Raw genomic sequence first — 115,343 nt, forward strand, 5'->3', positions numbered from 1 at the left:
CCCGCCTCCCGGCCACCCCGCTTCATCGCCTCCCGGGCATCCCGCCTCCCGGTCCAGTCCGTCGCCCCGCCTTCTTCCCGACGGTAGGTCCTCCGGCAGCCTGTCGGGCTGCCCCGTCCGTGCGCCCGCCTGGGTCTGCGATCGTGACTGCGATCGTGGCTGTGGTCATGCCGTTCGGCAGGCTGTCGAGCTGCCCCGTCCGTGCGTCCGCTCCGCGCGGAGCCGACACGACCCGTCGCGGCTCGCATCCGGCTGCTGTTCCGCCCCATCTCCGGGGCAGCTCCAGAGGCTCTCCACCGCCCGGACGTCGGTCCTGCTCACCGCTCCTGGACAGGCCGGCGACCGGCACGCCGAGGTGGAGCAGGGCTGTGCGCCGAAACGCCGCGATCACCAAGGCTCCGAGATCACCAAGGCCCGGCGACCCGCCCACGTCGGGCAGGACAGCGCGCCGAATCCGGGCGGGCAGGCGAGACATCGGAGCCGGGCGGGCAGGCGAGACGCCGCAAGCGAGGCGGGCAAGCTGCTGGGGAGGCTGGGCAGGGTCGCCGGGCGGGGCGGCCGGCCGACGCCGGACCGGGGTGCCCCCCGACCGGGCGCGACGGTAGCGTGTGCACCCGTGACATACGCCTCGCTGACTCCCCAGGCGGCTCTGCCCAGCCCCAGCACCGCGGTCTGGCAGCTCGGACCGGTGCCGATCCGGGCGTACGCGCTGTGCATCGTCGCCGGCATCGTGGTGGCCTGCCTGGTGACCGAGTACCGGTTGCGTCGCCGGGGCGTGGCGCCCGGCGCGGTGCTCGACATCGCGGTCTGGGCGGTGCCCGCCGGCATCATCGGGGCCCGCATCTACCACGTGATCACCTCGCCCGGGAAGTACTTCGGCACCGGCGGCGACCCGTTGGCCGCGTTCGCCATCTGGGAGGGCGGGCTCGGCATCTGGGGCGCGGTCGCCGGTGGCGCGGTCGGCGCGTGGCTCGCCGCGCGCCAGCTCGGCATCCCGTTCGCGGTGGTGGCCGACGCCCTCGCCCCGGGACTGCCGCTGGCCCAGGCGGTCGGCCGGCTCGGCAACTGGTTCAACAACGAGCTGTACGGCGGCCGTACCACCCTGCCGTGGGGGCTGGAGATCCACCGGATGGACCCGGACAACCCCGGCCAGGCGCTACGCGACCAGGGCGGTCAGCCGATCCTCGAACCTGGTCTCTACCATCCGACGTTCGCCTACGAGGCGCTCTGGAACGTCGGCGTCGCCCTGCTGGTCCTCGCCCTGGACCGACGGCTGAAGCTGGGTCGGGGGCGGGCCTTCGCGCTCTACGTGATGGGCTACACCGCCGGCCGGTTCTGGATCGAGCTGATGCGCACCGACGACGCCACCGAGATCCTCGGCCTGCGGCTCAACGTGTGGACCTCGGCGCTGGTGTTCCTGGGCGCGCTCGTCTACTTCGTCCGGGTCCGGGGGCCACGGGAGTACCTGGTCCCGATCGCCGCGCCGGAGCCGACGCCGGCCGCCGACGGCGGGGACGTCTCCCAGCGTGACCTGTCCCGCGCCGCTGCCGCCCCCGACCCGGCCGCCCCCCAGGGGTACCGGGTGGTCGGGGAGGAGCAGTTCCGGGCGTACCGGGACACCGGCACGTTGCCGCCCGAGGAGCCGGCCGCCGACCGGGCCGCCTCGGCCGAGCGCGACGGCTGACGGTCGTGGCCGCGCGTACCGCTGTGGTGGTGGGGGCCGGGGTCGGCGGCCTCGCCGCCGCCGGGGCGCTGGCCCGCTCCGGCTGGGACGTGACCCTCCTGGAACGGGCCGACCGGGTGCGTCCCGCGCCGACCGCGGTGGTGCTCTGGCCCAACGGGGTCCGGGCGCTGCGCGCGCTGGGTCTCGGCGCGGGACTGGACACCATCGCCACCCCGCTGCCCGACGGCGGGATCCGCCGTCCGGACGGGCACTGGCTGGTGCAGCCGCGTCCCACCCCGGCCGAGCGGATGCCGGTCGTGGTGCACCGGGAGGACCTGCACGACGCCCTGGTCGCCGGGCTCGGCGACCGGGTGGACCTGCGTACCGGCGTGACGGTGCGGACGGTGCGCGCCGGCGGCGACGAGCGGCCCTGGGTCGGTGACGACCACCGACGCCACGAGGCGGATCTGGTGGTCGCGGCCGACGGGGTGGACAGCGTGATCCGTCGCCAGCTCGCGCCCTCGGTCGGGGTGGTGGCCTCCGGCAGCGCCACCTGGCGGGCGGTGATCCCGTGGTACCGCGCGCCCCGGTTGCCCGCCGACCAGCCGGCCGGCGGCGAGACCCTGGGGGCCGGCTACCGGTTCGTCTCGGCTCCGCTCGGCGAGCGCGGCGCCACCGGGGGGACCAACCGGGGCGGCATCTACTGGATGGCGACCGCCGCGGGCGCGTCCCGGCCGGAGCCGCCGGAGACCCAGCTCGCCCTGCTGCGTCGCTGGTTCGCCGGCTGGCCCGCGCCGGTCGGCGAGCTGCTGGCCGCCACCGAGCCGGCCGACCTGGTCCAACAGGAGGTCCGCGAGCTGCGTCCGCTGCCCCGCCAGTACGCGTTCCGGTCCGGTCCCGGCGGGGTGGTGCTGCTCGGTGACGCCGCGCACGCCATGCCCCCGCACCTCGGGCAGGGCACCTGCCTGGCCTTCGAGGACGCGGCCACCCTGGCGTCCCTGCTGCGGGAGGCCCGGCTGCCGGACGCGGCCGCCGCGTACGACCGGACCCGCCGTCCCCGGGTGGCCACCGTGGTCCGGCAGACCCGGCGAATGTCGGCGGTGCTCCAGACCCGGGGCCGGTTGGCGCTGCGCGCCCGCGACGCGGCGCTCGGCCCGATCACCACCCGCCTGCTCGGCCACGCCGCGTCGACCGCCGCCCAGTGGCGTCCGCCCTCCCCGTCCGCCTGACGGTCAGGTGAGCAGGGCGGCGGGTTCGGCGATGCAGGCGGTGCCGACGCGGCGGAACCCGACCCGGACGTACACCCGGGCGATCTCCTCGCTGCCGGCGGAGAGGAAGACCAGCTCCGTGCCGGCGGCCAGCAGGGCGTGGGCGAGGGTGGCGGTGACCGCCGCGCCGAGTCCCCGGCGGCGGGCCACCGGCAGGGTCGCCACCCCGGCGATCTCGGCCACGTCGTCGACCCGCATGGCCATGCCGCTGGCCAGCGCGCCGTCGGCGGGGGTGGCGGCGATCGCGGAGAGTCGCCGGCCGTCGCCGATCCGGGAGCCTTCCTCCTCGACGGCGGCGAGGTCCAGCTCGGCCACGGCGGCGTCGCGTTCGGTCGGGCCGACGTGGCCGGGGGCGGTGCCGGCCGCGCCGAACCCGACCGCCGCGACGGCCCGCCGCACCGCCACCTGCGCGGCGAAGTCCGGCGCGGCCGGGTCCAGCAACCGCACGGGTACGTCGGTGAGGGCGCCCGGGTCGGGCAGGGCGGCCGGGTCCAGCACCATCAGCGGCGCCTCCAGCACGCTCAGTCCCGCCGAGCGGGCCACGGCCAGCAGGTCGGGCGTGGTCTCGTGGACCCATTCGAAGGCTTCGGGCAGCCCGAGCTCCCGTTGCCGGGCCCGGACGTCGTTGATGTCGGCCAGCGAGGGCGGCCGGTCGGCGTCGCGGCGGGGCCGGGCGTAGAACGGCCAGCCGGCCCCGTCCCGGACGAAGAGCACCAGAGCGCCGTACGCTTCGGGGTGGGCCGCGTCCCGGGGCACCGCGTCGTAGAAGCGTTCCAGGCGGTCGAACGTCTCAGCGGGTACGTGATCCACCGCGCGAGACTACACGTCCCAGATGATGGAAGTGTGATCAATCCTTCCCGCCCTTGCATGTCGCGCCCTAACGTAGACTCAATAGACCCTCAAGGGCCGACGTCGTCCCGACCCGTGTTGACACCTGAGCGACGACAGGAGGCCCGGTGGCCTTTCCGTACCCTCCCCACCCGCAGACCGCCACACCCGCCGGCCCGCAGCCGGGCGCGGGCACGCCCGCCGCCCAGGGGCTGTACGACCCGGCGCACGAGCGTGACGCCTGTGGGGTGGCCTTCGTGGCGGACCTGCACGGGCGACGTTCCCACCAGGTCGTCGCCAACGGTCTCGGCGCGCTCTGTCGGCTCGACCACCGGGGCGCCCGGGGCGCGGAACCGAACACCGGCGACGGCGCGGGCATCATGATCCAGGTGCCGGACGCGTTCCTCCGCGCCGTGGTGGACTTCCCCCTCCCGCCCGCCGGCCAGTACGCCACCGGTCTGCTCTTCCTCCCCGACGACGACGCCGCCGAGGCCCGGGCCCGGCAGGTGCTGGAGAAGTACGCCCTGGTCGAGGGGGCGGACGTGCTCGGCTGGCGGGACGTGCCGGTCGACCCGAGCGGCCTCGGCGAGACCGCGCTCGCCGCGATGCCCCGGATCCGGCAGATCTTCCTCGCCGCGCACCGGCTCACCGACACCCCGGACGGGCCGGCCGGCTCCCCGCTGGCCGGGATCGACCTGGACCGGGTGGTGTTCTGCGTACGCAAGCAGACCGAACGGGAGACCGCCGAGCGGGGCGTGCCGGCGTACTTCCCGTCGCTGTCCGGGCGCACCCTGGTCTACAAGGGGATGCTCACCCCCGACCAGCTTCCGGCGTACTTCCCGGATCTGCGCGACGAGCGGGTGGCCAGCGCGATCGCCCTGGTGCACTCGCGGTTCTCCACGAACACGTTCCCGTCCTGGCCGCTGGCGCACCCGTACCGGCTGATCGCCCACAACGGCGAGATCAACACCATCCGGGGCAACCGCAACTGGATGCAGGCCCGCGAGGCGCTGCTGCGCAGCCCGAACCTGCCCGGCAACATCCGCCGGCTGTTCCCGGTGTGCACCCCGGCCGCCTCCGACTCGGCGAACTTCGACGAGGTCCTGGAGCTGCTGCACCTGGCCGGGCGGAGCCTGCCGCACGCGGTGCTGATGATGATCCCCGAGGCGTGGGAGAACGACCCGGACATGCGCGCCGACAAGCGCGACTTCTACCGGTTCCACGCCAGCCTGATGGAGCCCTGGGACGGCCCCGCCTCGGTGGCCTTCACCGACGGCGAGATCGTCGGCGCGGTGCTCGACCGCAACGGGCTGCGCCCGGGGCGCTGGTGGCGCACCTCCGACGGCCTGGTGGTGCTGGGCAGCGAGGCGGGCGTGCTGGACCTCGACCCGGGCCGGGTGGTCGCCAAGGGGCGGCTCCAGCCGGGCCGGATGTTCCTGGTCGACACGGTCGCCGGGCGGATCGTGCACGACGACGAGATCAAGGCCGAGCTGGCCGCCGCGCAGCCGTACGGCGACTGGCTGCACGCCGGGCTGATCGAGCTGGGCGACCTGCCGGCCCGTGAGCACACCGTCTACACCCACGACTCGGTGCGCCGCCGGCAGCAGACCTTCGGCTACACCGAGGAGGAGCTGAAGATCCTGCTCGCGCCGATGGCGCGGACCGGCGTCGAGCCGCTCGGCTCGATGGGCACGGACACCCCGATCGCGCCGCTGTCCACCCGGCCCCGGCTGCTCTACGACTACTTCCACCAGCTCTTCGCGCAGGTCACCAACCCGCCGCTGGACGCGATCCGGGAGGAGCTGGTCACCAGTCTCCAGCAGCTCATCGGCCCGGAGGGCAACCTGCTGGACCCGGGGGCGGCGAGCTGCCGGCAGATCGTGCTGCCGTACCCGGTGATCGACAACGACGAGCTGGCCAAGCTGCTCTCCGTCGACGACGACGGCGACCTGCCCGGCTTCAAGGCGGTCCGGGTCTCCGGCCTCTACAAGATCCGGGAGGGCGGGGCCGGCATCCGGGCCCGGCTGACCGAGATCTGCCGGCACGTCTCCGAGGCGATCGAGGACGGCGTACGCATCCTGGTGCTCTCCGACCGGGACTCCAACGCCGACCTGGCGCCGATCCCGTCGCTGCTGCTCACCGCCGCCGTGCACCAGCACCTGGTGCGGGAGCAGACCCGCACCCAGGTGGCGCTGGTGGTGGAGTCCGGCGACTGCCGGGAGGTGCACCACGCGGCCGTGCTGATCGGGTACGGCGCGGCGGCGGTCAACCCGTACCTGGCGTTCGAGTCCGTGGAGGACATGATCACCACGGGCGCGCTGCCCGGCGTGGCGCCGCGCGCCGCCGTCCGCAACTACGTCAAGGCGCTCGGCAAGGGCGTCCTGAAGATCATGTCGAAGATGGGCATCTCCACCGTCTCGTCGTACTGCGGGGCGCAGGTCTTCGAGGCCGTCGGTCTGGACGCCCAGCTCGTCGAGCGGTACTTCCGGGGCACTCCGAGCACCATCGGCGGGGTCGACCTGGACGGCGTGCACGCCGAGATCGCCGCCCGGCACGCGCTGGCCTGGCCGGCCCCGGGCGCCCCGGCGTCGACCGGCCTGGAGGTGGGCGGCGAGTACCAGTGGCGGCGCGAGGGCGAGCTGCACCTGTTCAACCCGGAGACGGTCTTCCTGCTCCAGCACGCCACCCGCAGCCGGCAGTACGACGTGTTCCGCCAGTATACCGCCAAGGTCGACGCGCTGGCCGCGCAGGCCGGCTCGCTGCGTGGCCTGTTCACGCTGCGCGCCGGCGTCCGCCCTCCGGTGCCGATCGACGAGGTCGAGCCGGCCAGCGAGATCGTCAAACGGTTCGCCACCGGCGCCATGTCGTACGGGTCGATCTCGGCGGAGGCGCACGAGACCCTGGCCGTGGCGATGAACCGCCTCGGCGGCAAGTCCAACACCGGCGAGGGCGGCGAGGACGTCGAGCGGCTCTACGACCCGGCCCGTCGCTCGGCGGTCAAGCAGATCGCCAGCGGCCGGTTCGGCGTGACCAGCGAATACCTCGTCAACGCCGACGACCTCCAGATCAAGATGGCGCAGGGCGCGAAGCCCGGCGAGGGCGGTCAGCTCCCCGGCAACAAGGTCTGGCCGTGGATCGCCCGGACCCGGCACGCCACCCCGGGCGTCGGCCTGATCTCGCCGCCGCCGCACCACGACATCTACTCGATCGAGGACCTCGCCCAGCTCGTGCACGACCTGAAGTGCGTCAACCCGGCCGCCCGGGTGCACGTCAAACTGGTCAGCGAGGTCGGCGTGGGCACCGTCGCGGCCGGGGTGGCCAAGCTCAAGGCCGACGTCATCCTGATCTCCGGTCACGACGGCGGCACCGGCGCGTCCCCGCTGAACTCCCTCAAACACGCCGGCACCCCGTGGGAGCTGGGCCTGGCCGAGGCGCAGCAGACGCTGCTGCTGAACAAGCTCCGCGACCGGGTCACCGTGCAGGTCGACGGCCAGCTCAAGACCGGCCGGGACGTGCTGGTCGCGGCGCTGCTCGGCGCGGAGGAGTTCGGTTTCGCCACCGCCCCGCTGATCGTCGAGGGCTGCGTCATGATGCGGGTCTGCCACCTGGACACCTGCCCGGTCGGCATCGCCACCCAGAATCCGGTGCTGCGGGAGCGCTTCACCGGCCGGCCCGAGTTCGTGGAGAACTTCTTCCTGTTTCTCGCCGAGGAGGTCCGCGGCTACCTGGCCGAGCTGGGCCTGCGCAGCATCGACGAGGCGATCGGGCAGACCGAGCTGCTCGACGTCGCCCCGGCGGTGGCGCACTGGAAGGCACACGGGCTCGACCTGGGACGCGTCCTGCACCTGCCGGAGCTGCCGGCCGGCGCGTCCCGCCGTGGCGTCCGCGCCCAGGACCACGGCCTCGACCTCGCCCTGGACAACGAGCTGATCCGGCTGGCCGGCCCCGCCCTGCGCGACGGCACCGCGGTCCGGGTCGAGGTGGCGGTGCGCAACGAGCACCGCAGCGTCGGCGCGATGCTCGGCGGCGAGGTGACCCGCCGGCACGGCGGGCGGGGCCTGCCCGACGACACCATCGAGTTCGTGCTGCGCGGCACGGCCGGCCAGTCGTTCGGCGCGTTCCTGCCGTCCGGGGTGACCCTGCGGCTGCACGGCGACGCCAACGACTACGTCGGCAAGGGCCTCTCCGGTGGGCGGCTGGTCGTCGCCCCCGACCAGGCCGCCCCGTTCACCGCCGGCGACGCCCGTCCGGGCGAGCGCGCCGAGGATCAGATCATCGCCGGCAACACCATCCTGTACGGGGCCACCGGCGGCGAGGTCTTCCTGCGTGGCCGGGTGGGGGAGCGGTTCGCGGTGCGCAACTCCGGCGCGACGGCGGTCGTCGAGGGCGTCGGCGACCACGGCTGCGAGTACATGACCGGCGGCACGGTGGTGGTGCTGGGGCCGACCGGCCGCAACTTCGCCGCCGGCATGTCCGGTGGCGTCGCCTTCGTCCACGGCCTCGACCGGCGGCTGGTCAACACCGAGCTGGTCGACCTGGCCCCGCTGCGCGACGAGGAGCGCGAGGCGCTGCACGACCTGGTCCGCCGGCACGTCGCCGAGACCGGCTCGACGGTCGCCGAGGAGCTGCTCAAGCGCTGGCCGGAGGCGGTGGCGGAGTTCACCGCGGTGGTCCCCCGGGACTACCGCCGGGTGCTGGACATCATGCGGGCCGCCGAAGCCGCCGGCCGCGACGTCGACGATGCGGTGATGACCGCGCTGTCCGCGCCGGCCGCGCCGGTGACCCGGACGGCGACGGCCCAGGAGGTGGCTCGTGCCTGACCCGAACGGTTTCCTGCGCTATCCGCGGCGGCAGCCGGCCCGCCGCCCGGTGCCGGTGCGGATCAGCGACTGGCGGGAGGTCTACCCGCCCGCCGAGGAGGGGCTGGTCCGCGAGCAGGCCACCCGGTGCATGGACTGCGGCGTCCCGTTCTGTCACGAGGGCTGCCCGCTGGGCAACCGCATCCCGGACTGGAACGACCTGGTCCGTACCGGGGACTGGTCGGCGGCGGTGGGTTCGCTGCACGCCACCAACAACTTCCCCGAGTTCACCGGGCGACTCTGCCCGGCCCCCTGCGAGGCGGCCTGTGTGCTGGGCATCGCCGACGACCCGGTGACCATCAAGCAGGTCGAGGTGGAGATCGCCAACGCCGCCTTCGACCGGGGCCTGGTCACCCCGGCGGCGCTGCCCGCGCCGACCGGCAAGCGGGTCGCCGTGGTCGGCTCCGGCCCGGCCGGGCTGGCAGCCGCGCAGCAACTGGCCCGCGCCGGTCACGCCGTCACCGTGTACGAGCGCGACGACGCGATCGGCGGCCTGCTCCGGTACGGCATCCCGGACTTCAAGCTGGAGAAGGAGCACATCGACCGGCGGTTGGCCCAGCTCGCCGCCGAGGGGGTGGAGTTCCGCGCCGGCGTGCACGTCGGCGTGGACGTCACCGCCGAGCAGCTCCGGTCGACGTACGACGCGGTGCTGCTGGCCTGCGGGGCGCTCGCCGGCCGGGACACTCCGGAGACCCCGGGCCGGGGCCTGCGCGGCATCCACCAGGCGATGGAGCACCTGGTCGCGGCGAACCGGGTGGTCGCCGGCCGGGACGCGACGGCGCCGATCGACGCCGCCGGGAAGCACGTGGTGATCATCGGCGGCGGCGACACCGCGGCGGACTGCCTCGGGGTGGCCCACCGGCAGGGCGCTGCCGGCGTCCACCAGCTCGACCTGTACCCGGAGCCGCCGCACACCCGGGACGCCGAGCGGGACCCGTGGCCGACCTGGCCGTGGCTGCTGCGCAGCTACCCGGCGCACGAGGAGGGCGGCGAGCGGGTCTTCGCGGTCGCCGTGCAGGAGTTCGTCGACGACGGGACCGGCCAGGTCAAGGGCGTCCGGATCGCCGAGGTGACGGTGGAGAAGCGGGACGGCCGGCGGATCGTCACCGCGCTGCCCGGCTCGGAACGTGAGCTGCCGGCCGACCTGGTGCTGCTGGCGATCGGCTTCGAGGGCACCGAGGAGCAGCCGCTGCTCACCCAGTTCGGCGTGACCCGCAACGCCCGGGGCGCGGTGGACGCCCGCCCCGACTGGCAGACCGACGTCGACGGGGTCTTCGTCGCCGGCGACATGCACCGGGGCGCGTCCCTGATCGTCTGGGCGATCGCCGAGGGCCGGGCCGCCGCCGCCGCGATCCACGCCCACCTGGGCGGCGCGGGCGCCCTTCCCGCCCCGGTCGCCCCCTCCCAGCGGGCGCTCGCCGCCCGCTGACCCCACCCGCCCCCGCCCACTCGCCTCGTCGATCGAGGGCAGATCGTCGTTAGCTGATTTCCATCAACAGCGATGACCTCTAGATCGACGAGGCGAGGGCGCGTGGAGCAGGGAGAGCGGGGGGTGTCGGACAGCGGGCGGGTCAGCCGAGGGAGCAGGGCGTCCCGTTGAGGGTGAACGAGGACGGGACGCTGGTGTCACCGGTGTGGGTCGCCACGGACCCGATGACGATCGCGCCGCCCGGCCCGATGCTGACGTGGTCGTCGAGGCCCCGGGCCGTGACCCGGCCGCTGACCGGTGAGTACACCGCGTTCCAGTGGCTGGTGATGCGTTGCCCGGTGGGCAGCGTGAAGCGCAGCGCCCAGGAGGTGATCGTGGTCGCCCCGGTGTTGGTGACGGTGATGCTGCTGGTCAGGTAGGTGTCCCAGACGTAGGCCGAGTAGCGGACGTCGCACGCGGCCCCGGTCGGCGGCGGGTCGGTGGGCGCAGCGCTGCTGGCCGGTGGGGTGCTGCTGGCCGGCAGGGCCACGCCGGCCGCCACGGTAATCGGCGCGCTGACGCCGTCCAGGGTGGCGGCCACCGTGGCGGTCAGCACGGCGACGGGCCTGCTCTCGGCGGCGGTCCAGATGTGGCGGTACCGGCTTTGAGGGATACCGCCCTATCAGGATGTGTCGTCGAGCAGGCCGGGTTGCGCCGTGTGCTGGGTGGTGTGCGCTCGTCCTCTGACGGTTCTGGATGCGGCCGATGCGGCGCGTTCGGGGGGTGACGGTTGTCCTGCCGACCGGTCGGGTGTTGGCTCCGTGAGTGCCTGTCGAGCTGCCCCGGATATGGGGCACGGCGTCGGTTGCGCCCCTGCGACGCGCGACTGAGGCCCTGGGGTGGGCGACGTGGCCCGCGAGGCGCGCGACCGGGGTCCCTGCGGTGGCGCGACCGTGCCTCCTGCGGTGCGCGATCGGGGCCCTGTGATCAGCGGCAGTAGCCCTGCGGGGCCGGGCTGCAGGTGGGGGACGGCGGCGTGCGCGGTAGTGGTTTCGTCGTGACCCGACCGGATCTCGCCCTCGTCGTGGCCCTCCGCTCCCGGCCCCCGTTCCGCTGCCCCGGATACGGGGCAGCTCGACAGGGCGCGTATCCCACCCTCTCCCCGCGCCGAGCCGCCCGTGCCCACCTGAACATCCGAGCGACGGCGATCGAGGCGTGGGGTCGAGGTGAGGGGCGTTGCCGCTCGGGCGACAAGGGGCATGTGGTGAATGCGGGGAACGTTTCCCAATCTGTACTGTTCATCGTGCACAGTGGATGCGGAGAGCGGTGGATCATCGGCAGGTAGGGCTTCCGGCGGAGCGGTCCGCCGACGTCGGCTTCGTCCGGGACGGTCCGCTGCGGTCCGGGGTGACCGGCCAGGAGATCGTGGAGGGCCGCCGGGTCACCCTCCACGAGTTCGCCGCCATTGCCGAGCCCCTCACCGCCCGTACGTCGGACGCGCCCGGGGTGGACGGAGGGACCGGAGGCACGGGATGACGTGGGGGAGCGGGCGGTCGGCCCCGGTTGGCGCCGGTCGGCGGAGGTGGCCGTGGAAGACATTCGCCGTCGCGGGCGTGCTCGGGGTCGTCGGTTGGTGGGCGGCTCCGCCGCTGGTCGCGCTGGTCAGCGGGTACGCCGGCCGGTCCCTGGGCGACAAGGACAGCATCGCCAGCGTGGTCAGCATGGTCGTCGGCCTGCTGTCGTTGCTGGTCGCCGTGCTGTTCGGCACGCTGCAGCTGCGCCAGGGCGGTCAGCCGTCGGCGCTGTCCTCGGCGGACCGGCGGGAGCAACAGGCCGCCGAGCGGCTCGGCGCGCACCTGGGCCGCAGCGACCGGCTCTGGCGCATCGGCGACCGGCGGACGTCGGCGCTGGCGCTGCGGGTCCACCCCGCCCTCGACCCGCCTACGCCCCCGACTCCGGTCGAGCCGGACGTGTCGTGGTGGCGGCGGCTGGTCGGTCGGGCCGCCGTCGGCCCCGACCCGGCCCTGCCGACCTTCGTCCCCCGCGACCGGGAAAACGACGTCCGGCAGTGGCTGCGTGGCGCGCGGGACACGGGCGGGTTCCTGATCCTGGTCGGCAACTCCTGCGTCGGAAAGACCCGCCTGTTGTACGAGACGGCCCGCGCCGAGCTGCCCGACTTCACCGTCCTGGCCCCCGACCTCGGTGACGGGGGCCTGGTCGACGCCATCGCCGGGGCGACCTTTCCGCTGCCGAAGCTGATCGTCTGGCTGGACGAGCTGCAACGCTTCCTGCCCGGCCCGTACCTCACCGCGGACGCCAGCCCGATCACCGTCGCCACGGTCCGGCGGCTGCTGGACGCCCCCACCCCCGTGATCATCCTGGGCACGCTGTGGCCGCCGTACGCGGAGACCCTGCGCGCCGACATCACCGACAGCCCGGACCAGCCGCGTCCCGGCCAGCGGCGACCACGCTACCCGGAGGCGGTGGACATCCTTGACGACCGGCGGGTACGACAGCTCCGGCTGGACACGTTCTCCCGGGGCGAACGGGAGGCCGCCGCCCGGCTGGCGGGCGACGACCAGCGGTTGGCGGTGGCGGTGGCCGACCGGGACTACAACGTCACCGAGGCGCTCGCCGGCGCCCGTCAGATCATCGACCGCTACGAACGCGCCACCGACGAGCAGCGGGCGATCCTGCACGCCGCGGTCGACGCCCGTCGGGTGGGCGTCCAGTCCCCGCTGACCGCCGACCTGCTGCGCGCCGCCGCCCGGGGCCACCTGACCATGGTGCGCGCCGACGACGGCTGGTTCCCGGGGGCGCTGGCCGAGCTGACCAGCCGGACCCGACCGCAGGACCGGGCCACCGCCCCGCTGGGCGAGGTCGCCAGCGACGACCACCGCGCCGTGCTCGGCTACACGATCACCGACTACCTGCACCAGCGGCTGATCCGGCAGCGGCGGGCTGAGCGGATTCCCACCCTCACCTGGCAGGCGCTCGTCGCGCACGCCTCCGGCGAGGATCTCACCCGCCTCGCCGACAGCGCCATGCGCCGACTCCGGTACGGCCACGCGGTCGCCGCGTACCGGCGACTCGCCGACGCCGGACACCGGAACGCCGCCGACGAGCTCACCGACCTGCTCGCCGAGCCGGACCACGTCGAGCGGTTGCGGGCTGACGCCGATGCCGGGAGCAGGGAGGCAGCTCGTCGGCTGGCATACCTGTTGGCCCGGCGCGGCGAGACCGAGCAGTTACGGACCCGGGCGGACAGCGGGGACGGGCCGGCGGCGGCCATGCTGGTGGAGTTGCTGGTCGCGGAAGGCGACATCGAGCAGGCCGCGCGGCGGGCCGACGCCGGTGACGTGATGGCGAAGGTTCAGTTGGCGGACCTGTGGAGCGCCCGGGGTGACGGCGAGCGGCTGCGCGCCTGGGCGGACGCGGGGGATGTACTGGCCTCTGTCTACCTGGTGAGTCTGCTGGTCAGCAAGGGGGACGAGGCAGGCCTGCGGGCCCGTGCCGATGCCGGTGACTTCAACGCCGCCCACACCTTGACCGAGATTCTTGTCGATCGGAGAGAGGTGGCGGAGCTGGCGGCCAGGGCCTATGCCGGCGACGTGTACGCCCTCATCACTCTGGAGAAGCTGCCGCAGGCTGTGGTCGATGCCGGCGGACACGGCGCCGACGACGAGGCCCGGTCCGAGCTTACCGACTCGCTGACCGGGCAGGCCGACCTGGCAGCCTTGCAGGCTCACGCCGACGCTGGCGACCGGACGGCGGAGACCCGGCTGGTGGATCTGTTGATCAGGCGTGGTGAGGCGGGGCAACTGCGAACTCGGGCAGAGGCCGGCAGCTGGCCCGCCCAGCGGTGGTTGGCCAGGGTGTTGTCCTGGCACGGTGACGTGGACGGCCTACGCGTCAGCGCGGATGCCGGGAACGTGTACGCCGCCCACCGGCTGGTCGACCTGCTGGCCGAGCAGAACCGGGGGGACGAGCTGTTCGCCGAGGTGCTTGCCGGCACCAGCGGCGCGGCGCGGCACTGGCTCGGGCTGCTGGTCCGGCAGGGGCGGCGGGAGCGGGCGGCGCGGATCCGGCGGCACGGGCTGGACGACACCGACTCCTGAGCGCCGACCGCCGATCCCGGGTTACCCGGACGTAACTTGTCATTGACGTACGCGAATCATTGTCGGCATCATGGTGGCCACGATCGATCGGACGTCCCCCTCACCGTTCCCGCCACCTGCGGGGCCACCCCCACCGGAGGGCGCAGCCATGCTGCTCCGAAAGATCATCGCGGCCACCGTCACCGCCACCACGACCGCCGCCGCCCTGCTGCTCACCGTCCCCGCCACCAGCGCCACCGCCGCTCCCGCCGCCCCGGACCAGTCGGCCACCCGGGCCGCAACCGCCGCCGCCAACCCGGTCATCGTCGTCGGTGGGCTCTCCGCTGTCGCGGTCACCTACGAGCCGCTGGCCACGCGGCTGCGCGTCGACGGTCGGCGGGTGTGGATCTACCAGCTTCCCGGCCTCGGTCTCGGTGACATCGCCGCCTCGGCCCGCGCGTTGGACAGCTACGTCGCCCAGGTACGCGCGAGCGCCGGCGCGGCCACCGTGGACCTGGTCGCCCACTCCGAGGGCGGGCTGGTCTCCCGGTACTACCTGAAGAACCTCGGCGGCGTCGGCTCGGTCGGGCGGCTGGTCACCCTGGGCAGCCCGCACTACGGCACGTACGTCGCCGACATCGCGCGGTTCCTCGGCCTGGGCGACTGCCTGGGGGTGGTGGCCTGCCAGCAGATGACCATCGGGTCGGCGTTCCTCAACGAGCTGAACGCCGGGGACGACACCCCGGGCACCGTCCGCTACACCACGATCCGGACGCTCCAGGACGAGCTGGTCCGGCCCACCCAGAACGCCACCCTGGCCGACGGGGCGGTCAACGCGCTGGTGCAGTCCTGGTGCCCGCTGCGCGTCGTCGGGCACCTCGGGCTGGTGCTCGACGGCACCACGTACACGATGGTCCAGGACGCCCTGGCCGACCGCGCGGTCACCCCGAACTGCTTCGCAATCTGAGCCCCGCCCCGGGCCCGCCGGCCCGCCGGGGGCGGGCGGGGCGCCCGGCCGGCCCGGTATCCCTGATACGGGGGCGTCCCCCGACCGTGATACCACCGTTTCCCGGTTCCCGGCGGCGGCGATCGACGCCGCCGCCGGGAACCGGCCGGGCTAGCGTGGGGGCCGAGGAGAGCGCGGGCGCTGAATGCCAGATCCCCCGCCATGGCGGAGGTTCCCGAATCGAACGGAATCAGAAGGAAGCGCCCACATGGCCTCGGCCCCCCGCCGAGTCTAACCGGGGATCAGCTCACCGAGCCGGTCCAGAGTGTACGTCCGCGACCCGTCCGGCAGGCCCTCCGGCGCGTCGATCCCGACGAAGGTGACCGGCTCGTCCGGCGGGCAGGCGTCCCACATCGTCACCTCCGCCTTCGTGCGCCACCGGTCCAGCAGGTACGCCATGGTCAGGTGCCGCCGCTCGACAAGCGCGCGCACCCGGTCGGCCGTGCTGAAGGTGTTGCCCTCCACCCGGTTGAACGACGGCGTGCCCCGCAGGTAGAGGTGCAGCCACACGGCCTGCCAGCCGCGCCCGCCACGGACGAACACGATCGGCAGCGCGACCCGGCCCGGGCCGCGTAGCTGCGAACGCGCCCGCACGGTACGGGCGTCGAACGGCGCGCCGCGCTGGTCCCGGGCCCGGGTCTGGTAGCCGAACATCGACTCGGCGACCTCGGCGAACGACTCGCCCGCGTAGATGTTGACCTGCGGGACCACGTACCGCCCACGGACGGTCGACGGCACGTCGACGAACTCGGTCGCGCCGTGCTCCGCCCCGGTGACGTCACCGGAGTGCGTGACGCCGTCGTGGTGGTAGTTCGTCCAGGACACCTGGCCCGCGCTGTGGAAGTCGTCGTCGAGCAGCAGCACCGACAGGTCGTAGTCGGTGCGCCGGCTGGTCTGCCGCCAGTAGGTGAAGAACCGCAGCAGGTCACCCGGGACCCACGCCCGCGAGCCCCTCGGCAGCACCGCGAACCCGCCCTCGGCCGCCCGGCCGGACAACGGCAGGGCGATGTCGAGCGCCGCCGGATCCACCAGCAGCGGCCGGTCCAGCTCCGGCAGCCGGGCGCTGATCTCGGCGTCCAGCAGCGCGGACAACTCGGCCACCAGGTCGGCCGGCAGCGGCGGCCGGTCGTCGGGGCCGACGAACGCGGTACGCGACCGGGTCGGGTAGATGCGGGCCGACGCGGGCCGCAGCCGGTTCTCGACGTGTTCGCGCAACGAGAGCAGCACCCGACCCGACGCCGAGCCGAGCGCCCCGGTGACCGCGTCGACCACCGTGGCGCGTTCCGTCGCCGACGCCAGCCGCAGCAGCCGGTCGGCGGAGCGCAGCAGCAGGCCCGGGGCGGCCGACAGCGCCGACGCGGCCGTACCGACGGCCCCGGCCCGGATCGCCGCCTCCGCGCGGCCGGCGAGACCGGGCGCCCGCCGCTCGCCCCGCGCGACCGCGAACACCTGCTGCGCGTACGGCCACTGACCGTACTCGTGCGGGTGCAGCCGTTCCCCGAGCCGCTTCCAGCGTTCCGCGTGGCGCGCGACGTCCCCGAGCTTGTTCGGGTTCGCCCCGACGACCTCGTCCAGGGCGGCCAGCAGCGTCCGCCGCTCCGGGCGACGGAAGGCCCGGAACCGGGTGGGGGTGGTGAGCGCGGCGTCCCCGCCGGAGACCTGGCAGGCCAGCCGCAACACGTCGGTCGTGGTGTCCACGCCGACCAGCCGACGGCCGAGGACGAGCCGGATGCCGTTGAGGACGGCCCGGTTCTCCCGTACCGGGATCCCGGCCGGCTGGGGACCGTCCGCGCAGGCCACCGCGAGCTCGCCGAGGATCGCCAGGTCCGCCTCGCCCAGTGGCGTGACGCTGCCGGCCAGGGCCAGGTAGAGCCGCGTCGCCTCCGCCTCGACGGGGTCACCGAGGCGCAGCAGGGTCAACCGGTCCCCGGCGGCGGCGACCAGCTCGTCGTGCGCGGCCAGCAGCTCGGCGTGGCTGTGCTGGTAGCTGCCGTAGCCGGGCAGGTCGAGCAGGTTCACGCCGCCGGAGCGGACGGCGTCGCGCAGCCACGCGTCGGTCGCCGTGCCGCCACCGGCGAGGACGGCCGCGCGCAGTCGGTCCACCCAGAACTCGACGGTGTCCGGCACGTCGTCCGGGAAGCCGATGAAGTAGGCGTTGTGCCGCACGTGGTCGCCGACCAGCTCGCGTACCGCCGTGACGACCGTGGCGGCGAGGTCCATCGCCGGCCCGGGGGCCAGCGTGCCGACGTGTTCCAGCAGGGCCCGCGACGCCGAGAACCCGACGTCGAGCAGCGCCGCGTCCAGTTGCCGGGCCACCGCCGTGCCGTCCCCGGTCGCGCCGGCGCTGGCCGGCACCCGCAGGGTCTTCTGGATGACCAGCCTGTCGAGCACGGGACCCTCCCTTCCGAATCGGCGACGGACCACGTGACGCGTGGGTCGCCGGGGACTCGAACCCCGAACCCTTCGATGAGAAGGAGGAGAAGGAAGCGCCTCCATGACCGCGTCAGCGGAGGGCGGACGCGCTGCCAGCCGAATGCTCTGCCAGTTGAGCTAGCGACCCAGGCGTCGAGCATCGCACCGCCCGGTCGGCCCCGGCCAGCCGATTTCACCACGGTCAGATTGTCCACACAGGACTGCCGGCTGACCGGGTGGTCCATTATGGTTCAGAGATGACCGACGGTGATCCGGGGGTGACCGGTGGCGAGGTTCGGGTCGGCGTACCGGCAGGCGGTCGAGGCGCACCGGGAGGCCCGCGGCCGGCTCGCCCGGGTCGCCGGTGACCTCCACCGGCGGGCCGACGCCGACGACGGGCCGAGCGCCGACCTGACCGCCCGGCTGGCCCGGGTCGGCGCGGCCCTGGCCAGCCCGGTCCCCGGCGCGACCGCGTTGACCGCCGGCCCGGTCCCGGTCCGCCTCGGCGAGGCGCCCACCGCCGACGACGCCTTCCCGGTCGTCGTGCCGCTCGGCCGGGGCCGGCACCTGGCCGTCGACGCCGACGCCCGCGACCCGCGCGTCGCCGCGCTGCTGCGCGCCGTGGTGCTCCGGCTCGTCGCCACCGCCCGACCCGGCGCGGTACGGGTCGCCGGGCTGGACACCGCCGCGTTCGGCGCGACCTTCCTGCCGCTGCGCCCCCTGGTCGACGTCGGCGTCCTCGACCCGCCCGCCGGCACCGAAGCCGAGGTCGCGGCGGTGCTCGACGCCGCCGAGCGGCACGCCCGCGCGGCCCAGCACGCCGGCCCGGACGCCGACGGGCCCACCCTGGTCGTGGTCGCCGCGTCCCCGCCCGCGCCCCGCGAGCTGGCCCGGCTCGCCGCGCTCACCCACGCCGGCCCGAGCGCCGCCGTCTGCGTCCTGCTCGCCGGCCACCCGCCCCGGCAGGTCGGCCCGCCACCGCCGCCGCTGGCCGCCACGACCCGGATCACCCTCACCGACCAGCGGTACGCGCACGTCGGCGACCCGCCCGACCTGCCGTACAGCCCGGACGGCACCGGGCTGGCCGCCCCGGTGCTGCTCGACGGTGACCCGCCACCGGCCTCGGTCGCGGCGCTCGCCGAACACCTGGCCACCGCCACCCGGCGGCAGGCGGAGCCGACCTTCGCCGCCCTGCTGCCGCCCGCCCGCTGGGCCGAGTCGGCGCGCGCCGGGCTGCGGACCGTGATCGGCCTGGCCGGGCGCTCGCCGGTCACCGTCGCCTTCGACGACGCCACCCCGCACTGGCTGGTCGGCGGCCGGACCGGCGCCGGCAAGACGGTCTTCCTGCTCGACGTCCTGTACGGGCTGTCCGCCCGTTACCCCCCGGGCGAGCTGCACCTGTACCTGCTCGACTTCAAGGAGGGGGTCAGCTTCACCGAGTTCGTCCCCACCGGACGGGATCCGTCCTGGCTGCCGCACGCCCGCGCGGTCGGCATCGAGTCCGACCGGGAGTACGGCGTGGCCGTCCTGCGGGAGCTGCGTCGGGAGCTGGGCCGGCGGGCCGGCGCGCTGAAGCGGCACGGCGTCACCAAGCTCGCCGACCTGCCCCGCGCCGACCCGGCGCCCCGGATCGTGGCGGTGGTCGACGAGTTCCACGTGCTGCTGGCCGGCAACGACCGGCTGGCCCGGGAAGCGGTCACCCTGCTGGAGGAGCTGGCCCGTAAGGGCCGCTCGTACGGGGTGCACCTGGTCCTGGCCAGCCAGAGCACCACCGGCATCGAGGCCCTCTACGGCAAGGCCGACGCGATCTTCGGGCAGTTCGCGATGCGGGTGGCCCTGCCCGGCGGCGCGGGGGTGCTCGACCCGCTGAACCCGGCGGCGGACGCGCTGCCGGTCGGCTCGGCGGTGCTGAACACCGCCGCCGGGGCGGCCGGCGCGGACACCGTCGTCCGCTTCCCCGACGCGCACGCCGACGCCGCCGACCTGGGCCGGCTCCGCCACGAGCTGTGGCAGGCCCGCCCGTCCGGGTCGCGGCCACCCGCGGTCTTCCGGGGGTACGACGTGGCGCGGGTCGACGACGACCCGGACTTCGTCGGGCTGCGCCCGGACGCCCGGCGGCCGGTGGCGCTGGTCGGCCGGACCGTCGACGTGACCGGCAGCGTCGCCGCCCTGCCCATGGACGCCACCCCCGGCCGGCACCTCGCCGTGGTGGGCACCTCGCCGGTCGGCGCGCAGGTGCTGCGGGCCGCCACGCTCAGCCTGGCCCGCCAGCACCGGCCGGGCACGGCCCGTTTCCTGGTCACCCCGCTGGTCGCCGCCGCCGACCCGGTCGCCGCCGACCTCGCCGCCGCGCTTGTCGACGCCGGGCACCCGGTCGACCTGCTCGACGCCGCGGGGCTGCGGGACCGGATCCACGCGTTGGCCGCCCCACCGCCCGGGCCGCCGACCGGTCGGACGTACCTGGTGGTCTTCGGAGTGGACGCGGCCGGCGCGGTCCTCGGCCGGGCCGACCCGAGCATCTTCCGCTCCGGCTACGACGACCTGCGCGCCCTGCTCCGGCACGCCCCCGGGTACGGGGTGCACCTGCTCGGCTGGTGGCGGGGGCTACGCCGGCTCGCCGACGACCTCGGCGGCGCGCAGAACCGCGACGACGTGGCCTGCCTGGTGGCGCTGAACGTGCCCGGCGGTGAGTTGGGCCTGCACCTCGGCGTGACGGATCTGACGTACACGCCCCGGCCCAACCGGGCGCTGCTGGTGGACCGGCACGCGCAGCGCGTCGACCTCATCGTGCCGTTCGGCGGCGCGGAGACCGACCTGGACGGGGAACCCTGAGGTGACCGGCTTCGAGGGGCACGCCGCGTTCGAGGAGTATGCCGCGTTGGCCCGGGAGCTGTCCGCCCGGCGACGGGCCGCCGCGCACGCCGCCGCGGCCGAGGCACACCGGCTCCGGGTCCTGCACGACACCCTCGACCAGCTCGACCGGCGGCTGGCCGAGCAGCACGAGTGGCTCACCGGCCTCGGCGCGGCGATCGGCGTGCCCGGGCCGCCCGCCGGAGACGTCCCGCCACCGGCGGAGCACGCCCGCGTCCTCCCGTACCGGGAGCACCCGGAGCGGCCGGCCCTGCCCGACGTCGGCCCGGCGGCCCGGGAGTCCGCGCGTCTCCCCGTGTCCCGCGACCCGTTGTCTCACCGCTCCGCGCCCTCGGCGCCTGTCTTCCGGGATCCCGCGCCCTCGGCGCCTGCCTCCCGGGATCCTGCGCCACTCGATCCGGCGGAGGAGTTGGCGCTGGTCCGGCGGCGCGCCGACGACGCCGACCGGCACGGCCGGCGGGCCGAGGAGCTGGCCGGTCGGCCCCGGCTGCTGCCCGGCTGGTCACCGCAGGCCCGGGCGGCTGTCGTCTACCTCGGTTGCGTGGTCGTCGGGGTGCTGGCGGCCATCGTCCTCGGACACGCCTACGACACCGGCCGGGTCGACGGCTTCACCCTCGGCGCGTGGATCGCCGCCGGACTGCCGGCGCTCGTCTTCTTCGCCGGGTTCCTGCTGCTCGGCCGGTACGGGCGACCCGTCCTCGGCGGCGCGCCCGCCCCCCGGAACGCGAAGACCGGCTTCCTGCTCTGCTTCCTGCTCGTCCCGCTCGGCTACTGCGGCTACCTCACCCTGCTCGGCTGATCCTGCCCCGCCTCCCTCGGTCACGCCCGTGCCAGCCCCCGGCGGGGCGTTGGCGGGGCGTTGGCGGGTCCTTGATCGACTCCACTACCTGGAAACGGGTGCGTCCGTCGACGGCGATACCGCCATATCCAGGTTGTCTAGTCGCCTGACCCGGTCGTCGCCGACGCGGCGGGCCCTGGTACCGGCCGGTGGGATGGTGGTTCGTCAACTGCTGTCGAGCTGCCCCAGATATGGGGCACAGCCGGGAGGGAGGAGAGGTCAGGAGGTGAGGGGGAGGGAAGAAAGGGGGAGGGGAGGGGGGCGGGTGCTGCGGCACACTGCCGGGGTCTGCGCCCACCCCGTCCTATGCCCCTGTCGACACGCCCACCGCAAGGCTGGATCCCGGCGCCCGCCCTGGTGGACCCGCGTGGCCGACCGACGATTGTTTCGGCGAAGGACCAAGCGTCAAAGTACGTCTATCTATGGCGTTCTTGTGATCAACCTCATACGCTACGTGATGGTCGTCGCCGCGACCTGCGACGTCGGCCGCAACACTCCGGCTGACCCTGCGGGAGGACGTGTGAGTAGCGCGGCGGAGATGATCGCGAGGCTGAGTCAGGCCTCGCAGAAGCTCGACGAGGCGCGGGCCAAGACAGTGGCTGCCACCCAGGACGTCACCGAGGCGCGGACGCTCGTGGCCGCCGCGTTGGAAGGCGCCGACCCCGGTCCGTTGATCGGCGTCATCGACGCGTACGGCCAGGCGCTCACGCAGGCCGCGCAGAACGTCGGACCGGTGCGGCAGCACCTCCAGGAAACGATCACCAGGGCCCAGTCGTTGGGAAACTGACCCCGGGTGGTGGTAGCGCAGTCCGCCAGCCACCCGGTCAGCCTCCGGCGCGGCGGGACGGTCGCCCCGCCCGGCGACGTCGTCGGCGTGCGGCCGTCACGGACGACAGACCTCCACGGCGTCGGCGGATCAGCGCCGAGTCGGTGGGTTTCGGCACCGGCGTCGCGACTCTGGCCTGGGCGCCCGTTGCGGAATTCATGCCGCTGGCAGTTAAGGCGGTAGGCAGCTCACTTCTGGCCGTCGGGGGTGCGGTCACTGCCGGGATGGCTCTGTGGACGAAGCGACGAGAGGACCGCGGCAATGAAGATCGATGATCGGGCCGAGTCGTTGATGCGTACGGCGACCTACGCCGCCGTGCGACAGGACCCCGCGCAGCTCGACGAAGCCCTGAAGAGTTTTCCGCCTGACGAGGTGGCCCGTCAGGCGGTGGAGCTGGCCCTGGCCGTGATCCTCTTCGTGCTGACCGACATCCACCACGGTCGCCCGGACGACGACGAGATCCGGGAGGTCGTGGACGAGATCGTCGAGGACGAGAGCTGGGCGCGGCCGACCACGGCGGAAGTGTGGGACTTCCTGTCCCGACTGGTACGTGGCGAGCCGTTCGCCGACGCCGTGCCCCCGGAGAACGTCGTCGTGCTCGCGTTCGTCTGCGTCGCCAACCTGCTCGCCGCCAACCGGGAGGATGACGAGAAGTGGTGGGACTACCTGGACCGCGCGGAGGCGGCGATCGAGGCGGCGGGGTGAGGTGTGGCGCGTACCGATCTTGGGCAGTTACCGTGCTAAGTGGACAGTGGCCACGCGTCGCACGAGGGGCGTCATGGTCGGGCGGGGACGGGAGGTCGTGTGATGGATGTGCGGACGGGCAGGTCGGGCGGGGAGTTGGACGGATTCCGGGTGGGGTACGTGCCGGCCGGGGTCGGTGACCTGGTCACGGACTTCGCCACCGAGTGGGACGACGTACGGTTCGTCTCGCGGGTGTGGGAGCGGGAGACCGGAGAGGGCGCCCGGGTGGACCTGCGGGTGCACGTCCTGCGCGGTGGTCGGCTCGCCACCCTGGCCGATCTGCGTGCCTTCCTCGCCGACTACCACGAACGCGACGCCGACGACCCGACGCTCACCGAGTTCCGGCACGGTGACTCGGCCGGCCTGATCGGTCCGGCCGAGGCGTTCTGGCTGGTCGAGCCGGGCGTGGCGGTGGACGTCGTCGCCACGCCCGACGCGGTCGACGCCGAGGAGCTCGCCGCGGTGGCGCGGACCGTGTCACCCGTCGCGGGCTGACGTCGGGTCACCGGGCAACCGTGGCGAGCGCCCGGCCGGGCAACCGTGGCGAGCGCCCGGCCGGGCAGCCGTGGCGGACGCCCGACCGGCCGCCCCGGGAGGCGGTCCGGCCGGCGGGAGAGGCGGTCCGGCCGCCCCGGGGAGGCGGTCCGACCGGCGGGGGACAGAGGAGGCGGACGGACCGGGGCGGCCGGTCGGGTGGGTCAGGCGGGCAGCAGCCGGGCGCGGTGTTCGCGTACCTCGGCGGCCAGGTCCGGGTCGGCCGCCGCGCACGCCTGGAAGTCGGCGTCGGCCTCGGCGTGCCGGCCGGCGTCGGCGAGCGCCAGGCCCCGGTTGAACCGGACGGCCGGATCGTCGTCGAGCGCCAACGCGTGGCTCAGGTCGGCGACGGCCGCCGCGAGGTCACCCTCCTGGTAGGCCGCCGCGCCCCGGGCCGCCCAGGCGGCGGCGAGCGTCGGATCCACGGCCAGCGCGGCGCTCAGCGTCCGCCGCGCCTGCGCCAGATCGTGTTCCAGCTCCAACTGGCCGCGTACGCAGAGCAGGTACGCGTTGCCGGGGGCGAGGTCCAGCCCGGCCCGGACGTCCGCCCAGGCGCCCTCGGTGTCGTCGAGCGCCTGGCGTAGCCCGGCCCGGTTGATGCGCGCGTCGAGGTGCTCCGGCTCCAGGTCGAGCACCCGGTCGAAGCCGGCCAGCGCCGCCTGAACCGCGCCCAGCTCCAGCAGCACGTCGGCCCGGTTGTAGTGCACCTCCGGGAACGGCGGGGAGAGGCGGATCGCCTGGTCGTAGCTGGCCAGGGCCTCCTCGTCGCGGCCCAGCCGGCGTAGCAGACCGCCCCGGTCGAGGTGGTACTCCACATGGTTAGGGTCGACCTCGATCACCGCGTCCAGTTCGGCCAGCGCCTCCTCCCGCCGGCCGAGGGCGGCCAGGAGCTGGGAGCGGTTGTGCCGCAACACCGACCGGTGCAGGTGGTGCTGCCCGGCCCCGAGCGCCTCGTCCAGCTCCGCCAGACCCCGGGTGACCAGGTCGAGCGCCTCGTCCAGTTTCCCCTCGTGCATCGCCACCAACGCCAGCCCGTTGCGGTTGAAGACCAGGTGGGCGGCGCTCTGCTGGCGGTCCGGGGCGAGTCGGGCGTACGCGATCGCGGCGTTGCACCAGGCGCGGGCCTGCCGGTGGTCCCGCTCCCCGGTCTCCAGGTGCCGGGTGTAGATCATGCCGGTGGCGTACGCGGCCTGCATGTGCACCATCGCGCTGTCGGTGTGCGCCCGCGCCTCGTCGTAGAGGGCGAGCGCCTCGATCGGGCGACCCAACGCCATCAGCGACGTGGTCATCTTGGTGGTGAACGCCCACCAGTGCTCCATCTGCGCGGACCAGTCGACGAGTGCCCGTCCGCGCGCCCCGTACTCCAGGGTGGCGTGGTAGAAGCCCAGGTTGACGCAGTACTCCAGCGCGTCGCGCAGCGCCTGGACGCCGGCGGTGGCGGGCGCGCCGCCGCGTTCGCGGTGCAGCGTGACCGCGCCGAGCCGCCACGAGCGTTCGCCGGTGGCGAGCAGCTCGTCGGCGCGGGCGTCGTGCAGGTCGGCGCGGACCGCCGCGGGCAACGTCCGGTACGCGGCGAGCACCGTCGGGTCGTCGTCGACGCAGTCGCCCCGGACGTACTCCCGGGCCGCTTCCGTGCCGGCCGCTTTCATGCCGGCCGGCTCGACGCTGGTCTCCGCGTTGCTGGCGGCCACCCCGGTCGTCTCCGCGCCGGTGGGTCGCGGCAGGTCGGCGAGCGGCCCGGTCCGGTCGCCGTCGACGGGGGCGGCGTACCGGCGCAGCGCCGGGCCGAGCGGCGCGGCGGCCGGGCCGGGCGGCTCCTCGACCGGCGCGGCCGTGGTGGCCAGCCGCAGGCGCAGCCGGGTGGGGTCGGCCCGCCGCAGCAGCACCGCGAAGAACTCCCGGTCGGTGGGGTCGGCCTCGTGCAGGTTCTCCACCAGCAGGCAGCGCGGCCCGTCGTCGAGATGACGCAGCCAGGCGTCGAGGAACTCCACCAGCCCGTGCGCGAGCCGCAGGGTGCGGGCCCGGGGATAGAAGCGGGTGCGCTCCTCGGGCACCGCGAGCGAGGTCAGGGTCTCCCGGGTGGCCGGCACCAGCTCCCGCAGCTCCGGCGCGACGGAGAGCAGCTCGATCTCGTGCGCCGCCACGAGGTCGGGGCGTTCCGCCAGTACGGTCGGGACCAGCCCGCGCAGCAGCGCGCCGACGGCGGTGTACGGCCCCCGCAGCCACCGGTGGGCGTCCAGGTCGGCCAGGACGGGAGCGTCGAGCCCGTCGGCCAGCAACCGTCGTCGGTCACGGTGTCGGGCGGCCCTGATCCAGCGGTGCGGAGTCGGTTCCATGGCTCAACCTCTCGTAGGCGGCGCGGGCCCGGGGGCTCGGACCGCCCTCGCGGCGGGTACGGGGATACGGGTGCGGGACGGCGGCCGGCTCAACCGCTCGTGGTGTGCCGGTCGTGACGCCGGCCGGGCCGGCCGGTCGTGACGCCGGCCGGGTCAGCCGAGCCGGTCAGCCGAGCCGGTCAGTTGAGCCGGTCAGCCGGTCGGGTCTGCCGGTCGTGGCGCGCCGGCCCGGCGTCGGTTGCGGACGACCAGGTAGCCGACGAAGGCGAGCTCCGCGACGCTGAGCGCCAGCACGACGGCGGAGTCGACCAGGTTGCCGACGCCGTGGCGGCCGTCGAGTTCGGCGAACGCCTCGGCGACGAAGTCGACGGCGGCCGGCGCCACGGCGAACGCCAGGGTGGCCAGGGTGGCGGCGTACCCGACGACCATCAGCCAGGCGTACCAGCGGGCGGCCCGGCGGTCGACGGGGTGCCGGGCCGCCCACTGCCGGTCCAGTCCGGGCCGCCCGGTCAGCCTGCGCAGCCGGTGCCGCAGCAGGACGGTGGCGCTGCCGTGCAGGTCGACCGTGCCGAGGACCAGGGAGAGCAGGTAGTACAGGTCGGTGCGCAGGTAGAAGAAGAACTGCCAGGCGACGCGCAGCAGGGTGCCGAAGCCGAGCGCCAGGCAGATCCGGGCGGTCAGGGGCAGCGTGCCGTCCGGTTCGCGCAGCGCGGCGGCGGCGAGCGTGAGCAGCGCCAGGACGAGCAGGTCGGCGCCGAGGCCGGCGAGCATCGGGACCCACCGTTGCCGGCGGGGCACGGTGACCAGACCGTCCATGCTGGTCTCGATGACCAGGTACTGCAGCCGGTTACCGAGACTGAGCCGGGTCCGCAGCCCCAGCCGGCGTCCGGCGAGGGCGTGCGCGGCCTCGTGCAGACCGATCAGCGGCCACTGGCCGAGGGCCAGCAACACGGTGACCAGGGTCAGGTACTCGGTGAAGAAGATCGCCCGGTAGTGCGGGCGCAGGTCGGGCTGGGTCACCGCGACGGCGACGGCGGCGACCAGCACGAGCGTGTAGCCGGCGACCGCGACGGGGGAGAGCAGCGCCGCCCCCAGCCGCTGCCACCGCACCGGCGCGTCGGGCTCCGCGCCGACGCCGGTCGGGTCGGTCGGGCCGGCCGGGGCGGTCGGGGCCACGAAACCCAGCTCGGCCAGGTCGGCGAGGAGCTCTTCGATGTCGAGCTCCTCGCCGTACGTGTCGGCGTACCACCGGGCCGCCGCGCGGGGCGTCACCCCCTCGACGAGGTGGCGCAACACCTGCGCGCCGTCGACCGGAAGCACCGCGTACGAGTCCGCCTGGGCGTTGCCGACGACGACGTCGTCCCCCTCGGGGAGGAAGGTCAACCGGGCCACCCGGACCGGCCGGTCGAGGTCGAACCGTGGGCCGGCGTCCTGGCCGGGCGCCTGGTCGATGTCGACGGTGCCGCTCATGCCGTCCTCCGGGAGTCGCCGTGGTGGGCCCTACGGGAACGCCGCCCGACCGGGTGGGTCGGGCGGCGCGACCCGATCAGAACGGGAAGCAGGTGAACGGGATGTAGAGCGCGTTCGAGGTGGTGGTCAGGCGGACCGGACCAGCCTTCCGAACGGTCACCTTCTTCATCGGCTTGGCCTGGGTTTCCGGGGTCTTCGCCACGATTACCTCCTCCGTAGGGGAACATTCCGTTGCGCATCGTGCCCGGGTGCGCTGAAAAGGCGCTGAAAGACGACTGAAAAGCGATCACAGGAGGGCCGGTGGGGGCGCCGTGGTGGATCCTTCAGCCAGCGTCGACGGTCAATTCACCGCCCACGGGGCGGGGTAGGCCCGCAGGGCCGTCACGGGCTGCCAGTCCAGGGCGCGGTCCCGCTTCAGGATGGCCTGGCGCAGCGCCTGGAGCCGGTGCCCCGGGTCGACGCCGAGCTCGTCACGCAGCCACCGTTGGGCGGCCCGCAGCGCCCCCAGCGCCTCGGCCGGTCGGCCGCACCGGTAGAGGGCGAGCCCGCGCAGCTCCCAGGCCCGCTCGTGCAGGGGGTGCTCGTCGGTGAGCGACTGCGCCTCGACGAGCACCCGGTGGTGCTGGCCCAGGGCGAGCCGGGCCGCGATCCGGTCCTCCCGCGCGGTGGCCCGGAGCAGTTCGAGCTGGCGGACCGCGCCCTGCACGACCGACGCGGCCCCGAGGTCGGCGTACGGGGCGCCGTGCCAGAGCCCGAGGGCGGCGTCGAGCCGGGTCAGCGCGACGTCGCAGCGCCCGTCGAGAAGCGCGGCCGAACCGGTGGCGACGAGGTCGGCGAACCGGTCGGCGTCCAGCTCCACCCGGGTCGGATCCACCGCGTACCCGCCGGGGTGGCGGACCAGCACGGCGGAGGCCCCCCGGGGCTCGCGGTCGGGTTCCAGCGCCCGGCGCAGGTGCCGGACGTAGGTGTGCAGCGCCTGCCGGGCGCTCCGCGGCGGCCTGGCCCCCCACACCGCGTCGACGATGGTGTCGTCCCCGACGACCAGCCCGTTGGCCAGCAGCAGCCGCGACAGGATGGTCTTCGGTTGGCGGCCACCCAGAGGGACGTTCTGTCCGTTGATGCTCGCCATTATCGGACCAAGTACCGAGATCTGCACGCACCTCGGTTTCGAGGTATCGAGGAAGACGTCGCTGGAACTCGCCGATTCGCGCATTCGTCAATGTTGTCGCCACCCGGGCCGACATCGCGTCGGACGCGAAGATATCTACGGGTGACTTATCCGGTAATCGCGCTCCACCGTTCGTCCGGACCTGCTGCTCCGGCGGCGGCCCCGGCCGGACCGCGGGACGGCGCCCCGGGCGGCGTCCGACACCCCCGGACCGCCGCGCTGTCCCGCCGGGTGCGCACAATGGTCGCCGACAACCACCCTCCAGAGAGGACGGGACACCCGTGAAGAAGAGGATCCTGGGCGCGGCGACGGCGCTGGCCGTGGCACTCGCCGGCTCCGCCGTGGCCGCCACGCCGGCCTCGGCCAGCGACAGCGGCGGCGCGATCTGCGTGCTCAACCAGAACACCTGGCTGCGGGACTCGCCGCACGGCGGCGTGCTGCGCACCCTGACGGCCGGACGCGGGTTCCGCTGGCACGGCGCCGGCGCCGACACCGGCAGCGGCGTGATGTGGATGTACGGGCACGGGGCCGAGGCCCCGACGCAAGACGGCTGGGTGCCCCAGGCCAACCTCTCCGGCTGCTACTGGCCGTAGCCGGACCCGCCGACCCGCCCTGCGCCCCGGCCACCCGGACCGGCCACCCCGGCGGCGGACCGCTCAGGGCCAGGTCGGCCCCGCACCGCCCGGCCGGCCCGGACCGCTCAGACGGCGCGGGTCAGCGCGTCGTACTCGTCGTCGGTGAGCGTCACCTCGGCGGCGGCCACGTTCTCCTCCAGGTGCGCCACCGACGACGTGCCCGGGATCGGCAGCACGACCGGCGACCGGCGCAGCAGCCAGGCCAGCGCGAGCTGCGCGGGCGTGGCGTGGTGGTCGGCGGCGATCGCGTCCAGCGGGCCGCCGGGGCGGGCCAGCTCGCCGGTGGCGATCGGGAACCACGGGACGAACGCCAGGTCGTGCCGCTCGCAGTGGGTCAGCACGTCCTCGGCCGCGCGGTTCGCCACGTTGTAGAGGTTCTGCACGGACACGATCGGCGTGATCGCCCGGGCCTGCTCGATCTGCTCCACGGTCACCTCGGAGAGCCCGATGTGCCGGATCTTGCCCTCCTGCCTCAGCAGCGCCAGCTCGCCGAGCTGGTCCGCCAGCGGCACCTTCCGGTCGACACGGTGCAACTGGTACAGCCCGATCGTCTCCACGCCCAGGTGACGCAGGCTCAGCTCGCACTGCTGGCGCAGGTACTCCGGGCGACCCACCGGCCGCCAGTCGTTCGGGCCGGAACGGGTCAGCCCGGCCTTCGTCGCCACGACCAGATCCTCCGGGTACGGGCGCAGCGCCCGCCGGATCAGCAGCTCGCTGACGAACGGCCCGTACGAGTCGGCGGTGTCGACGAACGTGACGCCCAGCTCCACGGCCCGGCGCAGCACCCGCACCGCCTCGTCCGGGTCCTTCGGGTCACCCCAGACCCCCGGGCCGGTGAGCTGCATCGCCCCGTACCCGAGCCGGTTGACCGGGAGGTCGCCGCCGATCCGGAACGTGCCCGACGCCGCCGCCGGTCGACTGCTGGTCTGACCTGTCATGATCCGGACCTCCGTTGGTCGTCGTCACCGTTTCCGCAGGTCAGTCTGCTCCTGCCGGATTCCGGCGGTGACGCGGGGCCCGTCGGCCCTACCGCAGCATCAGGTCGGCGGCCCGCCAGGCCAGCGCGGCCACCGGGCCGTTGATCCAGCCGGAGACCAGGGTCGGGAACACCGAGGCGTCCACCACGCGCAGCCCGTCCACCCCGCGTACCCGCAACCGGGGGTCGACCACGTCGGCGTCGTCCGGGCCCATCGCGCAGGTGCCGACCGCGTGGTAGCCGCAGTAGCCGTGCGCCAACGCCGCGTCGATGATCTCCCGCTCGTCGCGGGCCGCCGGGCCGGGCACCGTCTCCGCGACGATCCGGCGGGCGATCGGGCCGGTGGCGAAGAGCTCCCGCATCCGGCGGAACGTCGCCACCGCCACCCGCCGGTCGTACGGGTCGGTGAGGTAGTCGACCCGGATCCGGGGCGGGGTCTGCGGGGTGGGGCCGGTGATCTGGAGGCTGCCCTCGCTGCGCGGTCGGCTCACCGCGCCCAGGCACATCAGCCCGGCCCGCCGTTCCAGCTCCAACGCCCGGCCCGGACGCCGCGGGGCGGCCGAGAACGGGGCCATCAGCAGGTGCGCGTCCGGCCGGTCGGCCTGCGGCGACGAGCGCAGGTAGCCCGCGATGTCGTGCACCGGCAGGGCCAGCGGACCACGCCGGCCGACCAGCCAGCGCAGCGTCGCCAACGACTGCCCGAGGACGTTGTTCAGCAGCGGGTTGTAGCCGACCTCGCCGGCCAGTCGGTACTGCAACGTCATCATCCGGTGCTCCCGCATCCCGGCGCCCACCCGGGGCCGGTCGGCCACCACCGGCACCCCGACGGCCCGCAGCACGTCCGCCGGCCCGATCCCGGAGACCTGGAGCAGCTGCGGGCTGGCGATCGCGCCCGCCGCCAGGACCACCTCGGCGCGGGCGGCGTGGTCGACGGACCGCCCGCCCTGCCGTACCCGCACCCCGACCGCCCGCCCCCCGGCGACCAGCACCCGCTGCACGGTGGCGCGGACCGTGACGGTCAGGTTCGGCCGGTCGCGTACCGGGTGCAGGAACGCGTCGGCGGCGCTGACCCGGCGACCCTCGGCGATGGTCGCCGTGGTGTAGCCGATCCGCTCGTCGTCACCGCCGTCGTCGAGGTCGTCGACCCGTCGCAGCCCCTGCGCGACCCCGGCGGCGATCATCTCCTCGCCGAGGTCGTCGGCGTCGACGACGGTGGACAGCCGCAGCCGCCCGTCCGGCGGGGCCGACCCGGCGCCGGCGGCGGCGCGGTGCTCGACGCGGTCGAACACCGCCGCCATGGTGTCCCAGCCCCAGCCGGGGTTGCCGCGCCCGGCCAGGGCGTCCCAGTCGGCCGGGCCGCCACGGGCGTAGATCATGCCGTTGATCGAGCTGGAGCCGCCGACCAGCCGGCCGCGCGGCCACACCTCCTCCCGCCCCGGGCCGGTGACCGCCGGGTAGCGCCAGGTGGCGTCCCGGTCGTCCATGAGCTTCGAGAAGCCTTTCGGCATCCGGACGAAGAGGCTGCCGTCCCAGCCGCCGGCCTCGACCAGCAGCACCCGGACCGCCGGGTCGGCGCTGAGCCGGTACGCCAGCACGCAACCCGCCGTGCCCGCCCCGACCACGACGTAGTCGAACTCTCCCACAGTGGACCTCCGACCGACGCGGCGCGAACGGTCAGACCGTAGTCGGTCGGTCACCCACCGGGAACCGGGGGTCCGGTCCGGACTGCCCGCCGTCCCGGTCGGCCCCGCCTCGACCGGCGGCGGCCGACGCCGGCCGGGCGTCCCGGTGCCGGATCACCACCAGCGCCCGGTCGTCGTCGGAGCCGGGCAACGCGGTCAGGATCGCGTCCGCGATCCGCTCCACCGGCCGCCGCCGGTGCGCCGAGATGACCGCCCGCAACGCGGCCACCCCCGCGTCGTACGGCTGGTCGCGCCGCTCCACCAGCCCGTCGGTGTACACGACCAGCAGGTCACCCGGCTCGAACGGGAACTCGGTCACCGGGATCGACTGCCGGACCATGCCCAACGGCAGCGACGGCGCGGTCTGCACCGCCACCGGCCGGCGACGGCGGCGCGCCAGCACCGGATGCGGATGCCCGACCCGGACCACGCTGACCCGCCCGGCCCCCGGATCGACCACCATCGCCAGGCAGGTGCCGAGGAACCCGGCCCCGACCAGGTCGGTCAGCCGGGGGAAGACGTCACCCAGCGGCACCCCCGTCCGGATCAACGTGTTCACCATCGTCCGGAGCTGCGCCATGTCGGCGGCGGCCTCGACCCGGTGACCGACCACGTCCCCGACCACCACGGCGAGCCGGTCGCCGTCCAGCCGCACCAGGTCGTACCAGTCGCCGCCGAGGTTCAGCCCGGTCATCGCCGGCTGGTACCGGGTCGCGATGTCCAGGCTGGGCGGGGCCGGTCGGGTCGAGGTGCGTAGCCGCCCGGCCAGCCGGGTGACCAGGTTGTGCTCGGCGGCGGCCAGCCGTACCCGCTCCAGGGTCTGCTCACACAGGTCGGCGATGGTGTCCAGCAGGGCCAGGTCACCCTCCCGGAAGGGGCGGGCCCGTGGCCAACCGAACCCCAACGCGGCGATCGGTCGGCGTTGGGCGTCCAGCAGCGGCAGCACCGCCGTGGTGACCGTGCCGCTGGCCCCGGCCACGTCGGCCACGCCCGGGAACCGGGCGGCGAACGCGGCCCGGTCCGGCAGGATGAGACGTTCCCCGGTACGCAGCGCCACCGCTATCGGCCGGGGATCCTGCCCGGCCAGGTCGACGTGCCGGGCGGCCCCGCCCGGGGCGGACCCGGCGGGGTGGTGCAGCCGGATCCGCTGCCCCTCCTCGTGCACGGCCAGCCCCGACGTGACCGCGTCCAACGCGACCGGCGCGGCGGTGAGGATCACCTCGATCGCCTCGGCCGAGTTGCGGGTGACGCTGAGCCGGGCGGCCAGCTCGGCCGTCGCCCGCGCCGACCGGGTCAGCTCGGCCCGCTGCAACGCCTGGCTGCACAGCCCCGCCACGGTGTCCAGCAGGTTGCGCAGCGCGTCGTCGTCGGTCACCGGCCGGCTCCAGCACGCCTCGACCGCGCCCAGCGGCCCCCCGTCGCCGTACCGCAGCGGCACGCAGATCCCGACGACAGGGCCCGCCCCGACTAGCCGGCCGGGCGCGTACGAGACCACCACGTCGTTGTCCCGCACCGCGCGGGCCAGCGGATCGTCCTCGTCGACGGCCAGCCGGCCGACGCCGCCCCGGTCGGTCACCGTCGCCACCGCCGCGCCCGGCGCGGCGGTGGCCAGCCGTACCCGCGCCCCGTCCAGCACGTCCGGCGCGATCAGGGTCACCGCCGTCGCCACCTCCGCCCGGCCGGGGGCCACGCTCAACGCGCCGGCGAGCCGGGCCAGCGCCTCGGCCTGCCGCAACGCCCGCTGCCGGTCGCCGATGTCCCGGGCGACGGTGGCCAGGAAAGCTGTCGACTCCGGCCCGTCGCCGGTGGTGACGGTGAACGTCTGGTGGTCCACGTCGCGCCGCTCGCCGGTGTCCAGCCGCACCAGCCGGCTCTCCGCCCGGTGGTGCCCGTCGCGCAGGGCCGCCGGGATGAGCTCCCGCCGCCACGCCTGACGCACCTCCGGCGCGGCGAAGTCGAGCAGCCGCAGCCGACCCACCGGCTCCCCGTCGGCCAGGCCCACGAACTCCCGCCCGGCCGGGTTGACGTAGACGGCCCGTCCGTCCGGGGTGGCCACCGCGATGAAGTCCCCGGAGCGCTCCACCAGCGCCTGGAACAGCCGCAGCTCCGCCTGGGCGGACCGCTCGGCGGTCAGGTCCGTCGCGTACGCCAGCCAGCGCAACGGCCGCCGCTGGAGGGCGACCACGCCGATCTGCACCGGCACCGGTCGCCCGTCGCGGTGCAGGTACTCCTTGCCGTACGACCGGGCCCGGCCGGTGTCGGCCAGCTCCGTCAACGCCCGGCGGTCCGCCTCCTGCCAGCCCGGCGGGGTCAGCCCCGGCCAGGTCAACCGACCCTGGGCGACGTCGGCGCGGGTGTAGCCGAGCAGGTCCAGGAACGCCTCGTTGGCCTCGGTGATCAGCTCCTCCTCGCCCCCGAACACGGCCAGCACGTCCGTGGCGGCCAGCCGCTCGTACCGGGCCTGCTGGTCGCTGAGCGCCTGGGCCAGCCGGGTGCGTTCGGTGACGTCGACCAGGGTGAAACCCGCGCCGACCAGCTCACCGGTGTGCGCGATCCGGATCGGGAAGTAGCTGGCCACCAGGTGCCGGGGACCGGCGGCCGGGTCCGCGTCGGCGTCCCGGAACTCCACCCCGCTGACCGGCCCGTCGGCGAGCGTACGGCGCAGCAGCTCCTCGGCCCGCGCGCCGTGGACGGGCAGCACGTCGCCCGGCCGGCGGCCCAGGTGCGCCTCGACCGACGCCCGGTTCATCACCGCCAGCGCCGGGTTGACGTACCGGTAGCGCAGGTCCGGGTCGACCCAGCCGAAACCGACCGGGGCGGTGTCCAGCAGCGCCTCGCTGATCGCCGCCGTGCGGCGGGCGCGTTCCTCGGCGCGTACCCGGTCGTCGGTGTCGTAGATCGTGCCGATCCACTCGGTGACCTCGCCCCGTTCGTCGCGCTGACCGGCCGCCCGGATGGCGACGTGCCGGTGCGCGCCGCTGGCCGCGTGCCGGATCCGGGCCTCGCTCTCGAACAGCGGCGTGCCGGCGGCCCGCGCCCGCCGCCAGGCGGCCAGCAGCCGCGCCGTGTCCGCCGGATGCAGCATCGCCGTCCATCCCGAGCCGGCGTACTCCGGCCAGCGTTGCCCGGTGTACGCCTCCCAGGACGGTTGCGGCTCGCGGATCGCGCCTGTCGCGTCGGCCGACCACACCACCGCCGACGACGCCTCCACCAGGGTCCGGAACCGCCGGTCGGCGCGCTGCCGGGCGGCCCGGGCCGCCGCCTCGGCCCGCCAGGCGCGTTCCCGCTCGTTCGCCTCGCGGACCGCGCCGCGCAGGTCGGCGACGACCGCGTCCTGGCGGGTCACCGCCTCCACCCGGCGCAACGCCTGCCCGACGGCCGCGGCCAGCAGCCCGGCCAGCAGGTGCTCCTCGGCGCGCACCGCGCGGGGGTCGGACAGCTCCACCCGGTAGCTCCACTGGGCGTCGGTGGTCTCGATCCGGCCGCCGATCCCGGCCGCCGGGTCCGCCGGCCGGTCCCCCCGGGCGTCGGCCAGCCGGGCCGTGACCTGCGACCCGAGCGCGTCCGGGGCCACCGGCCCGGAGGGCGCGTACGCCGCCACGAGCCGGTCGCCGTCCCACCGGGCCAGGTACGCGACCCCGTCGAAGGCCTGGCGCAGGGCCCGTGCGCCGATCGTCGCGACCGTCGCCTCGTCGGCGGCGGCGGCCAGCTCTTCGGTGCGGCCGGCGGCGGCCCGGTGCCGGTGGGCCAGCGCCCGGTCCGCGCCGACGTCCCGCGCCGTGCCCAGCAGCAGCGTGCGCCGGTGGACCGGATCCCACACCGAGGTGGCCGAGACCGACACCCACACCCGGCGGCCGTCACGGTGCCGCAGCGGCACCTCGTACGCGCCCGCGCCCTCGCCGAGCAGGTGCACCAGCGCCCGGTCCACCGCCTCCCGTTCCTCGGGGTGCTCCGCCGGGTCGGGCCACCACGGGTACGGCGGCGGGTACGGGGCGTCGGCCTGACCGAAACCGAGCAGCTCCGTCCAGGCGTCGTTGACCTGGAGGACCACCCCGTGCTCGTCGGCGACGAAGATCCCGTCGGTCATCGACTTCACCAGCCGGTCCGCCCACGAGGCCCCGCGCAGCCTGGACTCGGCCCGCTCCAGGCTGGCCCGGACCCGGGCCCGCAGCTCCCGCGCCGAGAACGGCTTGACCAGGTAGTCGTCCGCCCCGGCGGCCAGCCCCTCGACGGCCGCCTCGGCGCCGGCCCGGGCGGACAGCAGCACCACCGGCAGGTGCGCGGTGTCCGGTCGGGCACGGATCGCGGCGAGCAGACCGAAACCGTCCAGCCGGGGCATCATCACGTCGGCGAGCACCAGGGCGGGCGGGTCGTCACCGAGCACGGCCAGGGCGGCCAGGCCGTCCGGCGCGGTCCGTACCCGGAACTCGTCGGCCAGCAACCCGGCGACGTAGTCCCGCAGGTCGGCGTTGTCGTCGACGACCAGGACCAGGGGGCCGTCCGGGACGCCCCGGACGCCGTCGCCCGGCCCGGCCCGGTCCAGCGCGGTCTCCCGGGGCGGGGTCGGTGGGAGCGGGGCCGGTCGGGGCGGGGTCGGTGGGAGCGATGCCGGTGGGATCGGGGTCGGTCGGGGCGTGCTCCGTCGGGGGGCCGGGGCCACCGCCCGGGAGGTCACGGCCGGCCGTTCACCGCCGTAGGGCAGCCGCACGGTGAACGTGGCGCCCCGCCCGGGCTCGCTGGCCACGTCGATCTCGCCGTCGTGCAGCCGGACCAGCTCCCGGGTCAACGCCAGCCCCAGCCCGGTGCCCTCGACGGAGCGGCCGGCCGCCCCGACCACCCGGTGGAACCGTTCGAACAGGCCGGGAAGCTGGTCGGCGGGGATCCCGACCCCGGTGTCGGTGACGGTCAGCCGGGCCCGACCGTCCTCGTCGGCCACGGCGAGCCGGATCCCGCCACGCAGGGTCGCCTTGTACGCGTTGGAGAGGAGGTTCAGCACGACCTTCTCCCACATGTCCCGGTCCACGTAGGCCGGGCGGGGCAGCGGCGGGCAGGACACGGTGAACGCCAGGCCGGCCTGCTCCAGGACCGGGCCGAACGAGGAGGCGATCTCCCGGGTGAGTTTGGCCAGATCCACCGCCACCCGGTCCGGGGTCATCCGCCCGGCCTCGATCCGGGTGAAGTCGAGCACGCTGTCGACCAGCCGGCGCAGCCGGACGCCGTTGCGCTCGACCAGCTCCAGTCGCCGCCGCTGGCCCGGCCGCAACGGCTCGGCGTCGTCGTCGAGGGCGTCCCGGACCGGCCCGGTGATCAGCGTCAACGGGGTCCGCAGCTCGTGGCTGACGTTGGCGAAGAACGCGGTCTTCGCCGCGTCCAGCTCGGCGAGCGCCTCCGCCCGGGCCCGTTCCGCCTGGTAGGCGCGGGCGCCCGCGAGGGCCGCGCCGATGTGCCCGGCGATCAGCTCGACGAAGCCGCGGTAGTCGTCGTCCACCGGCCGGCGTGGGCTCAGGCCGGTGACCAGCACCGCGGTCGGCGTACCGCCGCCCGGCTCGGTAACCGGGGTCAGCGCGGCCAGCGCCGTCCCCGGTCGGTCGGGAACGGCGGTCGGGTCGAGCGGGACCAGCCGGCCCATCCCCTCGGCGAGCACCGCGGTCAGCGGCCACGCCCCGCCGTCGTCACCACCGGGACCGTCGCCGCGGTGGTCGCCGCCGCCGGGGCCGTCACCGTCGCGGTCGTCGCTGGAGGTGTCGCTGGCGGCGGCCGGCTGGAGACCGTCGCTGGCGGCGGCCAGTCGGAGACCGTCGTCGGTGTCCAGGTACAACCGGACGAACGGCAGGTCCGCCCGGTTCTCGGCGAGCGCCTCGACCGCCCGTCGGCTGACCTCGGCCAGCGTGTCCGCGTCCACCAGGCGGGCCGCCAGGTCGCCCAGGGTCCGCAGCCGCCGGTCGCCGACCACCCGGTCGGTGGTCTCGGTGACCGCGGTGAACACCCCCTCCGGCGTGCCGGTCTCGCCGACGACCGGGCTGTACGAGAAGGTGAAGTAGCACTCCTCCAGGTAGCCGTTGCGGTCGAGCAGCAGCAGTTGGTCCTGTGACCAGGTGGCGCCGCGACCGGCCAGCACGCCGTCGAGCATCGGCCCGATGACGTCCCAGACCTCCGGCCACACCTCGGCGCCGGGGCGGCCCATCGCGTCGCGCTTCGACTCGCCCAGAATCGGCTGGTACGCGTCGTTGTGCAGCATGACCAGGTCCGGGCCCCACCAGAGCAGGATCGGAAAGCGCGAGTGCAGGCAGATGGTCACCGCCGTACGCAGGCTCTGCGGCCAGGTGGTCACCGCGCCCAGCGGGGTGGTGGACCAGTCGTGGCCGGCGATCCGTGCCCCCGCCGCGCCCCCGGCGGCGAAGATCTGCCGCCAGCGTCGCCCGTCCGGTCGGGCGGGGTCCGGCTCGTCCATCCGCCACCTCCGCCCGACGTCCGTGGCAAGCTCGACAGTCCGGACGGTATCACCGGGGTACGGCCGCGACCGGAACGCGTGCGCCCGCGCGACGGCGTCCGCGACCCCGCCTCCGGTGCCAGGGGCCGCGCCTCGCGTGCCGTGGCCGCCCGCGCCTCGTGTGCCGTGGGCCGTGCCTCGCCCGTCACGGGGACGACCCACGGGCGTCACCGTCGGGCGGTACGATTCCCGGCGCGGTCGCCGATGCCCGCCGCTCGACAACGTCTCGGTGTCCGCTGGTCACCCGCGCCCCGCGCGTCGTTGGAGAACTGTTCCGCATTCTGCAAGAGGGTCGGCTGCCAGTCCGGCCCGGGGGAGAGACTAGCCTGATGGGCGTGACACGCCGCGCGAAGATCGTCTGCACTCTCGGTCCTGCCACCGCCTCACCGGAACGCATCCGGGGGCTGGTCGAGGCGGGCATGGACGTGGCGAGGTTGAATTTCAGCCACGGCAGCCACGCCGACCACGAGGCCGTCTACCGGCTGGTCCGGGAGGCCGCCGAGGCGTCCGGGCGGCCGGTCGCCGTCCTGGCCGACCTCCAGGGCCCGAAGATCCGTCTGGGCCGGTTCGCCGACGGCCCGCACGAGTGGCGCACCGGTGACGCGGTCGTGATCACCAGCGACGACGTCCTCGGCACCCGCGACCGGGTCTCCTGCACCTACCGCAAGCTGCCGCAGGAGGTGAAGCCGGGCGACCGCCTGCTGATCGACGACGGCCGGGTCGCCGTCGAGGTCACCGACGTCGCCGGCAACGACATCCGCTGCCTGGTCACCGAGGGCGGGCCGGTCTCCAACAACAAGGGCGTCTCGCTGCCCAACGTGGCGGTCAGCGTGCCGGCCATGTCCGACAAGGACGCCGAGGACCTGTGCTTCGCCCTCGGCCTCGGCGCCGACCTGATCGCGCTCTCCTTCGTCCGCTCCGCGGAGGACATCAAACTCGTCCACGCGATCATGAGCGAGGTCGGGGTGCAGCGTCCGGTGCTGGCCAAGGTCGAGAAGCCCGAGGCGGTCGACCACCTGGAAGCGATCGTGCTGGCCTTCGACGGCGTCATGGTGGCCCGTGGCGACCTCGGCGTGGAGATGCCGCTGGACCAGGTCCCGCTGGTGCAGAAGCGCGCCGTGCAGCTCTGCCGGGAGAACGCCAAGCCGGTCATCGTCGCCACCCAGATGCTCGATTCGATGATCGAGAATTCCCGCCCGACCCGCGCCGAGGCGTCCGACGTGGCCAACGCCGTGCTCGACGGCGCGGACGCGGTCATGCTCTCCGGCGAGACCAGCGTCGGGAAGTACCCGGTGCTGACCGTCAGCACCATGGCGAAGATCGTCAGCACCACCGAGGCCGGCTCGTTCTCGGTGCCCCGGCTCCAGCACGACCCGCGTACCCACGGCGGCGCGCTCACCTCGGCGGCGTCCTCGATCGCCCGGGCCATCGGCGCGAAGGCGCTCGTCGCGTTCTCGCAGACCGGCGACACCGTCCGTCGGCTCTCCCGGCTGCACTGCGACCTGCCGCTGCTGGCGTTCACCCCGGTCCCCGAGGTCTACCAGCAGCTCGCCCTCTCCTGGGGGGTGCAGACCTTCCTGATGCCGTTCGTGCAGCACACCGACGACATGTTCCGGCAGGTCGACGAGGCGCTGCTCGGCCTGGACCGGGCCAACCCGGGCGACTACGTGGTGATCGTCGCCGGCAGCCCGCCGGGCACCCCCGGCTCCACCAACACCCTGCGGGTGCACCAGCTCGGCTCGTTGGTCGACGCGGCGGCGGCGCGGGCGTTGCAGTGACCGACGTCCTGACCGGCCAGGCCGCCGTCGACCAGTTGCTGGAGGTGCTCGACCTCGCGCCGACCGGCGCGATGTCCTTCCGGGGGATCAGCCCCCCGGTCGGCCCCCAGCGGGTGTACGGCGGCCAGGTCGCCGGTCAGGCCCTGGTGGCCGCCGGTCGCACGGTCGACCCGGAGCGGTTCGTGCACTCGTTGCACGGCTACTTCGTGCGGCCGGGCGACCCGGCGGAGCCGATCGACTACCAGGTGGAGAACGTCCGCGACGGCCGGTCCTTCTCGGTCCGCCGCTCGGTGGCCCTCCAGCACGACAAGCCGATCTTCTTCATGTCGGCGTCGTTCCAGCAGCGGGAGGAGGGGCTGGACCACCACGCCCCCACCCCGCCGGACGTGCCCGGCCCGGAGAGCGTGCCCACGATGGCCGACCGGCTCGCCCGGTACCCGGAACGGCTGGGCATCTGGGCGATGATCCCGCGCCCGATCGACGTCCGCTACGTCGGCGAGCCCGGCTGGGTGCGTCCCGGCGACCGGCCCGCCGACCCGCACCAACGGGTCTGGATGCGTATCGACGGCAAGCTCCCCGACGAGCCGCTGCTGCACGCCTGCGCCCTGACGTACGCCTCCGACCTGACCCTGCTGGACTCGGTGCTGTCGGTGCACGGCGAGGTCTGGGGTCCCGGCGGCGTGGTCGGGGCCAGCCTCGACCACGCGCTGTGGTTCCACCGCCCGTTCCGGGCCGACGAGTGGTTCCTCTACGACTGCTGGAGCCCGTCGGCCTCCGGCGCCCGCGGGCTGGCCACCGGGCGGATGTTCACCACCGAGGGCCGGCACATCGCCAGCGCCGTCCAGGAGGGGCTGCTCCGGCGGGTCGGGCACTGACCGCCGGGGTGATCCACCAGGCCGTCCGGTCGACCGATAACCTGTCGGACATGCGTCTCTCCGCCCGGGTCGACTACGCCCTGCGGGCCGCCGCCGAGCTGGCGGCGGTGGCCGGCGACGGTCCCGGACGGACCCGTCCGGTCACCGCCGAGCAGATCGCCCGCGCCCAGGACATCCCGCCGAAGTTCCTGGAGAGCATCCTGCTCCAACTGCGGCGGGGCGGCATCGTGCACGCCCAGCGTGGCCCGGAGGGCGGCTACTGGCTGGCCCGGCCGGCGACCGAGATCTCCCTGGCCGAGGTGATCCGGGTGATCGACGGCCCGCTCGCGCACGTCCGGGGCCAGCGTCCGGAGGAGCTCGGTTACCACGGGGCGGCGCGGGCGTTGCAGGAGGTCTGGATCGCCCTGCGGGCCAGTGAGCGGCAGATCCTGGAGCTGGTCACCGTCGCCGACGTGGCCGCCGGCGTGCTGCCCGAGCGGGTCAACCAGCTCGCCGCCGACCCGGCCGCCTGGAGCTGATCCCGGCGTCCGCGCCCACCGTCGGCGTCCCACCCTTCGATCAGGACTTGACCGCCGGGCCCGTCGTGCCGCATTGTCGACCAAGTCGATAGGAGATGCCTACAAGCTCGGGAGGTTGCTCGTGCGCAGGCTGCTGGTCCTCGCCCTGGTCGGACTCGTCGCGCAGTTGGTGGACGGGTCGCTCGGCATGGCGTACGGGTTGACCTCCTCGACGCTGCTGCTGCTCGTTGGGATCGCCCCCGCCGCCGCGTCGGCCTCGGTGCACCTCGCCGAGATCGGCACCACCCTCGCGGCCGGCGTGGCGCACTGGCGGTTCGGCAACGTCGACTGGCGGGTGGTGTCCCGGATCGCCCTGCCCGGCGCGATCGGCGCCTTCGCCGGGGCCACCTTCCTCAGCTCCATCTCCACCGAGACCGCCGCCCCGTGGATGGCCGGCATCCTCTTCGTGCTCGGCGCGTACCTGCTGGTCCGCTTCTCCCGTCCGCTGCGGACGAACCCGCACGCCGGCCGGCTGCGCGGCCGGTTCCTCGGGCCGCTCGGCCTGGTCGCCGGCTTCGTCGACGCCACCGGCGGCGGGGGCTGGGGCCCGGTCGCCACGCCCGCCCTGCTGGCCTCCGGACGGATGCAGCCCCGCAAGGTGATCGGCTCGGTGGACACCTCCGAGTTCCTGGTCGCCGTCGCGGCCAGCGTCGGCTTCCTGATCGGCCTCGGCTCCGAGGGCTTCCTGCTGCCGATCGTGGCGGCGCTGCTGATCGGCGGCCTGATCGCCGCCCCGGTGGCGGCCTGGCTGGTCCGGATCGTCCCGGCCCAACTGCTCGGCGCGGCGGTGGGCGGCGTGATCGTGCTGACCAACGCCCGGGGCCTGCTCCGGGCCGCCGACCTGGGCGGTCCCGCCCCGGCGGTGGTCTACGCGCTGCTCGGCGCGGGCTGGCTGACCGCCCTGGTCCTGGCGGTCCGCGCGCTGCGGCGTACCCGGCGGGCCGAGGCCGCCACGCCGGCCGCCGACGCCGCCGACCGGGTCGACGCGCCGCTCCTGGTCACCACCCACCACTGACCGCCGACTCAGCCGGGCACGGCGCCCTCGGCGCTCAGGGCGTCCGCCGCCCCGACCAGCAGCTCCCACGTCTCGTCCACATGCTGTTCGGTGGTCTGCGGGGAGCCGACCGCCAGCCGCAGGGTGTACCGGCCTCCCACCCGGGTGTGGGTCAGGTGCGCCCGGCCGGTGGCGTTGACCCGGGCCAGCAGCGCGGCGCTCGCGTCGTCGCCGGCCCGCAGCCGGAAACAGACGAGCGAGAAGGGGTGCGGCGCGACCACCTCGAACCGCTCGTCGGCCCGGACCCGGTCGGCGAACCGGGCGGCCAGCGCCACCCCCGACCGGATGTGCGCCCGCAGGCCGGCCACGCCGTACCAGCGGAGCACGAACCACAGCTTCAACGCCCGGAACCGTCGACCCAGCGGCACCTGCCAGTCCCGGTAGTCGACGACCGCGCCGGACTCGGTGGCCGCGTTGCGCAGGAACTCCGGCATCACCGTCAACGCCTCGACCAGCTCGCTCGAGTCGGCGACCCAGAACGCGTCACAGTCGAACCCGGTGAGCAGCCACTTGTGCGGGTCGAAGCAGTACGAGTCGGCGTGCTCCAGGCCGGCGTGCGCCCACCGCAGCTCCGGGCAGACCGCCGCCGCGCCCGCGTACGCGGCGTCCACGTGCAGCCAGACGCCGTACTCGGCGCAGATCGCGCCGATCTCCGGCAGCGGGTCGACGGCGGTGGTGGAGGTCGTCCCGACCGTCGCCACCACGATCGCCGGCGTCTCCCCGGCGGCCAGGTCGGCCTCGATGGCCGCGCGCAGCGCCTCCGGGCGCATGGCCAGGGTCCGCGGGTCCACCTCGACCGGGCGGACCCCGCCGTCGCCCAGCCCGGCGATCCGGGCCGCCTTCTCGATCGAGGAGTGCCCCTGGGTCGAGGTGTAGGCGCGGTACCGCCGCCGTACGCCCTCCTGACGCCACCGGCCCCCGCTGGCCCGGTGCACCGCCACCAGCGTGGCCACCAGGGTCGCCGAGGACGCGGAGTCCTGGATGACGCCGCCGCCGGGGCCGGTGGAACGGAACCGCTCGGGCAGGTCGAGCAGCCCGGCCAGCCAGTCGAGCAGCACCGTCTCCAGCTCGGTGCAGGCCGGTCCGGTGGCCCACATCATGCCCTGCACGCCGAGACCCGAGCTGATCAGGTCGCCGAGGACGCTGGGGCCGCTGGTGTTGGCGGGGAAGTAGCCGAAGAACCCGGGATGCTGCCAGTGGGTCAGCGCCGGGGCGACCAGGGCGTCCAGGTCGGCCATGATCGCCTCGACCGGCTCGCCGTGCTCGGGCGGGCCGGTCGGCAGCGCGGCCGCGACCGCGCCCGGCGGGGCCGTCGAGGTCACCGGGCGTTTGTCGAGCGTCGACCAGTAGTCGGCGATCCAGTCCACCGCCGCGTGCCCGGCGCGGCGGAACTCCTCGGGGTCCATGTGGGGTGTGGTCACCCGACGAGTCGACCAACAATCCGCGCCGGGGGCAAGCGGACCGCGTTCAGGAGGGCCGTGATCAGGAGGACCGGTGGCGGGTCACCGGCGGTACGCCGGGATCCGTTGGCGGCAGGCACCGGGCCGCTGTCGCGGAATCCGCTCAACCGCGGCCCGGTGCACCACACCGCAGCACCCCCGACCCGTCCCGACCGGGGATGCCCTACCACCACCGGAACCAACGTTAGGCCCTCGTCGCCAGCGTTGGGTGAAGCCGGTGTGAAGATCGTGTTTCCGGCGTCTTGCCCAGAGATCGTCGCCGACCGTTGTGGCCGGTAAGCGCTTTCCTGTATGGTGCGAACGCGCGGAAGTCAGCCGCCGTCGGCCCGGAATTCCCCGGTTTGCCGGCCTTGGCACCGGACACCCCCGTCGACCAAGGGCAGGTCGACCCGGGCGGGGTGTCGTGCGTCTCACCCGGAGGCACTTCCATGTCCCTGCACCGCTCGCGCCACCGCGCCGTCCTGCTCGCCGTGGCGGCGGCGACCACCACCACCCTCACCGTCGGCACGCTGACCGCGGTGACCGCCTCGGCGGCCGCCGCCGGCTGCCGCGTCGACTACCGGATCACCAACCAGTGGGGCGGCGGCTTCGGCGCCGACGTCACCGTCACCAACCTCGGCGACCCGGTCGCCGGCTGGACCCTCACCTGGTCCTTCGCCGCCGGCCAACAGGTCGCTCAGGCGTGGAACGCCACCGTCACCCAGTCCGGCGCGCAGGTCACCGCCCGCGACGCCGGCTACAACGCGGTGATCGGCACGAACGGCGCCGCGAACTTCGGCTTCAACGCCTCGTGGAACGACAGCGGCAACCCCGTGCCGGCGGCCTTCGCGCTCAACGGCGTCACCTGCACGGGCGCGACCACCCCCACCCCCACCGCGCCCCCCACCACCGCGCCCCCCACGACGCCGCCACCGACCACCCCGCCCCCAGCCACGACCCCGCCACCGACCACCCCACCGCCGACCACGCCGCCCCCCACGACCCCGCCACCCGGCGGGGCGAAGCAGATGGAGCACCTCGACCGGGGGCTGGTCAGCGTCCGCTCCGGCAGCGGGAACCACGTCTCCTGGCGGCTGCTCGGCACCGAGACCACCGGGGTGGCGTTCAACCTCTACCGGGGCGACGTCCGGGTCAACGCCACCCCGATCACCGGGGCCACCAGCCACCTCGACGCCGGGGCCGCCGCCGGCTCGGCGTACACCGTGCGGGCCGTGGTGAACGGGACCGAACAGGCCGCCTCCGCGCCCGCGCTCCAGTTCGGCAGCGGCTACCTCGACGTGCCGTTGCAGATCCCGCCCGGCGGCACGACCCCCGGCGGCGAGGCGTACACCTACAGCGCCAACGACGCCTCCGTCGGCGACCTCGACGGCGACGGCGACTACGAGATCGTCCTCAAGTGGGAGCCGTCCAACGCCAAGGACAACTCCCAGTCCGGCTACACCGGCAACGTGTACGTCGACGCGTACACCCTCACCGGCGCCCGACTGTGGCGGATCGACCTCGGCCGCAACATCCGCGCCGGCGCCCACTACACCCAGTTCCAGGTGTACGACTACGACGGCGACGGCGACGCCGAGGTGGCCGTGAAGACCGCCGACGGCACCCGCTCCGGCACCGGCCAGGTCATCGGGTCGGCCTCCGCCGACCACCGCAACTCCAGCGGCTACGTGCTCGCCGGACCCGAGTACCTCACCATGTTCGACGGCCGCACCGGCGCGGCCGTCTCCACCGTCACCTACGACCCGCCCCGGGGCGCCGTCTCCTCCTGGGGTGACAGCTACGGCAACCGGGTCGACCGGTTCCTCGCCGGCACCGCCTACCTCGACGGGCGACGCCCGTCGCTGATCATGGCCCGGGGCTACTACACCCGCGCCGTCGTCGTCGCCTGGGACTTCCGTGACGGCGCCCTCACCAGGCGGTGGACCTTCGACTCCAACGCCTCCGGCAACGGCGCCGCCGCCGGGCAGGGCAACCACAGCCTCTCCGTCGCCGACGTGGACGCCGACGGCCGCGACGAGATCGTCTACGGGGCGGCCACCATCGACGACAGCGGCCGGCTGCTCTGGTCCACCGGTCTCGGCCACGGCGACGCCGGACACGTCGGTGACCTCGACCCGTCCCGCCCCGGCCTGGAGTACTTCAAGGTCAGCGAGGACGGCAGCAAACCCAGCTCCTGGTTCGCCGACGCCCGTACCGGCCAGATCCTCTGGTCCACCCCGACCGGCGGCGACAACGGCCGGGGCGTCTCCGCCGACATCTGGGCCGGCAGCCCCGGCGCGGAGTCCTGGTCCGCCGCCGTGGACGGCCTGGCCGACACCCGCGGCCGGAACGTCGGCCGCAAACCGTCCTCGACGAACTTCCTCGCCTGGTGGGACGCCGACCCGGTCCGTGAGCTGCTCGACGGCACCCGGATCGACAAGTACGGCGCCGGCGGCGACACCCGCCTGCTCACCGGCAGCGGCGTCAGCTCCAACAACGGCACCAAGTCCACCCCGGCGCTGGCCGGTGACATCCTCGGTGACTGGCGGGAAGAGGTGATCTGGCGCACCACCGACAACCGGGCGCTGCGCGTCTACAGCACCCCCATTCCCACCACGACCCGCGTGTCCACCCTGATGCACGACCCGCAGTACCGCGTCGCCGTCGCCTGGCAGAACACCGCCTACAACCAGCCGCCGCACCCGAGCTTCTTCCTCGGCAACGGCATGTCCACCCCACCCACCCCCAACATCTACCTCCGCTGAACGGTCGCCGAAGGGCCCGGTTCCCACGACGGGGCCCTTCGGCGACCCCCGGGGGTCAGGCAACGGGACGCGGTCCGCCGGCCACCTGCTCCGCGATCAGCTCGAACGAACGCGCCCGGTCCGCCCCGTCGTACACCAGCGCGGTCAGCATCAGCTCGTCCGCCTCCGTCCGCGCCAGCAGCTCGGTCAACTGCCGGCGGACCGTCTCCGGCGAGCCCAACGCCTGACCCACCTGGCGCTGCGCCACGAACTCCCGCTCCAGATCCGAGTACGGGTACGCCGCCGCCTCCTCCGGGCTGACCAGCGGCTCCGGCCGCCCCGACCGCAGCCTCAGGAACGACAACCCGGCCGGACCGGCCAGCCACCGGGCCCGCTCGTCGGTCTCCGCGCACACCGCGTTCACCGCCACCATCGCGTACGGCCGTTCCAGCCACCGCGACGGCCGGAAACTGTTCCGGTACAACGCCAGCGCCGGCTCGGTGTTCGCCGCGCTGAAGTGGTGCGCGAACGAGAACGGCAGCCCCAGCGTCCCGGCCAGTTGGGCGCTGAACCCGCTCGACCCCAGCAACCAGATCGCCGGCTGCTCACCCCGCCCCGGCGTCGCCACGATCGGCCCGGGCCGCTCCCCGCTGAAGAAGCCCATCAGGTCCGCCAACTCCCGGGGGAAACCCTCCGCGGACAGCCCCTCCATCGTCCGGCGCAACGCCAACGCGGTCACCTGGTCGGTGCCGGGCGCCCGGCCGATGCCCAGGTCGATCCGACCCGGGTGCAGCGCCTCCAGGGTGCCGAACTGCTCGGCCACCACCAGCGGCGCGTGGTTGGGCAGCATCACCCCGCCCGAGCCCAGCCGGATGGTGCTGGTGTGCGCGGCCAGGTGGGCGATCAGCACCGCCGGCGCCGACGAGGCGATCGCCGGCATGTTGTGGTGCTCGGCCACCCAGAACCGGTGGTAGCCCAGCTCCTCCGCGCGCCGGGCCAGGTCGGTGGTGTGCCGCAGCGCCGCCCCGGCGGACGTCCCGGCGGCGACCGGAGCAAGATCAAGAACAGACATCGGTACGTCGATCACACGCACTGCCAACCCCTGACCGGCCCGGATCCTTCCCCGCCGACCGCCGACCGCCGACCGCCGACCGTCAACCCGCCCCGCGTACCTGCTCGAAGATCAGGCTGGTCTCGGTGTGCGACACCACCGGATCCACCGCCAGATGATCCAGCACGAAATCCCGCAACGCGTCGCCGGACGCCGCCCGCACGTGCAGCACGTAGTCGTCCGCCCCGGCCACGTGGAACACCGACACCACCCCCGGCAGCCGGGCCGACCGGGCCCGGAACGCGTCCACCGCCGCCCGCTCGTGCGCGGTCAACCGCACCGACACCAGCGCCTGCAACGGCAGGCCCACCGCCGCCGGATCCACGTCCGCGTGGAACCCCCGGATCGCCCCGCACTCCCGCAGCGCCCGCACCCGGGCCAGACACGTCGACGGCGCCACCCCGACCCGCTCGGCGAGCGCGTTGTTCGGCAGCCGCCCGTCGGCCGCCAACACGTCGAGGATCGCCCGATCCACGTCGTCGAGCGCCGCGAACGGCCGTACAACATTCGGTGCGACAGGCATCAGACGATGATCCACCGAATCCCTGTCGACGACAATGCGGACGCGCAGAATCATCTGCGGAACCATTGCCCCGCGACCACAGGATGTTCGACGCTTGCCTCATGGCCGCCCTGGACACCCGGGCCGTGCACGCCGGCCGCGACGACCTCGCCGAGCTGGGCGTCCACGTCCCACCCATCGACCTCTCCACCACCAACCCGCTGCCCTCGGTGCCCGACGGCGGCGACGCCTACCAGACCCTCGCCACCGGAAACCCGCTGCCACCCGGCGGCAACGCCGTCTACCAGCGCCTCTGGAACCCCACCGTGGCCCGCTTCGAGACCGCCCTCGCCCAACTGGAGGAGACCACCGACGCGGTCGCCTTCGCCAGCGGCATGGCCGCCCTGACCGCCAGCCTGCTCGCCGCCACCCGCGACGGGAAACGTCACCTCGTCGCCGTCCGCCCCCTCTACGGCGGCACCGACCACGTCCTCGCCACCGGCCTGCTCGGCACCGACGTCACCTGGGCCCGCCCCGACCAGGTCGCCTCCGCCGTCCGCCCCGACACCGCCCTGGTGATCGTCGAGACCCCCGCCAACCCCACCCTCGACCTGGTCGACCTCACCGCCCTCGCCACCGCCTGCGGCGACGTCCCCCTGCTCGTCGACAACACCGTCGCCACCCCCGTCCTGCAACGACCCGCCCGGCACGGCGCGGCGCTCGTCCTGCACAGCGCCACCAAGAGCATCGGCGGCCACGGCGACGTCCTCGCCGGCGTCGTCGCCTGCGACCGGGACTGGGCCGTCCGGCTCCGCCAGGTCCGCGCCCTCACCGGCGCGATCCTCCACCCGCTCGGCGCGTACCTGCTGCACCGCGGCCTGCAGACCCTGCCGCTGCGGGTCCGCGCCCAACAGGCCGGCGCGGAGAAACTCGCCGCCTGGCTCGCCGGCCACCCGGCCGTCGCCCGCGTCCACCACCCCAGCCACCACGACCCGGCCGGGCTCGTCGGCCGGCAGATGCGCGGCACCGGAAGCCTGCTCGCCATCGAGGTACGCGGCGGCGCGCCCGCCGCCGGCGCGGTCGCGGCGGCCTGCGAGCTGATCACCCACGCCGTCTCGCTCGGCGGCGTCGACACGCTGATCCAGCACCCGGCGTCGCTGACCCACCGCCCGGTCACCGGCGACGCCCGCCCGGCAGCCGGACTGCTGCGGATCTCCGTCGGCCTGGAGGACCCCGACGACCTGCGCGCCGACCTGGCCCGCGCGCTCGACAGCATCCGACCCTCGCGTACGACGTCGGTGTCCCCGGTGGGACTCGAACCCACACTGTCGGAGGTTTGAGCTCCGTTTCTCTACCTATTGGAATACGGGGACGTCCTCGCTCAACGCTGTTGATGCTGCATCACAGGGTACCCACTAGGCTATGGGCGGCGACACCCGGCTGGGCGGGTGTCGGGTTCAGACTGGTGGGAGTAGGGCTGGTGGCGGAGACGCAGACGGATGCCGAGCGCAGGCGCGTGCTGATCGCCGAGGACGAGGCGTTGATCCGGCTCGATCTGGCCGAGATGCTCGTCGAGGAGGGCTACGAGGTGGTGGGGGAGGCCGGCGACGGCGAGACCGCCGTCCGGCTCGCCGAGGAGCTCAAGCCCGACCTGGTCATCCTCGACATCAAAATGCCGATCATGGACGGGCTGGCCGCCGCCGAGCGGATCGCCGGGGCCCGGATCGCGCCGGTGATCATCCTCACCGCCTTCAGTCAGCGGGATCTCGTCGAGCGGGCCCGGGCGGCCGGCGCGATGGCGTACCTCGTGAAGCCGTTCCAGAAGAGCGACCTGGTCCCGGCGGTGGAGATCGCCCTCTCCCGCTACTCCGAGGTCGCCGCGCTGGAGGCGGAGGTCGCCAGCCTGACCGACCGGCTGGAGGTCCGCAAGGCGGTCGAGCGCGCCAAGGGCGCCCTGATGACCACGTACGGCATGAGCGAGCCGCAGGCGTTCAAGTGGATCCAGCGCACCGCGATGGACCACCGGATGACCATGCGGGAGGTCGCCGAGCGGATTCTCGCCGAGACCGCCGGCGGTGAGGTGCCGCAGTCGACTTCCTGACCGCGGCCGTATCGGATTCACCTTTTCCCGGCGCGGGCTGGATAGCATCTCGTCCATGTCCTTCCGGCGCGCGGTGGCGCTGCTCGTTCTGGTCGCCGTCCCCCTGACCGCCTGCGCGCGGTCCACCGACCGCGACGACGACGGTCCGCCGCCGGCGTTGTCGCCGGCGTGGCAGCCGTTGACGCTGCCCGCGCCGCCGGGTCCGGCGGGCCGGTCGCTGCTGCGCGACGCGGCGGTCTGCGGTGACCGCTGGTACCTGGTGGGTGGGCTGGCGGACGCCGCCGGCGAGACCCGCCCGGCGGCGTGGACCAGCGCGGACGGGGTGGCCTGGACGGCCCTGCCCCTGCGGCCGAAGTCGTACTACGGCCGGCAGCACGTGTTCTATTCGGTGGCCTGCCGGGACTCCCGGGTGGCCCTGCTCGGGTCGAAACGGGGCGGCGCGCACGCCAATCCGCGGACGAGCAGTTGGCGGCAGGACGCCGACGGCGGGCTGGCCGAGGTGACCGCCCCGTTCGAGTTGTTCGGCGGGCCGCGGGCGGTGAACGTGGCCCGGATGGTGTCCGGACCGGCCGGCTGGTTGATCACGGGGAACCGGACGGGCGGCGCGGCGAGCTGGGTGTCGCCGGACTCGTCCCGGTTCACCATCGTGGAGGGCGCGCCGGAGTTGGCGTCGGACGCGCGGGGCGAGACGTGGGGTTTCGACGCGGTCGGGTACGGCGACCGGTGGCTGATGGTGGGTGGCGTGGTGCCGGCGGGGCGTACCGACCGGGATCCGTTGGCGTGGACGTCGGCGGACGGGGTGGCGTGGCGGCGGGCGCCGGTGCCGGGCGGCGCGGAGTACGACGAGTTGCAGCGGGTGGTGCTGCTGGACGGGGCGCCGGTGGCGGTGGGGTTGCGGGGCCGGGCGTTCGGCGCGTGGCGGGTCGACCCGGCGGGGTCGGGCGCCGCGTCGGCTGCGGCCGACGCGACGGCGGGGGACTGGCGGGTGGCCGGTGGGTTCGGCGTGGCCCGGGCCGACGGGGTGCCGGGGGTCCGGGGGTTGACGGTGGCCGGCGGTCGGCTCGTGGCGGCGACGGTGGACGGCGGCGGGCACGCGTTGTGGGTGTCGTCGGACCGGGGTGACTCGTGGCGGCCGGTGGCGGGGCCGACGTCGATGCCGGCGGGCGCGGAGCGCGCGGTGGCGCTGGCCGGCGCGGGGGACCGGGTGTTGCTGCTGGTGGACGACGCGACGGCCGGGCGGGCCTTCGTCGCGCCCGTCCCGGCCGGGTGAGCGTCCGGCACGACGGGCGGGGGCCGGGCCGGGGCCGGGTGGGCGGGGGCCGGACCTCCGGTGGATTTTCCAGCGTGTGACGGCCGGAGGATCATCGGTCGGTTTGTTCGTAACGTTTTGGCAAGCCTGCCTTCCAGGCCTTCCTTGACGGATTACCGCTCCAGTACGCTCCGCCATCACGAGCCGTAACGCAGGCGTGCGGATTCTCACCGGAGAGTGGCAGTGTGTGACGGGCGTGACAGCGGGCCTCTCCGGGTGCCGTGCCTGCATCTGGAGGAGGTCAGGAAGCCGTGAGGCGTAGTTATGTACGGGCGCTGGGCGCCGTCGGTCTGGCGGCGGCGCTGGTCGCGACCGCGGGCTGCCAGGACGCCGGCAGCGACAACGAGGCCGGCGGTGGCGACGGCAAGTGCGGTGGCAAGATCGCCATCTTCGGCGCGTTCACCGGCCCGAACGCCGGCCTGGTGCTGCCGTCGCTGAACGGCGCGAAGCTGGCCGTGAAGCAGCACAACGAGAAGAACGCGGACTGCCAGGTCGAGCTCAAGGAGTTCGACACCACGGGTGACCCGACCCAGGCGACGCCGGTGGCGAACCAGGTCGCCCAGGACCAGTCGTTCACCGCGGTGATCGGCGGGCACTTCTCCGGCGAGACCAAGGCCACCATGCCGATCTACGAGGCGGCCGGGCTGGTCATGGTGAGCCCGTCGGCGACCGCCGCCGAGCTGACCACCGCCGGCAACAAGTCGTTCCACCGGGTGGTCGGCAACGACGCGACCCAGGGCGCGGCGGCCGTGACGTACCTGAACAACGTGGTGAAGCCGAGCAAGGTCTTCGTGATCGACGACGGCCAGCCGTACGGCGCGGGCATCATCGCCGAGGTCAAGAAGGGCCTGGGCGCGAAGGTCGTCGGCGAGGACAAGGTCCAGACCGACCAGACCAACTTCGACGCCACCATCTCGAAGATCAAGTCGGCGGGCGCGGACGCGATCGCCTACGGCGGTTACACCAACGAGGCCGCGCCGCTGGTCAAGCAGATGCGCGCCGCCGGGGTGACCGCGAAGTTCCTCGGCTTCGACGGCCTCTACGACCCGGGCTTCCCGTCGGGCGCCGGCGCCGGCGCCGACGGCGCGATCGTGACCTGCCCGTGCCTGCCGGCCGCCGAGGCCGGCGGCACCTTCTCCGCCGACTACGAGAAGGAGTACGGCCAGGCGCCGGGCTCCTACGGCGCGGAGGGCTACGACGGCGCGGTGGTGCTGCTGGAGGGCTTCGCCGAGGGCAAGTCCACCCGCGCCGAGCTGCTGGAGTGGGTGGACTCCTACGACAAGCAGGGCGTGTCGAAGTACATCAAGTTCGACGAGACCGGTGACGTGGACAAGTCCAAGGTCGTCATCTGGGCCTACGAGATCAAGGGCGGCCAGATCACCCCGCAGCAGGAGATCAAGCTCAGCTGATCCACTTCTGGAGCGCGGCCGGGGGCCACGAGCCCCCGGCCGCGTTCGGTGCAAAGGGAGAAATCGTGAATTTCGATGAACTCTTCGGGCACCTGGGCCAGCACACGGTGGACGGTCTGGCGAAGGGCGCGATCTACGCCCTCGTCGCGCTCGGCTACACGCTGGTGTACGGGGTCCTGAGGCTGATCAACTTCGCCCACGCCGAGGTCTTCATGGTGGGCACGTTCACCGTGGTCGGGGTGTGGAGTCTGCTGGGCGCGACCGACTCGCCGCCGCTGGGCACCTTGCTGCTACTGCTCACGGTCGGTCTGCTGGCCGCCGCCGCCGCCTCGGGTCTGACCGCGGTGGTGGTGGAGCGGGTGGCGTACCGCCGGTTGCGCCGGATGAACGCGCCGCCGCTGATCTTCCTGATCACCGCGATCGGCCTGTCGCTGGTGATGTCGGAGGCGTTCGGTCTCTGGCAGGGCCGGCTGGTGGTCGGCATGCCGACCGTGCTGGAGCGCGACGTGGTCTTCACCATCGGCGGCACGGACGTCACCAACACCCAGTTGATCACGGTGGTGGCCGCGCTGGTCATGATGGCCGGGCTGGACGTCTTCATCAACCGCACCCGGTACGGCCGGGGGGTGCGGGCGGTGGCGCAGAACCCGGACACCGCGGCGCTGATGGGCGTCAACAAGGACCGGGTGATCGCGCTGATCTTCCTGCTCGGTGGTCTGCTGGCCGGCGCGGCGGCGCTGCTGTACGCGTTGCGCTACGGCAACACCCGGTTCAACGTCGGCTTCATCCTGGGCCTGAAGGCGTTCACCGCCGCCGTGCTCGGCGGCATCGGCAACATCCGCGGCGCGCTGCTCGGCGGGCTGCTGCTCGGTGTCGTCGAGGTCTACGCGGCGACCCTGACCACGTCGAGCTGGGAGGACGTGGCGGCCTTCGTGGTGCTGGTGGTCGTGCTGCTGTTCCGTCCGACCGGTCTGCTCGGCGAGTCGTTGGGGAGGGCCCGCGCATGACGACGACGATCAAGAAGCGTCCGCTGGACGGCCTGCGGGACGCCACCGGCGGTGTCGGCGCCCGGTTCCGGGCGCTGCCGAAGTGGCAGCGGGCGCTGGCCTTCGCCGCGTTCGTGGCGTTCCTCTACTACCTGCCGCTGCTCGGCATCCCCGGGCTTACCTGGTTGCGCACCGACGTCAACGGCGGCAACAACTGGGCCGGTGTGCTCTTCATCTGCGCGGTGTACGTGCTGATCGCGATCGGTCTGAACGTGGTGATCGGCCTGGCCGGTCTGCTCGACCTGGGCTACGTCGGCTTCTTCGCGGTCGGGGCGTACAGCGTGGCGCTGTTCGGCTCCACCCAGTCGCCGGTGGTCAAGGCGCTCCAGGAGCGCTTCGACATGCCCGAGGGTTGGGCGGTCGCCTGGGCGATCTGCATCCCGCTCGCCATCGCCTTCACGATGATCTCCGGGGTGCTCCTGGGCTGGCCGACGCTGCGGCTGCGCGGTGACTACCTGGCCATCGTCACGCTCGGCTTCGGCGAGATCATCCGGATCGTGGTCCGGAACGTGGAGTGGTCCGGCGGCCCGCAGGGCGTCGCCGCGATCCCCGGCCCGCAGGGCGCGCCGTCGGCCGACAACGACGTGTTCGGCCTGATCGACGCCAAACCGTGGTACTGGCTGGCGCTGACCGTGGTGCTGCTGCTGGTCTTCGCGGTACGCCGGTTGGAGAACAGCCGGGTCGGCCGGGCCTGGCTGGCGGTCCGCGAGGACGAGGACGCCGCCGCGGTGATGGGCGTGTACCCGTTCAAGTACAAGCTGTGGGCGTTCGCCATCGGAGCGGCGCTCGGTGGTATCTCCGGGTTCCTCTTCGCCAGCCGGCAGGGCTTCATCGAGCCGAACCAGTTCAACGCCCAGCTCTCCATCCTGTTCGTGGCGATGGTGGTGGTCGGCGGGGCCGGCAACATGGCCGGCGTGGCGTTGGGCGCGTTCCTGCTGGCGTACCTGCCGGAGCGGTTCCGGGACTTCGCCGACTGGCGGTTCCTGGCCTTCGGCCTGGCGCTGGTGCTGGTGATGCTGCTGCGTCCGCAGGGTCTGATCCCGAGCAGACGACGGGCCCGCGAGTTGAAGGACCGTGCCGAGGAGGTGCCGGCCAGTGTCTGAGAAGGAGATCCCCGACGACGCGCTGGCGGCCGAGGCCGCCACCGAGCCGCACCTGGACGAGATCAAGCTGGCCCGGCCGGCGCCGCGCCAGCGGGAGGTGCTGCTCGACGTCGACCACGTCACGCTGCGCTTCGGTGGCGTGACGGCGCTGGACGACGTCAGCTTCAGCCTCTTCCGGGGTGAGATCCTCGGTCTGATCGGCCCGAACGGGGCCGGCAAGACCACCTGCTTCAACGTGATGACCGGCGTGTACCGGCCGACCTCCGGCGCGGTGCGGTTCGACGGCGGGCAGCAGGTGACCGGCCGCAAGCCGCACCAGATCAACCGGATGGGCATCGCCCGGACGTTCCAGAACATCCGTCTCTTCCCGGAGATGACGGCGCTGGAGAACGTCATGATCGGCACCGACGCCCGGCACAAGACCAGTGTGGTCGGCGCGCTGTTCCGGCTCTACCGGAAGAAGGCCAGGCCGGAGGAGCTGCCGGTGGTCGACTCGACCAACGGTGTCGTCCGGGCCTGGCAGCAGGTCCGCCGCTCCAGCGCGAAGGTCTTCGGCATCTCCCGGCACACGCTGGAGGAGCGGGCCGGCGAGCGCAAGGCCCTGGAGCTGCTCAAGTTCGTCGGCATCGTGGGCCGGGCCAACGAGTTGGCCCGCAACCTGCCCTACGGTGACCAGCGGCGGCTGGAGATCGCCCGCGCGCTGGCCACCGAGCCGAAACTGCTCTGCCTGGACGAGCCGGCCGCCGGCTTCAACCCGGCGGAGAAGGAGGAGCTCAACGCGCTCATCAAGCGCATCCGTGACCTGGGCTACACGGTGCTGCTCATCGAGCACGACATGCGCCTGGTCATGGGGGTCACCGACCGGATCGTGGTGCTGGAGTTCGGCAAGAAGATCGCCGAGGGGACGCCGGCCGAGGTCCGGGAGAACCCGAAGGTCATCGCCGCCTACCTGGGGGAGTCCGTCGATGCTGCTTGAGATCGAGGACCTGACGCTGGCGTACGGGCGGATCGAGGCGCTGCACTCGGTCAGCCTGCACGTCGACGAGGGCGAGGTGGTGGCCCTGATCGGCGCGAACGGCGCCGGCAAGACCACCACCATGAAGGGCATCTCCGGGCTGCTGCCGGCCAAGACCGGGAAGATCCGGTTCAACGGCGAGGACATCACGAACGTCCGCGCCGACCTCCGGGTGGTCCGGGGCATCTGCCAGTCGCCGGAGGGTCGGGGCGTGTTCCCCGGCATGACGGTGCTGGAGAACCTGGACATGGGGGCGTACACCCGCAAGGACCGGGCCGGCATCGCCGAGGACCTGGAGCGGGTGCTGACCCTGTTCCCCCGGCTGCGCGAGCGGCGTAGGCAGGCCGGCGGCACCCTCTCCGGCGGTGAGCAGCAGATGCTGGCCGTCGGCCGGGCGCTGATGGCCCGACCGAAGCTGCTGCTGCTGGACGAGCCGTCGATGGGGCTGGCCCCGATGGTGATCCGGCAGATCTTCGACATCATCACGGAGATCAACCAGCAGGGCACCACCATCCTGCTGGTGGAGCAGAACGCCCAGCAGGCGCTCTCCCGCGCCCACCGGGGCTACGTGCTGGAGACCGGCCGGATCGTCAAGGAGGGCTCCGGCCGGGACCTCCTGCACGACCCGTCGGTCAAGGAGGCGTACCTCGGCGTGGCCTGAGGCGCCCGCGCGTCGGCCGCCCGGACCCGGACGGGGTCGGGCGGCCGACGCGCGTCACGCGCCGTGCCGCCGCCGGGTGATGTCGGGGGTACGGACTAGAGTCGCCTTTCGTGACAGCCACGAACCCGCGCCTGCTCCTCGTCGACGGCCACTCGCTGGCCTACCGGGCCTTCTTCGCCCTGCCGGTGGAGAACTTCTCCACCACGACCGGGCAGCCCACCAACGCGGTCTACGGCTTCACCTCGATGCTGATCAACGTGCTCCGGGACGAGCAGCCCACCCACATCATCGTGGCCTTCGACGTCTCCCGCCGCTCCTTCCGCACCGAGCGGTACGCCGAGTACAAGGCTGGCCGCAGCGAGACCCCGGCCGACTTCGCCGGCCAGGTCAGCCTGGTCAAGGAGGTCCTCGCCGCGCTGCGCGTCCCGGTGGTCGAGAAAGAAGGCTACGAGGCCGACGACGTGATCGCCACCCTCGCCTGCCAGGCCCGCGACCAGGGGCTGGACGTGCTGATCTGCACCGGCGACCGGGACGCCTTCCAGCTCGTCGACGGGCGGACCACCGTCCTCTACCCGCGTAAGGGCGTCTCCGACCTGGCCCGGATGGACGCCGAGGCGGTCGAGGCGAAGTACGGCGTCCGCCCCGAGCGGTACCGCGACCTGGCCGCGCTGGTCGGCGAGACCAGCGACAACCTGCCCGGCGTCCCGGGCGTCGGCCCGAAGACCGCCGCGAAGTGGATCACCCAGTACGGCGGGGTCGAGGGCGTGGTGGCCCAGGCCGACGCGATCAAGGGCAAGGCCGGTGACAGCCTGCGTGAGCGGCTCGCCGACGTGCTGCGCAACTACGACATCAACCGCCTGGTCGCCGACCTGGAGCTGCCGCTGCGCCCCGAGGACGCCCGCTGGCAGGGGTGGGACCGGGAGGCCGTGCACCAGGTCTTCGACACCCTCCAGTTCCGCATCCTGCGGGACCGGCTCTACCAGTACCTCGACGCGGTCGAGCCGGAGGCCGAGTCGGGCTTCGACCTGGCCGGCGTGGTGCTCACCGAGCCGGGCGCGTTGGCCGACTGGCTGGCCGCGCACGCGGCGGCCGACCTGCCGGTCGGGGTGGCGGTCAAGCTCGACACCGGCCCGAACCGTCGGCACACCGCCTCGGTGACCGGGCTGGCGCTGGCCACCGGCGACGGCGCGGCGGCCTGGTGCGACCCGGCGAAGCTGACGCCCGCCGACGAGTCGGCGCTGGCCGGCTGGCTGGCCGACCCGGCGCGGCCCAAGGTGCTGCACGACAGCAAGCCCGCCCTGCTGGCCCTCGCCGCGCACGGCTGGACGCTGGCCGGCATCCACCGGGACACCCAGATCGCCGCCTACCTCGCCCGCCCCGACCAGCGCTCCTACGACCTGACCGACCTGGCGCTGCGGTACCTGCACCGGGAGCTGCGGGTGGACGCGCCGGAGACCGGCCAGCTCACCCTGGAGGGTCTCGGCGACGACAGCGAGGCCGAACAGAACCTCATGCTGCACGCCCGGGCCACCCTCGACCTGGCCGACGCGATCGACGCCGAGCTGTCCCGGGACGGCGAGCAGTCGACCAAGCTGATGGCCGGGGTGGAGCTGCCCCTGATGCGGGTGCTGGCCGAGATGGAACGGGTCGGCATCGCCGCGGACACCGACTACCTGCACGAGCTGGAGGCCCAGTTCGCCGGCGAGGTCAAGGACGCCGCCCAGGCCGCGTACGCGGTGATCGGGCGGGAGTTCAACCTCGGCTCGCCCAAGCAGCTCCAGGAGATCCTCTTCGGTGAGCTGGCCCTGCCGAAGACCAAGAAGATCAAGACCGGTTACACCACCGACGCGGACGCCCTCGGCTGGCTGTACACGCAGACCGAGCACCCGATCCTGGCGCACCTGCTGCGCCACCGGGACGTGGCCAAGCTCAAGGTGACCGTGGACGGGCTGCTCAAGTCGGTTTCCGACGACGACCGGATCCACACCACGTTCAACCAGACGGTGGCCGCCACCGGCCGGCTCTCCTCCACCGAGCCCAACCTGCAGAACATCCCCATCCGCACCGAGGAGGGCCGGCGGATCCGCCGGGCGTTCGTGGTCGGCCCCGGGCACGACTGCCTGCTGACCGCCGACTACAGCCAGATCGAGATGCGGATCATGGCGCACCTCTCCGCCGACGACGCGCTGATCGAGGCGTTCAACTCGGGCGCCGACTTCCACGCCGCGACCGCCTCCTCGGTGTTCGGCGTGCCGGTGGAGCAGGTCACCGCCGACCAGCGTCGCAAGATCAAGGCGATGAACTACGGCCTGGCGTACGGGTTGAGCGCGTTCGGCCTGGCCCAGCAGCTCGGCATCACCGCCGAGGAGGCCCGGGGCCTGATGGAGGACTACTTCGCCGGGTTCGGCGGGGTCCGCGACTACCTGCGCACCGTGGTCGACCGGGCCCGGCAGGACGGCTACACCTCCACCGTGCTGGGCCGTCGCCGCTACCTGCCCGACCTGGTCAGCGACAACCGGCAGCGCCGGGAGATGGCCGAGCGGATGGCGCTCAACGCCCCGATCCAGGGCTCCGCGGCGGACATCATCAAACTGGCCATGCTGCGCGTCGACACCGCGCTGCGCGCGTCGGGGCTGCGCTCCCGGATGCTGTTGCAGGTGCACGACGAGCTGGTCTTCGAGGTCGCCACCGGGGAACGGGAGCCGCTGGCGGAGCTGGTCCGGCAGGAGATGGGCCAGGCGTACCCGCTGTCGGTGCCGCTGTCGGTGTCGGTGGGGGCGGGGCGGGACTGGAACAGCGCGGACCACTGATGTCGCTGTTGTGGGTTTCCGGGGCAGCCCGACCCGCTCCGGGCGGTCAAGCTTGATCCCTGCGCGGGTCGGGCTGCCCCGGAAACCCCGTCGTGGGGCACGGCGGGTGGGTGGTACGCGCTGTTCCGGGGAGAGAGGTCGGCTGAAGCGCCGGGTCACTTGAGGGGGTCGTGGCCCCAGTTCATGAGGGACCAGCGCCAGCGGGTGTCGCGGACGTCGCCGCTGGGGCGCTGGGCCAGGTGCCGGTGGACGTACCCGACGACCTTGCGCATGTGCCGGTAGTCGGCCGAGGTGAGGTCGGCGCGTTTACGGCGGAGCAGGTCGACGATCCGCCGGCCGGAGGCGTGGCCGACCGACTCACCGCCCTGGCTGCCCTTCTTCCGCCAGCCGACGTGCTTGGACGCGTCGCGCTCCAGCCAACGGGAGAGCTCGGCCGGGGTCATGTTGACCGCGTCGGTGAACTCGCGGTAGGTGTCCCGGTCGTCGTCCCGGCCCTGGTCGCCGCCGGCGGGCGGCCGGTCCCGGGCCTGCTCATTCCGGGTCATGGCGCAGCGCCTCCGGGCGGTGGGCGACGTCGCGGCCCGAGTGGTCGTTGCGGATCCGGTACTGCGGCGCCTCCGGGGAGGCGGCCACGGTCCGGCCCCGGACCCGGGTCCGTTCGGTGATCTCGCCGGTGACGACACCGTGGCCCCGGCCGCCGTGGCTGGCCCAGGAGACGTGGTCGCCCCGCCGGAACTTCCTCTGCTCGGCCATACGCTGCGGCTACCCGGCCGACGTCCGCCGAAACGCCACCACCGGGCGGCGGCCGACGCCGGTCAGGGGGTGATCTCGTCGACGGCCAGCTTGATCGGGAACGGCTTCGACGCGGGGGGCGTCGTCCGGCCGGGCGGTCAGGTCCGCCAGCGTGTAGTCGGCACGCTGCTGCCGCATCGGGTCCGGACACCAGCGGCCAGGTGATGTCGGGACGGGTTCGGCGATCACCAGGTGAGCGTAACGCCGCTGGTGGCGATCAGAGCGGACAGTCGGTGCCGACGCACGGCGCCGCCGTGCGCGGGCAGCCGTGGGACCGGTCGACCGGGACACCACGGGCGGATGCCGGCGCGGACGGCCGATTCTCAGGCGGCGGGCTTCTCGGCGACGAAGATGGCGGTGCCGGGGAAGAGCCGGCCGCGCAGCGGGCTCCACTGCCCCCAGACCTCCCGGTGCCCGGCCGGCCACTCCGGCTCGACCAGGTCGAGCAGGCGGAAACCGGCCCCGACCAGTTCCCGGATCCGGTCGCCGAGGGTGCGGTGCTGCTCCACGTAGCTGGCGACGCCGTGCTCGTCCTGCTCGACGTAGGGGCTCCGGTCGAAGTACGAGTGCACGGCGGTGAGGCCGCCCTCGCCCGGGTCGTCGAGGAAGATCCAGCGCATCGGGTGGGTCACCGAGAACACCCACCGGCCGCCGGGCCGCAGCACCCGGGCCACCTCGCGCATCACCGCCGCCGAGTCGGCCACGAACGGGACCGCGCCGAACGCCGTGCAGACCGTGTCGAAGGCGGCGTCGGCGAAGGGCAGGGCGAGGGCGTCGGCCTGGGTCAGCGGCACGCGTACGCCGGTGCGGTCGGCGGCCTGCGCGGCGTGCCGCAGCATGCCGACGGAGAGGTCGAGGGCGACCGGCCGCGCGCCCTGGGCGGCCAGCCAGCGGGCGGCGGACGCGGCCCCGCAGCCGAGTTCCAGGATCCGCCGCCCGGCGAGGTCGCCGAGCAGCCGGGCGTCGGTCTCGCGCAGCCCCTCCGGGCACCAGACGAAGTCGACGTCGCCGAGGAACCGTCCGTGCTCGGCCTGGTAGTCGTCGGCGTCCGCGTCCCACCAGCGGCGGTTGGCCCGGCGGGCCTCCGCGTCGCCGACCCGTCGGCGTCGTACCAGGTTGTCGTCGTCCACGCCGCCACGTTAGTGCCCCCCGCGGGGAGGGCCCGGAGCCGGTGGGCGCGGGATCGCCGAAGGTGCGGGTGTGATACGTGTTACACGAGTGGGGGATTGCGGGTGATTCTTCGGCTTTCACGCCTGACGCGTCCCAGGGGAGACGGGAGGGCTTGCACGCTGTGGTAATGCACCCGGTAGGCTAGACGATGCGCTCGCGGATCGTGTGTCTCGGCAGGGAGCAGGCGCGCGGTCGACGGAGCCACATGATGATCTCGACAGGTGATCGTTGGGTGTGCCCGGAGGCGGGTCCGCTGGCGCGAACAGGTCACTGCGACACAAGCCTGCTGTGACACACCATCCGACCGGAGCAACCGCCCACATGACGAGCAGCATCGAGGCCCCCTCGAGCGCCACCCGGGTCACCCACGACGATCTCGGTTCCGAGGAGGCTTTCCTCGCCGCGATCGACGAGACCATCAAGTACTTCAATGACGGCGACATTGTCGAAGGCACCGTCGTCAAGGTCGATCGGGACGAGGTCCTGCTCGACATCGGCTACAAGACCGAGGGTGTCATCCCCTCTCGTGAGTTGTCGATCAAGCACGACGTGGACCCGGCCGAGGTGGTGTCGGTCGGTGACCACATCGAGGCCCTGGTCCTCCAGAAGGAGGACAAGGAGGGGCGTCTGATCCTCTCCAAGAAGCGGGCGCAGTACGAGCGGGCCTGGGGCACCATCGAGAAGATCAAGGACGAGGACGGCGTCGTCCGCGGCTCGGTCATCGAGGTCGTCAAGGGTGGTCTCATCCTCGACATCGGGCTGCGCGGCTTCCTGCCCGCCTCCCTGGTCGAGATGCGTCGGGTGCGGGACCTGCAGCCGTACGTCGGCCGTGAGCTCGAAGCCAAGATCATCGAGCTGGACAAGAACCGCAACAACGTGGTCCTGTCCCGCCGGGCCTGGCTCGAGCAGACCCAGTCCGAGGTGCGCACCGAGTTCCTCAACAAGCTCCAGAAGGGGCAGGTCCGCAAGGGCGTCGTCTCCTCGATCGTCAACTTCGGCGCGTTCGTCGACCTCGGCGGCGTCGACGGTCTGGTGCACGTCTCCGAGCTGTCCTGGAAGCACATCGACCACCCCTCCGAGGTGGTCGAGGTGGGCCAGGAGGTCGAGGTCGAGGTCCTGGACGTCGACCTGGACCGCGAGCGGGTCTCGCTGTCGCTGAAGGCGACCCAGGAGGACCCGTGGCGGCAGTTCGCCCGGACCCACGCGATCCAGCAGATCGTCCCGGGCAAGGTCACCAAGCTGGTGCCGTTCGGCGCGTTCGTCCGGGTCGACGACGGCATCGAGGGTCTGGTCCACATCTCCGAGCTGGCCGAGCGCCACGTGGAGATCCCGGAGCAGGTCGTCCAGGTCGGCTCCGAGGTCATGGTCAAGGTCATCGACATCGACCTGGAGCGGCGGCGGATCTCGCTCTCGCTCAAGCAGGCCAACGAGGGCTTCGTCGAGGGCGAGGAGCACTTCGACCCGACCCTCTACGGCATGGCCGCCACGTACGACAACGAGGGCAACTACATCTACCCCGAGGGCTTCGACCCGGAGACCGGCGAGTGGCTCGAGGGGTACGACAAGCAGCGCGAGACCTGGGAGAACCAGTACGCCGAGGCGCGTCAGCGCTGGGAGGCCCACACCAAGCAGGTGCAGAACTCCCGGGCCGCCGACGCCGAGGCCGCTGCCAACCCGGCGCCCGCCGTCACCGCTGGCGGCGGGGGCGGCACCACCTCCTCGTCCAGCCCGGCCCCGAGCCGGCAGGCCGAGGAGCCGGCCGGCACGCTGGCCACCGACGAGGCGCTCGCCGCGCTGCGGGAGAAGCTCGCCGGCGGTAAGTGACCCACAGGCACCATCCGAAGGCCCCGTCCACCGGCTCCCCACGGTCGGACGGGGCCTTCCCCTTTCCCTGCCCGGCGGGCGTCCCGCCGAGGGCGGGGCCCTCTCCCGCCCCGCCCGGGGGCGGGCGCGGGCGATCGGGTTCACTAATGCGGTGTTGATGGTGGGACTGACCGGTGGCATCGGCTCCGGCAAGAGCGCGGTCGCGGCACGCCTCGCGGACCTGGGCGCGGTGGTCGTCGACTCGGACCGGATCGCCCGCGAGGTGGTCGCCCCGGGCAGCGACGGGCTGGCCGAGGTCGTCGCCACGTTCGGCGCGGACGTGCTCGGTCCGGACGGCGCCCTCGACCGGCCCGCCCTGGGAGCGCTGGTGTTCGGGGACACCACGGCCCGCCGTCGGCTGGAGGAGATCGTCCACCCCCGGGTCCGGGCCCGGACCGCCGAGCTGGCCGCCGCCGCGCCCGTCGACGCGATCGTCGTCAACGACGTGCCGCTGCTGGTGGAGGTGGGGCTCGCGCCCACGTACCACCTCGTGGTGGTGGTGGAGACCGCGGTGGCGACCCGGGTGGAGCGGCTGACCCGCGACCGGGGGATGAGCCGGGCCGACGCGCAGCGGCGGATCGCCGCCCAGACCGACGACGCCGGCCGCCGGGCCGCCGCCGACGTGCTGGTCGGCAACGACGGCAGCCGCGACGACCTGCACGCCGCCGTGGACGCGCTGTGGCGCGGGCGGCTCGTGCCGTACGAGAAGAACCTGCGCGCGCGCCGCGTGGTCCGCGCCGATCGGGTGGTCCTCGCCGAGCCCGACCCGACGTGGCCGCAGCAGTACGAGCGGCTGGCCGCCCGGATCGGGCACGCGCTCGCGCCCGCCCGACCACGGATCGACCACGTCGGCTCGACGGCGGTGCCGGGGCTGGCCGCGAAGGACGTCGTCGACATCCAGCTCACCGTGGAGTCGATCGCCGACGCCGACGGCCCGTTCGCCGAGCGGCTGGCCCGCGCCGGCTTTCCCCGTTTTCCCGGCGACTGGTGGGACAGCCCGCGCCCACCCGACGGGTCTCCCGGCGAGAAGCGGCTGCACGGCAGCGCCGACCCCGGTCGCCCGGTCCACCTGCACGTGCGCGCGGCCGGCTCGCCCGGCTGGCGGTACGCGCTGCTGATGCGTGACCACCTGCGCGCGGACCCCGACCGGCGGGCGTCCTACCAGGCGGTGAAGCGGGACCTGGCGGAGTCGACCCCGGACCGGGCCGGCTACGCCGCCGCCAAGGAGCCCTGGTTCGACGAGGAGCGCCGACGGGCCGAGGACTGGGCCGCCCGGACCGGCTGGCGTCCCTGACCGCCGCCTGCCGGGCAGCCGGGTCCGCGTCTGCCGGACGTGCGACTCAGCGGGCCGGGCGGGCGGCCGGGGCCGGCGGCAGCCAGGGGACCGGCGACTGCGTCAGGGCCAGCCGTGCCCACGCGCCGGACGGGGCCCGCGACTCCAGCCGGCGGAGCAGACCGGTCCGGTCGATCCAGTACCGCAGGACGGTGTCGGCGGCGACCAGCTCGATGACGTCCACCTGGCGTCCGTCGGCGCTGTCCTGGCGCTGCCAGGTGGCCCGGCCCGGGGGCGCGGGTGACCGCCCGGCCCGCAGCGCGGCCTGGACGAGCCGGTCCAGTTCGCCGACGCCGGGCCCGGACCGGCTCCACGGCGCGTCGCCCGGCGGCGGCAGCGGTGGCCGGCCGGCCGGGTCCGCGTCCCCGGTCGGGACCTGCGCGCGGGTCACCCCGCCGGTCCGGTCGTAGCGGGCCAGCGTCCGGACGTCGGGCGCGTCGAGGTCACCGGCGGCGAGATAGGCAACGCCGGCCGTCCAGTCGAGCCAGCCGGCGCCGCGCAGGTTCGCCCCGGCGCCGGTGGGCACGGCCAGGTCGAGCGCGACGCCGCCGACCTCACGGTTGCGGGCGGGCATCCGGGCCAGCCGGTCGGCCTCCGCCCCGGTGAGCTCCCGGGGCAGGCCGGGCCGCCCGCCGAGCGGGTCCACCGGCCGCAGCGGGGGCCGGTCGGCCCGGTCCAGCTCGACGGTGACCGGGATCCGGCCGGGCAGCCACGTCGCCATCCGGCGCAGGCGGGCGTCCCGGTCCACCCAGTACCGCGTCCCGTCGCCGGGCAGCGGGTGGGACACGCCGGGCACCTGGAGCACGTCCACCGGGGCGCCCCCGACGGTGTCCCCACCCGTGCGGCGGGCCCCGGACCGCAGCGGCGCGGCCGGGTCCGGACGGTCGGCGGAGAGCGCGAAGAGCAGGTCGAGCAGGGCGGCCAGCGGTGGCCGGTCCGGCGGTCGGCGGATCCGCCAGCCGTCGTCCGGCGGGGTGAGCGGGGGCAGGGCGGGGGTGAGCACGGCGGTCGGGTCGGGTCGGACCGCCACCAGGTCGGGGAGGGCCTGCACCAGCCCCCGGGCCGGGCCCGCCCCGGGGCCGCCGACGTCGAGGTAGACCAGCGGACGGCTCCAGTCGACCCAGCCGACGACCTCGGTCCGGTCCGCCCCGACGCCGACCGTGGCCCGCAGGCGGGCGCGGCCGTCGCGGTAGTTGGTGACCCGGACGGCGGCCAACCGGTCGGCTTCCCCGTCGGTCAGCGGGCGGGACGGTGACGGGGGATCGGGTGACCAGGACAGCAGGCCGGCGACGAGGGCCGCGGCGGTGACGGCCGCGACCGCGCCGAGCCCGCCCCGCGCCTGCCGCCGCTGCCGGGCCCGTCGGGCGGCGGCGGTCCGGTGTCGTCCGCCGGTGGTGGCCGGGGCGTCGCGGCGGCCCCGGCGTGGTCCGCCGTCCGGGACCGGCGTCGGGCCGGTGGCCGCGTCGGGCGTGGTGTTCACGAGTGGTTGAACGGCCCGGCCGGGGCGGGAGTGACGAGGCAGGGGCGCTCGCGGCGGCCGGTCTGCGCCTACGCGCTACCGCACCGGAGGCGCACACCGGCGTGCCGGGTGCTGCGACCCCTGCGCCGGGCGGGCGACCCACGAGGGCGGCCCTGACCCGGACGGCCGCCGCGAGCGGCCTACGACGCACACCCTAGCCTGGTGAGATGTACTTCACAATGCGAATATCGAAGCCGGTCGGGCACGGGCGGTAGCCGCCGCGGAGTGTCACACCCGCGGCGTACCGTGGGGACCATGGCGCTCGACATTCCCCGCCTCGACGGACGCTTCCAGGTCGTCAGCGAGTTCCAGCCGGCCGGCGACCAGCCGGCCGCGATCGACGACCTGGAGCGCCGGGTGCGCCGGGGCGACCGCAACACCGTGCTGCTCGGCGCGACCGGCACCGGCAAGAGCGCCACCACCGCGTGGCTGGTCGAGCGGCTGCAACGGCCGACCCTGGTGCTCGCCCCCAACAAGACCCTCTGCGCCCAGTTGGCCAAGGAGTTCAGCGAGCTGCTCCCGCACAACGCGGTGGAGTACTTCGTCTCCTACTACGACTACTACCAGCCCGAGGCGTACATCCCGCAGACCGACACCTACATCGAGAAGGACTCCTCGATCAACGAGGAGGTCGAGCGGCTGCGGCACTCGGCGACGATGTCCCTGCTCACCCGGCGGGACGTGATCGTGGTGGCGACCGTCTCGGCGATCTACGGCCTGGGCACCCCGGAGGAGTACCTCGACCGCGCGGTGCGGGTCGCCGTCGGCCAGGAGCTCGACCGTGACCAGCTCCTGCGCCGCCTGGTGGACATCCAGTACACCCGCAACGACATGGCCTTCCAGCGCGGCACGTTCCGGGTCCGCGGCGACACCCTGGAGATCATCCCCGCGTACGAGGAGCTGGCCGTCCGGGTCGAGCTGTTCGGCGACGAGGTGGAGAAGCTCTACTACCTCAACCCGCTCACCGGTGACGTGGTCCGTGAGGTCGACCACCTGCTGATCTTCCCGGCCACCCACTACGCGGCCGGTCCGGAGCGGATGGAGCGGGCCATCCGCGACATCGAGGCCGAGCTGGCCGGTCGGCTGGCCGAGCTGGAGCGGCAGGGCAAGCTGCTGGAGGCGCAGCGGCTGCGGATGCGCACCACCTACGACATCGAGATGATGCGGCAGGTCGGCTTCTGCTCCGGCATCGAGAACTACTCCATGCACATCGACGGCCGGCTGCCCGGCAGCCCGCCGCACTGTCTGCTCGACTACTTCCCCGACGACTTCCTCACCGTGGTCGACGAGTCGCACGTGACGATCCCGCAGATCGGCGGCATGTACGAGGGTGACGCCTCGCGCAAGCGGATGCTCATCGACCACGGTTTCCGGCTGCCCAGCGCCGGCGACAACCGGCCGTTGCGCTTCGACGAGTTCCTCGAACGGGTCGGGCAGATGGTGTTCCTCTCCGCGACGCCCGGCTCGTGGGAGATGGCGCAGGCCGAGGGCGAGTACGTCGAGCAGGTGATCCGCCCGACCGGCCTGGTCGACCCGGAGGTCGTGGTCAAGCCCACCAAGGGGCAGATCGACGACCTGATGCACGAGATCAGGCTGCGCACCGAGCGTGACGAGCGGGTCCTGGTGACCACGTTGACCAAGAAGATGGCCGAGGACCTCTCCGACTACCTGCTGGACAACGGCATCCGGGTGCGTTACCTGCACTCCGAGGTCGACACGCTGCGCCGGGTGGAGCTGCTGCGCGAGCTGCGCAAGGGCGAGTACGACGTGCTGGTCGGCATCAACCTGCTCCGGGAGGGTCTCGACCTGCCCGAGGTGTCGCTGGTGGCGATCCTGGACGCCGACAAGGAGGGGTTCCTGCGCAGCGGCCGGTCCCTGATCCAGACCATCGGTCGGGCCGCGCGGAACGTCTCCGGTCAGGTGCACATGTACGCCGACAAGATCACGCCCTCGATGGCCGAGGCGATCGACGAGACGAACCGGCGGCGCGCCAAGCAGATCGCGCACAACGAGGCGCACGGCATCAGCCCCGAGCCGCTGCGCAAGAAGATCCACGACATCCTCGACGACATCTACCGCGAGGCGGAGGACACCGAGACCGACACCCGGGTCGGCGGCGCGGTCCGTCAGCTCTCCCGGGGCAAGGCGCCGGTGAAGGAGACCCGCAGCCGGTCCCGGTCGGCGGCCGGCCCGGCCCGGGAGGGGATGGCCCGGGCGGAGCTGGCCCAGCTCATCCAGGAGCTCAACGACCAGATGCTGGCCGCGGCCCGGGAGCTGCAGTTCGAGCTGGCCGCCCGGATCCGGGACGAGGTCGCCGACCTCAAGAAGGAGCTGCGCGGGATGGACGCCGCCGGGGTGACCTGACCGCTCGCCGGCGGGTACGGCTGCCGCCGGTGTGTGGGGGAACGCCCCAGAGAGCCCTTGTTGCTCTCGGTGAGCGAGGTATTGCGTTGGGTTGACGCTGCCCGTACTCTCCCACGATGGGAGGCCGGATGCCGCTGCCAACGAGTCCTGTGGTCCGCCGGGCACGCCTGGGGGCCGAGCTGCGCCAGCTCCGCCGGCAGGCGACGCTGACCCTTGAACAGGTCTGCGAACGGCTCGGGTGGGCGTCCACCTCCAAACTGTCCCGCATCGAGCTGGGGCAGAGCCGACCCGACCTGGCCGACGTGTTCGACCTGCTGGACGTCTACGAGGTGCCCACCGGGCAACGCGAGGCGTTGATCGTCATCGCCCGCGACGCCGCCACGAACCGGAGCTGGTGGCGGGCGCTCGGCGAGATGGGCGAGCGGCAACGCACGTACGCCGAGCTGGAGGCGGGCGCGGCCACCATCTTCGAGTACCAGCCGGCAACGGTGCCGGGCCTGCTCCAGACCCGGGCGTACGCGCGCCTGCGGGTCACCGCGGGCCGACTTCTCGACCCGGAGGTCGACGTGGACGCCGACACCCGGGCCCGGACGGCCCGCCAGGACGTGCTGCACCGGATGGACGCTCCCCGGTACACGGCGGTGCTGGCCGAGGCGGCCCTCGGCTGCGCGGGCGCGCCCGGGCACGTCTGGCGGGAGCAGGCCCGGCACCTGGTGTCGCTGACCCGGCGGCCGAACGTGACGATCCGGGTGCTGCCGCACGGCGCCCCGGTGGCCGGCAGCGTGATCCATCCGCTGACGCCGTTCTCCTGCTACGCCTTTCCGGACCCGGCCGACCCCCGGACGGTGGTGCTGGAGACGCTCACCACCGACCTGCGGCTGACCACCGAGCCGGACGTGCGCAGGTACGAGCAGCTCGCCAACTGGCTGCTGGACGCCGCGCTGTCCGGCGCGGACACGGTGGAGCTGCTGAGCCGGCACGCCGAGGAGTGACGGTCAGCCGTACCTGTCGAAGCCGCCCTCGGAGTCGACGACCTGGCCGGTGATCCAGTCGGCGTCGGGTGAGCAGAGGAACCGCACCAGCCGGGCCGCCGCCTCCGGGGCGCCCCACCGCCCGCCGGGGAACCGTCGGGCCACCGCCTCGTGGAGCTCCGGGGTGGCGTAGCCGGTGTCGGTGGGCCCCGGGTTGACGCAGTTCACGGTGATGCCGCGCGGCATGAGCAGCGGCGCGAGCTGGGTGGTGAGGTTCTCCACCGCCGCCTTGCTCGCCGCGTAGGCCAACTCGTCGCTCATCGGGCCGAGGCGCTGCCCGCTGGAGAAGAGCACCAGCCGCCCGCCGGCCCCGCCGGAAAAGGCGGCGGCGAACGCCTCGGCGAGCAGCAGGGTGGCCCGGACGTTGACCAGCAGGTGCCTGTCGATCTCGGCGGCGTCCAGGGCGCCGAGCGGGGTGGCGGTGGAGTAGGCGTGCACCGCCACCACCGTGTCCAGCCGCCCGTGCCGGCGGACCGCCTCGGTCACCAGCGCGGCCGGGGCGGCCGGGGCGAGCAGGTCGACGGGCAGGTGGTCGGCGCGGTCGCCCAGCTCGCCGAGGAGGTCGGGCACGCCCCGCGGGTCGCCGCCGTAGGGCTGGGCGTCGTCGTAGCCGGGCAGCCCGCTGAGCAGCAGCCGGTGGTGGTCGGGGGCGAGCGCGCGGGCGACCGCCGCGCCGATGCCGACACCCCGGCTGACGCCGGTCACCAGGGCCACTCGTCCGGTCATGCGGTCAGCTCACCAGCGGCCGGCCGGCCGCGCCACCGATTATCGGGCCGCGAGCCCGACGTCCGGCGCGGACGCCAGGACCCCGAGGCCAGCCGCCGGCCGGCGGGAAGCGGCGCGGGTCACCGGCCCCGCCGCCCCCGTGCCGCCGCCGGCGGTGGGCCTGAGCGGGCCGTCCCGGCGGCGCCGGCCGGCGGGACCGGTGACGCCGGCGACGCTACCGTCCGGGTACGACAGTTCAGGTACGACAGTCAGGCCGGCACGTCGGTGAAGTGCTCGACCAGGGGCGGGTTGGCGAAGTGCGGGCCGATCAGCTCCCGCCACCGGGAGAACCGCTCGGTGGCCCGGAACTCGCGCTCGTGCGCGTCGACGGAGTCCCACTCCACCAGCAGGACGAACCGGGAGGGCGACTCGACGCCCCGGGTCATCCGCACCGAGCGGCAGCCGGGCGTGCCGGCCAGGACCGGGTGACCCTGGGCGTACGCGGCGGCGAACGCCTCCTCGTGTCCGGGCAGTACGTCGATGAGCGCGACCTCAAGCACCATGCCGGCAGACTGCCATGCGCCAGCTCACCGGGGCGGCGTGGGGCGGCCGTGTCCAATCGTCGGACAGGTTCCCGAGCTACACCTAGCCTCCTAGGACGCCCTGTGCGACGCGGGACCCGCCACGCCGAGGGAAGCGTCTTCCCACCGTCCCACCAGGAGACGACGTGATCTGCCCGGCATTCCGCGCGGCAGGAGGTGCGCGGCATGGCGTAGATGGGGAAGAATGGCCGCCGAGGAGGGGAGTATTCCCTCGCGGCGGTGTCGTCAGCACGGTCGAACGCCATCCAGGCGGACGACCCGGCATCGTCGGTCACCGACCCGTCCCGATCCGGCCCGTTGGGTCGTGACCGGCGCCGGACCGGTGGCGGGAGAGACCTCCGACAGTCACCACAGCCAGCGTCGCAGGCGCACCGCAGGTCGTAACGAGCCCCGGCACCGGGGCTCGCGGTGTGCCCGGCGCTGCGTGTCTGCCGGAGGATAAACTGTGAACGTGTCCGGACTGGTCTGGGCGGGAACCCTCGTCGCGCTGACCGCGATCCTGGTGATCGACCTGTTGGTGATCGGTCGACGCCCCCACGAGCCCAGCGTCCGCGAGTCGAGTCTCTGGGTCACCTTCTACGTCGCTCTGGCGCTGCTCTTCGGCGGGGGTCTCTGGCTCGCCGCCGGCGGCAAGGTGGCCGGCGAGTTCTACACCGGCTGGCTCACCGAGTACAGCCTCTCGGTGGACAATCTCTTCGTCTTCGTGATCATCATGGCCCGGTTCTCGGTGCCCCGGCAGTACCAGCAGAAGGTCCTGCTGATCGGTATCGTGCTCGCCCTGATCATGCGGGGCGGCTTCATCGCCGCCGGCGCGGCGTTGATCTCCCAGTTCTCCTGGGTCTTCTACATCTTCGGCGCGTTCCTGATCTACACGGCGATCAACCTGGCCCGTCAGGGTGAGCCGGGCGAGGACGAGTTCACCGAGAACGTGCTGATCCGCTGGAGCCGACGGGCGCTGCCCATCTCCGCCGGCTACGACGGGGCCCGGCTGACCACCCACCAGAACGGCCGACGGTACTTCACGCCGATGCTGATCGTCATGATCGCGATCGGCACGACCGACCTGATCTTCGCGTTGGACTCCATCCCGGCGATCTTCGGGATCACCCAGGAGGCGTACCTGGTGTTCACCGCGAACGTCTTCGCGCTGATGGGGCTGCGGCAGCTCTACTTCCTCCTCGGCGGTCTGCTCGACCGACTGATCTACCTGAGCGCGGGACTGGCCGTGGTGCTCGGCTTCATCGGGGTGAAGTTGGTGCTGGAGGCGCTCGCCGACAACAACCTGCCGTTCATCAACGGTGGCGAGCACGTGGGTTGGGCCCCGCACATCCCGATCTGGCTGTCGCTGACCGTCATCCTGGGCACGTTGGCCGTCGCCACGGCCGCCAGCCTGGCCAAGTCCTCCCGGGACCGCCGTCGCGAACTAACCGTCGCCAAGCACTGACCCCACCCCCCACCCCCCCAGATCTTGGACAGTTCCCGTCCTGTTGGAACGACAACTGTCCAAGATCTGCGGGAGCGGACGAGACCACCCCTCACCACTCGTCGATCCAGGGAAGATTGTCGTTCGTGGATCTCCGTCCACGACAATCTTCTCCAGACCGACGGGGAGGGGGAGAAGGTGGGGTGGGTGGGTTAGACGCGGTGGGCGGCGACCAAGGTGGCTAGCCGGTCGGGGGGGAGTCGCTCCTCCACGACGCGGCGGTGCTGGTAGCAGGCGTGCAACATGCGGCGCTCGACGCCGGGGGCGGCCGGTGTGGTGACGATCCCGACGTGGTGGATGCGACGCCCGGGCCGGGCGAAGAAGTAGAGGTCGCCGGCGCGTTCCGTGCCGAGCGCGACGGGCGTGGTCGCGGCCGCCTGCTCCCCGGCGTCGCGGGGGAGGCGTACCCCGAACCGTCGCCAGGTCAGGTGCACCAGACCGGAGCAGTCGATGCCGGCCGGCGACATGCCGCCCCACACGTAGCGCACGTCGCGGAAGCGGTCGGCGACGGCGATCACCTCCCGTGCGGCCGGGGGTCGCCGCGGCCAGGGCGTCACGTCGTGTTCGGGAAGCCAGAGCGGGGTCGGATGGCCGGGGACGCACACCGGTCGCCAGCCGGCCACGGCCGGGCCGGCGGGACGCAGCCGGGTGCCGAGGACCACGTCGGGGATTCGTGCCGGACCGTCGGGGCTGGCGCGCAGGGTGGTAGTCGTGGCGTGCACCACGAGTGGCGGGGCGGCGAGTGGTGGGGCGGCGCGCGGGTCGATGGTGGGCGCGGGGACGAGTTGGTCGGTGGGCAGCCAGCCGGGGTAGCCGCGTGGGTCCAGGGGCGCGGCGGCCTGTTCGACGGCGACGACCCGGGCCCAGCCGGGGCGGGTCTCGGTGACCAGCACCTCCTCGCCGAGCAGCAGTTGGCTGAGCACGCAGTCGCCGACCTGCTGGTCGGTGTCCATGCCGGCGATCCAGGCGGTGGGGTCGGCGTCGCGGCCGAGGGCGGGGGCGTCGACGGGGCGTACCGCTTCGGGGTCGGCCCAGAGGGTCGCCACCGTGACCCGGACAGCGGCGCGGTGGCCGACTCGCAGATCCACGTGGCCCCCCGGTGTCGCCGTTCGCCCTGTGGTGACCTTAGGAAACTTTCCGACGGTCATCAACCACGTCGTTGAACTTTTACTTCGTCGAGGCCGGTCACGCCGAGTCCCGGCGTGTCGGGCAGCACGACGGTGGGGCCGTCGTAGCGCATTCCGCCCCGTACCGGGGACCAGGCGAGCCACCAGGCGGCGTCGAGGTCGGACACGGCCGTGGTGCCGTGGGCGGCGGCGAGACTGGCCGCCGCGCCCACGCCGATCTCGCTTTCCATCATCGAGCCGACGACGGTGCCGACGCCGTGCGCGGCGGCCAGGTCGAGCAGGGTACGGGCCGGTTGCAGGCCGCCGGCCTTGGAGATCTTGACGTTGACCAGGTCGGCGGCCCGGCGGCGGATCACCTCGATCAGGTCGCGTGGCCCGTGGACCGCCTCGTCGGCGAGGATCGGCAGTTCGACGTGGTCGCTGACCCAGGCGAGTCCGTCCAGGTCCCAGTGGGCGACCGGCTGCTCGACGAGTTCGACGTCGAGGCCGGCGTCCTCGATGCCCCGGATGACCCGGACCGCTTCGCGGGGGGTCCAGCCCTGGTTGGCGTCGAGCCGGATCCGGGTGGACGGGCCGACTGCGGCGCGGACCGCGCGTACGCGTTCCAGGTCGCCGGCGGCGTCGGCGCCCACCTTGAGCTTGAGGACGGTGAATCCGTCGCTGTGGCGTTGTCTGGCGGCGGCGGCGAGGTCGACGGCGTCGCCGGCGGCGAGGGTGACGTCGGTGGGGACGCGGCGGTCGGCGCCGCCGAGCAGCCGTACCAGGGGTACGCCGAGTCGGCGGGCGGCGAGGTCGTGCAGGGCGACGTCGACGGCGGCCTTGGCCGCCTCGTTGCCGGCGACGGCGTGGCGCACGTCGGCGCAGCGGGCGTTGAGGTCGTCGGCGTCGCGGCCGGCGACGACCGGCCCGAGCATCTCGTGGACGCAGGCCTGGGCGCCGGCGACGGAGGCGCCGGTGACCTGCCAGACCTGGGGGGCCTCGCCGAAGCCGGAGCGGCCGTCGTCGTCGATGATCTCGACGACGAGGGTGTCCACGGTGGTGGTGCGGCGCAGCGCGGTGACGAACGGGGTGTGTAAGGGGGCGGAAAGCCGGTGGGTGCGCACCGCGGCGATCGTCATGTCCGGCACCCTATACGCGGCCGGGCGTCGCGCGCGGGCCGGCGGTTGGCGGGGCCGGGCGCGATCGGGCGTCGGGCGGGGACGGGCGGGTGGCGGGGACGTCGGCGTCAGGCGGCGGGGCGCAGGGCGTGGCGGGCGGCCCAGACCTGGGCGGAGATGTCGGCGAGCAGCCGGCAGGCGTCGTCGTCGGGGAGGTCGGTGGTGGCGCAGACGACGACGAGGTAGGGGGGCGCGTCGTGGGGGAAGACCACGCCGGCGCCGTGTCGGATGCCGCGGATCCAGCCGTTCTTGTGGGCGATGCGGGTGCCGGGGGGTAGTCCGGCGGGGAGGTCCTCGCGGAACTGTTGGGCGCAGAGCACGTCGAGCATTGCGGCGCAACTCGCCGGGGTGGCGATGGCGGGGCGCGGCGGGGTGGCCGCCGGGGTCGTGTCGGCCGGTGGGGTCGTCGCCGGTGGGGTCGGGGCGGGTGCGGTCGGGGCGGGTGCGGTCGTCGCGCCGAGGGTGAGCGCGCCGAGCAGGGCGGCCAGGTCGGCGGCGGTGACGATGTTGCTGATGCCGGCCTCGCGGGCGGCGAAGTCCTCGATGCCGCGCGCGGTGACGCTGTGTCGGGCGCCGGCGGCCGTCCAGGCGTCGGTGACGGCGGGGACGCCGACGTGGCCGAGGAGGATGTTGGTGGCGAGGTTGCTGGAGCGGACGATCATCCGTTCGGCGAGCCAGCGCAGCGGGGCGGTCTGCCCGAGGCGACGCCAGACGGCGTCGTCGTTGTCGTAGTGCGGGGTGAGGGAGAAGCGGGGCGCGTCGGGTCGGGCGGAGGGGAAGTCGTTGCGTACCGGCACGGGGGTGTCCAGGTCGAGTCGGCCGGTGTCGGCGGCCCGGTGGAGGGCGGCGAGGATGGCGACCTTCATGGTGCTGGCGGCGTAGTGGGTGGCGTGCGGGGCGCGGGTCCAGGTGGGGGTGGCGCCGGGGCGGCCGACGTAGGTGGAGACGGTGCCGGGCACGTCGGCCAGTCGGGTGTCGAGCTCGTGCCAGGTCATGGCGGTGACCGTAGCGGACGGGGGCGGGCCGGGTGGCCCGTCCCCCGTCGCCGGTCAGTTGGCGTGCTTGCGGCGGGCGGCCATCCGGCCGCGCTGGGTCTGGTCGAGGACGACCTTGCGGATGCGGACGGCGACGGGGGTGACCTCGACGCATTCGTCCTCGCGGCAGAACTCCAGCGCCTGCTCCAGGGAGAGCTTGCGCGGCGGGATGAGCTTCTCGGTCTCGTCGGAGGTCGACGCCCGCATGTTGGTGAGCTTCTTCTCCTTGGTGATGTTGACGTCCATGTCGTCGGAGCGGGAGTTCTCGCCGACGATCATGCCTTCGTACACCTCGGTGCCGGGCTCGACGAAGAGCTGGCCGCGCTCCTGGAGGTTGATCATGGCGAACGCGGTGACGCTGCCGGTCCGGTCGGCGACCAGGGAGCCGTTGTTGCGGGTACGCAGCTCGCCGAACCAGGGCTCGTAGGACTCGAAGACGTGGTGCAGGATGCCGGTGCCCCGGGTGTCGGTGAGGAACTCGGTCCGGAAGCCGATCAGGCCGCGCGCCGGGACCAGCCACTCCATCCGGATCCAGCCGGTGCCGTGGTTGACCAGTTGCTCCATCCGGCCCTTGCGGGTGGCCAGGAGCTGGGTGATCGCGCCGAGGTACTCGTCGGGGGCGTCGATGGTGAGCCGTTCGACCGGCTCGCAGGTCCTGCCGTCGATCTCCCGGGTGACGACCTGCGGCTTGCCGACGGTGAGCTCGTAGTTCTCCCGGCGCATCTGCTCGACGAGGATGGCCAGGGCGAGCTCGCCGCGGCCCTGGACCTCCCAGGCGTCGGGGCGTTCGGTGGGCAGCACCCGCAGGGAGACGTTGCCGATCAGTTCCTTGTCGAGGCGGTCCTTGACCATGCGGGCGGTGACCTTGGCGCCCTTGACCCGGCCGACCAGCGGGGAGGTGTTGGTGCCGATGGTCATCGAGATGGCCGGCTCGTCGACGGTGATCAGGGGCAGCGGGCGGGGGTCCTCGGCGTCGGCGAGGGTCTCGCCGATCATGATCTCGGGGATGCCGGCGACGGCGATGATGTCGCCCGGCCCGGCGGAGTCGGCCGGCTTGCGTTCCAGGCCCTCGGTCATCAGCAGCTCGGAGATGCGGACCCGGGAGGTGCTGCCGTCGGTGCGGCACCAGGCGACGGTCTGGCCCTTGGCGATGGTGCCCTGCCGGACCCGGCACAGCGCGAGCCGGCCCAGGAACGGGGACGCGTCGAGGTTGGTGACGTGCGCCTGCAGCGGCGCGCCCTCGTCGTAGGCCGGCGGCGGGATGGTGTCGAGCAGGGTGCGGAACAGCGGCTCCAGGGAGGTGCTGTCCTCGGGGACCGCGCCGTCGGCGGGCTGGGTGAGGGAGGCGATGCCGTCGCGGGCGCAGGCGTAGACGATCGGGAAGTCGATCTGCTCCTCGTCGGCGTCCAGGTCGAGGAAGAGCTCGTACGTGTCGTCGACGACGTCCTTGATCCGGGCGTCCGGGCGGTCCACCTTGTTGATCACGAGGATGATGGGCATCCGGGCCTTGAGCGCCTTGCGCAGCACGAAGCGGGTCTGCGGGAGCGGCCCCTCGCTGGCGTCGACGAGCAGGACCACGCCGTCGACCATGGTGAGTCCGCGTTCGACCTCGCCGCCGAAGTCGGCGTGCCCGGGGGTGTCGATGATGTTGATGGTGACCGGGTCGGAGCCGTCCGCCGGCAGGTAGCGCACGCCGGTGTTCTTGGCCAGGATGGTGATGCCCTTCTCCCGTTCCAGGTCCATCGAGTCCATCACCCGCTCGGTCGTCTCGCCGCGGGCGCCGTAGGCGCCGGCCTGCCGCAACATGGCGTCGACCAGGGTGGTCTTGCCGTGGTCGACGTGGGCGATGATGGCGACGTTGCGGAGGTCGGTGCGAAGCTGCATGCCTCCCATCCTCCCGCCCGCCGGGTTGGGCCGCGGCGTCGGGGTGGCACCGGAACCGGTCCGGGTCCCGGGTGAAACTCCTGTCACACTCGGTAGAGGGCCTGTCATGCTGGGCTCCGTGTGTCGGGGGCTGATGTGCACGATCTGGTGAGTCTGCTTGAGCACCTGCCGGCCCAGTGGGTCTACCTGGTCGCCGCCCTGGTCGTGGCCGGGGAGACGGCGTTGCTGGTGGGGCTGGTGGCGCCGGGTGAGGCGACGTTGCTGCTGGTGGGTTTCCTGGCGTACGCGGGGACGCTGCGGCTGGGGCCGGCGGTGCTGGCGATGGTGGTGGCGGCGGTGGCGGGTGACGCGTTGGCGTTCCGGTCGGGCCGGCGGTACGGGCCGCGGCTGCGTGCCTCGCGGTGGGGGGCGCGGGTGGGGTCGGGGCGGTGGGGGCGGGCGGACGCGATGTTGGGCCGGCTGGGTGGGCGGGGGGTGTTCGCGGCGCGGTGGGTGGCGTTCGCCCGGACCCTGGTGCCCCGGCTGGCGGGGGCGGCGGGCATGCCGTACCGGCGGTTCCTGCCGTGGAACGTCGCCGGAGTGGTGACCTGGGTGGGCGGTTCGGTGCTGGTGGGCTTCCTGGCCGGCGGGTCGTACCGGACGGTGTCGGCGTATCTGGGGCGGGCCACCGGGGCGGTGCTGGTGCTGGCCGGGTGTGTGCTGGCGATCGTGCTGGCGGGGCGCTGGCTGGGGCGTAATCCGGATCCGGTGCGGGCGTTGTTCGACCGGGCGGTGGCGGTGCCGCCGCTGAGCTGGGTGACCCGCCGCTACGGGGTGCTGTTGTTCCTGCTCGGCGCCCGGATAGGCGCGACCTGGACGCTGCTGCTGAATCTGACGGTGGGGTTGGCGTTGCTGTTCGGGGCGGGGTTCGGGATGGCCGGGCTGCTCGGTCTGGTGGTCCGGCACAGTGGGTTGGCGGCGGTGGACACGGCGATCGCCGGGTGGTTCGCGGCGCGGCGTACGGCGGGGGTGGTGGAGGTCGGTCTGGCGGTGGTGTCGGCGTTGCGGGGCGCGGTGCTGATCGCGGTGATCGTGGTGGTGGCTGCGGCGCTGGGGTGGCGGCGGCGGGTCTGCCGGGCCGATCTGCTCGGGCTGCTGGGCACGGTGGGCGCGTTCGTGCCGACGGTGGTGGTGGCGGTGGTGGCGGATCTGACCCGGCCGGCGGGGACGTCGCTGTTTCCGACCCAGAACGCCGTGGTGTCGGCTGGTTTCTGCACGTTGGCCTGGCTGCTGGCGCGGGGCTCGCGGTGGCCGGTGGCGGTGGCGGTGTGGACGGCCGCGGCGGTCGGTATCGCCGGTGTCGGTCTGGCGCGGCTGTACCTGGGGTTGAGCTCGGCCAGCGGGACGGTCGGGTCGGTGCTGCTGGGGGTGTTGTGGACGGTGGTGTTCGTGGTGGCCTGGGCGACGCGGGCCCGGGCCGTCCGGGCCGCCGCGCCGCCCGGTGGCGACTCCGCGCCGGCCGGTGGCGACTCCGCGCCGGCCGGTGGTGACGCGGTGACGCCTGCCGGTTCGTCCGGAGCGGGGACCCGGTGACGGCGGCCGGATCGTCCGCGGCGGTGGCACGGGGGGCCTCCGGCCGACGAGCGCCGGGCATCGAGGTGAACGAATCGCGTCCGGGAGGTTGCCAACCACGGTCGTCCTGGTGAGGATCACCGGGCCGGCCGTCTCCGTGGCCGGCCCGGCGACAAGGAGTCCCCTCATGCCTGACGTCAATCGGCGTGGCCTGTTGCGTGGCGCGGCCGTGGTGGCCGGCGGCGCGGTCCTCGGCGGACCGTTCCTCGGGTTCGTGGCCCGCGACGCGGCCGGCGCCGCCGGCCGTCGCCCGCGTCCCCGTCCGTCCCTCGGGCCGGTGCCCGACCTGCGTGACGGCGCGGTGCGCCTGTGGCTGCCCGACGGGTTCGCGTACCGGTCGTTCCACGACACCGAGTCCCCGGTGGTGCTCGACGACGGCACCGACCTGCCCGGCCGGCACGACGGCATGGGCGCGTTCCGGGGGCCCGGCGGCACGGTGCGGTTGGTCCGTAACCACGAGGTCAACAACCCCGGGCCGGCGTTCGGTGACGCCGCCCAGGCGTACGACCCGATGGCCCAGGGCGGCACCACCACCGTGGAGGTGACCCGTTCCGGCGTGGTGCGGCGGGCCTGGACCAGCCTGAACGGCACGATGATGAACTGCTCCGGCGGCCGGATGCCGTGGGGGAGCTGGATCTCCTGCGAGGAGACGGTCAACGGGCCGGACGTCGGCCCGGACTTCACCGGCGCGTCGAACGTGCCGTTGACCAGACCGCACGGTTTCGTCTTCGAGGTGCCCGCCGACGGACGCTCGGACCGGCAGCCGGTCACCGCGGCCGGCCGGTTCGCCCACGAGTCGGTGGCCTACGATCCGCGGGGCGGGCACCTGTACCTGACCGAGGACAACTTCGGTTTCCCGTCCGGCTTCTACCGGTACACGCCGCCGGAGGATCCGATGCGGACCGGTCGGCTGGCCGACGGGGGCCGGTTGCAGATGCTCGCGGTGCGGGGGCGGCCGAACCGGGACCTGGCGGCCGGGCAGCGCCGGCACGCCACGTACCCGGTGGAGTGGGTGGACATCGACGATCCGGCGCCGACGTTTCCGTACACGCCCGGTGAGACCGCGCCGACCAGCAACGACACCGCTCTGACGTACGTGGCGCGGCAGGGCTGGTCGCGGGGCGCGGCGTACTTCTCGCGGTTGGAAGGGGCGGTGTACGACGACGGGGTGGTGTACTTCACCGCGACCCAGGGCGGCGGGCCGGCAGAGCCGTCGACCGGGCCGGTCGCCGACGGCTACGGCAACGGGCACGGTCAGGTGTGGGCGTACGACTGCCGGGCCGGGGTGCTGCGGCTGGTGTACGAGTCGCCCGGTCCGGACGTGCTGGACTTCCCGGACAACGTCACCACCAGCCCGCGCGGCACCCTGGTGGTCTGCGAGGACAACGCGGCGGACAACTTCATCCGGGGGTTGACCCCGCGTGGGGAGCTGTTCGACATCGCCTTGAACAGGTTGACCAGCAGCACCGGCGTGGACCGGTCGAACGACGAGTTCGCCGGGTCGACGTTCAGCCCGGACGGGCACACCCTGTTCGTCAACATCCAGGCCAGCCGGGGGATGACCTTCGCGATCTGGGGTGACTGGGCCGGGATCGGGGTGTGACCGCGTCGGGTGGCCGGCGGCGCCGCCGGCCACCCGACGCGGCCGGTGGGTCAGCGCGGGGCGGGCTCGTCCGCCGCCGGGGCGGGGGTGTCGGCCCGGTGTTCCGGGCGGATCCGGCCGGGCCACCAGAACCGGTCGCCGAGCAGGAACGCCAGGGCCGGCACCAGGACGGTACGGACCAGCAGGGTGTCCAGCAGCACCCCGATGCAGACGATGACGCCGATCTGGGTGAGCAGGATCAGCGGCAGCACCCCGAGGACGGCGAACACGGCGGCGAGCAGGACGCCCGCGCTGGTGATGACGCCGCCGGTGACCCGTAGCGCGGAGAGCATGCCGTCGCGGGTGCCGGCCCGGCGGGCGTCCTCGCGGGCCCGGGTGACCAGAAAGATGTTGTAGTCGACGCCGAGGGCGACGAGGAACACGAAGGCCAGCAGCAGGACGCCGCTGTCCAGGGCGGGGAAGCCGAGCACGTGGTCGAAGAGCAGCCACGCCGCGCCGAGGCTGGCGAAGAACGACGCCACCACGGTCAGCACCAGCAGCAGCGGCGCGAGCAGGCCACGCAGCAGCGCCACCAGCACCGCCAGGACGAGCAGCAGGATGATCGGCAGGATGAGCCGCAGGTCCCGGCCGTTGGCCTCGTCGGAGTCGTGGGTGGCGGCGACGGTGCCGCCGACCACCGCCCCGTCGAAGGCGTCGAGTCCGTCGACCGTGGGCGGCGCGGAGCCGTCGACGGCGGCGACGGCGTCGCGTAGCGCCACGATGGCCCGGTCGGCGGCGGGGGTGCCGGGCTCGGCGTCGAGCACGACGTCGAGCTGGGCGATGTCGGCGCCGGTGTCGCCGGGGCGGACGGAGGCGACGCCGGGCACGGCCTCGGCGGCGGCGGCGACGGCCGGCACGGCCGTCGGGGCGGTGAGCACGGCGACCGGCGCGGTCGCGCCGGCGGGGAAGGCCCGGGCCAGGGTCTGCGCCCCGGCGACGGCCTCGGGCTCCACCCGGAACTGTTCGGTCTCGGACAGGCCGGTGCGGATGCCGAGCCCACCGGCGGCGAGGCCGGCCAGCAGCAGCACGGACAGCGCCGCGACCGGGACCGGGCGGCGGACCACGACCGCGCCGAGGCGGCCCCAGATCCGTCCCTCCCGGGCGGGGGCGCCGACGCGGGGCACGAACGGCCAGAACAGGCCCCGACCGCACAGCACCAGCGCGGCGGGCAGCACGAACAGCGCGGAGAGCATGGCGAACAGCACGCCGGTGGCGCAGGCCACGGCGAGGGCCCGGTTGGTCTCCTGCTCGGACAGCAGCAGGGTGAGCACCCCGAGGACGACGGTGCCGCCGCTGGCCAGGATCGGTTCGGCGGTGCGGCGCAGGGCGGCGCGCATGGCGGTGAACCGGTCGTCGTCGCGGCGCAGCTCCTCCCGGTAGCGGGCGATGAGCAGCAGCGCGTAGTCGGTGGCCGCGCCGAAGACCAGCACGCTGGCGATGCCGGTGACCGCGCCGGTCTGCAGGTTGATCCCGACGGCCGGGACGACGGTCTCGATGGCGCGCAGGGTGATCTGTTCGGTGGCGGCGACGATGGCCAGCGGCACGATCCACAGCAACGGGCTGCGGTAGGTGATCAGCAGCAGCAGCGCGACGACGCCGGCGGTGACCGCGAGGAGGGTGACGTCGGCGCCTTCGAAGACCCGGGTGAGGTCGGCGGTGAAGGCGGGCGCGCCGGTCACTTCCGCGCGCAGCGGGTCGGCCAGGTCGGTGAGGTCGTCGCGGAGCGCGGCGACCTGCTCGGCGACGGCGTCCTGACCGCCGGCGGTGGAGAACGGCACGACGAGCAGGGCCACCGTGCCGTCCGGGGAGATCTGCGGCGGGGCGACGCGACCGCCGTCGGCGTGCCGGGTCAGCTCGTCGGCGGTGGTGGTGACGGCGGCGCGGTCGGTGTCGGTGAGCGGGTCGCCGTCGGCGCGGCTGAGCACCACGATCGCCGGTTGCACGTCGGCCGACGGCAGCCGTTCCTGGAGGCGTTCGACCTGGGTAGACTGCCACTGGGTGGACAGGCCGGTGGCGGAGACGGGCGGCGGGTTGTCGGGGGTGGGCAGCCCGAAGACGACTCCGCCGACGACGATCGCGGCGACCACGGTGAGCCAGGCGGCCAACCGGCCCCGGGCGACGCGGGTGAACAGGGACATCGAAGCCTCACCGTCTCAGGAAATACTGCTTCTCAAGTATCTTGATGGTCGAGATTATCGGCCGGTGCGGTAGGCTGCAACCGCGGACGACCCCGGTGGTCGCGGGAGGAGAAGCGGCGCGAGGTGACAGGGCACGGCATGTACCGGCGGCGCGACACCCGGCGCGAGCAGCTCGTCGCCGAGATCACCAACAACCTCCGGCGGTACGCGGTGGACGCCCAGCACGTCGGCCACGCCTTCGCCGGCCTGCACGGGCTCAACGGCACCGACCTGCAGGCCCTGATCGCGGTGATGGACGCCGAGCTGCTCGGCGACCCGACCACCCCCGGCCGGCTCGGCGAGCAACTCCACCTCTCCTCCGGCGCGGTCACCGCCCTGGTCGACCGGCTGGAACGCGGCGGACACATCCGCCGCGACCGGGGCGCCACCGACCGCCGCAAGATCCTGCTGCGCTACGCCGACCGGGGCGCCGCCCTGGCGATGGAGTTCTTCCAGCCGCTGGGCTCCCGCACCGACGCCGTGATGGCCGGGTTCACCGACGCCGAGCTGGAGACCGTGCACCGGTTCATGGTGGGGATGAGCGCCTCCCTGCGGCAGCACCGCGACGCCGTACGGGCCGCCCGCGCCGAGCCACCCGAGCGTACGGAGGGCTGACCGGTGCTCGACCGGCTCACCACCGACCTGCTGCGGCTGCCGCCCGTCCGCGCCCGGGTCACCCTGACCCGCGACCTGGCCGTCCGGGTCCGCGACGGGGCGGCGCTGCGCACCGACCACCACGCCCCCGACCTGCCCGCCGCGCCCACCGTGCTGATCCGCACCCCGTACGGGCGGGGCGGGCCCGCCCGGCTGCTCGGTCGGCTGATCGCCGCCCGCGGCTACCACGTGGTGGTCCAGTCCTGCCGGGGCACGCACGGCTCCGGCGGCGACTTCGACCCGCTGGCGCACGAACGCGACGACGGCCTGGACACCCTCGACTGGCTGCGCCGGCAACCCTGGTACACCGGCGCGTTCGGCGCGTTCGGCGTCAGCTACCAGGGCTTCGGGCAGTGGGCGCTGGCCGCCGAGGCCGGCGACGAGCTGCGCGCCATGGTGGCGGTGGTCACCGCCTCGGCCACCCGCGACTCCACGTACGCCGGTGAGGCGTTCGCGCTGGACGCCGTGCTGACCTGGGCGGAGCTGATCCAGGCGCAGACCGTGCCGTGGCTGGCCCGGCAGTGGGAGCTCAAACGCGGGCAGCCCCGGCTGACCGCCGGCCTGGCCCACCTGCCGCTGGCCGAGGCGGACCGGGTCGCCACCGGGGTGACCGTCCCGTTCTTCCAGGAGTGGCTGCGCCACCACACGCCCGACGCCGCGTACTGGCGGGACCGGGTCTTCGACGGCCGACTCGCCGAGGTGCGCGCCCCGGTGCTCATGGTCAGCGGCTGGCACGACATCTTCCTGCCCGCGCAGCTCACCGACCACGCCGCCCTGCGCGCGGCGGGCGTGCCGACCCGGCTCACCGTCGGCCCGTGGACGCACGGCAGCCCCGGCCTGCTGCTCACCGCCGTACGGGACGGGCTGGCCTGGTTCGACACCCACCTGGCCGGTCACCACCCGCCCGCGCCCGCCCGCCCGCGCCACGCCCCCGGGCCGGACGTCGGCACCGGGTCGACCACCGGACCTGACCGCGCCACCGCACCTGACCGCGCCACCGGACCTGACCGCGCCACCGGACCTGACCGCGCCGTCGGGCCGGACGTCACGCCCGACCGGCTCACCGAGCCGGAGCATGTCGCCGGGCCGTCGACGGCGGTCGGGGACGCGCCGGTACGGGTATACGTGGGTGGCGCCGGAGGCGGCTGGCGGGAACTGGCCGACTGGCCGCCGCCGACCCGGCTGGCCACCTGGCACCTGCACCCCGGGGCGGCGCTGCGACCCGAGCCGCCGCCGGCCTGCGCGGCGGACCGGTTCCGGTACGACCCGGCCGACCCGACGCCCTCGCTGGGCGGGCCGCTGCTGGTCGCCCAGCGGGCCGGGCCGGTGGACAACCGTCCGGTGGAGGCCCGCCCCGACGTGCTCACCTACACCAGCGACCCGCTGGCCGCCCCGTTGGAGATCATCGGCCCGGTGCGCGCCGAGGTGTACGTGCGCAGCGAACTGGCGTACCTGGACGTGTTCGTGCGGCTGTGTGACGTGGACCGGCGCGGCCGGTCCTGGAACGTCTGCGACGGGCTGGTGCGGATCTGGCCCGGACGTTTCCCGACCGACGACGCCGGCACGACGCGGGTGCCGGTGCCGCTGTGGCCGGCGGCACACCGGTTCGCTGCCGGGCACCGGTTGCGGACGCAGGTCACCGGGGGCGCGCACCCCCGCTACGCCCGCAACCCGGGCACCGGCGAGCCACTCGGGGCGGCGGTCACCCTGCGGGCCGGGTGGCGGGACGTGTTGCACGACCCCGCGCACCCGTCCGCGTTGTACCTGACCGTCCCGTGAGGGCCGGCGGACGCTCTACAGGGGGCGTACGTCGTCCGCCTGCGGACCCTTCTGACCCTGCGTCACCTCGAACTCGACCTTCTGCCCCTCGGTCAACTCCCGGTAACCGCTGGTCGCGATCGCCGAGTAGTGGACGAACACGTCCGGGCCTCCACCGTCCTGCTCGATGAAGCCGAAGCCCTTCTCCGAGTTGAACCACTTGACTGTGCCGGTTGCCATGCGTCTCTCTCCCTGTTCCAGCGGGCGACCACCCACGTGCCGTGGATGATCGCCCCGTATCCTCCCGACACTAACCCGCCCGGCTGGAATACGCGGCCCGAAGTGCCGGGGCGCGCCCGGAACGGTCGGCGGCGGGCCGGCGCGGCCCGACCCCCCGGGGGCGGATCTCAGGGAAAATCCGGGGCCGAAGCCCCATGTGGACCCGGGCGTGGTCGGCATAGCGTGCTCGGTATGACGCAGTGGCTGACCCAGATCGGCGAGTTGCCCACCACCATGCTGATGGGAGTGCTCGGGGTGGTCATGCTCTTCGACGCCATCCCGCTGGTCGGCGTGCTCGTCCCCGGGGACGTGGCGGTGCTGGCGGCGGTGGGGGTGGGGCAGCCCGCCGCGACGTTCGCCTCGTTCACCGCGGTGGTGGCCGGCTGCCTGGCCGGCTGGTCGGTGAGCTTCCTGGTCGGCCGGCACTTCGGCCGACGGTTGCGCGGCAGCCGGGTGGGCGGCTGGATCGGTGAGGAGCGCTGGGCGGCGGCCGAGGGCATCCTGCGCGCCGGCGGTGGCCGGATGGTGCTGGTCGCGCCGTTCCTGCCGGTGTTCAACGCGCTGCTGCCGCTGGCCGCGGGCGGGCTGCGCATGTCGTACCGGCGGTTCCTGGGCTGCGCGACCGCCGGCGCGGCGCTGTGGGCGGGCCTCTACGTGCTGCTCGGCGCGCTGGCCCGGTCGCTGGGCGGCCTGCTGCCCGGCGCGTCGGCCACCTGGGGCACCCTCGGGTTCGGGATGGTATTCGGTCTGGTGGTGCTGCTGGCCAGTCGCCGCCGGCTGCGGGCCACCACCTGACCGGCCCGGCTGTCCGCCTGGCCCGGCTGTCCGCCTGGCCCGGCCGCAGGCAGCCGGCCGGGCCAGACGACCTGACCCGGGTCGCCAGCGACCCGGTCGGCTACCAGCCGCGGGTCCGCCACTGCGGCAGCGCGGGCCGCTCCGCGCCCAGCGTGGAATCCTTCCCGTGGCCCGGGTAGAACCACGTCTCGTCGGGCAGCCGGTCGAACAGTTTGCCCTCGACGTCGTCGATGAGCGCGCCGAACCGCTGCGGGTCCTGCTCGGTGTTGCCCACCCCGCCGGGGAAGAGGGAGTCGCCGGTGAACAGGTGCGGGCCGCCGGCCGGGTCCCGGTAGAGCAGCGCGATCGAGCCCGGCGTGTGCCCGACGAGGTGGATCACCTCCAGGGCGCACTCGCCGACCGGCACGGTGTCGCCCTCGGCGAGGGACTCCGACGGGATCGGCAGCCCTTCGACGTCGGCGGCGTGCGCCAGCGAGCGGGCGCCGGTGGTCGCCACCACCTCCTCCAGGGCCACCCAGTGGTCCATGTGCCGGTGGGTGGTGACCACGGTGGTCAACCCGGCGTCGCCGACCAGGTCGAGCAGCCGGGGCGCCTCGTTGGCCGCGTCGACGAGCACCTGCGCGCCGGTCGCCCGGCACCGCAGCAGGTACGCGTTGTTGTCCATCGGCCCGACCGACAGCTTGGCGATGGTCAGCCGGTCGAGCTCACGTACGGCCGGCGGGCCGCCGGGGGTGACGTCTCCGGTGTAGGTCATGACCTGCTCCACATCCATTCCGGTCGGCTCGGCGCCCCTGCGGTCGCGACGAAGGGACCCTTCCTCTACCCCGGGCGTCAGGACGGCATCCCTCCCCGACGGGAGGCGTCGGGTGCGGCACGCCGTGGACGACCCTAGCCAGCACGGGCCGGCGGCGGCGGAAATCGGTTTCGGCGTGTCGCCGCCGCCCCTTACCGTTCGGTATCGACGCGGGCACGGGCCGGGACGGGGGTGGCGATCACGCTGACCGGAGCACGTCTGCCCGCCGACCACCCGTTCTCCACGATGAGGATGCCATGACTATCGATCTCACCGCCCTCGGTTGGGATGCCGCCCGCGCGGCGGAGCTGCGGCGGGGGCAGCGCCCCGGCCGGGTGGCCCGGGTCGACCGGGGGGTCTGCACGGTGCTCTGCGCCGACGGGCCGGTCCGGGCGAGTCTCGGCGGGTCGGTGCTGGCCGCCGCGGCCCGGGACCGGGCCGCCCTGCCCTGCGCGGGGGACTGGGTGCTGCTGGGCTCCTGGCCGGACGGCCCGGTCACGGTGGAGCGGGTGCTGCCCCGGCGTACCGCGCTGGTCCGGCGGACCGCCGGCCGGGACGCCGAGGGGCAGGTGCTGGCGGCGAACCTGGACGCGGTGGCCGTGGTGGAGCCGGCGCACCCGGCCTCCGACGTGGCCCGGGTGGAGCGGCTGCTGGCCCTGGCGCACGCCTCCGGGGCCCGGCCGCTGGTGGTGCTCAGCAAGGCCGACCTGGCCGCCGACCCGGCGGCGGTGGCCCGCCAGTTGGCCCGGGTCGCGCCCGGGGCGCCGGTGCTGCCGGTCGCCGCCGAACGCGGGACCGGTCTCGACCCGTTGCGCGCCGAGGTGACGCCCGGGCGCACCCTCGGGCTGCTCGGCATCTCCGGCGCGGGCAAGTCGAGCCTGGTGAACGCCCTGGTGGGGGCGCCGGTGATGCCGACCCAGGCGATCCGCCGGGTCGACGGCAAGGGCCGGCACACCACGACGTGGCGGGCCCTGACGCCGGTCCCGGGCGGGGGCGCGGTGCTGGACACGCCGGGGGTACGGGCGGTCGGCCTGCTCGACGGCGCGGACGGCCTGGACCACGCGTTCGCCGACGTGGTCGCCCTGGCGCGGGCGTGCCGGTTCACCGACTGCGGGCACGCGGTCGAGCCGGGCTGCGCGGTCCGGGCGGCGCTGGACAGCGGTGAGCTGACCGCCCGGCGGTGGGAGAGCTGGCGCAAGCTCCAACGGGAGCTGGCCTTCGAGAGCCGGCGTCGGGAGGTCCGGCTGGCCGCCGACCGGCGGGGCCCCGGCTGGCGGCGCGGTCGACGGCACACCGCCCGTCCGTGACCCTCGGTGACGGCTGCCGGTCGGGTGAGTGACCTCGGGGCGGGGTCGGCGTCGCCCGGCTGAGCTGGGGGAATGCGTCGGCGCGGGAAAGTGTCGTACCCCGGGGCTAGAGTTGCCGGAGCGCTCTTCCTGCGCCGAACCGCCCGCTCGGATCACCATCAGAGCGGACAGATCTCCTCATCTCGCCAATCCGGGAGTACACGGACCGTGGTCGATCGCCTCATCATCCGTGGCGCACGTGAGCACAACCTGCGTGACGTCAGTCTCGACCTGCCCCGGGACGCTCTGATCGTCTTCACCGGGCTCTCCGGGTCGGGCAAGTCGAGCCTGGCCTTCGACACGATCTTCGCCGAGGGGCAGCGCCGCTACGTGGAGTCGCTGTCGTCGTACGCCCGGCAGTTCCTCGGTCAGATGGACAAACCCGACGTCGACTTCATCGAGGGCCTCAGCCCGGCGGTGTCGATCGACCAGAAGTCCACCTCGCGTAACCCGCGCTCCACCGTCGGCACCATCACCGAGGTCTACGACTACCTGCGGCTGCTGTTCGCCCGGGTCGGCGAGCCGCACTGCCCGGTCTGCGGGGAGCGGATCTCCCGGCAGAGCCCGCAGCAGATCGTCGACCGGGTCCTGGCGATGGCCGAGGGCACCCGGTTCATGGTGCTCGCCCCGGTGGTGCGGGGCCGCAAGGGCGAGTACGTCGACCTGTTCGCCGAGCTCCAGGCCAAGGGGTACGCCCGGGCCCGGGTCGACGGCGTGGTGCACCCGCTGACCGAGCCGCCCAAGCTCAAGAAGCAGGAGAAACACACCATCGAGGTGGTCATCGACCGGCTCACCGTCAAGCCGAGCGCCAAGCAGCGGCTCACCGACTCGGTGGAGGCCGCCCTCGGCCTCGCCGGCGGGCTGGTCCTGCTCGACTTCGTCGACCTGCCCGAGGGCGACCCCGACCGGGAGCGCCGCTACTCCGAGCACCTGGCCTGCCCGAACGACCACCCGCTGGCCATCGAGGACCTGGAACCCCGGGTGTTCTCCTTCAACGCCCCCTACGGGGCGTGCCCGGAGTGCACCGGTCTGGGCACCAAGAAGGAGGTCGACCCGGAGCTGATCATCCCGGACCCGGAGCGCACCCTGCGGGAGGGCGCGATCCAGCCGTGGGGCACCGGGCACAACCTGGAGTACTTCCTCCGGCTGCTGGAGGCGCTCGGCGACAGCGAGCACTTCGACCTGGACACCCCGTGGCGGGCGCTGCCGGCCCGGGCGCAGAAGACCATCCTGCACGGCTCCGGCGACCAGGTGCACGTGCGCTACCGCAACAAGTACGGCCGGGAACGCTCCTACTACACCGGCTTCGAGGGCGTGGTGCAGTGGATCGAGCGCCGGCACTCCGACACCGAGAGCGAGTGGTCCCGGGAGAAGTACGAGGGCTACATGCGCGACGTGCCCTGCGCGGCCTGCGGCGGCGCGCGGCTCAAGCCCGAGGTGCTCGCGGTGACCCTGGCCGGCAAGAGCATCGCCGAGGTGTGCAACCTGTCGGTGGGGGAGTGCGCCGACCTGCTCGCCGGCATCGCGCTGACCGACCGGCAGAAACTCATCGCCGAGCGGGTGCTCAAGGAGATCAACGCCCGGCTGCGCTTCCTGCTCGACGTCGGCCTGGACTACCTCTCCCTGGACCGGCCGGCCGGCACCCTCTCCGGCGGCGAGGCGCAGCGCATCCGGCTGGCCACCCAGATCGGCTCCGGCCTGGTCGGGGTGCTCTACGTGCTCGACGAGCCGTCGATCGGCCTGCACCAGCGGGACAACCACCGGCTGATCGAGACGTTGGTGCGGCTGCGCGGGCTGGGCAACACGCTGATCGTGGTCGAGCACGACGAGGACACCATCCGCACCGCCGACTGGATCGTCGACATCGGGCCGGGCGCGGGCGAGCACGGCGGCCGGATCGTGCACTCCGGGGCGCTGCCGGCGCTGCTGGACAATCCCGAGTCGGTCACCGGCGCGTACCTGTCGGGACGGAAGTCGATCCCGACGCCGGCGACGCGCCGGCCGCAGACGGCGGGCCGGGAGCTGGTGGTGCACGGGGCGCGGGAGCACAACCTGCGCAACCTGACCGTGTCGTTCCCGCTGGGGCAGCTCATCGCGGTCACCGGGGTCAGCGGCTCCGGCAAGTCGACACTGGTCAACGACATCCTGCACGCGGTGCTGGCCAACCAGATCAACGGCGCGCGGCTGGTGCCCGGCCGGCACACCCGGATCACCGGCCTGGAGCACGTCGACAAGGTCGTCGGCGTGGACCAGTCGCCGATCGGGCGTACCCCCCGCTCGAACCCGGCCACCTACACCGGCGTGTGGGACCACGTCCGCAAGCTGTTCGCCGAGACCACCGAGGCCAAGGTCCGCGGGTACGGGCCGGGGCGGTTCTCGTTCAACGTCAAGGGCGGCCGGTGCGAGGCGTGCTCCGGTGACGGCACCCTGCGGATCGAGATGAACTTCCTGCCCGACGTGTACGTGCCGTGCGAGGTCTGCAAGGGCGCCCGGTACAACCGGGAGACCCTGGAGGTGCGCTACAAGGGCAAGACGGTCGCCGACGTGCTGGACATGCCGATCGAGGAGGCCGCCGAGTTCTTCTCCGCCATCCCGGCCATCCACCGGCACCTGCGGACGCTGGTGGACGTCGGTCTCGGCTACGTCCGGCTGGGGCAGCCCGCGCCGACGCTGTCCGGCGGCGAGGCGCAGCGCGTCAAGCTCGCCTCCGAGCTGCAGAAACGCTCCACCGGACGGACGGTCTACGTGCTCGACGAGCCGACCACCGGCCTGCACTTCGAGGACATCCGCAAGCTGCTGATGGTCCTGGAGGGGTTGGTCGACAAGGGCAACACGGTGATCACCATCGAGCACAACCTGGACGTGATCAAGACCGCCGACTGGCTGATCGACATGGGCCCGGAGGGCGGCCACCGGGGCGGCACGGTGCTGGCCACCGGTACCCCGGAGGAGGTCGCCGAGGTGCCGACCAGCCACACCGGCCAGTTCCTGCGTCCGGTGCTCGGCCTCGACGGGGACGCCCGGGGCGCGGCGGCGGCCACCGACCGCGCGGCGAAGGCCAACGCCGGCCGGGCCGCCCGCAGCCCACGCAAGACCCCGGCCCGCTCCCGGTGACCCGCTCCGCGCGCGACCGTCGCCACCCGGCGCGGCGGTCGGCGGTCGGCGGTCGGTGGGGTGAACCGTCGGGGCCGGTGACGCGTGTCGACAGGTGGGGCCGCGATCATGAGACCGGCCCGCAGCCGAGAGAGAGGGTTGGCGATGAGTGACGACAACGGGTTGCCCGGCGCGCAGACCCGGCGGGCCCTGCTGGCCGGCGCCGGCGCGGTCGGCGCGGCGGTCGTGCTGGCCGCCTGCGGTGGCGACGAGGACCCGGCCGGCCCCGGGTCGGCCGCTCCCACCGCCCCGGACGGCAGCGGCGAGCCGGGCGCGGCCGACGTGGTCGTGCGCGCCGCCGACGTCCCGGTCGGTGGCGGGGTGATCCTGGCCAGCAAGGGCGTGGTGGTCACCCAGCCCACCGCCGGGGTGTTCAAGGGGTTCAGCCCGATCTGCACCCACCAGCGTTGCCCGGTCTCCGCCGTCGACGGCGGCACCATCAACTGCACCTGCCACAACAGCAGGTTCTCCATCGAGGACGGCTCGGTGCGCTCGGGCCCGGCCACCCAGCCGCTGCCGGCGAAGGAGATCGTCGTCGACGGCGACCGGATCTCCCTGGCCTGACGCCGACCGGCCCGGTCCGCCCGGGCCGGCCGGCGCTCCCGGGCGACGGTCGTGGTGGTGCGGTCAGCGCTGGTAGACCGCCATCTCCCAGAGCGAGAAGCCGTAGCTGGTGCCCCGGGTCAGGCCGCGCATCCGGACGTACCGGGCGGTCTGGGCGGGGAACGCGGCCACGTCCGTGCCGCCGTCGGCGTCCGTGGCCGACCAGACGGTACGCCAGACGCTCCCGTCGGTGGACACCTCGATCAGGTACGACCGCGCGTACGCCGACTCCCAGGCCAGCACCACCCGACCCACCGGCCGGGCCGACCCCAGGTCGACGCTGAGCCACTGGTCGTCGGCGCGGGAGCTGGCCCACCGGGTGCCCGGGTCACCGTCGACGGCCCGGCTGGCCGGGTAGCCGAGCTGGGTGCTGGAGGCGGTCGCCGTCCGTCCCCGGGCCAGGTTGGTCAGGTCGTCGCCCCGCTTCGCCGGGAACGAGACGACCTGCTGGTAGGTGGGCCGGTTCTGCCAGGCGGTGGGGGCGTGGGTGATGCCGCCCAGCGGCGACTGGACGATCGCGTCGGCGCACCACTGGTCGCCCGCCGCGCACGTCGGGTCACCCGGGTACGTGGTGGTGGCCGGGGTGGCCGCCGCCGCGCGCAGTGTGTCCAGCAGGATCTGCCGGCACCCGGCGAGGCTCCCGTCGCCGCAGTGCGTCCGGCCCAGCCCGCCGGCGACCGGCTCGCCGAGCACCGACCGCAGGTCCTTGTCGACCCAGCCCCACCAGCCGTACTGGAACGCGGAGCCCTTGTGGTACTGGCCCTCGCTGGCCGAGCCGGGCAGGCTCGACGTGTCGCCCGGCTGGCGCCCGGACGGGGACTCGTTGATCCGGAGCGTGTCCACCAGCGCCTGGTACAGGTCCGGTCCGAGCGGTGCGGCGAACATGCCCCGCACCAGCAGCGGCCACCAGGCGTCGAAGGTGCGGATCGCCTCGGCGTGCTGGTAGACCTTCGAGCCCTTGGCGGTCTCCACCCGCAGCGCGCCGGCCTGCCGCCACGTCTTGAGCCGGCTGATCTCGGCGGCCAGCGCCGCGTCGGCGACGGGTTGGCTCTCCAGCACCCGGATCAGCTCGTCGAGGACCTCGACGCCCCGCAGGTCGGTCAGGCCGGCCCGTTCGACGAGCGTGGTCAGCGAGGCCCGGTCGAACTTCCGTCCGGCCGCGAGCGCGGCCTTGACGGGCTTGTCGAGCAGGTCGCCCCGGTGCACCGCGCCGTAGCTGAAGTTGCCGTCGGCGGCCCCGTAGTCCCTGGCCTGCTTGTTGTTCCAACTGACGTAGTAGTCCTGGTTCGTCGACTGCGGGTGCGCGGCCAGCGGGGTGTAGTCGGCCCGGTTGGTGGCCGGGTCGTAGCCCTGCCACTCGTACGCCGGGTCGGCCCTCATCGGCAGGTTCGGGTTCGCGCCGGGGGCGCGCACCGGGTTGAGTCCCGAGTTGAGGTACGCCGACTCGGTGGAGTTGACGTAGAACCAGTTGAACGCGAACTCGACGTTGCTCGCCGAGGCGACGAAGGCCTGCGCGCTGCCCATCTGGGACGGGTCGTTGAAGAGCTGGAAGCCGATCGCCGAGTCGGCCTCGTGCCGGTACGTCGACCGGAGCTGGGTGAACGCGTGCGGTTTCCCGCCGACCGTGCCGCGCCACGCCACCAGCCCCAGCCTGGTGCGCCGGGCGACCATCTTGTACGACCCCTCGGGGGTGCTGTCGGCGGCGGTGGGCTTCCACCGGTTGACGTGCGACAGCTCCTCCATCGGCAGGCACTGGCCCCGGTACAGGTAGTGGTTGCTGGCCAGGGTGGGCGCGCTGCCGTCGGTGGCGCACAGCGGCACCGCGTACGTGTCGGTGATGTCCTGGTTGGCGGAGGTGGCGCTCCACGCGTAGTCCTGACCCCGGCCGAGCAGCACGTACAGGTTGAGTCCGGCGAAGGCGGCGCCCCGGGCGCTGATCCCGGGACCCTGCAACTCCTGCACCATGAGCAGTTGCGGGGCGAAGTAGCCGGTCTGCGGCCCGAACACGGCGACCGGGTGGCCGCTGGTGGTGTGCGCCCCGGAGATCACCGCCGCGTTGGACATGCCCCGGTGGGCGGGGCTGATGGTCAACCCGGACAGCGCCGCCGCCAGCTCGGAGGCGTCGTCGGCGCCCGACGTTCTCCCGGCCGAGCCGGTGGGGTCGGTGAAGGTCGGCTCGACGCGGGCGGAGCCGGCGTCGGGCAGCACCACGCTGGGCGCGTCCGGGTCGGCCGCGCCGTACGGGAAGCTCTGCCCGTCGTGCAGGGTCAGCACGGTCTCCGGGTCGTTCTGGCCGCGGAAGGCGTTCCACACCCGGTCGCCCTCGGTCGGGCCGTACTTCGCCCGGGCGGCGATGCGGACCAGCGCGGACTGCATCTCGGTGCCGCCCCCGCCGCCGAAGAGGCCGCCGACCACGCCGGCGATGGCGATCAGGTCGGTCATCGTGAACGGCTCCGGGCCGCCCGCGTTGGTGATGGCGTTGAGGTGCCCGGTCAGGACGTACTCGCCGGGGCAGTTGCGGTTGGCCATGCAGACCCCGATGTACGCGTTGACGCCGGCGATGTAGTCGCGGACGTCGGCGTAGAGCTGTTCGCCGCGCGGCCCCTTGGCGCGCAGCGCCTCCACCTGCGCCTGCAGGTCGGCCTCGGTGTAGGGGGAGTTGCGCCAGACGCTCTGCTCCAGGGCCCGGTTGCCGGGCGCGCCACCGGCGAACGGGGTGAGCCGGCCCCGGCCGACGCGCCGCATCAGGTCCATGGTGAACAGGCGGTCCTCGGCGCCGGCGTAGCCGGCCCCGTACATGGTGCCGGCGCGGGTGGCGCCGGTGACGTGCGGGACGCCGGTGGCCCGGTCCCGCACGATGCGCACGTCCGCGCGGGGCGAGTAGTCCCGCTCCACCTGGCCGGCCGGCACGCCGAAGGAGGCGTCGGTGAAAAAGTTGTCGATCTGGTCCTCGCGCAGCCCGGCGTAGCCGTACACCAGGTCGGCGTAGCGGCCGAGCTGGTCGGCGGAGTGCCGGGGCTGGGTGCCGAGGGTCTGGTGGGCGACGATCTCGACGAGGGTGGCGTCGCCGTTCTGGCCCGGCGGCAGGATGTCCGCGCACTGGCCGAGGCAGTAGTCGTCGGCCGCGAAGGTGGTGGTGGCCCTGCCGGCCGCGGCCGTCGTGGGGGCGTCGGCCGTCGCGGTGGCGGTGGCGTCGGCCGTGGCGGTGGCGGCGGTGGACGGCGGGGCGGGGGTGGCGACGAGCAGGGCGGCGACGCCCACGGCGGCGGTCGCGCCGGACAGCAGACGGCGGGCGGTGGGACGGGGCATGGTGATCCTCCGGGGCCTGGGGATCAGGGCTCAGGACGGGAACTACCTGAAGAACTTTCGGTTACCGGATGGTAAGCCGCGTCGCCCGACATTGGAAGGCGTCGATAGTCATGTGTCGCCCCGGCGGGTGGGCGCCCGTCGGGGCGCGCGGGGCGCGCCGGCGTCCGCGGGTTGAGCGGGACCCAAATGCTCGATAGCCTTCGATGTCCTGTGCCCGGTCGGGCCACCGTCGAGAAGGGACGCCGGATGATCCCCGTACGACTGCTCGCCGCCGTGACGCTGCTCGTCGCCCTGACACCCGCGCCCGCGACCGCCGCGCCCGCTCCCGTGGCGGCCGGCGGCGCCTTCTCGGTGCTCACCTACAACGTCGCCGGCCTGCCCGAACCCCTCTCCGGCGGCAACCCGGCGGTCAACACCCGGCCGATCGGCGAGCGGGTCAACGCCTACGACGTCGTGCACGTGCAGGAGGACTTCAACTACCACGCCGACCTGTACGCCACCGACCGGCACCCGCACCGGACCCGCACCAGCGGCGGCGTGCCCTTCGGCAGCGGCCTCAACACCATGTCGAACCTGCCGTTCGCCGACCTGCGCCGGGTGACCTGGAACCGGTGCGCCGGCGCCGACTGCCTCACCCCGAAGGGCTTCACCTTCACCCGGCTGAACCTGGCCGACGGAGTGTCCCTCGACCTGTACAACGTGCACGCCAACGCCGGCAGCGGCGAGCGGGACCTGGCCGCCCGCCGGGACAACCTCGCCCAGCTCTCCGCGTACGTGGCCGCGAACTCCGCCGGCCGGGCGGTGCTCGTGATGGGCGACCTGAACGTCCGCTACACCCGCGCCGGCGACACCATCGGCGACTTCGTCGCCGCCAACGGCCTCACCGACGTGTGGGTGCAGCAGGAACGCGGCGGGGTGCCCCCGGCCGTCGGCAGCCCCGCCCTGACCTGCGACCCGGCCGACGTGACGAACGCCTGCGAGGTCGTCGACAAGATCCTCTACCGCGGCGACGGGCAACTCCGGCTCACCCTGGACCGGTACCACAACGAGCACCAGCGCTTCCTCGACCCGGCCGGCGCGCCGCTGTCCGACCACTACCCGCACGCCGCCTGGTTCACCTGGAGTGTCGGGGGCACGGACTAGGCTCGGAGCGTGGCTGACCCGTCGACCTACCGTCCCGCCCCCGGCACCATCCCCGAGTCCCCCGGGGTCTACCGCTTCCGGGACGGCACCGGCCGGGTCATCTACGTCGGCAAGGCCAAGAGCCTGCGCAGCCGGCTCAACTCCTACTTCGCCGACCCGGTCGGCCTGCACCAGCGCACCCGGCAGATGGTCTTCACCGCCGAGTCGGTGGAGTGGACGTCGGTGGCCACCGAGGTCGAGGCGCTCCAGCAGGAGTTCACCGAGATCAAGCAGTACGACCCGAGGTTCAACGTCCGCTACCGCGACGACAAGTCGTACCCGTACCTCGCGGTCACCCTCGACGAGGAGTACCCCCGGCTCCAGGTGATGCGCGGGGCGAAACGCAGGGGGGTGCGCTACTTCGGGCCGTACTCGCACGCCTGGGCGATCCGCGAGACGCTCGACCTGCTGCTGCGGGTCTTCCCGGCGCGGACCTGCTCCGCCGGGGTGTTCAAGCGGGCCGGCCAGGTCGGTCGGCCCTGCCTGCTCGGCTACATCGGCAAGTGCTCCGCGCCGTGCGTCGGCACGGTCAGCGCCGAGCGGCACCGGCAGATCGTCGACGGCTTCTGCGACTTCATGGCCGGCCGCACCGACACCATGGTCCGCCGGCTCGAACGCGAGATGACCGAGGCCAGCGAGCAGTTGGAGTTCGAGCGCGCGGCCCGGCTCCGGGACGACGTCGCCGCGCTGCGCCGGGCCCTGGAGAAACAGACGGTCGTGCTCGGCGACGGCACCGACGCCGACGTGGTCGCCTTCGCCGACGACCCCCTGGAGTCCGCCGTCCAGGTCTTCCACGTCCGCGACGGTCGGGTCCGCGGCCAGCGCGGCTGGGTGGTGGAGAAGACCGAGGAGCTGACCACCGGCGACCTCGTCCACCACTTCTGCACCCAGGTGTACGGCGGGGAGCAGGGCGAGGCCGACGTCCCCCGGGAGCTGCTCGTCCCCGAGCTGCCCGCCGATGCCGACGCCCTCGCCGACTGGCTGACCACCCGCCGGGGCAGCCGGGTCACGCTGCGGGTGCCCCAGCGTGGCGACAAGAAGGCCCTGCTGGAGACGGTCGGGCGCAACGCGCGCGACGCCCTGGCCAGGCACAAGCTCAAGCGGGCCGGTGACCTCACCACCCGCGGCAAGGCCCTCGACGAGATCGCCGAGGCGCTCGACATGCCCACCTCGCCGTTGCGCATCGAGTGTTACGACGTCTCCCAGATGCAGGGCACCGACGTGGTCGCCAGCATGGTCGTCTTCGAGGACGGGCTGCCCCGCAAGAGCGAGTACCGCCGGTTCGTCGTCCGGGGCGCCACCGACGACCTGTCCGCCATGTCCGAGGTGTTGCGCCGCCGGTTCGCCCGCTACCTCGACGTCCGCGCCGAGACCGGCGAGATCGGCGAGGAGACCGCCGCCGACCCGGACCGCCCCGGCGTGGACCCGACCACCGGCCGGCCCCGGAAGTTCGCGTACCCGCCGCAGTTGGTGGTGGTCGACGGCGGCCAGCCGCAGGTGGCCGCCGCCCACGCCGCGCTGGCCGACCTGGGCGTCGACGACGTCGCGCTGTGCGGCCTGGCCAAGCGGCTGGAGGAGGTCTGGCTGCCCGACGACGAGTTCCCGATCATCCTGCCCCGCAACTCCGAGGCGCTCTACCTGCTGCAACGGGTACGCGACGAGGCGCACCGCTTCGCCATCACCTTCCACCGGCAGCGCCGCTCCAAGCGGATGACCGAGTCCGCGCTGGACTCCGTGCCCGGCCTCGGCGAGGTCCGCCGCAAGGCGCTGCTGCGGCACTTCGGCTCGCTGAAACGCCTCTCCGCCGCGACCGTCGAGGAGATCACCGAGGTCCCGGGCGTCGGCAGGCGCACCGCCGAGGCCATCTTGGCCGCTCTCGGCCACCCCGACTGAGCGCGCCACTGCCCGCTGTCTCCCGCCTGCTGCCACCCACCGCCCTGCTGCCCGGCCGGGCCGAGATCTTGGACAGTTCCCGTCTCATCTGAACGGTAACTGTCCAAGATCTCGGTCAAAGAACCGGCGTCACGCTCCTGATACGGCACGGGCGACTGGACTGTGGACGTGTGAAGGCCCCTTCCCCGGTTCGGGGAAGGGGCCTTCGTGCCGGTGTCGGCCGGTCCGGTGTTGGTGTCAGCTGTTCCAGTGTTGGGCGACGAGGTCGGCGGCCAGCTTCTCCCATTGGGCGTAGTGGTTGGGGTAGGCGGAGACCTGGACGGTCTGGGCGGCCTGGGTCAGGGGCATGTCCTTCCAGCCGTCGACCTGCTTGAGGCCGGTGAGGAAGGCGGTGGTGGAGTATTCGGGGTCGGTGATCTGCTCGACGGTGCCCCAGCCGGAGGAGGGGCGCTGCTGGAACAGGCCCTGGGAGTCGTGGTCGTTACGGTCGCCGAGGTGGCCGAGGTTCTCCAGCTTGGATTCCTGGAGGGCGGTGGCGATGGCGACGACGGCGGCGCGTTCGTCCATGCCGTTGTTCTTGGTGGCTTCGATGATGGCCTTGGCGTTGGCGGTCTGTTCGGCGTTCAGGGGGATGCGGGACTGGCCGGTCGGCTCGCCGTGGGGCAGGAGCTTGTCGGTGGGGACCGGCTTGTCGGTGGTGATGGTCGCGGTGACCGGGGTGGTGTCGGTGGTGGGGGTGGTGGGGGTGGTGAGGCCGGGGCTGGCGGCGATGCCTGCGGCGGCGGTGAGGCCGGCGATGGACAGGACGCCACGCTGGATGAGCTTGTTCATGTGAGGCTCCATTCGGGGGTCGACGCGTCGTCCGGGGCACACCGCGTACGGGGGCGGTGTGGGACGGGACGCGTGAGCACACGCACGTACGGCGCTCTCGGGGGGGATCGTCACGCCGGTGTGGGGGTGGGCGGCCCGTGTGGTGGCGGGCTGCTACATCGGCGTGGACATGGTGTAACGACCGGGGGTCGGTCGGCATTCCCCGGCCCGGGGGCATCGGGGCAGGCCAGCGGGGGTGCTGCTCCGGCCGTCGTGGGGTGTAACGACCCCGGCCGGGTAGCCATTCCACCGGTCAGGCAGACACCCCGAAACACCGAGAACCGCCGAGCCAGGAGCCCAGCGATCGCCGGTCCGAGCGACGTCCGGCGCGGTAGCGGTCACCGGATTCTCCAGCTACGCCATCGCCGTCAGGCCGTGTGACGGACGATCAGGTCGGCGATCCGGCGGGTGAGACCGGGTGAGAAGAACGGGTGGTGCCCCATGCCGGGCAGCACCTCCAGTCGCGCGCCCGGGATCTGGGCCGCGAGCGCCTCCCCGTGGGCCGGCGGGAACAACGGATCCGCGCTGCCGTGCACGACCAACGTCGCAGCGGCGACGGCGGACAGCGGGGCCCGCCGGTCGTCGTCGAACCGCCGTCCGGCGAGATCGTGATTCGACGCGGCAGCGAGGTTGCCGGCTCGGGCATGGCAGCGTTCGACGAAGCTCCGAGCGGCTACCTCGTCGAAGGGCAGCACGTCACCGTTGAGCATCCGCCAGGTCCGCACGTCGGCGTCGAGGCGTTCCTGCCGCGTGGCGCGGGGCGTTCGCGCCGAGGTCAACACGTGGCTCACGAACGACGCGGTCGGGGGTGGCAGCTCGCCAGCCACCGGGGGCCGACCTGCCATCGCCCGCGCCCAGGCCGGACCCGGATGGTGGCCCATCGGCGAGGACGCCATCGCCGTCAGGGTGCGTACCCGGGTCGGCCGGTGCACAGTCAGCCACTGCCCGATCGTCGCGCCCAGCGACGTTCCGACGACGTCGGCGGCGGTGACCCCGTGGCCGTCCAGGACCGTTTCCGCGTCGGCCGCCAGGTCGGCGAGGCCGTACGGGGGCACGTCTCGTCACCAGCAAGCATGCCGGGCACCTTAGCGACAACCGGACAAGGCGCAAGTAACCACCCGTGACGGTCCGGAAACAGCGATGGTGAGATAATTGGGTCGACAGCCGAGGCATGTGTGCCACCCTTTCTGTGGGGGCACGGTGGGGCGTACACGCACCACGGATCCGACGGCGTTCGCACGTTCTCGTCCCGCCCCGGCGGCCCTTGGGGTGTCTGCCTGACCGGTGGAATGGCTACCCGGCCGGGGTCGTTACACCCCACGACGGCCGGAGCAGCACCCCCGCTGGCCTGCCCCGATGCCCCCGGGCCGGGGAATGCCGACCGACCCCCGGTCGTTACACCATGTCCACGCCGATGTAGCAGCCCGCCACCACACGGGCCGCCCACCCCCACACCGGCGTGACGATCCCCCCCGAGAGCGCCGTACGTGCGTGTGCTCACGCGTCCCGTCCCACACCGCCCCCGTACGCGGTGTGCCCCGGACGACGCGTCGACCCCCGAATGGAGCCTCACATGAACAAGCTCATCCAGCGTGGCGTCCTGTCCATCGCCGGCCTCACCGCCGCCGCAGGCATCGCCGCCAGCCCCGGCCTCACCACCCCCACCACCCCCACCACCGACACCACCCCGGTCACCGCGACCATCACCACCGACAAGCCGGTCCCCACCGACAAGCTCCTGCCCCACGGCGAGCCGACCGGCCAGTCCCGCATCCCCCTGAACGCCGAACAGACCGCCAACGCCAAGGCCATCATCGAAGCCACCAAGAACAACGGCATGGACGAACGCGCCGCCGTCGTCGCCATCGCCACCGCCCTCCAGGAATCCAAGCTGGAGAACCTCGGCCACCTCGGCGACCGTAACGACCACGACTCCCAGGGCCTGTTCCAGCAGCGCCCCTCCTCCGGCTGGGGCACCGTCGAGCAGATCACCGACCCCGAATACTCCACCACCGCCTTCCTCACCGGCCTCAAGCAGGTCGACGGCTGGAAGGACATGCCCCTGACCCAGGCCGCCCAGACCGTCCAGGTCTCCGCCTACCCCAACCACTACGCCCAATGGGAGAAGCTGGCCGCCGACCTCGTCGCCCAACACTGGAACAAGTAACCAACCCGAACACCGGCAGCCCCTTCCCACACCGGGAAGGGGCTGTCACCCGTCCACGGCGAAGTTCACTCGGTGAGGACGGCGAGGATCTGGTCGCCGTACTTGGCGAGTTTGTTCTCGCCGACGCCGCTGATGCCGGACAGCGCGCCGAGCGTGGCCGGCGACTCGGCGGCGATCTGCCGCAGGGTGGCGTCGTGGAAGATCACGTACGCGGGAACGCCCTGCTCCTTGGCGGTGGCGGCGCGCCAGGCCCGCAGCCGCTCGAAGACCGGCGCGGCCTCCGGCGACAGCTCGACGGCGGCGGCCGTCGCCGCGCGTCCCGCCTTCGCCGGCCGTTCGGCCTTCGCCGGGCGTTCCGGCTCACGGCGCATCATCACGGTACGGCGGCGGCCCAGCACCTCGGCGCTGCCCTCGGTCAACGCCAGGGTGCCGTAGTCGCCCTCGACGGTGAGCAGCCCCTCGGCGAGGAGTTGCCGCACCACGCCCCGCCACTCGGCCTCCCGCAGGTCGGCGCCGATGCCGAAGGTGCTCAACGAGTCGTGCCGGTGCTGGACGATCTTGTCGTTGCCGCGGCCGAGCAGGATGTCGATGCAGTGGCCCGCGCCGAACCGCTGGTTACGCTCCCGGTCGAGCCGGTAGACGGTGGAGAGCAGTTTCTGCGCGGCGACGGTGCCGTCCCAGGACTCCGGCGGGCTCAGGCAGGTGTCGCAGTTGCCGCAGCCGTCGCCGGTGGCCGGCTGGCCGAAGTACTCCAGGAGCTGCCCGCGCCGGCAGCGGACCGTCTCGCAGAGGGCGAGCATCGCGTCCAGGTGGGCGGCCAGGTTCCGCCGGTGCGCGACGTCCCCCTCCGAGGTGTCGATCATCTTGCGCTGCTGCACCACGTCCTGGAGACCGTACGCCAGCCAGGCGGTCGACGGCAGGCCGTCCCGCCCGGCCCGGCCGGTCTCCTGGTAGTAGCCCTCGACCGACTTGGGCAGGTCCAGGTGGGCGACGAAACGGACGTCCGGTTTGTCGATACCCATGCCGAACGCGATCGTCGCCACCATGACCAGGCCGTCCTCCCGCAGGAACCGCTGCTGGTTGGTCGCGCGGGTCACGGCGTCCAGCCCCGCGTGGTACGGCAGCGCGGCGACGCCGTTGGCCACCAGGAACTCGGCGGTCTTGTCCACCGACGCCCGGGACAGGCAGTAGACGATGCCGGCGTCGCCGGGGTGCTCGTCCCGCAGCAGGCTCAGCAACTGCTTGCGGGGCTCCCGCTTGGGCACGATCCGGTACTGGATGTTCGGCCGGTCGAAGCTGGCCACGAAGTGCCGGGCCCCGGTGAGCTGGAGCCGGGTGGCGATCTCCTGCCGGGTGGCCGAGGTGGCGGTGGCGGTCAACGCGATGCGCGGCACCCCCGGCCAGCGTTCGTGCAGCATCGACAGGGTCAGGTAGTCGGGGCGGAAGTCGTGCCCCCACTGCGACACGCAGTGTGCCTCGTCGATGGCGAACAGCGCGATCCGGCCCCGGTCGAGCAGGCTCAGCGTGGCCCGGGAGCTGAGCGCCTCGGGCGCGAGGTAGAGCAGGTCGATCTCACCGGCCACGAACTCCGCCTCGACCAGCCGGCGGGTGTCCGGGTCCAGGGTCGAGTTGAGGAAGCCGGCGCGTACGCCGACCGCGCGCAGCGCGTCCACCTGGTCCTGCATCAGCGCGATCAGCGGGGAGACCACCACCGCCACGCCGTCGCGCAGCAGCGCCGGGATCTGGTAGCACAGCGACTTGCCGCCGCCGGTCGGCATCAGCACCAGGGCGTCGCCCCCGCCGACGACGTGCTCCACGACCTCCTGCTGGAAACCCCGGAACGAGTCGTACCCGAACACCCGGCGCAGCACGTCCAGGGGGGTTTCGGCGCGCAGCGCGGTGGGGGAGTCCATCGCGGCATTGTACGAACCCGCTGTGACACCGCCGGGCACGCCACTGCGACAGCCGCCCGCCGGCCGCGCCGGACGGCTCGCGCGCCGCGGGCGGCGGCTCCGGCTCGGCGTACGATCCGCGCAGCTCACCGCCGCCGCCCCGGCACACGTAGGAGAGGCTGGCGTGGATCCAGTACCCGTCGTTGTCGCGCAGCGCCGCCAGCCCGCAGTGCCGGCACGGCGACACCCGGGGGTACGCCGGCCCGGTCGCCGCGCGGGGTTCCGGCCAGCGCTGTCACCTCGGCCAGTGCTCTCACCCCGCCCGGGGCCGCCGCCCCCCGGGGTTGTCGCCGTCGCCCCAGCAGAGCCCGCCGAGCCTGGCCGCCCGGTGGAACCCGGGGCGCCCGGCACGTCCGCGCAGACCTCGGCGTCCGGGCCGGTCCGCCTGCGGAAGACCGGCTCGACGTGGTTCCAGGCGTCGGCCCGGGACAGCAGCGACGCGGCGGCTACGCGTGGTGCTCGACGCGGCGGTGCTGCACCGCGCGATCGGCGGAAGGAAGCGGCGTCCTCCGCGACCAGCTCAGCCGACTTCTGGAACCCGCCGAGCTGCCCAATGTCTCGCTTCAGGTGCTGCCCTTCTCGGCGGGCGCCTGCGTCCTTGGTCCCTTCACCGTCATCAACTTCGCCGACCCTGCCGACGATTCGGTGATCTGGCGCAAGAGCACTCACAGCGGTGACACCGGCGGGTCATGTGTCGAGGTGGCTGAGGCACCCGCAGGGTTGGCCGTCCGGGACTCCAAGGACCAGCGGGGGCGGTGCTGCTCTTCGAGCCGGCGGCATGGTCGGGTTCGTACGGGGCCTGCGGCCCCACCCGCTCGGCTGACCTGCCGCTGACGGCGGTTACCCGGTGGCGGTGGTCGGGTCGGGGCCCGCCTGCGGTTAGATGTCCCGGTGGCGATTCGGATCGACATCACTGCCCTGCGCGCCGAAGCCGGCCCGTCAGCGTGTGAAGCGGCGGACCTCCTGCTCGACGACGGGCAGCCCGACGTGCTCGTCGAGGTGGACGGTGGGGTCTCCGCCGTGTTCCGGGCGACCGGCCAGCCACCGTACGAGACCTGGGCGGGCCTGACGCCGGACGGGTTCACCGTCGAGTGTGACTGCCCGTCCGGCGCCCAGTGGTGCGCCCACGCGGTGGCGCTGGTCGACGCCGCGCTGGAGGACGGTTTCGGCTGGTCCGCGTCGGCCACCCCACCTTCGGCCGCCGACCAGGAGCCGAAGGTCGCCCAGCTCGTGGAGCTCGCCGCGTCGTTGCCCACCCGACGGCTCGCCCTGCTGCTCGCCGAACACGCGGCGTCCGACCGGGTGCTGGAGACCAAACTCCTCGCGTACGCGGGACAGCTCGGCGCCCTCGCGGACACCGAGCTGGCCGACGCCCGCCGCACCATCCTCAACCTGGCGCACGAAGCCACCAGCGGGAACCACTGGGACCTGCACGACGTGGAGAAGGCCGGCCGGAAGATCGTCGAAGAGGTACGGGTGCTGGCGCAGCGGCCGGCGAGCGAGGGCCTGTTGGACGTGATCGAGGAGGCCGCCCGGGCCTGGGACAGCATCGCGGTTCATCTCTGGGATGCCTGGGAGACGTACGAGGAGGAGCCCGCCGAGATCGGCGGCGCCCTGCGTGAGGCGCACGTCAGCGTGTGTGGGCAGCTCCAGCCCGACCCGGACGAGCTGGTCGGACGCCTTGCCGCGATCATCGAGGCGGCCGAGGTCGATTCCTGCCTGGACGAGCCGGCCGACTACATGTCCGTGCTCGGTCGTCAGCGGGTGGCGGCGCTGCAGAAGAGACGCCGCTGACAGACGGTCTTCGGGCCTGAACGCGGTCACGATTGAACGCAGTGTTGCCCCGGCCTGGGCGACCAGGTTCCACCGAGAACGGGGCACTCGCAGGTTCGTGCACCTCAGGGCGTGTCGGTGGAAGTTGCGCGTCGTTGGTGCAGACAGAGGTGTGGGGCCGGCATGTGCCGGCCCCACACCGGGACGGCTACCCCTGATCGTTCGACCGGCCAAGTGTGGCGATCAGGCGTAGCAGGAGGGCGGTGGCCCTGGCCGCGTCGGCCAGGCCACCGTTTCCGTCCGCCTCCAGCGCTACTGCCGCCAGGTCGAACGCGGTGGCCAGAGCCTGCATGGCCGGTTCCTTGCCGCCCCGGCGTGCTGGCTGCCTGTCGGGGCGGGCGGGGACTGTCTCGTCCGGGCGCTTCGGCCCGTCTTTGTCGTCATCAAGCACGCGCGTCTTGAAGACGAGCTCACGATGCAACATCCTCGCGTTCCTGTAACGCGTGGCCGCTCCGGTGGTGACGGCAGAGAGTCGATCCGCCGGTGATCTGTCTCTCGCCGAGGATCGCACCCGCTGTCCGACGTCAACCTTCCTCGGTGTGCATCGCGCTCCGTCTGCTCGTCAGACAAGGTCAGACCCTCGATCGGTACGCCATCCCGAAGCCGTCGTCGTGCAGTCGGCAACTTGCATGCTGCATGCCACTTGCCGTGGCTTGCCGCCCGGCCCTTGCTGCTTGCCGGTTGCGCGTATCCCGATCGTCGGGCGGCGCGGTGGTGACGGGAGGTAAATGAGGACGATCGCCGCGCCGTGCCGGCGGCCAGATCCACCACGGCCCCCGCCAGCGCGGGTCAGCGCACGGTGACGTCGACCGTCCGCTCGGTGCCGGCGCGGACGTCGACGGCGGAAACGGTGACCGGGCGTGCGCCGTCAGTGGGCGTCACGGTCAGCTCGTAGCGTCCGGGCGTCAGCAGCCAGCGGAACCAGCCGGCCTCGTCGGTGGTCACGACCAGCTCCGGCACCGGTACGGGTGGTGTGTCCAGCGACCGGACCGCGACCGCCGCGTCGACGACCGGCCCACCGGTCAGGGTCCGGACCCGCCCGGTGACCACGCCGCGGTCGGCCGGGAGCGCGGCGTCGCCCGGCACGGTCTCGTCCGGCTGGTCGCTGACCGGTCGCTGGGCGCCGGACGTGGCGGCGATCGGACCACCGGGGGCGGAACCGGTCTGCTGCTGGCAGCCGGCCAACGCGCCGAGCACGACCAATGACAGGCCGAGCGCGCCGAGAGTACGGGTCTCCATTTGTCCGGCCCACCTTTCCGGGTCGCTGACGGGACACCGGGTGGACATTCGGCGACCGGGGGCGTGCGCCCGGAGAATCCGGGGAAAAATGGCACACGATTCACGCCGGAACGTCCTCGCGGTTGCATTATGGTTACTTCTACCACGAATTCCGGGTGAGATGGCCGGAACGCCGATTCTGCTCCGGGCGTACGCGGAGAAGGATCGGGCGTACGCGAGAAGGAGCGGGCGGCACCCCGACCGGGATGCCGCCCGCCATCGGTGGGTCAGGGCAGCGACGTCCAGTACTGCATGTTGCTGAAGGTCGCCTGGGTGATCCGCTTGCCGGAGTTCGGGTTGCCGCCGTAACCGTGGTAGGCCATGCTGCACTCCCCGCAGCCGGCGCGGTTGTAGTGGACCGCCGCGCCGCTGTTGCCGCCGACAGTGTCGTTGCGGTAGTAGACCTTCTCGGCCGTGACGCTGACCACGGTGGCCTGGGCGCCGTTGTCGGCGTCGCCGCACCACTGCTCCAGCGGCTTGTCGCCGGGGTAGCCGCAGACCCTGGTGGGCAGGCCGTTCAGGCCCGGGTCGGCGGTCCAGAAGTAGCCGAGCCAGCCGACGGTGTTGCCCAGCGTGCAGTTGAGCTTGATGGTGCCGTAGTCGAACTCGTGGTTGGCGCTGCTGGTCCAGCCGGACACCGAGTGCAGGCTCTTGGCCGTGCAGGAGCCGTACGGGGCGCTCGTGCCGGTGTAGCCGGGGTAGACGACCACGTTCGTGGACCAGGCGCCGCCGCTGCCGCCGCTGTGCAGGCAGTGCCCGGCGGTGCCCACCACGTCCGGCCCGTAGAACCAGCCGGTGCAGCGTCCGCCGTTGAAGGTGATCAGGGCGATCGCCCGGTACGGGTAGCTGGTGGTGGCGTTGATCTTGTACCGCTCGTCGGCGCCGATGATCGAGTTGACGCCCGGCGCCCCCTCGTCGACGGCGGCGCCCCGCGACGGCGTCCGGACCCCGGTGCCGGCGAAGCTGGGCGAGCTGGTGGCGGTGGTCTTCGCGCCGGGAGCGGGCGCGGGGACCGCGACGTTGGAGGTGGGCCGCTCCAGGGCGGCGCGGCTGGCGGCGGTGGTGGTGGTCGGGTCGGCCGAGGCCGGGCTGCCTCCACTGGCGAGCAGCGCGGCTGCCGTGGCGGTCGCCAGGGCGATCGCGTGGACCCGACGACGGACTGGGAATTGCCTCATGATTCTCCCTCAGGACGGGGGATACCAGCAGTCGTCACCCTAGCGAAGCCAATTACGAATGCCCATATCTCGATTTACTTTCTGCTGTTATCCGTACACCTCTGGTTCCGGTCCGAGGTCTGTGGTAACAGCGCCGAGCGGCCGGCGCGACGGTCGCCGATGTCGGACAGGCGTGCCCTGCGGTGGCGCGCGCTTACCCGTTCGGAAATGCACGTCAAGTCCGGGAACGGGATTGTCGACGGAAAAATGCGGATTTCGTTTCGTGCGATTCCCACCCGCGAGACGCAATTTCCACGCCCCGCGTCCGCCTCGCCCCGCGTCCCGCCCGGCGGCGGTTTCCTTGATGTGGCGGTGTCCGGCGGCGGGGACAGCGCGTTGTCGACGAAGTCGGGCCACCCCGAGGAGGGCGGCCACGCGAGGAGGACGGCCATCCGAGGAGGCGGCCACCCCGAGGAGGGCGGTCGAGAAGGACGCCGGATCGGGGCCGGTCAGGCGGCGACCGGCGCGGTCCGGTGGAAGGCCGCTTCGCGGTCGCCGGCGGTGGCCCGGGATAGAGTCGCTCACTGACATTCGCGGTCGGTCGGCCGCTGACGCCGCCGCTGGGGGTAGGACGTGAACGACGCGCTGACGAGTCAGGCACCGGTCGAGGCGGACACACCGGAGGGAAACACCAGCCTGGTCGTGGTCACCGGGCTTTCCGGCGGCGGCCGGAGCACGGTGGCCCGCGCGCTGGAGAACGTCGGTTACTACGTGGTCGACAACCTGCCCCAGGCGCTGCTGCTCGACCTGGTCGAGTTGGCGTCCCAGGCCGGGGGCGCGGCCCGGCGTACCGCGATGGTGCTCGACGTGCGGTCGCGTGCCTTCTCCACCGACCTGGCCGGGGCGATCCGGGAGCTGAAGGAGCGTGGTTTCTCGCCCCGGGTGGTCTTCGTCGACGCCGACGACGAGGTGCTCATCCGGCGGTTCGAGAGCGTCCGCCGCTCGCACCCGTTGCAGGGGGACGGCCGGCTGGCCGACGGCATCGCGGTGGAACGTGGCCTGCTGGAGGAGGCCCGCGACCAGGCCGACGTGATCATCGACACCAGCCACCTGAACGTCAACCAGCTCCGTCGGCGCATCGAGGAGCTGTTCGGCGAGGAGGAGGCCCGCCGGCTGCGGGTCACCGTGATCTCCTTCGGCTTCAAGTACGGCCTGCCGCCGGACGCCGACTTCGTGCTGGACGCCCGGTTCCTGCCGAACCCGTTCTGGGTTCCGGAGCTGCGTGAGCACACCGGCCGGGAGAGCGCGGTCAGCGAGTACGTGCTCGGCCAGGAGGGCGCGGAGGCGTTCGTGTCCGCGTACGCCGAGCTGATCGGCGCCACCACCGCCGGCTTCGAGCGGGAGGGCAAGCGCTACCTGACCGTCGCCGTCGGCTGCACCGGCGGCAAGCACCGCAGCGTGGCGATCGCCGAGGAGCTGGCCGGCCGGCTCCGGCAGTCCGGGCTGGCCGCGAACCCGCAGCACCGGGACCTGGGGCGCGAATGACGGTGACGAGGGTGGTCGCCTTCGGCGGCGGGCACGGGCTGTCCGCCTCGCTGCGCGCGTTGCGCCGGTGCGCCCCGGAGCTCGACCTGGACATCACCGCCGTGGTCACCGTCGGCGACGACGGCGGGTCCAGCGGTCGGCTGCGCGCGGCCCGGGGCGGGCTGCCCCCGGGTGACCTGCGCCAGGCGTTGGTCGCGCTGGCCGGCGACCACCCGGCGACCCGCCGCAGCGCCGGTCTCTTCCAACACCGCTTCGCCGCCGGCGAGCTCCCCGCCGCCAACGCCAACGGGACCGGCAACGCCAACGGGACCGGCAACGCCAACGGGACCGGCAACGGGATTGGGGGCCGCGACGGGCTGGACGGGCACGCGGTCGGCAACCTGGTGCTGTTCGGCCTGATGGAGCTGCTCGGCGACCCGGTGGCCGCGCTGGAGCACGCCGGCACGATGCTCGGCGCGGTCGGCCGGGTGCTGCCGATGTCCTGCCAGCCGGTGGGGATCGAGGCCCAGGTGCGCGGCGCCGACCCGGCCCGACCGGACGAGGTGTCCACCGTCCGGGGGCAGCACCAGGTGGCCGTCACCACCGGCCGGGTCGAGTCGTTGCGGCTCACCCCGGCCGCCCCGGTGGCCTGCCCGCAGGCGGTGGCGGCGACCCTGGAAGCGGACTGGTTGATCTTCGGCCCGGGAAGCTGGTACACCAGCGTCCTGCCGCACCTGCTGGTGCCCGGCCTGGCCGACGCGATCGTGTCCAGCGCGGCCCGGCGGCTGGTCACCCTGAACCTCTCCGCGGAGAAGGAGACCAGCGGCCTCTCCGCCGCCGGCCATCTGGCCGCCCTGCGCCGCTACCTGCCGGAACTGAAGGTCGACTGCGTGCTGGCCGACCGTCGGGTGGTGGGTGACCCGGACTCGCTCGCCGGTGCGGCAGAATCGCTTGGTGCCCGGCTCGTGTTCGCTCCGGTCGCCGTCGGAGACGGCAGTCCCCGTCATGATCCGGCGGCGCTGTGCGCCGCGCTGGTGCCTGTCCTGGGCGCCGCTCGTTAAGCACGTACGTAATCACCGGCGGCACGCCGGAACCGGTCCGTGAGGGGACGCACAATGGCGATGACGGCTGCGGTCAAGGACGAGCTGAGTCGGGTCGACGTGCCCAAGCCCTGCTGCCGCCGGGCGGAGATGACCGCCCTGCTGCGGTTCGCGGGCGGGCTGCACATCGTCTCCGGCCGGGTGGTGGTCGAGGCGGAGCTGGACACCGGGGCGGTGGCGCGGCGGCTGCGCCGGGAGGTCGCCGAGGTGTACGGGTACTCCAGTGAGATCCACGTGCTCGCCTCCGGCGGCCTGCGCAAGGGCAGCCACTTCATCGTCCGGGTGGTCAAGGACGGCGAGTCGCTGGCCCGGCAGACCGGTCTGCTGGACGTCCGGGGCCGTCCGGTGCGCGGCCTGCCCCCGCACGTGGTCGCGGCCGGGGTGTGCTGCGCGGTGTCCGCCTGGCGGGGCGCGTTCATGGCGCACGGCTCGCTGACCGAGCCGGGCCGGTCCAGCGCGCTGGAGATCACCTGCCCGGGGCCGGAGTCCGCGTTGGCCCTGGTCGGCGCGGCCCGCCGGATCGGCATCACCGCCAAGAACCGCGAGGTGCGCGGCGTGGACCGGGTGGTCGTCAAGGACGGCGACGCCATCGCGGCGCTGCTCACCCGCATCGGGGCCCACTCCAGCGTGCTGGCCTGGGAGGAGCGCCGGGTCCGCCGGGAGGTCCGGGCGACGGCGAACCGGCTGGCGAACTTCGACGACGCCAACCTGCGCCGCTCGGCGCGGGCCGCGGTGGCCGCCGCCGCCCGGGTCACCCGGGCGTTGGAGATCCTCGCCGACGACGCCCCGAACCATCTCACCTCGGCCGGGCGGCTGCGCCTGGAGCACCGCCAGGCGTCCCTGGAGGAGCTGGGCGCGCTGGCCGATCCGCCGCTGACCAAGGACGCGATCGCCGGGCGGATCCGCCGGCTGCTCGCGCTGGCCGACAAACGCGCCCGTGACCTGGGGATTCCCGATACCGAAGCGGCAGTCACGCCGGACATGCTCGTGGTCTGATAGGACGGTGGGGGAGGCGTCGTGTCCGGGGCACGCCCCGGCGCAGCGCGCTGCTGTGCGCTCGGATAGGGTCGCAGCGTACGGCGACGGGGCCGGCAACCGGCTCTCCCCGCCGTACCCACCGCCTCGGCGGTCTGGTCCGTCGGACCGCGGCGGGGTGGCCGAGATGAACTGTCAACGGCCGGCTCCTACGGTCGGCGCACATCAACTCGTCGGCCGCCGTGCGGCGCCGGCGGACCAGAACGCGAGGAGATGGGACCTGTGACCATCCGGGTTGGCATCAACGGCTTCGGCCGCATCGGCCGCAACTTCTTCCGGGCGGTGCTGGCGTCCGGCGCGGACGTCGAGGTCGTCGCGGTCAACGACCTCACCGACAACGCGACGCTCGCCCACCTGCTCAAGTACGACAGCATCCTCGGTCGCCTCCCGCAGGAGGTCAAGGCCACCGCCGACGAGATCACCGTGGGCGGCAAGACCATCAAGGCGTACGCCGAGCGTGACCCGGCCGCCCTGCCCTGGGGTGACCTGGGCGTGGACGTGGTGATCGAGTCCACCGGTTTCTTCACCGACGCCACCAAGGCGAAGGCGCACGTCGACGGCGGGGCCAAGAAGGTCATCATCTCCGCTCCGGCGAAGAACGAGGACGTCACCGTCGTCATGGGCGTCAACCACGACGACTACGACCCGGCCACGCACACCATCATCTCGAACGCCTCCTGCACCACGAACTGTCTGGCCCCGATGGCGAAGGTCCTGCACGACACCTTCGGCATCAAGAAGGGTCTGATGACCACGATCCACGCGTACACCCAGGACCAGAACCTCCAGGACGCGCCGCACTCCGACCTGCGTCGGGCCCGCGCCGCCGCGCTGAACATCGTGCCGACCTCGACCGGCGCCGCCAAGGCCATCGGTCTGGTCCTGCCGGACCTCAAGGGCAAGCTCGACGGGTACGCGCTGCGGGTGCCGATCCCGACCGGCTCGGCCACCGACCTGACCGTCGAGGTCGGCCGGGAGACCACCGTGGACGAGGTCAACGCCGCGCTGAAGGCCGCCGCCGAGGGGCCGTTGCAGGGCATCCTGGTCTACAACGAGGACCCGATCGTCTCGGCCGACATCGTCACCGACCCGGCGTCGTGCATCTTCGACGCGCCGCTGACCAAGGTCATCGGCAACCAGGTCAAGGTGGTCGGCTGGTACGACAACGAGTGGGGCTACTCGAACCGCCTGGTCGACCTGGTCAAGCTGGTCGGTTCGTCGCTGTGAGCACGCGCAGCGGGCACGTGGACGGAGTGGTGACGCGGTGAGCATCCGTACCCTCGACGACCTGCTCGCCGAGGGGGTGTCGGGTCGGCGCGTGCTGGTGCGCGCCGACCTGAACGTCCCACTCGACAAGCAGACCGGCGCCATCACGGACGACGGCCGGATCCGGGCGGTGCTGCCGACGCTGGGCGCCCTGGTGGCGGCCGGCGCGCAGGTGGTCGTCTGCTCGCACCTGGGCCGCCCGAAGGGCGCGCCGGACCCGCAGTACAGCCTCCGTCCGGTCGCCGGTCGGCTCGGTGAGCTGCTCGACGCGCCGGTGAGCTTCGCCGACGACACCGTCGGCGACTCGGCCCGCGCCACGGTGGAGGCGCTGACCGACGGCCAGCTCGCGCTGCTGGAGAACCTGCGCTTCAACAAGGGCGAGACCAGCAAGGACGACGCCGAGCGGGGGGCCTTCGCCGACCAGCTCGCCGCGCTCGGCGAGGCGTACGTGGACGACGCGTTCGGCGCGGTGCACCGTCGGCACGCCAGTGTGTACGACGTGCCGGCCCGGCTGCCGCACGTGGCCGGCCGGCTGGTGCTGCGCGAGGTCGAGGTGCTCGGCCGGCTGACCGGCCAGCCGGAGCGCCCGTACGTGGTGGTGCTCGGCGGCTCGAAGGTCTCCGACAAGCTGGCGGTGATCGAGGCGCTGCTGCCGACGGTCGACCGGCTGCTCATCGGTGGCGGCATGTGCTTCACGTTCCTCAAGGCCCAGGGCCACGAGGTGGGCACGTCGCTGCTGGAGGAGGAGATGGTCGACACCTGTCGCAGCCTCCTGGAGCGCGCCGACGGCAAGATCATGCTCCCGGTCGACGTGGTCGCGGCGGACGCGTTCGCCCCGGACGCGGCGCACGACACCGTTCCCGCCGACGGCATTCCCGGCCACCGGCTGGGTCTGGACATCGGCCCGGAGACGGTGGCCGGCTTCGCCGCCGCCCTGTCCGAGGCGAAGACGATCTTCTGGAACGGCCCGATGGGCGTGTTCGAGATGCCGGCGTTCGCGGCCGGCACCCGGGGCGTGGCCGAGGCGATCACCAAGACCGACGCGTTCACGGTCGTCGGCGGCGGTGACTCGGCCGCCGCCGTGCGGGCGCTCGGGCTCGACGAGTCGTCGTTCGGGCACATCTCCACCGGCGGGGGCGCCTCGCTGGAATACCTCGAGGGCAAGGCCCTCCCCGGCATCGCGGCGCTGGAGGACTGATGGCGGCGGTCGACCGCCGGCCTTTGATGGCCGGCAACTGGAAGATGAACCTCAACCACCTGGAGGCGAACCTCCTCCTCCAGAAGCTCGCGGCGAGCCTCGGCGAGAAGCAGCTCACCGACGTCGAGGTGGTGGTGCTGCCGCCGTTCACCGACCTGCGGACGGTGCAGACCGCCGTGGACGGCGACAAACTGCTCATCGGGTACGGCGCGCAGGATCTCTCGCCGTACCAGTCGGGCGCGTACACCGGCGACATCGCCGGGCCGATGCTGGCCAAGCTCGGCTGCTCGTACGTGGCGGTGGGGCACTCGGAGCGGCGCGCGTACCACCACGAGGACGACGCGCTGGTCAACGCCAAGGTGGCCGCGGCGTTGGCCAACGGGCTGACCCCGATCCTGTGCATCGGCGAGGGGCTGGAGGTCCGCGAGGAGCTGCGGCACGTGCCGCACTGCTGCGACCAGCTCGACGCGGCCCTGCGTGGGCTCACCGCCGAGCAGGTCACCAAGGTCGTCGTCGCGTACGAGCCGGTCTGGGCGATCGGCACCGGCAAGACGGCGACCCCGGAGGACGCCCAGGAGGTGTGCGGGGCGGTCCGCAAGCGGCTGGCCGAGACCTTCGACCAGGCCACCGCGGACCAGGTCCGGGTGCTCTACGGCGGCTCGGTGAAGGCGTCGAACGTCGCCGCGATCATGGCGCAGCCGGACGTGGACGGCGCTCTGGTCGGCGGGGCCAGCCTCGACGCCGAGGAATTCGCGCAGATCTGCCGCTTCCCGGAGCACATCACCCGCTGATCGCTCGCTATCCTGGATTCCGCCCGTCCACCGGTCGGTGCCGCACGCCCGACTCACGCGGGGCGAGGATCGTAACGAGAGGACTGACCCCAGCCATGCCGATCTGGTTCGCATACACGTTGATCGTGTTGCTGACGATCACGAGCATCATGCTCACCCTGCTGATCCTGCTGCACCGCGGTAAGGGTGGCGGCATGTCCAGCATGTTCGGCGGTGGGGTCAGCTCCAGCCTCGCTGGCTCCTCGGTCGCGGAGAAGAACCTCGACCGTTACACCGTTCTGGTGGGCGTCG

The 115,343-nt window shown here is 73.6% G+C and carries 84 protein-coding genes, 2 tRNA genes and 1 pseudogene (1 of these 87 only partly in view); 52 read left to right on the plus strand and 35 right to left on the minus strand.

Features of this window, described 5'->3' with window-relative positions; all coding sequences use genetic code 11:
• Positions 1-616: 616 nt before the first annotated feature.
• Together lgt and O7606_RS01265 are read left to right on the plus strand one after the other, a co-directional pair.
• A complete protein-coding gene (gene lgt / locus O7606_RS01260; protein ID WP_281597127.1) occupies positions 617-1,684 on the plus strand; it encodes a prolipoprotein diacylglyceryl transferase in 1,068 nt (355 codons plus the stop codon).
• Between the two features lie 5 nt (positions 1,685-1,689).
• The gene (locus O7606_RS01265; RefSeq protein WP_281597128.1) at positions 1,690-2,892 is read left to right on the plus strand and encodes an NAD(P)/FAD-dependent oxidoreductase; all 1,203 of its coding nucleotides are present in this window, start codon (positions 1,690-1,692) and stop codon (positions 2,890-2,892) included.
• A 3-nt stretch (positions 2,893-2,895) separates the two neighbouring features.
• On the opposite strand, the gene O7606_RS01270 is transcribed toward O7606_RS01265, so the two are convergent.
• Positions 2,896-3,741 carry a GNAT family N-acetyltransferase gene (locus tag O7606_RS01270; protein ID WP_281597129.1) on the minus strand — a complete coding sequence of 282 codons (846 nt, stop codon included), beginning with the start codon at positions 3,739-3,741 and terminating at the stop codon, positions 2,896-2,898.
• 230 nt (positions 3,742-3,971) lie between these two features.
• Here O7606_RS01270 and gltB point away from each other — a divergent pair, with 230 nt between their 5' ends.
• Together gltB and O7606_RS01280 are read left to right on the plus strand one after the other, a co-directional pair.
• The gene (gltB, locus tag O7606_RS01275) at positions 3,972-8,579 is read left to right on the plus strand and encodes a glutamate synthase large subunit (protein WP_281599438.1); all 4,608 of its coding nucleotides are present in this window, start codon (positions 3,972-3,974) and stop codon (positions 8,577-8,579) included.
• A complete protein-coding gene (locus O7606_RS01280; protein WP_281597130.1) occupies positions 8,572-10,047 on the plus strand; it encodes a glutamate synthase subunit beta in 1,476 nt (491 codons plus the stop codon). The genes gltB and O7606_RS01280 overlap by 8 nt, the downstream gene beginning before the upstream one ends.
• A 142-nt stretch (positions 10,048-10,189) precedes the next feature.
• On the opposite strand, the gene O7606_RS01285 is transcribed toward O7606_RS01280, so the two are convergent.
• Positions 10,190-10,642 (minus strand): cellulose binding domain-containing protein, encoded by a 453-nt coding sequence (locus tag O7606_RS01285; RefSeq protein WP_281597131.1) that lies wholly within the window; start codon positions 10,640-10,642, stop codon positions 10,190-10,192.
• Positions 10,643-11,352: 710 nt separating this feature from the next.
• On the opposite strand from O7606_RS01285, the gene O7606_RS01290 reads away from it, so the two are divergent.
• The 3 genes from O7606_RS01290 to O7606_RS01300 all read left to right on the plus strand — a co-directional run bounded on the left by O7606_RS01290 (position 11,353) and on the right by O7606_RS01300 (position 15,090).
• Positions 11,353-11,562: a hypothetical protein gene (locus O7606_RS01290; protein WP_281597132.1), complete on the plus strand. Its 210-nt coding sequence runs from the start codon at positions 11,353-11,355 to the stop codon at positions 11,560-11,562.
• Between the two features lie 77 nt (positions 11,563-11,639).
• Positions 11,640-14,144: a hypothetical protein gene (locus tag O7606_RS01295; protein ID WP_281597133.1), complete on the plus strand. Its 2,505-nt coding sequence runs from the start codon at positions 11,640-11,642 to the stop codon at positions 14,142-14,144.
• A gap of 148 nt (positions 14,145-14,292) precedes the next feature.
• A complete protein-coding gene (locus tag O7606_RS01300) occupies positions 14,293-15,090 on the plus strand; it encodes an alpha/beta fold hydrolase (protein WP_281597134.1) in 798 nt (265 codons plus the stop codon).
• Positions 15,091-15,360: 270 nt separating this feature from the next.
• Here the strand turns inward: O7606_RS01300 and O7606_RS01305 are convergent, their stop codons facing one another.
• Positions 15,361-17,520, minus strand: coding sequence for a hypothetical protein (locus O7606_RS01305; RefSeq protein WP_281597135.1), 2,160 nt, complete (start codon positions 17,518-17,520; stop codon positions 15,361-15,363).
• A gap of 41 nt (positions 17,521-17,561) precedes the next feature.
• Positions 17,562-17,689: transfer RNA gene (locus O7606_RS01310), tRNA-OTHER, on the minus strand.
• A gap of 137 nt (positions 17,690-17,826) precedes the next feature.
• Here O7606_RS01310 and O7606_RS01315 point away from each other — a divergent pair.
• The 5 genes from O7606_RS01315 (at position 17,827) to O7606_RS01335 (ending at position 23,315) form a co-directional block, all read left to right on the plus strand.
• Positions 17,827-20,373: an FtsK/SpoIIIE domain-containing protein gene (locus O7606_RS01315; RefSeq protein WP_281597136.1), complete on the plus strand. Its 2,547-nt coding sequence runs from the start codon at positions 17,827-17,829 to the stop codon at positions 20,371-20,373.
• A gap of 1 nt (position 20,374) precedes the next feature.
• On the plus strand, positions 20,375-21,211 hold the full coding sequence (locus tag O7606_RS01320; RefSeq protein WP_281597137.1) for a hypothetical protein: 837 nt from the start codon (positions 20,375-20,377) through the stop codon (positions 21,209-21,211).
• Between the two features lie 472 nt (positions 21,212-21,683).
• Complete coding sequence (locus tag O7606_RS01325; protein ID WP_281597138.1) at positions 21,684-22,037, plus strand: DUF6244 family protein; 354 nt, start codon at positions 21,684-21,686, stop codon at positions 22,035-22,037.
• A 300-nt stretch (positions 22,038-22,337) separates the two neighbouring features.
• Positions 22,338-22,781 carry a hypothetical protein gene (locus O7606_RS01330; RefSeq protein WP_281597139.1) on the plus strand — a complete coding sequence of 148 codons (444 nt, stop codon included), beginning with the start codon at positions 22,338-22,340 and terminating at the stop codon, positions 22,779-22,781.
• Between the two features lie 102 nt (positions 22,782-22,883).
• Positions 22,884-23,315 carry a hypothetical protein gene (locus O7606_RS01335; protein WP_281597140.1) on the plus strand — a complete coding sequence of 144 codons (432 nt, stop codon included), beginning with the start codon at positions 22,884-22,886 and terminating at the stop codon, positions 23,313-23,315.
• A gap of 203 nt (positions 23,316-23,518) precedes the next feature.
• Here the strand turns inward: O7606_RS01335 and O7606_RS01340 are convergent, their stop codons facing one another.
• The 4 genes from O7606_RS01340 to O7606_RS01355 form a co-directional block, all read right to left on the minus strand.
• The gene (locus O7606_RS01340; RefSeq protein WP_281597141.1) at positions 23,519-25,690 is read right to left on the minus strand and encodes a tetratricopeptide repeat protein; all 2,172 of its coding nucleotides are present in this window, start codon (positions 25,688-25,690) and stop codon (positions 23,519-23,521) included.
• Between the two features lie 192 nt (positions 25,691-25,882).
• Positions 25,883-27,160 carry a hypothetical protein gene (locus O7606_RS01345; RefSeq protein ID WP_281597142.1) on the minus strand — a complete coding sequence of 426 codons (1,278 nt, stop codon included), beginning with the start codon at positions 27,158-27,160 and terminating at the stop codon, positions 25,883-25,885.
• Between the two features lie 76 nt (positions 27,161-27,236).
• Positions 27,237-27,362 carry a hypothetical protein gene (locus O7606_RS01350; protein WP_281597143.1) on the minus strand — a complete coding sequence of 42 codons (126 nt, stop codon included), beginning with the start codon at positions 27,360-27,362 and terminating at the stop codon, positions 27,237-27,239.
• A 138-nt stretch (positions 27,363-27,500) separates the two neighbouring features.
• Positions 27,501-28,289, minus strand: a complete 789-nt coding sequence (locus O7606_RS01355) for an AfsR/SARP family transcriptional regulator (RefSeq protein ID WP_281597144.1) — start codon at positions 28,287-28,289, stop codon at positions 27,501-27,503.
• A gap of 320 nt (positions 28,290-28,609) precedes the next feature.
• Here O7606_RS01355 and O7606_RS01360 point away from each other — a divergent pair, with 320 nt between their 5' ends.
• Positions 28,610-28,921 carry a hypothetical protein gene (locus O7606_RS01360; RefSeq protein ID WP_281597145.1) on the plus strand — a complete coding sequence of 104 codons (312 nt, stop codon included), beginning with the start codon at positions 28,610-28,612 and terminating at the stop codon, positions 28,919-28,921.
• Between the two features lie 107 nt (positions 28,922-29,028).
• Here O7606_RS01360 and O7606_RS01365 read toward each other — a convergent pair whose 3' ends face one another.
• The 3 genes from O7606_RS01365 to O7606_RS01375 form a co-directional block, all read right to left on the minus strand.
• Positions 29,029-29,901 carry an aldo/keto reductase gene (locus O7606_RS01365; RefSeq protein ID WP_281597146.1) on the minus strand — a complete coding sequence of 291 codons (873 nt, stop codon included), beginning with the start codon at positions 29,899-29,901 and terminating at the stop codon, positions 29,029-29,031.
• An 88-nt stretch (positions 29,902-29,989) separates the two neighbouring features.
• Positions 29,990-31,582, minus strand: a complete 1,593-nt coding sequence (locus O7606_RS01370; RefSeq protein ID WP_281597147.1) for a GMC family oxidoreductase N-terminal domain-containing protein — start codon at positions 31,580-31,582, stop codon at positions 29,990-29,992.
• Positions 31,583-31,613: 31 nt separating this feature from the next.
• Positions 31,614-38,072 carry a PAS domain S-box protein gene (locus O7606_RS01375; protein ID WP_281597148.1) on the minus strand — a complete coding sequence of 2,153 codons (6,459 nt, stop codon included), beginning with the start codon at positions 38,070-38,072 and terminating at the stop codon, positions 31,614-31,616.
• A gap of 368 nt (positions 38,073-38,440) precedes the next feature.
• Between O7606_RS01375 and pyk the strand changes: the two genes are divergently transcribed.
• From pyk to O7606_RS01395, 4 genes are all read left to right on the plus strand, one after another.
• Positions 38,441-39,889 (plus strand): pyruvate kinase, encoded by a 1,449-nt coding sequence (gene pyk / locus O7606_RS01380; RefSeq protein WP_281597149.1) that lies wholly within the window; start codon positions 38,441-38,443, stop codon positions 39,887-39,889.
• Positions 39,886-40,764 (plus strand): acyl-CoA thioesterase II, encoded by an 879-nt coding sequence (locus O7606_RS01385; RefSeq protein ID WP_281597150.1) that lies wholly within the window; start codon positions 39,886-39,888, stop codon positions 40,762-40,764. The genes pyk and O7606_RS01385 overlap by 4 nt, the downstream gene beginning before the upstream one ends.
• A gap of 50 nt (positions 40,765-40,814) precedes the next feature.
• Complete coding sequence (locus tag O7606_RS01390; protein ID WP_281597151.1) at positions 40,815-41,282, plus strand: Rrf2 family transcriptional regulator; 468 nt, start codon at positions 40,815-40,817, stop codon at positions 41,280-41,282.
• Positions 41,283-41,403: 121 nt separating this feature from the next.
• Positions 41,404-42,336: a sulfite exporter TauE/SafE family protein gene (locus tag O7606_RS01395; protein WP_281597152.1), complete on the plus strand. Its 933-nt coding sequence runs from the start codon at positions 41,404-41,406 to the stop codon at positions 42,334-42,336.
• Between the two features lie 8 nt (positions 42,337-42,344).
• Here the strand turns inward: O7606_RS01395 and O7606_RS01400 are convergent, their stop codons facing one another.
• Positions 42,345-43,796: a pyridoxal-dependent decarboxylase gene (locus tag O7606_RS01400; RefSeq protein WP_281597153.1), complete on the minus strand. Its 1,452-nt coding sequence runs from the start codon at positions 43,794-43,796 to the stop codon at positions 42,345-42,347.
• A gap of 467 nt (positions 43,797-44,263) precedes the next feature.
• On the opposite strand from O7606_RS01400, the gene O7606_RS01405 reads away from it, so the two are divergent.
• Complete coding sequence (locus O7606_RS01405) at positions 44,264-46,579, plus strand: cellulose binding domain-containing protein (RefSeq protein WP_281597154.1); 2,316 nt, start codon at positions 44,264-44,266, stop codon at positions 46,577-46,579.
• Between the two features lie 55 nt (positions 46,580-46,634).
• Here O7606_RS01405 and O7606_RS01410 read toward each other — a convergent pair whose 3' ends face one another.
• Positions 46,635-47,645: an LLM class flavin-dependent oxidoreductase gene (locus tag O7606_RS01410; RefSeq protein ID WP_281597155.1), complete on the minus strand. Its 1,011-nt coding sequence runs from the start codon at positions 47,643-47,645 to the stop codon at positions 46,635-46,637.
• A 67-nt stretch (positions 47,646-47,712) separates the two neighbouring features.
• Positions 47,713-48,192, minus strand: a complete 480-nt coding sequence (locus O7606_RS01415) for an Lrp/AsnC family transcriptional regulator (RefSeq protein WP_281597156.1) — start codon at positions 48,190-48,192, stop codon at positions 47,713-47,715.
• Positions 48,193-48,293: 101 nt separating this feature from the next.
• Here O7606_RS01415 and O7606_RS01420 point away from each other — a divergent pair, with 101 nt between their 5' ends.
• Entirely contained in the window at positions 48,294-49,511 is a 1,218-nt protein-coding gene (locus O7606_RS01420; protein WP_281599439.1) for a PLP-dependent transferase, read from the plus strand.
• Here the strand turns inward: O7606_RS01420 and O7606_RS01425 are convergent.
• A tRNA-Leu gene (locus tag O7606_RS01425) sits at positions 49,471-49,544 on the minus strand. The two genes, O7606_RS01420 and O7606_RS01425, sit on opposite strands and share 41 nt — an antisense overlap.
• A gap of 107 nt (positions 49,545-49,651) precedes the next feature.
• Between O7606_RS01425 and O7606_RS01430 the strand changes: the two genes are divergently transcribed.
• The 8 genes from O7606_RS01430 (at position 49,652) to polA (ending at position 59,625) form a co-directional block, all read left to right on the plus strand.
• The gene (locus O7606_RS01430) at positions 49,652-50,272 is read left to right on the plus strand and encodes a response regulator (protein WP_281597157.1); all 621 of its coding nucleotides are present in this window, start codon (positions 49,652-49,654) and stop codon (positions 50,270-50,272) included.
• A gap of 55 nt (positions 50,273-50,327) precedes the next feature.
• Positions 50,328-51,542, plus strand: coding sequence for a hypothetical protein (locus tag O7606_RS01435; protein ID WP_281597158.1), 1,215 nt, complete (start codon positions 50,328-50,330; stop codon positions 51,540-51,542).
• 290 nt (positions 51,543-51,832) lie between these two features.
• Positions 51,833-52,990: a branched-chain amino acid ABC transporter substrate-binding protein gene (locus tag O7606_RS01440; RefSeq protein ID WP_281597159.1), complete on the plus strand. Its 1,158-nt coding sequence runs from the start codon at positions 51,833-51,835 to the stop codon at positions 52,988-52,990.
• Positions 52,991-53,055: 65 nt separating this feature from the next.
• Positions 53,056-53,997, plus strand: coding sequence for a branched-chain amino acid ABC transporter permease (locus O7606_RS01445; protein ID WP_281597160.1), 942 nt, complete (start codon positions 53,056-53,058; stop codon positions 53,995-53,997).
• Complete coding sequence (locus O7606_RS01450) at positions 53,994-55,139, plus strand: branched-chain amino acid ABC transporter permease (RefSeq protein WP_281597161.1); 1,146 nt, start codon at positions 53,994-53,996, stop codon at positions 55,137-55,139. The genes O7606_RS01445 and O7606_RS01450 overlap by 4 nt, the downstream gene beginning before the upstream one ends.
• A 67-nt stretch (positions 55,140-55,206) precedes the next feature.
• Complete coding sequence (locus tag O7606_RS01455) at positions 55,207-56,115, plus strand: ABC transporter ATP-binding protein (protein WP_281599440.1); 909 nt, start codon at positions 55,207-55,209, stop codon at positions 56,113-56,115.
• Complete coding sequence (locus O7606_RS01460) at positions 56,105-56,815, plus strand: ABC transporter ATP-binding protein (RefSeq protein WP_281597162.1); 711 nt, start codon at positions 56,105-56,107, stop codon at positions 56,813-56,815. The genes O7606_RS01455 and O7606_RS01460 overlap by 11 nt, the downstream gene beginning before the upstream one ends.
• A gap of 110 nt (positions 56,816-56,925) precedes the next feature.
• The gene (gene polA, locus O7606_RS01465; protein WP_281597163.1) at positions 56,926-59,625 is read left to right on the plus strand and encodes a DNA polymerase I; all 2,700 of its coding nucleotides are present in this window, start codon (positions 56,926-56,928) and stop codon (positions 59,623-59,625) included.
• Between the two features lie 155 nt (positions 59,626-59,780).
• Here polA and O7606_RS01470 read toward each other — a convergent pair whose 3' ends face one another.
• The 3 genes from O7606_RS01470 to O7606_RS01480 all read right to left on the minus strand — a co-directional run bounded on the left by O7606_RS01470 (position 59,781) and on the right by O7606_RS01480 (position 61,547).
• Positions 59,781-60,170, minus strand: a complete 390-nt coding sequence (locus O7606_RS01470; RefSeq protein ID WP_348651130.1) for a DUF3140 domain-containing protein — start codon at positions 60,168-60,170, stop codon at positions 59,781-59,783.
• Positions 60,157-60,378 carry a DUF2945 domain-containing protein gene (locus tag O7606_RS01475; protein ID WP_281597164.1) on the minus strand — a complete coding sequence of 74 codons (222 nt, stop codon included), beginning with the start codon at positions 60,376-60,378 and terminating at the stop codon, positions 60,157-60,159. Before O7606_RS01475 ends, O7606_RS01470 begins: the two co-directional genes overlap by 14 nt.
• Before the next feature lie 362 nt (positions 60,379-60,740).
• Positions 60,741-61,547 (minus strand): class I SAM-dependent methyltransferase, encoded by an 807-nt coding sequence (locus O7606_RS01480; protein ID WP_281597165.1) that lies wholly within the window; start codon positions 61,545-61,547, stop codon positions 60,741-60,743.
• Between the two features lie 361 nt (positions 61,548-61,908).
• Between O7606_RS01480 and rpsA the strand changes: the two genes are divergently transcribed.
• Both rpsA and coaE read left to right on the plus strand, forming a co-directional pair.
• A complete protein-coding gene (gene rpsA, locus O7606_RS01485) occupies positions 61,909-63,411 on the plus strand; it encodes a 30S ribosomal protein S1 (RefSeq protein WP_281597166.1) in 1,503 nt (500 codons plus the stop codon).
• A 151-nt stretch (positions 63,412-63,562) separates the two neighbouring features.
• The gene (gene coaE, locus O7606_RS01490) at positions 63,563-64,744 is read left to right on the plus strand and encodes a dephospho-CoA kinase (protein ID WP_281597167.1); all 1,182 of its coding nucleotides are present in this window, start codon (positions 63,563-63,565) and stop codon (positions 64,742-64,744) included.
• 46 nt (positions 64,745-64,790) lie between these two features.
• Here the strand turns inward: coaE and O7606_RS01495 are convergent, their stop codons facing one another.
• Positions 64,791-66,263 carry a hypothetical protein gene (locus O7606_RS01495; RefSeq protein WP_281597168.1) on the minus strand — a complete coding sequence of 491 codons (1,473 nt, stop codon included), beginning with the start codon at positions 66,261-66,263 and terminating at the stop codon, positions 64,791-64,793.
• 294 nt (positions 66,264-66,557) lie between these two features.
• Between O7606_RS01495 and uvrB the strand changes: the two genes are divergently transcribed.
• A complete protein-coding gene (gene uvrB, locus O7606_RS01500) occupies positions 66,558-68,666 on the plus strand; it encodes an excinuclease ABC subunit UvrB (RefSeq protein WP_281597169.1) in 2,109 nt (702 codons plus the stop codon).
• 128 nt (positions 68,667-68,794) lie between these two features.
• Entirely contained in the window at positions 68,795-69,658 is an 864-nt protein-coding gene (locus O7606_RS01505) for a helix-turn-helix transcriptional regulator (protein WP_281597170.1), read from the plus strand.
• 3 nt (positions 69,659-69,661) lie between these two features.
• Here O7606_RS01505 and O7606_RS01510 read toward each other — a convergent pair whose 3' ends face one another.
• Positions 69,662-70,423 carry an SDR family oxidoreductase gene (locus tag O7606_RS01510; RefSeq protein WP_281597171.1) on the minus strand — a complete coding sequence of 254 codons (762 nt, stop codon included), beginning with the start codon at positions 70,421-70,423 and terminating at the stop codon, positions 69,662-69,664.
• Between the two features lie 248 nt (positions 70,424-70,671).
• A complete protein-coding gene (locus tag O7606_RS01515) occupies positions 70,672-70,965 on the minus strand; it encodes an antibiotic biosynthesis monooxygenase family protein (RefSeq protein ID WP_281597172.1) in 294 nt (97 codons plus the stop codon).
• Between the two features lie 484 nt (positions 70,966-71,449).
• On the opposite strand from O7606_RS01515, the gene O7606_RS01520 reads away from it, so the two are divergent.
• Positions 71,450-72,448 (plus strand): TerC family protein, encoded by a 999-nt coding sequence (locus O7606_RS01520; RefSeq protein ID WP_281597173.1) that lies wholly within the window; start codon positions 71,450-71,452, stop codon positions 72,446-72,448.
• Positions 72,449-72,639: 191 nt separating this feature from the next.
• Here O7606_RS01520 and O7606_RS01525 read toward each other — a convergent pair whose 3' ends face one another.
• The 4 genes from O7606_RS01525 to typA form a co-directional block, all read right to left on the minus strand.
• On the minus strand, positions 72,640-73,575 hold the full coding sequence (locus O7606_RS01525) for a C40 family peptidase (protein WP_281597174.1): 936 nt from the start codon (positions 73,573-73,575) through the stop codon (positions 72,640-72,642).
• Positions 73,576-73,634: 59 nt separating this feature from the next.
• On the minus strand, positions 73,635-74,732 hold the full coding sequence (locus O7606_RS01530) for a dipeptide epimerase (RefSeq protein ID WP_281597175.1): 1,098 nt from the start codon (positions 74,730-74,732) through the stop codon (positions 73,635-73,637).
• Between the two features lie 107 nt (positions 74,733-74,839).
• Positions 74,840-75,766, minus strand: a complete 927-nt coding sequence (locus O7606_RS01535) for a serine hydrolase (protein ID WP_281597176.1) — start codon at positions 75,764-75,766, stop codon at positions 74,840-74,842.
• Between the two features lie 54 nt (positions 75,767-75,820).
• Positions 75,821-77,689 (minus strand): translational GTPase TypA, encoded by a 1,869-nt coding sequence (gene typA / locus O7606_RS01540; RefSeq protein ID WP_281597177.1) that lies wholly within the window; start codon positions 77,687-77,689, stop codon positions 75,821-75,823.
• Between the two features lie 135 nt (positions 77,690-77,824).
• Between typA and O7606_RS01545 the strand changes: the two genes are divergently transcribed.
• The gene (locus tag O7606_RS01545; RefSeq protein ID WP_281599441.1) at positions 77,825-79,261 is read left to right on the plus strand and encodes a DedA family protein; all 1,437 of its coding nucleotides are present in this window, start codon (positions 77,825-77,827) and stop codon (positions 79,259-79,261) included.
• 166 nt (positions 79,262-79,427) lie between these two features.
• Complete coding sequence (locus tag O7606_RS01550; protein ID WP_281597178.1) at positions 79,428-80,903, plus strand: alkaline phosphatase PhoX; 1,476 nt, start codon at positions 79,428-79,430, stop codon at positions 80,901-80,903.
• A gap of 50 nt (positions 80,904-80,953) precedes the next feature.
• On the opposite strand, the gene O7606_RS01555 is transcribed toward O7606_RS01550, so the two are convergent.
• The gene (locus O7606_RS01555; RefSeq protein ID WP_281597179.1) at positions 80,954-83,080 is read right to left on the minus strand and encodes an efflux RND transporter permease subunit; all 2,127 of its coding nucleotides are present in this window, start codon (positions 83,078-83,080) and stop codon (positions 80,954-80,956) included.
• Positions 83,081-83,218: 138 nt separating this feature from the next.
• On the opposite strand from O7606_RS01555, the gene O7606_RS01560 reads away from it, so the two are divergent.
• On the plus strand, positions 83,219-83,734 hold the full coding sequence (locus O7606_RS01560; RefSeq protein ID WP_281599442.1) for a MarR family transcriptional regulator: 516 nt from the start codon (positions 83,219-83,221) through the stop codon (positions 83,732-83,734).
• A 3-nt stretch (positions 83,735-83,737) separates the two neighbouring features.
• On the plus strand, positions 83,738-85,552 hold the full coding sequence (locus O7606_RS01565; RefSeq protein ID WP_281597180.1) for a CocE/NonD family hydrolase: 1,815 nt from the start codon (positions 83,738-83,740) through the stop codon (positions 85,550-85,552).
• A gap of 15 nt (positions 85,553-85,567) precedes the next feature.
• Here O7606_RS01565 and O7606_RS01570 read toward each other — a convergent pair whose 3' ends face one another.
• On the minus strand, positions 85,568-85,771 hold the full coding sequence (locus tag O7606_RS01570; protein WP_281597181.1) for a cold-shock protein: 204 nt from the start codon (positions 85,769-85,771) through the stop codon (positions 85,568-85,570).
• A 231-nt stretch (positions 85,772-86,002) separates the two neighbouring features.
• On the opposite strand from O7606_RS01570, the gene O7606_RS01575 reads away from it, so the two are divergent.
• A complete protein-coding gene (locus tag O7606_RS01575) occupies positions 86,003-86,605 on the plus strand; it encodes a VTT domain-containing protein (RefSeq protein ID WP_281597182.1) in 603 nt (200 codons plus the stop codon).
• A gap of 100 nt (positions 86,606-86,705) precedes the next feature.
• Here the strand turns inward: O7606_RS01575 and O7606_RS01580 are convergent, their stop codons facing one another.
• The gene (locus O7606_RS01580; protein WP_281597183.1) at positions 86,706-87,359 is read right to left on the minus strand and encodes an MBL fold metallo-hydrolase; all 654 of its coding nucleotides are present in this window, start codon (positions 87,357-87,359) and stop codon (positions 86,706-86,708) included.
• 296 nt (positions 87,360-87,655) lie between these two features.
• Here O7606_RS01580 and rsgA point away from each other — a divergent pair, with 296 nt between their 5' ends.
• From rsgA to O7606_RS01595, 3 genes and pseudogenes are all read left to right on the plus strand, one after another.
• Positions 87,656-88,705 (plus strand): ribosome small subunit-dependent GTPase A, encoded by a 1,050-nt coding sequence (rsgA, locus tag O7606_RS01585; RefSeq protein ID WP_281597184.1) that lies wholly within the window; start codon positions 87,656-87,658, stop codon positions 88,703-88,705.
• A gap of 207 nt (positions 88,706-88,912) precedes the next feature.
• A pseudogene (gene uvrA / locus O7606_RS01590) lies at positions 88,913-91,807 on the plus strand (excinuclease ABC subunit UvrA); the annotation flags it as partial.
• A gap of 195 nt (positions 91,808-92,002) precedes the next feature.
• A complete protein-coding gene (locus O7606_RS01595; RefSeq protein ID WP_281597186.1) occupies positions 92,003-92,461 on the plus strand; it encodes a Rieske (2Fe-2S) protein in 459 nt (152 codons plus the stop codon).
• 63 nt (positions 92,462-92,524) lie between these two features.
• Here the strand turns inward: O7606_RS01595 and O7606_RS01600 are convergent, their stop codons facing one another.
• A complete protein-coding gene (locus O7606_RS01600) occupies positions 92,525-95,809 on the minus strand; it encodes a penicillin acylase family protein (protein ID WP_281597187.1) in 3,285 nt (1,094 codons plus the stop codon).
• A gap of 246 nt (positions 95,810-96,055) precedes the next feature.
• Here O7606_RS01600 and O7606_RS01605 point away from each other — a divergent pair, with 246 nt between their 5' ends.
• Together O7606_RS01605 and uvrC are read left to right on the plus strand one after the other, a co-directional pair.
• Entirely contained in the window at positions 96,056-96,952 is an 897-nt protein-coding gene (locus O7606_RS01605; RefSeq protein ID WP_281597188.1) for a hypothetical protein, read from the plus strand.
• Positions 96,953-96,961: 9 nt separating this feature from the next.
• Positions 96,962-98,884, plus strand: coding sequence for an excinuclease ABC subunit UvrC (gene uvrC, locus O7606_RS01610; RefSeq protein ID WP_281597189.1), 1,923 nt, complete (start codon positions 96,962-96,964; stop codon positions 98,882-98,884).
• Positions 98,885-99,121: 237 nt separating this feature from the next.
• On the opposite strand, the gene O7606_RS01615 is transcribed toward uvrC, so the two are convergent.
• Positions 99,122-99,715: a hypothetical protein gene (locus tag O7606_RS01615; protein ID WP_281597190.1), complete on the minus strand. Its 594-nt coding sequence runs from the start codon at positions 99,713-99,715 to the stop codon at positions 99,122-99,124.
• A gap of 407 nt (positions 99,716-100,122) precedes the next feature.
• Entirely contained in the window at positions 100,123-100,809 is a 687-nt protein-coding gene (locus O7606_RS01620) for an alpha/beta fold hydrolase (protein WP_281597191.1), read from the minus strand.
• A gap of 518 nt (positions 100,810-101,327) precedes the next feature.
• On the opposite strand from O7606_RS01620, the gene O7606_RS01625 reads away from it, so the two are divergent.
• Complete coding sequence (locus tag O7606_RS01625; RefSeq protein WP_281597192.1) at positions 101,328-101,921, plus strand: hypothetical protein; 594 nt, start codon at positions 101,328-101,330, stop codon at positions 101,919-101,921.
• Positions 101,922-101,986: 65 nt separating this feature from the next.
• Here the strand turns inward: O7606_RS01625 and recQ are convergent, their stop codons facing one another.
• Positions 101,987-103,834, minus strand: coding sequence for a DNA helicase RecQ (gene recQ / locus O7606_RS01630; protein ID WP_281597193.1), 1,848 nt, complete (start codon positions 103,832-103,834; stop codon positions 101,987-101,989).
• 738 nt (positions 103,835-104,572) lie between these two features.
• On the opposite strand from recQ, the gene O7606_RS01635 reads away from it, so the two are divergent.
• Positions 104,573-104,707 (plus strand): hypothetical protein, encoded by a 135-nt coding sequence (locus O7606_RS01635; protein ID WP_281599443.1) that lies wholly within the window; start codon positions 104,573-104,575, stop codon positions 104,705-104,707.
• A gap of 57 nt (positions 104,708-104,764) precedes the next feature.
• A complete protein-coding gene (locus tag O7606_RS01640) occupies positions 104,765-105,667 on the plus strand; it encodes a hypothetical protein (RefSeq protein WP_281597194.1) in 903 nt (300 codons plus the stop codon).
• Positions 105,668-105,854: 187 nt separating this feature from the next.
• Here the strand turns inward: O7606_RS01640 and O7606_RS01645 are convergent, their stop codons facing one another.
• The 3 genes from O7606_RS01645 to O7606_RS01655 form a co-directional block, all read right to left on the minus strand.
• On the minus strand, positions 105,855-106,130 hold the full coding sequence (locus tag O7606_RS01645) for a hypothetical protein (RefSeq protein ID WP_281597195.1): 276 nt from the start codon (positions 106,128-106,130) through the stop codon (positions 105,855-105,857).
• A 365-nt stretch (positions 106,131-106,495) separates the two neighbouring features.
• The gene (locus tag O7606_RS01650) at positions 106,496-106,945 is read right to left on the minus strand and encodes a carboxypeptidase-like regulatory domain-containing protein (RefSeq protein ID WP_281597196.1); all 450 of its coding nucleotides are present in this window, start codon (positions 106,943-106,945) and stop codon (positions 106,496-106,498) included.
• A gap of 266 nt (positions 106,946-107,211) precedes the next feature.
• A complete protein-coding gene (locus O7606_RS01655; RefSeq protein ID WP_281597197.1) occupies positions 107,212-108,159 on the minus strand; it encodes a trypsin-like serine protease in 948 nt (315 codons plus the stop codon).
• Between the two features lie 624 nt (positions 108,160-108,783).
• On the opposite strand from O7606_RS01655, the gene rapZ reads away from it, so the two are divergent.
• From rapZ to secG, 7 genes are all read left to right on the plus strand, one after another.
• Entirely contained in the window at positions 108,784-109,683 is a 900-nt protein-coding gene (gene rapZ / locus O7606_RS01660; protein ID WP_281599444.1) for an RNase adapter RapZ, read from the plus strand.
• Entirely contained in the window at positions 109,680-110,723 is a 1,044-nt protein-coding gene (locus O7606_RS01665) for a 2-phospho-L-lactate transferase CofD family protein (protein ID WP_281597198.1), read from the plus strand. The genes rapZ and O7606_RS01665 overlap by 4 nt, the downstream gene beginning before the upstream one ends.
• Positions 110,724-110,777: 54 nt before the next feature.
• A complete protein-coding gene (whiA, locus tag O7606_RS01670) occupies positions 110,778-111,758 on the plus strand; it encodes a DNA-binding protein WhiA (RefSeq protein ID WP_281597200.1) in 981 nt (326 codons plus the stop codon).
• A 261-nt stretch (positions 111,759-112,019) separates the two neighbouring features.
• Positions 112,020-113,024: a type I glyceraldehyde-3-phosphate dehydrogenase gene (gene gap, locus O7606_RS01675; protein WP_281597202.1), complete on the plus strand. Its 1,005-nt coding sequence runs from the start codon at positions 112,020-112,022 to the stop codon at positions 113,022-113,024.
• A gap of 37 nt (positions 113,025-113,061) precedes the next feature.
• The gene (locus tag O7606_RS01680; protein WP_281597203.1) at positions 113,062-114,261 is read left to right on the plus strand and encodes a phosphoglycerate kinase; all 1,200 of its coding nucleotides are present in this window, start codon (positions 113,062-113,064) and stop codon (positions 114,259-114,261) included.
• The gene (tpiA, locus tag O7606_RS01685) at positions 114,261-115,052 is read left to right on the plus strand and encodes a triose-phosphate isomerase (RefSeq protein ID WP_281597204.1); all 792 of its coding nucleotides are present in this window, start codon (positions 114,261-114,263) and stop codon (positions 115,050-115,052) included. Before O7606_RS01680 ends, tpiA begins: the two co-directional genes overlap by 1 nt.
• A gap of 95 nt (positions 115,053-115,147) precedes the next feature.
• Positions 115,148-115,343 carry the 5' portion of a preprotein translocase subunit SecG gene (gene secG / locus O7606_RS01690; RefSeq protein ID WP_281597205.1) on the plus strand. It continues 59 nt past the right edge of the window, so 196 of the gene's 255 nt are visible here — the first part of the coding sequence; it begins with the start codon at positions 115,148-115,150; the stop codon falls past the right edge of the window.

The sequence above is a fragment of the Micromonospora sp. WMMD882 genome (genome assembly GCF_027497255.1).
In the GTDB taxonomy this organism is placed as follows: domain Bacteria; phylum Actinomycetota; class Actinomycetes; order Mycobacteriales; family Micromonosporaceae; genus Micromonospora.

Bases quoted from the DNA above. Each gene is read 5' to 3' on its own strand.
- O7606_RS01300 (WP_281597134.1), top strand. From the start codon at position 14,293: ATGCTGCTCCGAAAGATCATCGCGGCCACCGTCACCGCCACCACGACC.
- O7606_RS01330 (WP_281597139.1), top strand. From the start codon at position 22,338: ATGAAGATCGATGATCGGGCCGAGTCGTTGATGCGTACGGCGACCTAC.
- O7606_RS01335 (WP_281597140.1), top strand. From the start codon at position 22,884: ATGGATGTGCGGACGGGCAGGTCGGGCGGGGAGTTGGACGGATTCCGG.
- O7606_RS01340 (WP_281597141.1), bottom strand. From the start codon at position 25,690: ATGGAACCGACTCCGCACCGCTGGATCAGGGCCGCCCGACACCGTGAC.
- O7606_RS01345 (WP_281597142.1), bottom strand. From the start codon at position 27,160: ATGAGCGGCACCGTCGACATCGACCAGGCGCCCGGCCAGGACGCCGGC.
- O7606_RS01355 (WP_281597144.1), bottom strand. From the start codon at position 28,289: ATGGCGAGCATCAACGGACAGAACGTCCCTCTGGGTGGCCGCCAACCG.
- O7606_RS01365 (WP_281597146.1), bottom strand. From the start codon at position 29,901: ATGACAGGTCAGACCAGCAGTCGACCGGCGGCGGCGTCGGGCACGTTC.
- O7606_RS01375 (WP_281597148.1), bottom strand. From the start codon at position 38,072: ATGGACGAGCCGGACCCCGCCCGACCGGACGGGCGACGCTGGCGGCAG.
- pyk (WP_281597149.1), top strand. From the start codon at position 38,441: ATGGGCGTGACACGCCGCGCGAAGATCGTCTGCACTCTCGGTCCTGCC.
- O7606_RS01390 (WP_281597151.1), top strand. From the start codon at position 40,815: ATGCGTCTCTCCGCCCGGGTCGACTACGCCCTGCGGGCCGCCGCCGAG.
- O7606_RS01405 (WP_281597154.1), top strand. From the start codon at position 44,264: ATGTCCCTGCACCGCTCGCGCCACCGCGCCGTCCTGCTCGCCGTGGCG.
- O7606_RS01415 (WP_281597156.1), bottom strand. From the start codon at position 48,192: ATGCCTGTCGCACCGAATGTTGTACGGCCGTTCGCGGCGCTCGACGAC.
- O7606_RS01420 (WP_281599439.1), top strand. From the start codon at position 48,294: ATGGCCGCCCTGGACACCCGGGCCGTGCACGCCGGCCGCGACGACCTC.
- O7606_RS01435 (WP_281597158.1), top strand. From the start codon at position 50,328: ATGTCCTTCCGGCGCGCGGTGGCGCTGCTCGTTCTGGTCGCCGTCCCC.
- O7606_RS01450 (WP_281597161.1), top strand. From the start codon at position 53,994: ATGACGACGACGATCAAGAAGCGTCCGCTGGACGGCCTGCGGGACGCC.
- O7606_RS01460 (WP_281597162.1), top strand. From the start codon at position 56,105: ATGCTGCTTGAGATCGAGGACCTGACGCTGGCGTACGGGCGGATCGAG.
- O7606_RS01470 (WP_348651130.1), bottom strand. From the start codon at position 60,170: ATGACCCGGAATGAGCAGGCCCGGGACCGGCCGCCCGCCGGCGGCGAC.
- O7606_RS01475 (WP_281597164.1), bottom strand. From the start codon at position 60,378: ATGGCCGAGCAGAGGAAGTTCCGGCGGGGCGACCACGTCTCCTGGGCC.
- rpsA (WP_281597166.1), top strand. From the start codon at position 61,909: ATGACGAGCAGCATCGAGGCCCCCTCGAGCGCCACCCGGGTCACCCAC.
- uvrB (WP_281597169.1), top strand. From the start codon at position 66,558: ATGGCGCTCGACATTCCCCGCCTCGACGGACGCTTCCAGGTCGTCAGC.
- O7606_RS01505 (WP_281597170.1), top strand. From the start codon at position 68,795: ATGCCGCTGCCAACGAGTCCTGTGGTCCGCCGGGCACGCCTGGGGGCC.
- O7606_RS01510 (WP_281597171.1), bottom strand. From the start codon at position 70,423: ATGACCGGACGAGTGGCCCTGGTGACCGGCGTCAGCCGGGGTGTCGGC.
- O7606_RS01515 (WP_281597172.1), bottom strand. From the start codon at position 70,965: ATGGTGCTTGAGGTCGCGCTCATCGACGTACTGCCCGGACACGAGGAG.
- O7606_RS01530 (WP_281597175.1), bottom strand. From the start codon at position 74,732: ATGACGATCGCCGCGGTGCGCACCCACCGGCTTTCCGCCCCCTTACAC.
- O7606_RS01535 (WP_281597176.1), bottom strand. From the start codon at position 75,766: ATGACCTGGCACGAGCTCGACACCCGACTGGCCGACGTGCCCGGCACC.
- typA (WP_281597177.1), bottom strand. From the start codon at position 77,689: ATGCAGCTTCGCACCGACCTCCGCAACGTCGCCATCATCGCCCACGTC.
- O7606_RS01550 (WP_281597178.1), top strand. From the start codon at position 79,428: ATGCCTGACGTCAATCGGCGTGGCCTGTTGCGTGGCGCGGCCGTGGTG.
- O7606_RS01555 (WP_281597179.1), bottom strand. From the start codon at position 83,080: ATGTCCCTGTTCACCCGCGTCGCCCGGGGCCGGTTGGCCGCCTGGCTC.
- O7606_RS01560 (WP_281599442.1), top strand. From the start codon at position 83,219: ATGTACCGGCGGCGCGACACCCGGCGCGAGCAGCTCGTCGCCGAGATC.
- O7606_RS01570 (WP_281597181.1), bottom strand. From the start codon at position 85,771: ATGGCAACCGGCACAGTCAAGTGGTTCAACTCGGAGAAGGGCTTCGGC.
- O7606_RS01575 (WP_281597182.1), top strand. From the start codon at position 86,003: ATGACGCAGTGGCTGACCCAGATCGGCGAGTTGCCCACCACCATGCTG.
- O7606_RS01580 (WP_281597183.1), bottom strand. From the start codon at position 87,359: ATGACCTACACCGGAGACGTCACCCCCGGCGGCCCGCCGGCCGTACGT.
- rsgA (WP_281597184.1), top strand. From the start codon at position 87,656: ATGACTATCGATCTCACCGCCCTCGGTTGGGATGCCGCCCGCGCGGCG.
- O7606_RS01595 (WP_281597186.1), top strand. From the start codon at position 92,003: ATGAGTGACGACAACGGGTTGCCCGGCGCGCAGACCCGGCGGGCCCTG.
- O7606_RS01600 (WP_281597187.1), bottom strand. From the start codon at position 95,809: ATGCCCCGTCCCACCGCCCGCCGTCTGCTGTCCGGCGCGACCGCCGCC.
- O7606_RS01605 (WP_281597188.1), top strand. From the start codon at position 96,056: ATGATCCCCGTACGACTGCTCGCCGCCGTGACGCTGCTCGTCGCCCTG.
- O7606_RS01615 (WP_281597190.1), bottom strand. From the start codon at position 99,715: ATGAACAAGCTCATCCAGCGTGGCGTCCTGTCCATCGCCGGCCTCACC.
- O7606_RS01625 (WP_281597192.1), top strand. From the start codon at position 101,328: ATGAACAAGCTCATCCAGCGTGGCGTCCTGTCCATCGCCGGCCTCACC.
- recQ (WP_281597193.1), bottom strand. From the start codon at position 103,834: ATGGACTCCCCCACCGCGCTGCGCGCCGAAACCCCCCTGGACGTGCTG.
- O7606_RS01645 (WP_281597195.1), bottom strand. From the start codon at position 106,130: ATGTTGCATCGTGAGCTCGTCTTCAAGACGCGCGTGCTTGATGACGAC.
- O7606_RS01650 (WP_281597196.1), bottom strand. From the start codon at position 106,945: ATGGAGACCCGTACTCTCGGCGCGCTCGGCCTGTCATTGGTCGTGCTC.
- O7606_RS01655 (WP_281597197.1), bottom strand. From the start codon at position 108,159: ATGAGGCAATTCCCAGTCCGTCGTCGGGTCCACGCGATCGCCCTGGCG.
- O7606_RS01665 (WP_281597198.1), top strand. From the start codon at position 109,680: ATGACGGTGACGAGGGTGGTCGCCTTCGGCGGCGGGCACGGGCTGTCC.
- whiA (WP_281597200.1), top strand. From the start codon at position 110,778: ATGGCGATGACGGCTGCGGTCAAGGACGAGCTGAGTCGGGTCGACGTG.
- tpiA (WP_281597204.1), top strand. From the start codon at position 114,261: ATGGCGGCGGTCGACCGCCGGCCTTTGATGGCCGGCAACTGGAAGATG.